97 protein-coding genes and 3 pseudogenes (1 of these 100 running past the window's edge) are annotated in these 115343 nt (G+C 45.3%); 26 read left to right on the top strand and 74 right to left on the bottom strand.

Annotated features, from left to right (window positions below; genetic code table 11):
* Positions 1–1962 carry the final stretch of a T9SS type A sorting domain-containing protein gene (locus F9K33_01995; GenBank protein ID KAB2881267.1) on the top strand. Its footprint begins 5175 nt before the window's first position, so the window shows 1962 of its 7137 coding nt (coding positions 5176–7137); its start codon lies beyond the left edge, outside the window; it ends in the stop codon at positions 1960–1962.
* 142 nt (positions 1963–2104) lie between these two features.
* Here F9K33_01995 and F9K33_01990 read toward each other — a convergent pair whose 3' ends face one another.
* Positions 2105–2341, bottom strand: a complete 237-nt coding sequence (locus F9K33_01990; GenBank protein KAB2881266.1) for a WG repeat-containing protein — start codon at positions 2339–2341, stop codon at positions 2105–2107.
* 115 nt (positions 2342–2456) lie between these two features.
* Between F9K33_01990 and F9K33_01985 the strand changes: the two are divergent.
* The 4 genes and pseudogenes from F9K33_01985 to feoB all read left to right on the top strand — a co-directional run bounded on the left by F9K33_01985 (position 2457) and on the right by feoB (position 6679).
* Positions 2457–2606, top strand: a pseudogene (locus tag F9K33_01985) (DNA-3-methyladenine glycosylase I).
* 135 nt (positions 2607–2741) lie between these two features.
* Positions 2742–3413, top strand: a complete 672-nt coding sequence (locus F9K33_01980; protein KAB2881265.1) for a metal-dependent transcriptional regulator — start codon at positions 2742–2744, stop codon at positions 3411–3413.
* A gap of 2 nt (positions 3414–3415) precedes the next feature.
* Positions 3416–4459, top strand: a complete 1044-nt coding sequence (locus F9K33_01975; GenBank protein KAB2881264.1) for a hypothetical protein — start codon at positions 3416–3418, stop codon at positions 4457–4459.
* Positions 4443–6679 (top strand): annotated as a pseudogene (gene feoB / locus F9K33_01970) (ferrous iron transport protein B). The gene F9K33_01975 and the pseudogene feoB overlap by 17 nt, the downstream one beginning before the upstream one ends.
* Positions 6680–6837: 158 nt before the next feature.
* Here feoB and F9K33_01965 read toward each other — a convergent pair.
* Genes F9K33_01965 through F9K33_01940 form a run of 6 tightly spaced genes read right to left on the bottom strand, consistent with a single transcriptional unit; the run spans position 6838 to position 15362 of the window.
* On the bottom strand, positions 6838–8445 hold the full coding sequence (locus F9K33_01965; GenBank protein KAB2881263.1) for a WG repeat-containing protein: 1608 nt from the start codon (positions 8443–8445) through the stop codon (positions 6838–6840).
* A gap of 53 nt (positions 8446–8498) precedes the next feature.
* The gene (locus tag F9K33_01960; GenBank protein KAB2881262.1) at positions 8499–9650 is read right to left on the bottom strand and encodes a hybrid sensor histidine kinase/response regulator; all 1152 of its coding nucleotides are present in this window, start codon (positions 9648–9650) and stop codon (positions 8499–8501) included.
* Positions 9651–9653: 3 nt separating this feature from the next.
* Positions 9654–11918 (bottom strand): response regulator, encoded by a 2265-nt coding sequence (locus F9K33_01955; GenBank protein ID KAB2881261.1) that lies wholly within the window; start codon positions 11916–11918, stop codon positions 9654–9656.
* The gene (locus F9K33_01950; protein KAB2881260.1) at positions 11915–12511 is read right to left on the bottom strand and encodes a YfiR family protein; all 597 of its coding nucleotides are present in this window, start codon (positions 12509–12511) and stop codon (positions 11915–11917) included. The genes F9K33_01955 and F9K33_01950 overlap by 4 nt, the downstream gene beginning before the upstream one ends.
* Positions 12511–14688: a TonB-dependent receptor gene (locus F9K33_01945; protein KAB2881259.1), complete on the bottom strand. Its 2178-nt coding sequence runs from the start codon at positions 14686–14688 to the stop codon at positions 12511–12513. The genes F9K33_01950 and F9K33_01945 overlap by 1 nt, the downstream gene beginning before the upstream one ends.
* Positions 14685–15362 (bottom strand): response regulator transcription factor, encoded by a 678-nt coding sequence (locus F9K33_01940; GenBank protein KAB2881258.1) that lies wholly within the window; start codon positions 15360–15362, stop codon positions 14685–14687. The genes F9K33_01945 and F9K33_01940 overlap by 4 nt, the downstream gene beginning before the upstream one ends.
* Positions 15363–15569: 207 nt before the next feature.
* On the opposite strand from F9K33_01940, the gene F9K33_01935 reads away from it, so the two are divergent.
* Both F9K33_01935 and F9K33_01930 read left to right on the top strand, forming a co-directional pair.
* Positions 15570–16307, top strand: a complete 738-nt coding sequence (locus F9K33_01935; GenBank protein KAB2881257.1) for a hypothetical protein — start codon at positions 15570–15572, stop codon at positions 16305–16307.
* A gap of 90 nt (positions 16308–16397) precedes the next feature.
* Positions 16398–18833, top strand: a complete 2436-nt coding sequence (locus F9K33_01930) for a TonB-dependent receptor (GenBank protein ID KAB2881256.1) — start codon at positions 16398–16400, stop codon at positions 18831–18833.
* A 12-nt stretch (positions 18834–18845) separates the two neighbouring features.
* On the opposite strand, the gene F9K33_01925 is transcribed toward F9K33_01930, so the two are convergent.
* From F9K33_01925 to F9K33_01835, 19 genes are all read right to left on the bottom strand, one after another.
* Positions 18846–19340, bottom strand: a complete 495-nt coding sequence (locus tag F9K33_01925) for an isoprenylcysteine carboxylmethyltransferase family protein (protein ID KAB2881255.1) — start codon at positions 19338–19340, stop codon at positions 18846–18848.
* Positions 19337–19864, bottom strand: coding sequence for a GNAT family N-acetyltransferase (locus F9K33_01920; GenBank protein ID KAB2881254.1), 528 nt, complete (start codon positions 19862–19864; stop codon positions 19337–19339). The genes F9K33_01925 and F9K33_01920 overlap by 4 nt, the downstream gene beginning before the upstream one ends.
* A 57-nt stretch (positions 19865–19921) precedes the next feature.
* The gene (locus F9K33_01915) at positions 19922–20587 is read right to left on the bottom strand and encodes a hypothetical protein (GenBank protein KAB2881253.1); all 666 of its coding nucleotides are present in this window, start codon (positions 20585–20587) and stop codon (positions 19922–19924) included.
* A gap of 136 nt (positions 20588–20723) precedes the next feature.
* A complete protein-coding gene (locus F9K33_01910) occupies positions 20724–21224 on the bottom strand; it encodes a porin family protein (protein ID KAB2881252.1) in 501 nt (166 codons plus the stop codon).
* An 8-nt stretch (positions 21225–21232) separates the two neighbouring features.
* The gene (locus tag F9K33_01905) at positions 21233–21550 is read right to left on the bottom strand and encodes a hypothetical protein (protein KAB2881251.1); all 318 of its coding nucleotides are present in this window, start codon (positions 21548–21550) and stop codon (positions 21233–21235) included.
* Positions 21551–21800: 250 nt separating this feature from the next.
* Positions 21801–23096, bottom strand: coding sequence for a hypothetical protein (locus tag F9K33_01900; GenBank protein KAB2881250.1), 1296 nt, complete (start codon positions 23094–23096; stop codon positions 21801–21803).
* 308 nt (positions 23097–23404) lie between these two features.
* The gene (locus tag F9K33_01895; protein KAB2881249.1) at positions 23405–23800 is read right to left on the bottom strand and encodes a VOC family protein; all 396 of its coding nucleotides are present in this window, start codon (positions 23798–23800) and stop codon (positions 23405–23407) included.
* Positions 23801–23868: 68 nt separating this feature from the next.
* Positions 23869–24345 carry a hypothetical protein gene (locus F9K33_01890; GenBank protein KAB2881248.1) on the bottom strand — a complete coding sequence of 159 codons (477 nt, stop codon included), beginning with the start codon at positions 24343–24345 and terminating at the stop codon, positions 23869–23871.
* 402 nt (positions 24346–24747) lie between these two features.
* Positions 24748–26127: a hypothetical protein gene (locus tag F9K33_01885; protein KAB2881247.1), complete on the bottom strand. Its 1380-nt coding sequence runs from the start codon at positions 26125–26127 to the stop codon at positions 24748–24750.
* Between the two features lie 103 nt (positions 26128–26230).
* Positions 26231–27010, bottom strand: coding sequence for a phage Gp37/Gp68 family protein (locus tag F9K33_01880; protein ID KAB2881246.1), 780 nt, complete (start codon positions 27008–27010; stop codon positions 26231–26233).
* Positions 27011–28123, bottom strand: coding sequence for a three-Cys-motif partner protein TcmP (tcmP, locus tag F9K33_01875; protein ID KAB2881245.1), 1113 nt, complete (start codon positions 28121–28123; stop codon positions 27011–27013).
* 65 nt (positions 28124–28188) lie between these two features.
* Positions 28189–29151 carry a hypothetical protein gene (locus F9K33_01870; GenBank protein ID KAB2881244.1) on the bottom strand — a complete coding sequence of 321 codons (963 nt, stop codon included), beginning with the start codon at positions 29149–29151 and terminating at the stop codon, positions 28189–28191.
* Between the two features lie 84 nt (positions 29152–29235).
* Positions 29236–30159 carry a M28 family peptidase gene (locus F9K33_01865; protein KAB2881243.1) on the bottom strand — a complete coding sequence of 308 codons (924 nt, stop codon included), beginning with the start codon at positions 30157–30159 and terminating at the stop codon, positions 29236–29238.
* A 1344-nt stretch (positions 30160–31503) separates the two neighbouring features.
* The gene (locus tag F9K33_01860) at positions 31504–31797 is read right to left on the bottom strand and encodes a hypothetical protein (GenBank protein KAB2881242.1); all 294 of its coding nucleotides are present in this window, start codon (positions 31795–31797) and stop codon (positions 31504–31506) included.
* A gap of 23 nt (positions 31798–31820) precedes the next feature.
* Positions 31821–32201, bottom strand: a complete 381-nt coding sequence (locus F9K33_01855; GenBank protein ID KAB2881241.1) for a DUF1801 domain-containing protein — start codon at positions 32199–32201, stop codon at positions 31821–31823.
* A gap of 65 nt (positions 32202–32266) precedes the next feature.
* A complete protein-coding gene (locus F9K33_01850; protein KAB2881240.1) occupies positions 32267–34111 on the bottom strand; it encodes a TRAP transporter large permease subunit in 1845 nt (614 codons plus the stop codon).
* Positions 34112–34114: 3 nt separating this feature from the next.
* Positions 34115–35143: a C4-dicarboxylate ABC transporter substrate-binding protein gene (locus F9K33_01845; GenBank protein KAB2881239.1), complete on the bottom strand. Its 1029-nt coding sequence runs from the start codon at positions 35141–35143 to the stop codon at positions 34115–34117.
* Positions 35144–35195: 52 nt separating this feature from the next.
* Positions 35196–36152, bottom strand: coding sequence for a hypothetical protein (locus F9K33_01840; GenBank protein ID KAB2881238.1), 957 nt, complete (start codon positions 36150–36152; stop codon positions 35196–35198).
* Between the two features lie 206 nt (positions 36153–36358).
* Positions 36359–38524: a GWxTD domain-containing protein gene (locus F9K33_01835; GenBank protein ID KAB2881237.1), complete on the bottom strand. Its 2166-nt coding sequence runs from the start codon at positions 38522–38524 to the stop codon at positions 36359–36361.
* A 196-nt stretch (positions 38525–38720) separates the two neighbouring features.
* On the opposite strand from F9K33_01835, the gene F9K33_01830 reads away from it, so the two are divergent.
* From F9K33_01830 to truA, 5 genes are read left to right on the top strand one after another with little or no spacing between them, the layout of a single operon-like run.
* Entirely contained in the window at positions 38721–39866 is a 1146-nt protein-coding gene (locus F9K33_01830; protein ID KAB2881236.1) for a hypothetical protein, read from the top strand.
* A complete protein-coding gene (locus tag F9K33_01825; GenBank protein KAB2881235.1) occupies positions 39853–40584 on the top strand; it encodes a tRNA-dependent cyclodipeptide synthase in 732 nt (243 codons plus the stop codon). The genes F9K33_01830 and F9K33_01825 overlap by 14 nt, the downstream gene beginning before the upstream one ends.
* Positions 40581–42062 carry a hypothetical protein gene (locus tag F9K33_01820; GenBank protein ID KAB2881234.1) on the top strand — a complete coding sequence of 494 codons (1482 nt, stop codon included), beginning with the start codon at positions 40581–40583 and terminating at the stop codon, positions 42060–42062. The genes F9K33_01825 and F9K33_01820 overlap by 4 nt, the downstream gene beginning before the upstream one ends.
* Positions 41978–42529 carry a YkgJ family cysteine cluster protein gene (locus tag F9K33_01815; protein ID KAB2881233.1) on the top strand — a complete coding sequence of 184 codons (552 nt, stop codon included), beginning with the start codon at positions 41978–41980 and terminating at the stop codon, positions 42527–42529. The genes F9K33_01820 and F9K33_01815 overlap by 85 nt, the downstream gene beginning before the upstream one ends.
* A 30-nt stretch (positions 42530–42559) precedes the next feature.
* Positions 42560–43339, top strand: a complete 780-nt coding sequence (gene truA, locus F9K33_01810; protein ID KAB2881232.1) for a tRNA pseudouridine(38-40) synthase TruA — start codon at positions 42560–42562, stop codon at positions 43337–43339.
* Between the two features lie 271 nt (positions 43340–43610).
* Here the strand turns inward: truA and F9K33_01805 are convergent, their stop codons facing one another.
* The 13 genes from F9K33_01805 to F9K33_01745 all read right to left on the bottom strand — a co-directional run bounded on the left by F9K33_01805 (position 43611) and on the right by F9K33_01745 (position 60211).
* The gene (locus tag F9K33_01805) at positions 43611–45620 is read right to left on the bottom strand and encodes an amidohydrolase family protein (GenBank protein ID KAB2881231.1); all 2010 of its coding nucleotides are present in this window, start codon (positions 45618–45620) and stop codon (positions 43611–43613) included.
* A 124-nt stretch (positions 45621–45744) separates the two neighbouring features.
* Positions 45745–46842, bottom strand: a complete 1098-nt coding sequence (locus F9K33_01800; GenBank protein KAB2881230.1) for an amidohydrolase family protein — start codon at positions 46840–46842, stop codon at positions 45745–45747.
* The gene (locus tag F9K33_01795; GenBank protein KAB2881229.1) at positions 46724–47449 is read right to left on the bottom strand and encodes a hypothetical protein; all 726 of its coding nucleotides are present in this window, start codon (positions 47447–47449) and stop codon (positions 46724–46726) included. The genes F9K33_01800 and F9K33_01795 overlap by 119 nt, the downstream gene beginning before the upstream one ends.
* Before the next feature lie 151 nt (positions 47450–47600).
* The gene (locus F9K33_01790; protein KAB2881228.1) at positions 47601–48749 is read right to left on the bottom strand and encodes an AraC family transcriptional regulator; all 1149 of its coding nucleotides are present in this window, start codon (positions 48747–48749) and stop codon (positions 47601–47603) included.
* Between the two features lie 535 nt (positions 48750–49284).
* Positions 49285–50016, bottom strand: a complete 732-nt coding sequence (locus F9K33_01785; GenBank protein ID KAB2881298.1) for a response regulator — start codon at positions 50014–50016, stop codon at positions 49285–49287.
* 14 nt (positions 50017–50030) lie between these two features.
* Positions 50031–51089 carry a sensor histidine kinase gene (locus F9K33_01780; protein KAB2881227.1) on the bottom strand — a complete coding sequence of 353 codons (1059 nt, stop codon included), beginning with the start codon at positions 51087–51089 and terminating at the stop codon, positions 50031–50033.
* Positions 51090–51138: 49 nt separating this feature from the next.
* Positions 51139–51846 (bottom strand): cell wall-active antibiotics response protein, encoded by a 708-nt coding sequence (locus F9K33_01775; protein ID KAB2881226.1) that lies wholly within the window; start codon positions 51844–51846, stop codon positions 51139–51141.
* Position 51847: 1 nt separating this feature from the next.
* The gene (locus F9K33_01770) at positions 51848–52213 is read right to left on the bottom strand and encodes a hypothetical protein (protein KAB2881225.1); all 366 of its coding nucleotides are present in this window, start codon (positions 52211–52213) and stop codon (positions 51848–51850) included.
* A 180-nt stretch (positions 52214–52393) separates the two neighbouring features.
* Positions 52394–54049 carry a hypothetical protein gene (locus F9K33_01765; GenBank protein KAB2881224.1) on the bottom strand — a complete coding sequence of 552 codons (1656 nt, stop codon included), beginning with the start codon at positions 54047–54049 and terminating at the stop codon, positions 52394–52396.
* 142 nt (positions 54050–54191) lie between these two features.
* Positions 54192–57458, bottom strand: a complete 3267-nt coding sequence (locus F9K33_01760; GenBank protein ID KAB2881223.1) for a protease — start codon at positions 57456–57458, stop codon at positions 54192–54194.
* Positions 57459–57619: 161 nt separating this feature from the next.
* Positions 57620–58714, bottom strand: a complete 1095-nt coding sequence (locus F9K33_01755; GenBank protein KAB2881222.1) for a VWA domain-containing protein — start codon at positions 58712–58714, stop codon at positions 57620–57622.
* 11 nt (positions 58715–58725) lie between these two features.
* Positions 58726–59712: a prenyltransferase gene (locus tag F9K33_01750; GenBank protein ID KAB2881221.1), complete on the bottom strand. Its 987-nt coding sequence runs from the start codon at positions 59710–59712 to the stop codon at positions 58726–58728.
* Between the two features lie 43 nt (positions 59713–59755).
* Complete coding sequence (locus F9K33_01745) at positions 59756–60211, bottom strand: PaaI family thioesterase (protein KAB2881220.1); 456 nt, start codon at positions 60209–60211, stop codon at positions 59756–59758.
* A gap of 257 nt (positions 60212–60468) precedes the next feature.
* On the opposite strand from F9K33_01745, the gene F9K33_01740 reads away from it, so the two are divergent.
* The 6 genes from F9K33_01740 (at position 60469) to F9K33_01715 (ending at position 65308) form a co-directional block, all read left to right on the top strand.
* Positions 60469–61152 (top strand): outer membrane lipoprotein carrier protein LolA, encoded by a 684-nt coding sequence (locus tag F9K33_01740; GenBank protein ID KAB2881219.1) that lies wholly within the window; start codon positions 60469–60471, stop codon positions 61150–61152.
* Positions 61139–61822 (top strand): hypothetical protein, encoded by a 684-nt coding sequence (locus F9K33_01735; GenBank protein KAB2881218.1) that lies wholly within the window; start codon positions 61139–61141, stop codon positions 61820–61822. The genes F9K33_01740 and F9K33_01735 overlap by 14 nt, the downstream gene beginning before the upstream one ends.
* Before the next feature lie 20 nt (positions 61823–61842).
* Positions 61843–63099 (top strand): exodeoxyribonuclease VII large subunit, encoded by a 1257-nt coding sequence (locus tag F9K33_01730; protein KAB2881217.1) that lies wholly within the window; start codon positions 61843–61845, stop codon positions 63097–63099.
* Positions 63100–63177: 78 nt separating this feature from the next.
* Entirely contained in the window at positions 63178–64248 is a 1071-nt protein-coding gene (locus tag F9K33_01725) for a class I fructose-bisphosphate aldolase (GenBank protein ID KAB2881216.1), read from the top strand.
* Positions 64245–64841: a hypothetical protein gene (locus F9K33_01720; protein ID KAB2881215.1), complete on the top strand. Its 597-nt coding sequence runs from the start codon at positions 64245–64247 to the stop codon at positions 64839–64841. Before F9K33_01725 ends, F9K33_01720 begins: the two co-directional genes overlap by 4 nt.
* Entirely contained in the window at positions 64841–65308 is a 468-nt protein-coding gene (locus tag F9K33_01715; GenBank protein ID KAB2881214.1) for a hypothetical protein, read from the top strand. The genes F9K33_01720 and F9K33_01715 overlap by 1 nt, the downstream gene beginning before the upstream one ends.
* 6 nt (positions 65309–65314) lie before the next feature.
* On the opposite strand, the gene F9K33_01710 is transcribed toward F9K33_01715, so the two are convergent.
* The 31 genes from F9K33_01710 to F9K33_01560 all read right to left on the bottom strand — a co-directional run bounded on the left by F9K33_01710 (position 65315) and on the right by F9K33_01560 (position 105561).
* The gene (locus tag F9K33_01710; protein KAB2881213.1) at positions 65315–65881 is read right to left on the bottom strand and encodes a hypothetical protein; all 567 of its coding nucleotides are present in this window, start codon (positions 65879–65881) and stop codon (positions 65315–65317) included.
* Positions 65882–65937: 56 nt separating this feature from the next.
* Positions 65938–68643, bottom strand: coding sequence for a tandem-95 repeat protein (locus tag F9K33_01705; GenBank protein KAB2881212.1), 2706 nt, complete (start codon positions 68641–68643; stop codon positions 65938–65940).
* 141 nt (positions 68644–68784) lie between these two features.
* The gene (locus tag F9K33_01700; protein KAB2881211.1) at positions 68785–69735 is read right to left on the bottom strand and encodes an RluA family pseudouridine synthase; all 951 of its coding nucleotides are present in this window, start codon (positions 69733–69735) and stop codon (positions 68785–68787) included.
* 411 nt (positions 69736–70146) lie between these two features.
* Positions 70147–71520, bottom strand: coding sequence for an MBL fold metallo-hydrolase (locus F9K33_01695; protein KAB2881210.1), 1374 nt, complete (start codon positions 71518–71520; stop codon positions 70147–70149).
* 45 nt (positions 71521–71565) lie between these two features.
* Positions 71566–72480 (bottom strand): glutaminase A, encoded by a 915-nt coding sequence (gene glsA, locus F9K33_01690; GenBank protein KAB2881209.1) that lies wholly within the window; start codon positions 72478–72480, stop codon positions 71566–71568.
* Positions 72481–72659: 179 nt separating this feature from the next.
* Positions 72660–73796, bottom strand: coding sequence for a hypothetical protein (locus tag F9K33_01685; GenBank protein KAB2881208.1), 1137 nt, complete (start codon positions 73794–73796; stop codon positions 72660–72662).
* A 65-nt stretch (positions 73797–73861) separates the two neighbouring features.
* Positions 73862–75964, bottom strand: a complete 2103-nt coding sequence (gene fusA / locus F9K33_01680) for an elongation factor G (protein KAB2881207.1) — start codon at positions 75962–75964, stop codon at positions 73862–73864.
* A gap of 124 nt (positions 75965–76088) precedes the next feature.
* Positions 76089–76649, bottom strand: a complete 561-nt coding sequence (locus F9K33_01675) for a DUF3592 domain-containing protein (GenBank protein KAB2881206.1) — start codon at positions 76647–76649, stop codon at positions 76089–76091.
* Positions 76650–76676: 27 nt separating this feature from the next.
* The gene (locus tag F9K33_01670; protein KAB2881205.1) at positions 76677–77462 is read right to left on the bottom strand and encodes a hypothetical protein; all 786 of its coding nucleotides are present in this window, start codon (positions 77460–77462) and stop codon (positions 76677–76679) included.
* A gap of 37 nt (positions 77463–77499) precedes the next feature.
* On the bottom strand, positions 77500–78513 hold the full coding sequence (locus F9K33_01665; protein ID KAB2881204.1) for a D-alanine--D-alanine ligase: 1014 nt from the start codon (positions 78511–78513) through the stop codon (positions 77500–77502).
* An 81-nt stretch (positions 78514–78594) separates the two neighbouring features.
* Positions 78595–80061: an NADH-quinone oxidoreductase subunit N gene (locus F9K33_01660; protein KAB2881203.1), complete on the bottom strand. Its 1467-nt coding sequence runs from the start codon at positions 80059–80061 to the stop codon at positions 78595–78597.
* A 40-nt stretch (positions 80062–80101) separates the two neighbouring features.
* Positions 80102–83470: an AAA domain-containing protein gene (locus tag F9K33_01655; protein ID KAB2881202.1), complete on the bottom strand. Its 3369-nt coding sequence runs from the start codon at positions 83468–83470 to the stop codon at positions 80102–80104.
* 14 nt (positions 83471–83484) lie between these two features.
* The gene (locus tag F9K33_01650; protein ID KAB2881201.1) at positions 83485–84444 is read right to left on the bottom strand and encodes an alpha/beta fold hydrolase; all 960 of its coding nucleotides are present in this window, start codon (positions 84442–84444) and stop codon (positions 83485–83487) included.
* A gap of 7 nt (positions 84445–84451) precedes the next feature.
* Positions 84452–86044 carry an NADH-quinone oxidoreductase subunit M gene (locus tag F9K33_01645; protein KAB2881200.1) on the bottom strand — a complete coding sequence of 531 codons (1593 nt, stop codon included), beginning with the start codon at positions 86042–86044 and terminating at the stop codon, positions 84452–84454.
* Positions 86045–86072: 28 nt separating this feature from the next.
* Positions 86073–88079 (bottom strand): NADH-quinone oxidoreductase subunit L, encoded by a 2007-nt coding sequence (gene nuoL / locus F9K33_01640; protein ID KAB2881199.1) that lies wholly within the window; start codon positions 88077–88079, stop codon positions 86073–86075.
* A gap of 43 nt (positions 88080–88122) precedes the next feature.
* On the bottom strand, positions 88123–88425 hold the full coding sequence (gene nuoK, locus F9K33_01635; protein KAB2881198.1) for an NADH-quinone oxidoreductase subunit NuoK: 303 nt from the start codon (positions 88423–88425) through the stop codon (positions 88123–88125).
* Positions 88426–88440: 15 nt separating this feature from the next.
* Positions 88441–88977, bottom strand: coding sequence for an NADH-quinone oxidoreductase subunit J (locus F9K33_01630; protein ID KAB2881197.1), 537 nt, complete (start codon positions 88975–88977; stop codon positions 88441–88443).
* Between the two features lie 35 nt (positions 88978–89012).
* A complete protein-coding gene (locus F9K33_01625) occupies positions 89013–89621 on the bottom strand; it encodes an NADH-quinone oxidoreductase subunit I (protein ID KAB2881196.1) in 609 nt (202 codons plus the stop codon).
* A 52-nt stretch (positions 89622–89673) separates the two neighbouring features.
* Entirely contained in the window at positions 89674–90690 is a 1017-nt protein-coding gene (nuoH, locus tag F9K33_01620) for an NADH-quinone oxidoreductase subunit NuoH (GenBank protein ID KAB2881195.1), read from the bottom strand.
* Positions 90691–90713: 23 nt separating this feature from the next.
* Positions 90714–92324 carry a molybdopterin-dependent oxidoreductase gene (locus F9K33_01615; GenBank protein ID KAB2881194.1) on the bottom strand — a complete coding sequence of 537 codons (1611 nt, stop codon included), beginning with the start codon at positions 92322–92324 and terminating at the stop codon, positions 90714–90716.
* Between the two features lie 70 nt (positions 92325–92394).
* Complete coding sequence (locus F9K33_01610; protein KAB2881193.1) at positions 92395–93141, bottom strand: hypothetical protein; 747 nt, start codon at positions 93139–93141, stop codon at positions 92395–92397.
* A gap of 26 nt (positions 93142–93167) precedes the next feature.
* On the bottom strand, positions 93168–94469 hold the full coding sequence (gene nuoF / locus F9K33_01605) for an NADH-quinone oxidoreductase subunit NuoF (GenBank protein ID KAB2881192.1): 1302 nt from the start codon (positions 94467–94469) through the stop codon (positions 93168–93170).
* A 79-nt stretch (positions 94470–94548) separates the two neighbouring features.
* Positions 94549–95031, bottom strand: a complete 483-nt coding sequence (locus F9K33_01600) for an NAD(P)H-dependent oxidoreductase subunit E (GenBank protein ID KAB2881191.1) — start codon at positions 95029–95031, stop codon at positions 94549–94551.
* Positions 95032–95063: 32 nt separating this feature from the next.
* Entirely contained in the window at positions 95064–96371 is a 1308-nt protein-coding gene (gene nuoD, locus F9K33_01595; protein ID KAB2881190.1) for an NADH dehydrogenase (quinone) subunit D, read from the bottom strand.
* 89 nt (positions 96372–96460) lie between these two features.
* The gene (locus F9K33_01590; protein ID KAB2881189.1) at positions 96461–96970 is read right to left on the bottom strand and encodes an NADH-quinone oxidoreductase subunit C; all 510 of its coding nucleotides are present in this window, start codon (positions 96968–96970) and stop codon (positions 96461–96463) included.
* A gap of 52 nt (positions 96971–97022) precedes the next feature.
* A complete protein-coding gene (locus F9K33_01585; protein KAB2881297.1) occupies positions 97023–97388 on the bottom strand; it encodes an NADH-quinone oxidoreductase subunit A in 366 nt (121 codons plus the stop codon).
* Between the two features lie 262 nt (positions 97389–97650).
* Positions 97651–98616 (bottom strand): radical SAM protein, encoded by a 966-nt coding sequence (locus tag F9K33_01580; protein KAB2881188.1) that lies wholly within the window; start codon positions 98614–98616, stop codon positions 97651–97653.
* 156 nt (positions 98617–98772) lie between these two features.
* Positions 98773–99918 carry an MBOAT family protein gene (locus tag F9K33_01575; protein KAB2881187.1) on the bottom strand — a complete coding sequence of 382 codons (1146 nt, stop codon included), beginning with the start codon at positions 99916–99918 and terminating at the stop codon, positions 98773–98775.
* A gap of 14 nt (positions 99919–99932) precedes the next feature.
* Positions 99933–100808: a hypothetical protein gene (locus tag F9K33_01570; protein KAB2881186.1), complete on the bottom strand. Its 876-nt coding sequence runs from the start codon at positions 100806–100808 to the stop codon at positions 99933–99935.
* Positions 100809–102659 carry an AMP-binding protein gene (locus F9K33_01565; GenBank protein KAB2881185.1) on the bottom strand — a complete coding sequence of 617 codons (1851 nt, stop codon included), beginning with the start codon at positions 102657–102659 and terminating at the stop codon, positions 100809–100811.
* 16 nt (positions 102660–102675) lie between these two features.
* Positions 102676–105561 (bottom strand): acyl--CoA ligase, encoded by a 2886-nt coding sequence (locus tag F9K33_01560; protein KAB2881184.1) that lies wholly within the window; start codon positions 105559–105561, stop codon positions 102676–102678.
* Between the two features lie 521 nt (positions 105562–106082).
* On the opposite strand from F9K33_01560, the gene carB reads away from it, so the two are divergent.
* The 4 genes from carB to F9K33_01540 all read left to right on the top strand — a co-directional run bounded on the left by carB (position 106083) and on the right by F9K33_01540 (position 110429).
* Positions 106083–107825 (top strand): carbamoyl-phosphate synthase large subunit, encoded by a 1743-nt coding sequence (carB, locus tag F9K33_01555; GenBank protein KAB2881296.1) that lies wholly within the window; start codon positions 106083–106085, stop codon positions 107823–107825.
* Complete coding sequence (locus F9K33_01550; GenBank protein KAB2881183.1) at positions 107822–108886, top strand: type 2 isopentenyl-diphosphate Delta-isomerase; 1065 nt, start codon at positions 107822–107824, stop codon at positions 108884–108886. Before carB ends, F9K33_01550 begins: the two co-directional genes overlap by 4 nt.
* A gap of 164 nt (positions 108887–109050) precedes the next feature.
* Positions 109051–109365 carry a hypothetical protein gene (locus F9K33_01545; GenBank protein ID KAB2881182.1) on the top strand — a complete coding sequence of 105 codons (315 nt, stop codon included), beginning with the start codon at positions 109051–109053 and terminating at the stop codon, positions 109363–109365.
* Complete coding sequence (locus tag F9K33_01540; protein ID KAB2881181.1) at positions 109362–110429, top strand: peptidoglycan bridge formation glycyltransferase FemA/FemB family protein; 1068 nt, start codon at positions 109362–109364, stop codon at positions 110427–110429. The genes F9K33_01545 and F9K33_01540 overlap by 4 nt, the downstream gene beginning before the upstream one ends.
* A 15-nt stretch (positions 110430–110444) precedes the next feature.
* Here F9K33_01540 and F9K33_01535 read toward each other — a convergent pair.
* From F9K33_01535 to F9K33_01520, 4 genes and pseudogenes are all read right to left on the bottom strand, one after another.
* Positions 110445–110778, bottom strand: a pseudogene (locus F9K33_01535) (hypothetical protein).
* Positions 110775–110999 carry a DUF433 domain-containing protein gene (locus F9K33_01530; protein ID KAB2881180.1) on the bottom strand — a complete coding sequence of 75 codons (225 nt, stop codon included), beginning with the start codon at positions 110997–110999 and terminating at the stop codon, positions 110775–110777. Before F9K33_01530 ends, F9K33_01535 begins: the two are co-directional and overlap by 4 nt.
* A gap of 77 nt (positions 111000–111076) precedes the next feature.
* On the bottom strand, positions 111077–111574 hold the full coding sequence (locus F9K33_01525) for a transcriptional repressor (protein ID KAB2881179.1): 498 nt from the start codon (positions 111572–111574) through the stop codon (positions 111077–111079).
* A gap of 13 nt (positions 111575–111587) precedes the next feature.
* A complete protein-coding gene (locus tag F9K33_01520) occupies positions 111588–112922 on the bottom strand; it encodes a tetratricopeptide repeat protein (protein KAB2881178.1) in 1335 nt (444 codons plus the stop codon).
* 199 nt (positions 112923–113121) lie between these two features.
* On the opposite strand from F9K33_01520, the gene F9K33_01515 reads away from it, so the two are divergent.
* The 4 genes from F9K33_01515 to F9K33_01500 form a co-directional block, all read left to right on the top strand.
* The gene (locus tag F9K33_01515; protein ID KAB2881177.1) at positions 113122–113904 is read left to right on the top strand and encodes a VWA domain-containing protein; all 783 of its coding nucleotides are present in this window, start codon (positions 113122–113124) and stop codon (positions 113902–113904) included.
* 3 nt (positions 113905–113907) lie between these two features.
* On the top strand, positions 113908–114900 hold the full coding sequence (locus F9K33_01510; protein ID KAB2881176.1) for a diguanylate cyclase: 993 nt from the start codon (positions 113908–113910) through the stop codon (positions 114898–114900).
* 28 nt (positions 114901–114928) lie between these two features.
* A complete protein-coding gene (locus tag F9K33_01505) occupies positions 114929–115171 on the top strand; it encodes a hypothetical protein (protein KAB2881175.1) in 243 nt (80 codons plus the stop codon).
* Between the two features lie 12 nt (positions 115172–115183).
* The coding region (locus tag F9K33_01500) for a 6-carboxytetrahydropterin synthase QueD (GenBank protein ID KAB2881174.1) at positions 115184–115343 on the top strand (160 nt) is incomplete at its 3' end.

Here is a 115343-nt window from a genome sequence, read left to right as displayed (position 1 = left end):
CCGATCGGCGCCCTGAATTCCGTTTACGTCACCTCCAACAAATTAACATTTGAAGATATCGAACCCAATATCGGCGCCCCTTCACAGACATTTAATTATTCCCCGCAAGACAGTGTAGGAGTTCAAAAAGACACTTCAGTCAATCTGAATGCCTCATTGTCATTCAATGTTTCCGTCGGCGGAAGCAACAATCAATATCAATGGTACAAGGACGGCACGCTGATCAACGGCGCAACGAATTCATCCTATCCGATCGCATCGGCGCAGGCATCCGATGACGGACAATATATCTGCCATATTACCAATACCGTTGCAACGGAGCTGACCTTGTATTCACGGCCATTCAATCTTACGGTCATCGTCACACCGCCGTCGATCACAGTGGGTTCCATACAGGTGTCCAATGCCAATCCGGCTCCGGGAACTAACGTTGTCATTACGGTGCCGGTAACAGGAAGCAGTCCGACAGTGAAACTATTTTACGGCAAGCCTCATCAAAATCCCGGAGATTCGATTACGATGTCGTTCAACGGATCCGCTTTCGTGGCAACAATTTTTGGAGCAAGTGTCACGCAAGACGGTTTGTGGTACCGCATCCGCGCGCAGAATTCCGGCGGAATATCCTATTACCCGTCAATTAGCGGCCGACAGTCCATCGCCGTACAGATCAGCGATCTAGCAACAATAAAAAATGAAAGCGCATATCCTAACGGTTTGCAGTCGGACGCATACGCTACCATTGCTCTGTCTCTTAACGGCAATTTGAGTTTGACCGATTACTTCGGGCCGCAGGAATTTAAGGACGGCGGTCCGTCCAATTGGCGTGCGATGAGTTTTGACGCTACGTCGCAATCCTTTTCGGATGTCACGGCGCTGGGTTCCGGTAACGCTTATTATTTTTACCACCGCAGCGGCGCTAACGAGGACCTTTTCTCCAGCGTGACCGGTCCCTCCGCGATCAGCACGAATATTTTCAATGAGTGGGTATTAGAGCCCGGATGGAATCTCGTTCCGTGGGCGTACAGTTTCACCGCAAACATCTCGGCGCGCGATAATGCGCAGATTGGCCGCATCTGGCTGCGGAGCGGAAAGAGCGGATGGGAAGAGTCGACGCAGCTCAAACCGTACGCCGGTTATATGATCTATAATAAAACAGCCGGCGATATTGTTCTCGGTAATGTCTTGTCATGGACGCCTGCTGCCGGTAAGGCCTTCGCAGATGAAATGTCCTGGTCGGTACGTTTCAAAGCCGCAGCGGGCGAATACAGAGATAATTACAATGTCATCGGTGTATCGGATGCATCGACGGATGCATTCGACGATCTCGATGAAAGAGATCCGATATCGGTCGGAGAAGGCGTGAATATTTATTTCACTTCATCGGCGCCGGAGAAAACACTGGCCTATGACATTCGCAGCTCCGGCAATGGACATGTATGGAATATGGCCGTGGAGAATTCTACCAAAGATGAAAAAACCGTTTTACAATGGAAGATCGATCAACTTCCGCAAGAATTCAGCCTGATCCTCTACGATATCACCCACAATAAAAAGATCGATGCGCTTAACATTGCGTCGGGTTATGAATTCCATAACGGTCGTCCGGCGCAATTCAGAGTATTTGCAGGAAATTCGGAATGGGTCGCGGAGAAAGTTCAGCAGATGGAGTCGGAACTCCCGCGAGCGTTTGTATTACAACAAAATTATCCGAACCCATTCAATCCAGAAACCACGATACGGTTTGACGTAGCACAGTCTGGAAATGTAAAGATCAAAGTTTATAACATGCTCGGACAAGAAGTTACTACGCTCGTTGACACATACTACGAGACCGGGAAAAATTATGAGACCAAATGGAACGGGAAAGACCGTTTCGGCAGAGAAGCCGCCAGCGGGATGTACATTTACAGGATGGAATCCGGAAAAATATCAAAGGTGAAGAAAATGCTGCTCGTCAAATAATGAATAATGAGCAATGGTTAATGAATAATAGAAAACTCATTCTTCCATTGCCGATAGTTCATAACGCAACCGGATAAACACAGAACCGTCAACGGCCGGAAGTCGTCACCATTTATACTCATACCCGCATTATTTTTCACTTTCAATTGAATTTGACCGGTGAAAATCGGATGGAATTCGTAGCCGGGTCAACTACTATTTTCCCCGTGGAGTCAACTTTCCCCACTCGTCCGCCCACAAGCGCTCCATTAAAGATAACAGGCTTTCCAACATATGAATAGTCTTCATAGGGAACGACATTATCAAAGCGCGGTCCGATTAGGATTCGGCCGTCCGAATTTATTAAACCGTACCCCTTGCCGTAATCTACCCATAACAAATTTTTTTAAATCGCTTAAAAAACCTATGGAATCAATGACTGCAGGAAAAACTATCAATCCTGTCCGATCCACCAGTCCAAATTTATCGTCTTCCTTGAACCACGCATAGTCCTCGCTATTACTCCAGAATCGGACGCGCTGTCCAAAGACCTGAAAGCGCGCGGATTTAAATTTGTCGGCTCCACGATCATCTATGCGCACATGCAGGCTACCGGTATGGTGGACGATCATGTGGAAGGATGTTTTAAATACGTAGAAAGGTAGAAGCGCCATCGCCGACAGCTATTGAGAGACCGGACAGTTCTGCTTTAAAACAACATTTTAAGAAATAGAACTATTTCTTGACTTTCGTTTGTGTTTATATTATTTTAGACATACCTAATTTTAAATTTATATTATATGATTAATGAATTTAAATTACACTCAAAGTCAACCGAAGATTATCTAAAGACGATTTATGGGCTTGGCGATGAACATGATTCCGTCACAACTTCAGCCATTGCGGAAGAGCTGAAAATTTCATCGCCGTCGGTCACCGACATGATAAAACGCCTGTACGACAGTGAATACATCAATTACACGCCGTACTACGGCGTTCGATTGACAAAAAAAGGTGAACGGGTTGCTCTCAAGATCATTCGTCGGCATCGTCTGCTGGAGGTTTTTCTCATGAAAGTTATGAACTTTCCGTGGGAACTGGTTCACGATGAAGCTGAAAGGCTAGAGCATGTAATTTCCGATGAGTTTGAAGATCGGCTTGATACACTGTTGGGATTTCCACAGTACGATCCGCACGGCGAACCGATTCCAACAAAAGACGGAACTGTCGAAAAACTCGATCTGCTGAGGCTTTCGGACGTATCCGTCGGCGATCGAGCGATCGTGGTAAAGGTCCGGGACTCGAAACCGCTGCTTCAACTCATGGATCGAACAGGATTGAAATTGAACTGCAAGGGCACCGTTCTATCCAAGGAATCATTTGACGGCTCTTTGCAGTTGAAATGCGGTAAGAAAGTTCATTTCATGAGCCGGGAAGTTGCTCAAAACATCTATGTGAAGAAAGCAGAATAAAAATGTCAGCTCCGGAAATAGCTCTCGCTATCGGTGTCGTAGCGGTCTTGATTGCGGGTATGATGTTCTGGCCGCAAAGGGGCCTGCTTGCAAAATGGCGGCAAATTCGAATTGGGACTGCCCGCGCCTTTTTGGAAGATGCGCTTAAACATTTGTATGACTGCGAGTACACGGGAATCTCATGTACCGTACATTCAGTTTCCGGAGCCTTGGGTGTAGATGGGGGTCAGTCGACGGATGTGATCGAAAAATTAGAATCGATGGGATTGGTTTCTTCGAAAGAGCCGTCGGGACTGGCATTGACGCCAAACGGAAGGGCTTATGCGCTTAGGGTAATCCGTATTCATCGTCTGTGGGAGCGTTATCTGGCCGATGAAACCGGCCTGGAAGAGACCGACTGGCACCAGGAGGCAGAAAATATCGAACACCGGATGACGGCCGCACAGGCTAATGAATTGGCCGCGCGGATGGGCAATCCAATAATTGACCCGCACGGTGATCCAATACCCAACTCAACCGGTGAAATAAAACCGCTGGACGGTATACCTCTGTCATCATTGAAGCCTGGCGAAATTGCCGAAATCGTTCACATAGAAGATGAGCCGAAGGCAGCCTATGCGCAGCTTGTCGCTCAGCGTCTGCACATTGGACAACAAATCAGAATGATTGAAATCGAGCAGGTCAGAATCCGGTTCGAGGCGGATGGCGAGGAATGCGTACTGGCTCCGTTGCTGGCAACGCATTTGACCGTACGAAAGATTGAGCGCAATGAAGAAGCACAGACTTCTTTCAGAACGCTCAACACTCTTGCCGACGGTGAGGAGGCTGTAGTTGCCGGTGTTTCCAGGGCTTGCCGCGGAATTCAAAGAAGACGATTGCTGGATCTTGGAATTGTGCCGGGCTCGTCCATTAGCGCTGAAATACGCGGCGCCGGAGGCGACCCGGTCGGATACCGTATCCGGGGGGCGCTTGTTGCTTTGCGAGAGACCCAAAGCAAGCAAATTTTTATCAAAGAAAAGGATGTTATAAATGAACGATACAACTAAGAACGCCTGTGCCGATTGTCCGGCGCACCATATTGGCAATTTAAAAAAATTGGGCGTGTCAATGGAAAATTTTGACTACGTCGTTGCTCTGGCCGGAAATCCGAATACCGGCAAAAGCACCGTATTCAATGCGCTAACCGGACTACGTCAGCACACCGGGAATTGGCCCGGCAAAACCGTAACGCGCGCGGAAGGCGGATTTTCATACAATGACAAACAATTCAAATTGGTTGATCTTCCCGGCACCTACTCGCTGTTGTCGACCAGCACCGACGAAGAGGTTGCCCGCGATTTTATTCTCTTCGGACGGCCCGATGTAACTGTCGTTGTTGTTGATGCAACAAGATTGGAAAGGAACCTGAACCTGGTTCTGCAAATCCTCGAGATCACAGACCGGGCCATTGTTTGTCTCAACCTGATAGATGAGGCGAAACGGAACCGGCTCGAAATTGACGATCGGTCGCTGGCGAAGGAACTCGGTGTACCGGTGATACCCGCGGCGGCTCGACAGGGTCAGGGTATTCAGAACCTGTTGAAATATATTTTCGAAGTTGCAACCGGATCGTTCGTTTGCAAACCGTACCGGGTTCGGCAGATTCCCAGGAAAATCGATCAGGCCGTCGCCGATCTGACAGGACAGATTCAAAGAAGCTTTCCGTCGCTGCCGAATGCCCGCTGGGTCGCGCTGAGACTATTGGAGGGAGACCAGAAGATCATTGACGCCGTCAGGAGCGGAGAGTTGGGTACTCTGGAAACGACCGCTGACGCCGTTTCCACAAACCTCGCGGAGGCCTTGTGAAAACTGACCAAAACGAGAATATTCTCCAAATAGCCGAATCACTGCGCTGGAAAACAGGAGAAGTCGTACATGACTCGTTGATAGAGGCGCTCTACGGCGACGCCGAGAGAATTGCATCAAAGGTCGTAACGCGCACAGACCAAAAGCCGAGGTTTGATCTCGATAGGGCAATTGATAGAGTGGTTACAAGCCGCTGGCTTGGATTTCCATTCATGTTCCTGATTCTGGCTGTGGTTTTCTGGCTGACCGTAGAAGGTGCCAATGTCCCGTCCGGAATGCTGGCCTCTCTGCTCATTGATTCCGCTCATCCGGTTTTGCGTGAATTGGCCGCTTCGATAGGCATGCCCTGGTGGTTGTCGGGCGTCTTGATCGACGGAGCTTATCTTGCCGGTGCCTGGGTCGTGAGCGTAATGCTACCGCCGATGGCCATATTCTTCCCGCTGTTTACCTTACTTGAAGATTTCGGTTACTTGCCCCGAGTCGCATTCAACATGGATAGTCTTTTCCGAAAAGCAGGCGCCCACGGAAAACAGGCGCTTTCAATGAGTATGGGATTTGGATGCAATGCGGCCGGAGTCGTTGCGACCCGTATTATTGACAGCCCCAGGGAGCGTTTGATTGCTATCATCACCAACAACTTTTCTTTATGCAACGGCCGCTGGCCAACTCAGATTCTGATCGCATCCATTTTCATCGGATCTGCGGCGCCTGCATACCTCGCCGGGCTGCTATCCGCCGGTGCCGTTGTTGCTGTTGCTCTGCTCGGCATCGGACTCAGTCTGGTAGTCTCCTTCGGACTTTCGAAAACGATTTTGCGGGGAAAAGCTTCCGCATTTAGTCTTGAACTTCCGCCGTACCGACCGCCCCGTTTTTGGAAGACGTTCTACACTTCCGTAATTGACAGAACGCTTATTGTTCTATGGCGCGCTGTTGTTTTTGCCATACCCGCGGGTATTGTCATCTGGCTGGTTGGTAACATCAGCTGGGACAACGCCAGTCTGGCACAGCACTTTGTGGGCTGGGTTGATCCGTTTGCGCTGTTTATCGGCCTGAACGGTGTTATTTTGCTGGCGTATATCATCGCTATTCCGGCCAATGAAATTGTCATTCCCACGATACTCATGCTGACAGTTCTCGTAACAGGCAATACAGAAGCTAGCGCAGGGGCAGGGGTAATGTTTGAATTGGATTCAGACTCCGCAACCGCCGCTATCTTAACATCGGGCGGGTGGACGCTTCTTACAGCGGTCAATCTTATGCTTTTCAGCCTTCTTCATAATCCCTGCAGCACAACTATTTATACAATTTACAAGGAAACGGGAAGCGTTAAATGGACAACGATAGCGTCATTATTACCGGTGATTATGGGGCTTGTGGCCTGTTTCTTTGTGGCTCAGATATGGCGAATTCTGTTACCTTGAAATGATTCTGTTAACAAAGTGAATCGCGCGGAAATCGCGAACTGCCCAGTGACCGTATATCAGTTCAGCTTAAAAATAACCTCTGTTCAAAGCCGCAGATACTTCTGTGAAATGAGAAGGCGGGTTAAGACCTGGCAAGCCACGAGACTTGCCATGATTTACTCCCCTTTCCATACCACTTTTCCCAGTTTATTCACATAACCCCATTTTTTTTCATCAAACCAGATCTGCGCCAGTTCTCCGTCAAAATCCCCTGCGCCGCTGCATTTAATTTGAAAAACCGTTTCGCCGTTCTTTTTCAGCAGCGACCATAGTCCGTCCTTTTGCACCCAGCCAAGCCCGTCTTTGAATGAACACGGATTGCGAAAATCAAAAGACGGCGCAGTAATGAGCCGACCGGTAGTGTCTACCAGTCCGTAACGGTTGTTGTACCGGAACCACGCTACCCCTTCATTAAAGCCGTAAACGAATTGGAACTGCATGCCGGGCCGTACCGCCATCTTCCCTGTTCGATCCAGCGCGCACCAGCCGGAATCGCCGGCAACCCAGACAAAACCATCGTGCGGATATTCTGCATAGCGGAATTGCGGTTTAACCATTATCTTCCCGTCGCGGTCTATAAAACCGATTTTACTATTCTCCACGATCTTCGCCATCCCGTCATCAGGATAACCCAACTGGTCCCAACGGCATTCATGAATTTGTTTTCCGACATTATCGATCAATCCCCATTTTTTATTCTTTTGAACTTTCATACCGTATTCATAAAAATGTTCGATCTGGTCGAATTGCGGTTCGAACAGGAATTGCCCCGTCGTATGGATGAGTCCCCATGATTTGTCTTTTCGAACCCAGGTCAAATCATTAGGCCTGACCCAGATCTGATCAAATGCCGGTTCGATCACCCATTGCCCTTTCGTATTCATCAATCCCCATTGGGAAATATCCGGTTCCGGTACACCTTCCAACGCAACCCAATTCATACGCTCGCTCGCGAATTGCACAGAACGAATCTTCTTATCCTGCATGGGAACGATCGTATCTCCCGCCCGGTTTATTGCGGCAAATTGCTTCCCGGCGCGAATGACGCAGGCATGAGGGTCAAAATAATGGTCGTCATCAAAACGCGGCGCCATCTCAAATTTCCTGTGAACGGTTCCGGCCGTATCAATGATCACCGCGCCTTTTTTCATTCTCATCCACGCCTTCCCGTTGCGAAATTCAAAATAATAAGACGGCGGGAGTGACCGGCCGAATTTGTGGCCGAGTTCTTTTGCGTATTCGGGAAAGTTGTTATCAACAAACCAATTTTCCGGTTTGTCATCGCGATACTGTTTTGTTCGTTCCGGTTCAAAGTCGGGAGTTTCATTGTCGGGAAACTGCGGCACGATACGCATGCGTCCCGTCGTATCAATAAAGCCCCATTGGCCGTTCATCAGCACGGGCGCAAGACCTTCCGAAAAATGGCCGACCCAGTCGTATGCCGGATCAACGATCATCCGATCACCGGGCGTACCGAGCCTGATCAATCCCCATTTTCCGCCTTTAATATACCCTGCGTCCGCTTTCCCTCCGGAGTGAATCCAGCTGTAGCCATGATAAGATCGATCGGATAAAAAATCAAATTGAGGCTGATAAATGATTTTTCCGACCGAATTAATAAATCCGATCTTGTGATCTTGCGTTTCGATCCGATATAAACGCTCCTGCCCCAGGATAGACTGGCTGTACATTATCAGGACTACCGTAAAAAGAGAATGTTTCATAATGCACGCTTTCAAAAATGAAAAAAATGCTGTCAAATAAAAATCTTAAATATTTAATCTTTTCTTAAACCAAACCAAAATGTCGAACCTTTGTCTCTGCCTTCCGAGCTGACACCAACGGAAGCGTCCATAGCTTCTGCAACGCTTTTTACAATCGCCAACCCCAATCCTGTAGAGGATTCTCCGTCGGTGGGCCGGGCGCTGAGCCGCTGAAATTCCTTAAACACAAGGCTCAGATCTTTTTCCGTCATGCCCTGTCCCTGATCCTTTACCAAAACCCGGACATAGTCCGCGTGAACTTCGTACGACAATCGAATTTCTGAATTCGGATTTGAATACTTTATAGAATTTCCGACCAGGTTCATGATAATGCTATTGATACATTTTTCGTCATAATATACGTGCGGAACTTCCCTTTTTTCATGAACAATCGTTATCGATTTTTTGTTCCCCAACAAACGCAGCCGGAATAAACATTTCTCGATATAATCAACCGGGCTTGCCTTGACCATGTTCAATTTGAAAGCGCCTTGTTGGATTCGGCTTACGTCAAGCATTTCATTGATGGAGTCCCGCATCGAAAAGGTTGTTTCTTTGATCATATCGGCAAATTGTACGGGTAACGTTTGTTTTGTTTCGACCAACGTATTGCGCACAAAGTCGATGGAAGCCATGATAACGGTAAGCGGATTCTTCAGATCATGAACAATGGTCGCGGTAAATTTTTGAATTTCCTTGTTCTTGCGGTCCAACTCATCATTGCGCTCGGACAAATCCTTCGTGAGCGATGAAATCTTCAAAGCCGATCGAATGCGCGCCTGCAATTCAACGGCATCGACGGGTTTATTGATATAATCCATTGCTCCTGTGTCAAGGCAGCGCGACAACATCCGCTTATCCGTTTCGGCGGTCAGCATAAGCACCGGTATGGATTCAAAACGGTTATCGTTTTTGATGATCGTTAAAGTTTCCAGCCCGCTTTGCTGCGGCATGTAAAGATCCAGCAGGATAAGATCGGGTTTTCGGTATTCCAGCACGTCCTGAATCGTCAGAGGATCGGAAACCGCATAATATTCAAAACCATACTGCTCCAGCATTTCTTCGATGACGTTGATATTATCATGGTTGTCGTCGACGATCAGAACCAGCGGAAGAATTGCCGAAAGAGCGTTTTTCTCAATGTCGGATTTTATCGCACTTCCCATATTTCACATTTCTTTCGATATTGAAAGCGTTTCCTTGAGCCTGGAAACTTCTGCGTAAAAAAGACTTTCGTTTCGGCTCCGATAAGTGCGAAGAAGCGCTTGCATTTCTTTCTGCAAGGCGCCGGAGGTTGCGCCGCTCAAACTCTCCAGCACAGATTTGATTTCCCTGCTTTGGAAGAATTTCAATTTCATCAACATGTCGATTTTTGTAATAATCTCTCCATTGGAAAGCGTTGTCTTGATTTCATCGTCTTCCGTACTATCGTACCATGGCGTGATGCCGTATTTTTTCAATTTCGATTTCAACGCGACTTCATCAATGGGTTTTGAAAGATAATCGTCAAAACCCTGAGCCAGTAAAGATTCACGGTCGCCCACCATCGCCTTTGCCGTAACAGCAATAACGTGAATGCTCTGCAGCTTGGGATCACTTCGTATGTTTTTAAGCGCCTCTTCGCCGTTCATAACCGGCATCATGATATCCATGAGCACGACATCCGGTTTCTCCTGCCGGCACCATTCCAGCGCCGCGCGTCCGTCGCCGACAATATGATAATCGAAATTCCGCAGGATCTCATGATAGAGTTTTTGGTTTGTTTCTTCATCTTCGGCGATCAAAATTAATTTAGAGTTTTTGCCATGGCCGTAATCGGCCGGCCGGCCTCCGACGTCCAGAGAGCGCTGGAAGTCGGATTTAACCGTTTCTCGAACGGATATCTGTTTTGGCGCGGAATCGGTATTTACCGTAAAACGAAATATAGAACCTTGTCCAAAAACCGATTCGACCTGCAGATCCCCGCCCAATGCTTCTACAATTTGTTTACAGATAGCTAAGCCGAGCCCGGAACCCGTCTGCTTGTTTTTGTCCCGGTTTATTTGGTAAAATTCTTCGAAGATCAAATCGAGATATTCCGGCTTTATTCCGATGCCGGTGTCCTTTACTGTAAACAGGATTTTATTTTCAACTTCACGAAACTCGCAATCGACTTTTACAGAGCCGGAATGGGTGAATTTAATGGCGTTACTAACCAGATTAGTCAGAACCTGAATGACCTTGGTTTCGTCGGAATAAATGGATTCCGGAAGGTTCGGATCAAAGTGCATGGAAAATTTTACCGGTTTGTCTTGTAATAACGGCGCGATGGTATCTTGTATCGATTCCAAATTCTTCAGCAAAAAAACATTCCGGCATATGTGTGTTTTTCCTGCCTCCACTTTGGAAAGATCAAGCACGTCGTCTATGAGAACCATGAGCCGTTTTCCGCTCCGGCTGATCGTCTCGGCGAATTCCCTCACTTTCCCGTCCTTGTAACGCATCAATATGTTTGAGAAACCGAGGATGGAATTCATGGGTGTTCTGAGTTCATGGCTCATATTGGCAAGAAACTGCGACTTAAGCCGATTCGCTTTTTCGGCTTCTTCTTTAGCCTCGATCAGTTTCTCCTGAGTTTTTTCACGTTCCACTATTTCCGACTGAAGAAGTTCATTCGTTTCCTTAAGCTTATGTGTGCGCTCCTCGACCAAATTTTCGAGTTGGTCCCGATAGGTTTTAAGCGACGTCTCTCGTTTCTCAATTTCCTCCAGCATCTCGTTAAACGCGTTGGTCAGATCCGCCACCTCGTCTTCATAGTAATGAGGCGCATGCAATTTATAATTCTTAGTTAACGAAACTTGTTTTGCCGTCTCCGCAAGACTGATGATAGGCGTGACGATAATGCGCTGTAATTTTGAGGCGAGCAGGAACGCGGCAATACACGCCAACAAAAACAAAGCGGCCACTACCATGCTATCCTGGAGCAGGATGTCATCGATCGAATGCAGATCGGTCTGCAGCGCGATGGAACCGATATCGCTGTCGTGCGACCGAATTGGCTGTATGACCCACATAAAGCCGCCGAACCAATATACTCCTGGATTGCCCGCATGCATTTCCGGAAGTTCCGTATCTGTATTTTCCGCGCGCTGATATTTGGCAAATAATTTATTGTCCGCAGAAAAAACGGCGGCGGCGGTTATGGAATGATGGCTATTCAAATTGCTCAGAACATTTTTTGCGCCTTCCGCATCGTCGAAACGAAGAGCCGCATTACAATTATTTCCGGTAATGGCAGCCAGAACTTTGATCTCTTCTTCCAACATGATTCGATGCGACACGACGTCATACGCGACAAAGGCGGTAGCAACCACGATTAACGCCGCCGTGGTGACCGCCATGATGATAACGATCAGCTTTTGCCGGATTAAAAGTTTGTGAAATGGGTTGCTCATGGCCTGGGCCTCGCAAGAGACAATAATTGATAACTGATCGTAAGGCCGGATTGATCTGCGCGTTGTTTATTCACATCAAATCTGACTTTTACTTCTCCGTTTATTTCTACCGGATAGAACTGGATCATACCGCCGCGCCGTGTGAATTCCTCCATATCACTCACCGTTAAAATCGGTTTACCGGCCACTGACTTTAGAATATTTTCCAACTGCCGCGATTCGGACGATGCTACAAATAAAATCCAGCAGTTCAGCAGTTCTTCGAGCCGGCCCGATTTTTGTATCTTCAGCGTTTTTCCGTGAACGGTCGTACCGTCCACTTCGTCAAACGCATTCCCGAAATTATCGCTGCCGAGGATGCCTATGGTTATTTGCCCTCCTGAGTTTTTGTTCAAATGATCCGGCCATTTTACAAAATCGATAAAATTGTAAATAAAGGCGGCCTGGATTTTATGGATACCGTAGGTGTTTCTATTTTCCTGCGAGGCGCCGTAAGACGTCATGGTGCATACCAGCAAGCCGGCTATGATCCCGCGCCTTAGACTATGCGAAACAACTATGATTTCATCAATTATGCTCATTATAAACTTCATTAGAATGTATACTTCACGCCTGCCATGAATCTCCGGTTATTTCCCGCGATGGCCTGCGGCACGAAAACCCGGTCGTCTGTGAAATATGATTCACGGTTCAAAATATTATAAATATCCAAACTGAGCGTCAGCGATTTCCAGATATTTTTTACCATAAACCTGGCGTTGACTATCGTATACGGCACAAGATCGATTCGATCCAGTTTTACCGTGGAAGAATTATATTCCGGCACATCGTTCCATCCGAAACGCGAAAAGGCATTCAGATTCAGATTATATTTTCCCCGGGTCAGATTGAGGGCTAAGTTCACCGAATGCTGTGGAATGCCGTACACCGGATCCTCGACATCGGCTAATTTTTCATCGGCAGCCTGCGTATAAGAATAATTGCCAAAAAAAGTAATATTACTCTGTGGAGCATACTGCAAATCAATTTCTACTCCACGCCAATCCCGGCTGCCTGCATTTTGAAATTTGGATTGAGTAGGAACACCGGATTGTTCGGCAACAGGTCTGATGACATGTTGTACGTCGTTAAGGAAGGCGTTCACGGAAAGCGAAAGGCTTACCGAGGGTTTTAATGTCAGCTGCATTTCCCATGTTTCAATCGTTTCGGGTTTGAGATTAGGATTTTCTATTACATCGATAGCGTTCAGGTCGCTCTGATGCGTCTCAAAAAATGTTGGCGCTCTGAAAGCGCGCCCGTACAAACCTTTGACTATAAAGGATCTCACAGGACGATAAACGACGGTCAATCGCGGACTCACCCTGAGGCCGAAATCGGTATATTTATCAAAACGGGTTCCGCCGGTGACAATCAATCGTTCGGATGGCGACCAGGTATGTTGCAGGAATGCCGCGTATACGGTATTGACCGAACGCCCAAAGAGAATCTCGAGGGAATCATCCGAAGCTTGAATATCAAAGATCCCGTCGTTGTTGACATCGTTGGCGCCGACATTCGATTCCAGTTTCTCAATTCGGTCTACCTGCACATGCAAGCCCAAAACTGTTCTATGGTCCCGACTAAGATTTAATTCTGCAAAAGATTCCATGTTCAGCGTCGACGTTTGTAAGTCCGATTCAAGAAGGAAAGACGCCCCGGATGGATTTAAATCCGGTGACAATACGGACCGAAAATTATTCATCTTGTAGTCATTCTTACTGCGGTGAATGGAGTAACTAGCAAGTGAGGTCAAACGATGTTTCTTCATCAGAGCGGCGGTATACTTTGCGCCCATACGGAAGTTTTTTGTCTGATGCTCATTTTGCAGGGAATCCGCATTTGAAGCAGAACCCGATCCCCAATGGTTCCGGCTGCGCGATCCATCCAAATAGGCGTCTAATTCCAGATTATGGTAATTTAGAGACGCGCCAAGATTTGCGAGCAGCGTTTTCTCCCGGTTGGTTCGGTTTAAAAATTCACGCGGAATAAATGTATCGGAGGTGCTGTCATAAATGGACTGATGTATATCCCGCTGCTTTATCGGATCATCAAGTTGAAACAGGCTTCCGTATACGACCGCATCGGTCTTCTTGCCCACCGTTAAAGTATGTTGGCCATGCAGGTCTATACTCCCGCGATTACCGGCCTGCGTGGAAAAAAACGAACGAGGCGCATTGCCAGGCCGGCTGGAGATGATGTTGACGACGGCCACGAAAGCATTAGCGCCATAGAGCGCGCTGGCGGGCCCGCGCAGCACTTCTATTTGTTTCACATTATCCAGCAGATAGTCCGGTGTAAACGCCATAGCTCCGCCGGTGATACCGTCATTTAATCTCTGGCCGTCACGCAAAATGAGAATGCCTTCTGAGAGAGAACTGAATTCCCCGCGTACGTAAATATTTTTCTGGTGCCCGCTCAATATCGATTTTCCCACAGTGAAACCCGGAACGAAATTCAATGCGGCGCCTAGAGTTCGCAAGCCCATACGGTCCATATCTTCCCGAGTGATGACGTACACGGCAGCAGGCGCTTCATCATACGATGTAGCCGATTTCATCGCGGTGGACACTTCCACGCTGACGTTCATCAGTTCTTCGATTGACAACCGAAAAATACTGGTCGTATCCTGAGCGGCGATGCGAGACGATCCCAACAAGAGGCAAAGCAGCAAGCCGGTCAAAGCCGGCACGGCGGTAACTCCCTGTGTATTTTTTCGTGGGCGGCGTTTCATAATTCCTCCGGCTCTTTGAAAATATATCCTGCGCCGCGCACGGTATGAATAAGCGGCCGGCGCGAACCGCAATTCAGTTTATTCCGAAGCTGCGTCACGTACACGTAAATGACATTAGTGCCCGTATCAAAATCGATTTCCCAAACATGATTGGACAAAGCGGCGTGCGTGATCAGGCGGTTCCTGTTGCGCATAAAGAATTCCAGGATCGCAAATTCCTTATTAGATAATTCAATTCGTTTCCCGCCGCGGGTAACTTTCCTTTCCTGAACATTCAATACCAGATCATCGATCTCAAAGGTTTCAAGCGGCGAATAGCGGCGGCGAAGCAAAGCCTGGAGCCGTGCCGCGAGTTCCATAAAAGAGAACGGCTTGGTGAGATAATCGTCGGCGCCGGATTCGAGACCTTCAACCTTGTTGTTAATAGAATCCTGGGCGGTAAGAAACAGAATCGGAACATGCGATGCGCGTTTACGGATTTCTTTGCATACGGCAATACCGTTCATACCGGGCAGTTTCCAATCGAGGATCACCAGGTCATAACTGTTGACTCCGAATTCCACCAGCGCCGATTCTCCGTCCCCGGCCACATCCACGGCAAAGCCGTCCTGGGTCAAACCGGTTTTGAGAAACCGAGCCAGCCGCGCATCGTCTTCAATAATCAGAATTCGCATCGACTTACACTCCGCTTGTGACAAATAAATATAACCCCGTCCGTTACGGAACGCAACGTATAAAACGTTACCTTAGTAACTTTAACGCTCATTTAAGGTTGGCTTAAGGTTCGGCGGTTTATATTAACACGCGCGCTTACTCAGATCACTTTAGAATTAACGCTGATTTGTAATCAATTTTTTACCATTAAACCAAAGGAGGACGTTATGAAATCAGTTGTGTGGATCCTTTTAGTTGTAGCATCATTTTTTCCAGCAGGATGTGACAAGGAAGATGGTGTTGATCCTTCAAATCCGGCCGACTCGCCCTACGTGGTGACGATCGATCCCGCCGACTTTTTTCCGGGAGATTCGATCACGGGTAATTTATATTTCCCGCTTTCGGTTGGAAAAACACTGACGTATGAAGGTGAAGACGAGGATGGCGTTCCCGTGACCGTAGAAGAAATCATTACTGACAGCCTTAAGACCATCATGGGCGTGGCATGCCGGGTTGTACGCGCACGAGAATATGAAAATGACGTGCTGGTAGAAGATACGTATGATTGGTACGCGCAGGATCGCGACGGCAACGTGTGGTATTTCGGGGAAGATACGCACGAGATCGAGAATGGCGTTCCGGTGAATTCCTCCGGCTCCTGGACGGCCGGCGTCGACGGCGCATTGCCTGGAATTATTATGCTCGCAGAACCTTTGGTCGGCGTATGGTACCGTCAGGAATATTATAAAGGAGAAGCTGAGGATGTGGCACAGGTGTTGAGCATAGGCGAAACGCTGACCGTGCCGTACGGAACTTTTACCAATTGCCTGCGCACATTAGAATACGCACTACTGGAACCGGGCATTGAAGAGAATAAAATTTACGCCCCGGGAATCGGTCTATTACGCGCGGAAGGAACCAAAGGCGAAGGCGGATACGAAGACCTGGTTTCGATTACGCCCTAGACCTGATGCAGCTGGGAGTTTTAGTATTACAGCGACCTGTAGGCATGAATTATTAAAGAATGTTCGATCCGATCAACTTGGAGGTGTATAATGAACTTGTTAATCTCATTTCTATTCACCTTCTGCGTATTCGGAAATTACCCCGTAGAAGCAGCAGGAGACAGCAACCGCATCATAGCAGATAGAAAAATAGCGACTACCGCCCAAACCAAGGCTCCCGGCGTCATTAAAGGAACGGTTCTTGACAAATCGACTCGGAAACCTCTGGTCGGAGCGAATGTAACTGTGGAGAACACCCGATTGGGCGCCGCCACGAACCGAAAAGGAGCGTTTCTTATTTCCAAATTGTCTGCGGGAAACTACACGCTGCGCTTTAACATGATCGGGTATGCTGAAATACTTCACCATGTCGAGGTAAAGGGAAATGACACATTAGACATTAATATTGTCGAGATGGAAGAGCAGGCCATTCAGCTAAAAGAGCTTGTCATTTCCGCAGGAAGCTATTCGCTGATGGACGTTAAGCCGTCCAATCAAACCTTGACGCATGAAGACATCCAGATGCTCGGATGGGCGGAAGATATTACGCGCGCCGTGCAGAGGGTTCCCGGCGTCTCCGGCAACGATCTCGCGGCGAAATTCTATATTCGCGGCGGCGACGTGGACGAAGTTTTGGTGATGATCGACGGCATGCAAATTTACAAACCGTTTCATCAAAAAGATTTCGGAGGAGGGCTTTTCAGTACCATCGATGCGGAAACCATAGAAAGCGTGGATTTTTCCACCGGCGGCTTTACGGCGGAATACGGCGATAGGATGAGCGGCGTCCTCAATATGACCACCAAACAACCTAGACCCGGTGAGAAAAGCCAATCGGCCGTTGGAATAAGTCTTATCAATTCACGCGCATTCTCTATGCGAAGCTTCAATGACGGCAGGAGTTCATGGATGATCTCCGCCAGAAGAGGGTATCTCGATATTCTGAACCGGATGATGGGTAACGAATTTAAACTTAATCCTACCTACTACGATATTCTTGGAAAAGTTGAGCATAAACTTTCTGAGAAACAGGCCATTTCAGCTCATGTTTTCGTTGCAGACGATACGTACAAACTGGATGAAGAGGAATTAGAGCCTGGGATAACGGTTCCCAATATCGATTTCTCCGATACGCACTACGGCAGCAAGTACGGCTGGCTTACCCTGAAGTCGTATTTCCGATCGAACTTATTTGCGCGCAGTATGATCTATGGCGGTCTGTTGAACCAAGATCGGTTCTGGAATAATTTTGACAACGATCCCAAAGCACATTTTAACAGCGGCACGATCAACGATACCAGAGATTTTAGATTTTTTGGATTCAAGCAGGATTGGAATTTTGAACCTTCAGATAAATTCTTCGTCAAGTTCGGGTATGATATGAAACGATCGCATGTAGATTACGACTATTCCAAGAATATCCGAAACGAACTGCTGTCTCCCGGCGACACGATTCTAAACCGGAGCGTGTTGTTTAACGCTCAGAAGAAATTGTCCGGAAGTCAGTTCGCATTTTATTTATCAACCCGATTTCGCGTTTTGCCTCCTTTGACGCTGGAAACCGGCATCCGGTATGACCACGCGTCCTACACGCAGGAAAATTTATGGAGCCCAAGGCTTAATGCGCTCTATGCGGTTACGAAAAAAACATCGCTGAGAGGCGGATGGGGATATTATTATCAGACACAGGCTCCGGACGAATTAAGAATTCAATTTGAAGAAACGTCAATGCTTCCGGCTCAGAAAGCAGAGCATTTTGTGTTCGGCGTAGATCACCAATTTGATAACGGACTTTATTTCCGCAGTGAAGCGTATTTGAAAAAAATCACCAGGGTACCGGTCACCTACGCTACGTTAGGCGCCGATATCGACGAATTTTATCCCGAGTCCAGAGACGATTTGGTCAAACTAACGGTCACTAAAGCAACGGCCAAGGGGTTGGAGTTCTATCTGAAATACGATTCCGGAGAAAAGCTGTCATGGTGGCTGAGTTATGTGTTATCGAAAGCTACCGACGATGTAACCGATGTTACTTTTGCCGGGAATATGACCGCACGAACCGGCGTGCAGTCCCGGCCGTGGGATCAGCGGCATACGCTTAATATAGACGCCTATTATCGCCTGAATCCGGGATGGCAGTTTAATCTGGCGTGGCAATACCGCAGCGGCTGGTCATTTACTGATTTCGACTTAGTACGTTTGCAAAGGCCGGACGGATCGTATGCTTATTTTCATGATTACGGAACATTTAATACCAGCCGTTATCCGTCGTATCAGCGCCTGGATGCACGAATCAACAAATATTTTTATACGTCGAAAGGAAAAATCACTCTTTTCCTGCATGTGATCAACGTTTTGAATCACACGAACGTCAGCGGGCAGGATCATGAAATATCATCTGCCGATGCAAGCGATTTTACCTGGTATAAGCAAAAAGAAAAATGGCTCGGCATCACGCCGTTTGTGGGAGTCGTTTGGGAGTTTTGATTTGGAAGCTGATCATATTCCAATATATCTTGGCACACGTTTTTTATACTCCAGCCAGGCCGATCCGAATTTGTTTTCTAAATATTCTTCTTCTTTAAGAATAATGGCATGGTGAATTATTAGCGCGGTCATAAACAGTAAGATATTCAGAACATGAATGGCATATAAGCAGGAACCGATACACATCAGGATGCCTCCCACATAAACGGGGTTCCGGCTGAATCGGTATAGTCCGCGGGTCTTGAGGGCGGTCTGCCGGTCGGGAAGGCCGACCGCCACGGATTCTCCCAGATGAAACAACGCGAAGCCGGCCAAACAAAAGCCCGTAACGAGCAGCATTATTCCAATGATCGATGTCGCACGGCTACTATAGAGCAGGCTTATCGGAACTATGATGGTTATGAGGAAAAAGAATCCGGAGGCTATGAATGCTAACTTTCCAACTACAAACAGGAACGGGTTAATAGGGCTTCGACCGATCATGCCGCTGATTTTGTTCGTTCTCATTTTCCCTGTCCGTTGAATTCCACACCAAATAAAAGCAGTTCTTCATCGGTTCCCGGATAGACGACTGTACCTTCCTCGCGTAAGCCGATTTTTTCGAGCAGATGAATGGAATTCACATTTTCTCTGACGGTAACCGCAACGATTTTCGCCAATCCCAATTGTCTTTGCCCGTACGATAGCACGGCCGACGCGGATTCATAGCCGTAACCTTTGCCTTCGAATTCCGGCATCAGGGCGAATCCAATATCCGGATCTGGCAGAAAGTCCCTTTTGATCAGTCCGCACATGCCGATGGGCGCCTTTTCGTTTTTCAATTCCATTAAATAAAGTCCGAAACCATTATCCGCATAACTTTTGACCGGGCCGTTTTCAATGTATTTTTTCGCGTCGTCTAAATTTTTCACCCCACGGTCGCCGATAAATTTTAACCACGCCGGTGTGTTAACCAATTTCAAAATAAATTCCGCGTCATGGGAATTCAATTCACGGATGATCAGACGGTCCGTTTCAAGAATCTGTTTCATAAAACATCGGTTATGTTAGTGAACTCATTTTGTAAGGATGTGATCGGCTATTATCTGCTATATCCTCGTCCCCGCAAAAACAAATCCGATACTAACGCTGAATGTAACATTTTTTTTGGCGTAAACCATTGCCGGCAGTGCGACGACTTTATTACCGTCTCCGTTGGTATATATAAGGGGTAATCCAATACCGATTGATCGTACATTATCATCATCCGAGTCCTTATTGCCGTTATCGTCTTCTAACGTTGATTTTATCATGTCATAGCCGAATGCAACATACGGGATAACGGATGTTTTTGTTGAAATAGAAAATCCCCGGTACAGCTTTAGAAATACTCCATACGATTTGGATGACAGCTTCAGGTCTTCATCATCTAAGTCTTGTGAGGAGTGTGTTGCCCACTGACGGTTAATGCCCATGATAAAAGAGACATACTCTTCATTCTTATCATGGAATGCTATGTAGGGAGTTATACCGGTTGTCTGAATTCTGGAACCAAATTCCGGTTTCGGCGAAGTGGTTCTTCCGATGTCCACACCGCCTTCAAATATCGTTCGGTAAGAAAATCCGGCCGTCCCGAAATAAGACCTTGCGCCTTCATCTTTTGAGTACCCGAAGCTGAAGATCTGTCCGCTTTGTCCGGGCTTCAGATATTCACCCTGACAAAAGGCGGACGACGAAATCAAGAGCGACAGCAAGCAAAAGAAATGTCTTTTCATAAGGTATCCCTTAGTTGAGTAATATAGACCGCCAATAGTATTTATTTCATCCTACATATCGGGCAAGGCGTACAAAGTAATACTGATCATCCTTCACAAGCTCAAGCCCGATAAGCGTCTATTTCAATATAAGTAATCAGAAAAAATAGATCGACGCGGTGATCGCGGTTGCTGTATTGACATTCGTTCCTCCGGGATTCCCGAATCGATAGGAGTTTTTATCGGACACAGTGCTATTTACTTGCGCTTCGATACCAATACTGAAATTTGGATCGAAAAAATAGTCGGCGCCCAAGCCAAGGCCGAACCCGAAATCCAGCCACGACGAATCGTCTGTTTTCGATTCCAATCCGAATAAGGAAGCTCGGCCCGTGACGTACGGAGCTACTTTAGTATTACGGAAATAACGTTTGACCGATGCGCCGAAACCGAATTCTGTCCCTGCGTCCTCAACATAAATAACTTTGAGAGACGGCGCGAGAACGAAATATTCCGACGTGCGAATGGGTATAGAAATATCGAGTTGTTCCTTTTGAAGCGAAGTGGACAAACCGATCTTTCTTTGAATCACTTGATCTTGGGAGAAAACGATATTCGTCGCGAACATCATACAAAACAATACATAGGTTGCCTTCATAAATCTCCTTAGTTACAAATATTGGTTTTAATTCCGAGCGGAATATCCGAACAGTCATGGTATACGAACATATCGGTAAAAAGAAAATCATCATCCGTTTGAACAAAAACCCGATAGAATCCAGGTTTAACTTTATTTCCCTGATCGTCTTTCAAATCCCATTGAACATGATTCAGAAATGAACCAAGATAATTCTGTTTGGGAAACGTCCTGACAGAAACCCCCGGAATAACCGCATATTGTCCGCCGCTATACGTAGTGAGCAAAACGCTATTCTCGATGGATGCAGAAGTGATCCAAACCGTTCCCTCTGCGGATTCTGGCAAGATGAATCGAATGTCTGTAAAAATATTGGTAATGCTGGGAAACGTCCCGATATTTCTCCGCCCGACGGGTTGCGCCAGGTCTCGACAATAACAAAATCATTAGTGACATACAGTCCCGTCACTACCGGCGGCTGAAAATCTGGTGTCCGCATGGGCACATCACCGCCATCGCGGCAGGCGACGATGCTTGCATACAAAATAAAGATCCATACAAAGATAAGTTTCATAAGTTTTCTGCTCCGAATTAATGTCAATCCGTTTTTTTAACCGTCCAATCGCCGGCCCGCTCAGCGCGAACAAGTTTCCATCCCGCATTCAATTCCAGTTTCCATCCATCGCCTTTGACCGCACGATCATCTGTTATTCCACTTGCAGTAACCCGAATTTCAGACCAATTTGAATTAACCAGCGCGCCGCCGCTTTCGACGGTTAATACCCCCCACACGTCTACCAATCGCGTTGTCGGATACACCGTACCCAGTTCACCCATCGGCTGTACCGTATTGGGATCAAATTCGATATTCGCTTGCTGAAGCGGCATGATCAGCGCCGGGCCTTCCACCAGTTTGGCTTTAAAGCCTGCCGTGCGCTTTTTCTGCGCGTTGTCCCGCTCCGTTTCAGCGGTCAGCAGCGCGTCGTAGTTGTAGTTCTTCCCGCGCTGTATCAATGCGTCTTTCGTCATCACCGGTAGCTTCGCAGCATAGGCTTGTTGAAGGAGAACACCAAAATCGCTGGCCGGCTTGAGTCCTTGGCGCCAATTCATGCCCGCTTCATCGAGCAATAAACCATACGCCGGTCCTGACGCATACGCGAAGGAACGAACATAACTTTTTCTGTTTTCGAATCGTTCCAGTTCCGCCGCCGCGTATTCCAAAACGCCGGAACCCGAAAGTCCGCAGAGTTTAAATCCCGTATATTCAGCAACACCTTCGTTTATTTCGAGAGAACGTTCATCGGCCGCCGCATTGGGGAACAGCGATTGCCGGTACGTTCGAAAGGCCAGCGCATCTTCAACAGCCGCGAGCCGCGCGGCGCCGGAGGACATCAGCGCTTTTCCCAGCGCACGCCATTCCAGGCGCATCCACAATCGTCCTTCGGGTGTGTCTAAATGAACGTTGGGCGGGTTCGTCATCGGCAAACCGAGTTCATTCTGCACGCGATGAAACGATTCATGCGCCATCAAACGCGCGCGGTCATTCACATCCTTGGGCAGCGGCCAGATGATCATGGTCCACTGGACTCCGGCCCAATCGATCGACGTGTTCGCAATGATCTTATCCGTTGGGAGAGACCCGAAAAAGACGCCGTCTTTTTTTGAAAGGAATCCTTCCTGATCCGGCTGATTGGCTACAACCGTTCGCGTCGACGGATCAACGAATATCACCGGCCCGTTTAGCGCTACGCCCCAAAGAGCGCCGGCGTCCTTTTGCCCGATGTCCTGCATTTCCGTAAAATAGTGATGCGCCAGAACCGGATCGATGGGTTGTTCTTGTGAGTATAGCGGAATGGCTGTGCTTATCATCATTCCAATGATCAACCGTATCATTTTATCTCCAATGTGTAAGTTCTGTGACTTTAACAAAAATTCGTAGCCTGATTTTTAATGAATAACATGTAACAATGTGCTTATCAGGTTTACTCACCTACGTCATGGTGAGCCCTTCGGCAGGGCTCAGGACAGGCTTGTCGAACCATGACCAAGTTTAGTAAAATCAGTCTTCGACTTCGCTCAGACTGAAGAGTTCTCTTTCATTTGTGAGCCAACCCGATAAGCACATTTAATAAATACCAAAAAATGCTTAGGTGTTCCACTTTTACGTTATTCATTTCTTGTTATATGTTTTTCATTTTTTGTCATATGGTCTCTTTCTCAATCAAATCCCATTTATTCCCATATAGATCTTTGAAAACAACGACCCAGCCATATGGCTCGCGCCTAGGTTCCTCGGTAAACTCCACACCGGCCTTTTTCATTCGTTCATAATCACCGCGAAAATCGTCCGTGTGCAAAAATAAAAACACCCGTCCGCCCGTCTGATCGCCGATACGCGATTGTTGTTTTTCATTCGCCGCTTTGGCTAACAATAAACTGCATCCGTTTCCTCTCGGCGGCGCTACGACCACCCAGCGTTTCGTATCGCTGAGTTTCGTGTTTTCCACAAGAACAAACCCTAATTTCTTCGTGTAATATTCTATCGCTTCATCGTAGTCTGAAACAACGATGGCAACATGTGCGAGTTTTTGGGACATAAAAATTTCCACGGTAGGCTGTATGATCTTTGAGAGTAATGAATATTTATGTTAATGAGCAATAGTTTTCACATCACGTCAACTTCAATGTCACCGTAGGTATTGAATGTTGTGTCGCCGTACAAAAATGTTATAATACACCGGTAGAGGCCGTCCGGAACCGTTTCCCCGTCATCGCCCTTTAAGTCCCAAAGGATCGTATGAAAACCGGACTGGCGAAGTTCGCTCTCGAGCAGGGTTCTGACAATTTTTTTCGAGTTCCTGATCTGAAAAGTCACTCGCATGGTATCCGCCAGGCCGAACTTAAATTGTAACGGGCCCGTTACCGGGTTCGGATAAGGCGGTGAAATGGACGGTTCATTTTCAGACGGCGCGGACGAGCGCATCACCCAGTCGTCTTCGTCGACCGATAAAATATTTCCATTGGCATCGGTGCGCGTGATTCCTTTGATCTCGTTGTCGTTTTTGTCACAAGATATGATGATCATCAACACAATGAGAATAAGCGCAAAGTGGGTCTGATTATATTTTCCCTGTTTCTCCATAAAATGGATACCTTTCAAAAATGAGCAATGCAAACGATTCATTCCAACGTGAAATGGGGGTTAGGGGGATTTAACCCCGTTGCAGGTAGAACCATTCAAACACAAAATTAAATCTATATTTCAAAGAACAGAGATTCGTACACAGATTACACCAATCCCCCCGGCCCCCTTTTCAAGGGAGACAGGCTGTGTCACTTCGAGTGAAGTGTAGCGAACGAGAAGTTCTCGTTTGCCAATAGCACTCTCGAACTGACATACTATAATTTCAAATCACCAACACGTGTTTCGCTTTCGGTATTCATTCCCCGTCGCTTAATAACCGCCCCCCACAAAAATAAATCTTACAAACTAAATTAGTACGCGCCCCCGCCTTGGCAAGGCGGGGGAGACAGGGGGCGGTTCTCACTTCACCCTCTCCATCATCGGATCCCACGCCGGCAGCGTCGTCGCTTTTAACTTGAACGCGTCCATCACATCCTTCGGAATATATTTCCTGTGAACGACCACTTCCTGCACGTAAAGATCGAACCACTCATCCATCATGATAAAATACCCGTTCTTCCCTTTACTGTCGCCCCAGGAATTCTCCACCAGCCATTTTTTCACTTTCCCGTTAACGATGTCGATGCCCGTAAAAACCATATTATGCGTAGGAATGCTCGAGTACGTCTCAAATAATTCTTTCCTTGTCATGGTAAAATCGATCCCGTACAGCGACTTGAGATCGTAGATCCCCGGCGTCATCAGGCCCTTGTCCCAATTGGATTCCTGCCCTACGTCGCAGCCGAACCATACCGCATTGCTGTCCTCCACGGACTTGCGCGCGACGTCCTTCAGCACCGCGAGATCGCAATTGACAAAATATAAATTCGGCTGATCGCTGATGATGCGGTTCAGGTCGATCTCGAATTTTTTATTGAAGGCCAACGTCGGAACGGAATAGAGCGGGTAATAATCGTCCAGTTCGTCCCCGATCGCGTCGCGGTAGAATTGCTGCGGCGTGTACGTCTTCAAAGGCGAGAGTTTATCCTCCGCCGTCATATACCGCCAGGTGAATTCTTTCGGCGGCGTGCCAAAATTGATCACAAGAATGCGGTACACATCCTTGAGCGCCTGCATCTTGATCTCGGCGATTTTCTTGTCGCTGGATTCACTGCGGATTTTCATCGCCGCCTGCTTGAGCCGCAGGCTGAGAACGTGGATCACGTGCGCGGAATTCGACGCGCTGTGCGTTTCCGGCATGACGTCCTTGGGCACGACGCCGTATTTTTTCACCAGCGCGGTGAAGCCGTGCCAATTCTGCCCGTCCTGCACGACCTGCTTCATCAGGTTCTCGACCGACCGCTCGGTGTAAAGCTGTTTCCTCGTCTCGATGACGGCATTCAGAAAAAGATTGGCCTTCTCGAGTTTTTCATAGAAATACAGATATGCCTGGGACAATTCGATATCCCGGCAATTCAGCCGGCTGGTCACCGAAGGACGTACGATATTCAGCCCGGAAAACATCCAGCAGCGGCCGGTGCTTTTCTGATCGGTGATCTTCTGATCCTTCAGGCGAATGGAAAAATACGGATCGACGCCGGCGATCTTTTCCCAATTCTGGCTGACGACCTTCCCGTCCGTCTGCGCCATCGCATTCTGAGCCGCTTTCAGCGGCTCGTCCTCTACGCAGGACTTCTCAAGCTCCGTCAATGTCGCCGGATCGATATGGGTGACGGTTTGAGCGGGGAGGTGGAGGGTGAAGATGAAAAGAAATGTGATGATGGGGAGTGTTTTTTTCATGTGCTTACTAGTTAAAATATGGATGAGTTATTTTTGATTAAGGGATGTGAAGGAAGCATAACAAAGCGGGCGTGTTTTTGAAGAATTTAATAAGCGATCACCACTACAAAGCTTGAGGCCTCATAGAATTTTGAACTAATTTCTTTTTCGGCAATTCGTACTTAGGCTCTTCGTTCCATTCTTTTCCTAAAAGAATTCGTCCATTAGCTTTTTTGTTCCTCTTCAGTCCATCGGCACCCCAAGCTCCCCATTGCTTAAAGAAAAAAGAAACATTCTGTTTATCACATTGTCTTTGAATGTCAATAGCCCATTCAGGCTTCATTGGCCTAGCACCGTGTCCGCTTTCACCGCCAACAATTACCCAATGAATTCCGGCCAAGTCAAGCTTCCCAATATTTTCCAGCAATGGCTCAATTGAAAGAAATCTTATTTTTGCATCGATATTTCGAAGTACATCGATTCGATTTTTCTTCTTTGATATTTCAACGGTCACACCTAACCAAACGTTATCCGGAACAATTCTTGAACGAAAATATTTTTCTAAATTCATTTCTCGTTTAGTTAGTATCTGATACGTATGATGTGGCGTTTTTCGAATAGTCGCAAATACTCTATCTAGAAAAGCATAAGGCATTCTTTCATGAAACAAATCACTCATTGAATTAACAAAGAACTTAGTAGGTTTGTTAATTTTCAATGGAGCTTCAATTCGTTCAGGTAAGATCTTGAATTCAAATCCATTTTCATAACCAGGAGTTCTCATGGCTTGTAATCGTTGAGCCATGACCTCAGCATAACAGAATTTGCATCCCGCTGAAACTTTATCACAACCAATGGAAGGATTCCAAGTTGCTTCTGTCCATTCTATTTTACTATACTTCATTTATGGTCTTTTATACTCTAGTTGTCTTTTTTGATTATAAACGTTGTCATAAGTAACCAGTGGTGAGATTCCATCATACGTAATTTCATTATTTTTCTTCATGTGCTTTAGACATTCTGCAGCATGAGTCCCAATATGACCTTCTTCTAATGCAAAGTCATATAACTGAAAATTGTTGATAATTTCTCTGTTTAGAACTTTTCTTCTCACATTCTGTTTAAAATCTTCTACTTTGGTCAGCTTCTTCCCAAAAAACATGTCAACTTGTTCTTTCTGCGCGTCTTCATCTATATCAAAGTTTGCTTGACCATTTGTTTCATTTCTCCTCCACGCAATAGTCAAGAATTTATCCACTGCAAATGGATGTGATGCGCCAAAAATGATACCATATATGTTTGCACCCTTCTTTAAGGAAAACGGATATAACTTAAGCTTTGTTCCGGTTGGCAATTTTTTTCTTAATTGCTCAATAATGCTTCTATGTATAAACTTATACGGATGTTTTTTTGCTTCAGTCATATCGATATCAAGATGCATCTTGAATTCTAAATTCTCACCAAAACGCCAGAAATATGAGGCCGATACAAAATAAAGAAAATCTGTTTGTCTTGTTTTTTCTAATTCTAAAAAGTACTTATCAGATAAGAATTTGATACCGTTTTGATCAAGGTATACTAATGATGGAAAGTCCCTTATTTTAGATAAAAGTAAAGGAAAAATTTCTTCAAAATCATGATTTAAATAATGAATCTCGATTGCCCGCTCAACATCTTTATTTTCATTCAGATAATTAGAGCATGATCTTTTCAAAAGTTCAAATTTATTTTGTTTCTTCTTGTTTGGCTCAAACTCATTCAAATAAACTTCTATTTTAGTTTTTTTCTGGAAGACATGACCAAGTTGAACCTTGATTTGTTCTAATATGCGTATTGGGCTTCCGGCGATTCCGATTTTGTCATATCCGGTTCCAGCAAAAAAATCAAAAATACAAATCTTAGGGACACCTTGCATGATAAACGTGGGTAGCCATGCTTGTGCATAATCTTCAAAAATTTCAAGTTTCGCGATTGTGCTATCGTCAAATGGTTCTTCGTGTAAATCTTTGTAAGACATTTCTCATTCTCCCCCTATTTTAAAACTTCCCCCTCGCCATATTCGCCAGCGCATTTGTCGCACCCTCACTCTCCGCTTTTTTGAATCGCTTCATAGAAATAATTATTATAGTTCGAGTCGACGCGATCGTTAAACTGAAGATACTTAATATTATCATAAAATTTATCCTGAGCTGCCAAGATCGTGGCATGAACGCCCGGATAATTATCAAATGAAAAGTCAGGGATTGAATCAACCTTTGGGTCTTTCTTATTTGCTATATCATAAGCTACCTGCGGCCCGTAATAACAATACGTCAGAAGTCTGATGAGATTTATGTAATTTTCCCAATCCGGCCTTTCTTCGGAAAATGTCGTAGTGTCCGTAATCGATTTGCCCATATCTGTAAAAGCTTTCATCGAACCTTTCAGATCAGCCGGACTGTCTTTGAATCGATCCATTTCATGCAGAAGGTCCAGATCGGTGCTATTGAAAAAAAGCGATACCCCTGTCATTCCAAACTGAAGATTATCTTTCAAATAGACTTCAAACGGGGAAATCTCATAATTTTTCAAATAGTCCCTGATAAAAACTGCCTGAACCGTAGCGGCATCCATTTCAAAATAGGTCTTTTCGATCGGATTCCCGAGCGAGATTTGATACAGGTCTTTGTTTATATAAGAGTCGTAGGCGTGCTGGAATTCATGGATCAAAATTGAATATGCGGTTGAGGCGTTTTGAGGATACAAGTCAATAAAGAATTTTCCAAATATAATGGCCGGTTTACCGTTTTTGTCTACCCCAAAAGCCGCGCAACTATCAAGCGCATACTTCATGGTATCATAAACCAGGCTGATCTCATTTGATCTTATTTTGAATTTTACAAAATCAAAACACTGTACAATGAGGTTGTTTTTTGGTTTTGTCACGATTAGAAGCGAATCCACCCCGCTCATTATTTTACCAAAAATGATATTGGGATTTTTTTCTTGCGGTGCTTTTTGCAAGCAGGAACACGTGAAGAAGATTAATACTAGTAACAGCTTCATATTTAATTTCCTACGATAGAAAAGAACTTTAATTATCGGGGATAATGTACATGGCGCTTATTCCATTATCAAGGGTTTCCTATTTCAAAACTTCCCCATCGCCATATTCGCCAGCGCATTGACGACGAAGCTCATGCGCAGGTAGTCTAAGTTATCGGCTTTGTCGTTGCGCGTGTGATAGTTACGGTTCCTCAGGAAAGCCGTATCGGTGATCATGAAGGCGTCGATCCCGAAGCGCCAGAAATTCAGATGATCGCTGAAGTCGACTCCTTGCACGGCGGACGGCGCGGCAAGCTGGGCGCAGTCGATCTCTTTGAGCAATTGCGCATGGTCCTGGTACTCGTCGGCCAGTGAAGAGGAACCGAAATTGGACACCGACGCGATGAAATTTCCCTCCGACGGATAGAATATCTTGAAGAGCGACGACGGATATTCCTGTATTTTCTTATCGGAAAAATACCCGATCATCTCGATGCTCGCCATGCCTATGACGGCGCGGCCGGAATCGGCCAGCATTTTAGCGAAACGGTAACTGCCCATATTCTCTGTTCTGAAAAAGGGCGGTTCCTCCAGCGTGAAAGCTACGAAGACGAGCGTGTAGGAAGGCTTGCCCGATTGCGACACGAGCCGGGCGGTTTCGATCAGCCCCGCGACGCCGGACGCATTGTCATCCGCGCCGGGCAGGTCGGAATACGTGTCGTAATGCGCGCCGATGACGAAGGCCTTTTCGGATTCCCCGACGATCTCGGCGTAGATATTTTCATACTCTTCGCCGTTCACCGTGTAGGTCTGAAGTTTTGGCGTGAGGCTGAATTCGGTAAATTTTTGCTGAATGTATTCCGATGCGCGTTTGAGCGCGGATTTTTGTTGGTAGCTTCGCCCGCCGATCGTGTCGGCGAGAAATCGTACTGTGGCTTCCAACAGCGACGGGTCGGCGCGCTCCGTCAGTATCAGCTTTTGGGAAAAGCCGGTTGTTGTAATAAGTAAAAGTAGGAGAATGGTTTTCATGATAATATTCCTACGATAGAAAAGAACGGCTAATAGACGGGGATAATGTACAGCGCGGGCATGCCATTTTCAAGCAATTATTTGCGCGAAGTATAGAGCGGTTTTCGGCCTGCGGGAAAGACCCCACCCTATCTCCCTCCCCTTAGCAAGGGGAGGGAGATAGGGTGGGGTTAAAGCGCGAACTCGGGTTTCCTCGGCATTTTTTTCAAGGCCGGGGATGCAAATACCTAGTACAAGGCAAATGTGTTTTTTGTATTCTGATTTTCAGGCCTTGGAAAAACGCCGAGACTGAACCGGAGTTCGCGATATCATTTCAGCAGAAAACGTGGAACAGATCGTAAGCGTATGACAACTTTAAAATGTTAAGAACTGTTTTCTGCCACCAACATTAGCGAACTCCGGTTCCGGCGTTTTTCCATAGCCTTCGTGCTTTTCTTTGTTTCTTTCTTTTGCACGAGCAAAAGAAAGAAAGGCTTCACGGCATTTTCATATTATTAGAGCTATTACTTAAAGTAAACACTTGGATCTGCTTTCTTTTGTGCCAAAAGAAAGCAGCAAATCACGCCAAAGGCGGATCAGCCTTCGGCTGAGAAAATAGCGGCTGTGAAAAAAATTAATGCTGCGAACTCGGGTTTCCTCGGCATTTTTTTCAAGGCCGGAGAATACAAAGACAAATTATACTTTAGATGTAGTTCTTTGATTTTCTTTCCGGCCTGCGGAAAAACGCCGTTAAGAACCGAAGCGAGCGACGCGTAAAGCGCCGAAAACTGTCTGAGCAGCCTCAGGCTGTGAGTTTTTTCGGCGTAGCGGAGCGAGCAGAGGTTCAGGCGTTTTTTCGCCAGCCTTGATTTTTCTTTGGTTACTTTCTTTGCATCAAGGCAAAGAAAGTAACACCTCGCTTAGAAAATGAATATTGGATTCTCTTCTTTATGGACGAGCAAAAGAAAGAAAGGCTTCACAGGGTTTTCGTATGATGACAGCCTCGCGATAAAGTAAACACCTGGATCTGCTTTCTTTTGGCACAAAAGAAAGCAGCAAAGAAAATAGCGGCTGTGAAAAAAATGCCTAAACCCTCGTTCGCAGAATGGTTGCGAAAAACGATTCTCTATCTTAACGATACACGAAATCAGAACGTTTATGAAAGCCGTTTTTCGCATTTATAATACTGCGAACGCGGGTTTCCTCGGCATTTTTTTCAAGGCCGGGGATGCAAATACCTAGTACAAGGCAAATGTGTTTTTTGTATTCTGATTTTCAGGCCTTGGAAAAACGCCGAGACTGAACCGGAGTTCGCGATATCATTTCAGCAGAAAACGTGGAACAGATTGTAAACTTATGGCAACTCTAAAATGTTAAGAACTGTTTTCTGCCACCAACATTAGCGAACTCCAGTTCCGGCGTTTTTCCATAGCCTTGGCTCTTTTCTTTGTTTCTTTCTTTTGAGCCAGCAAAAGAAAGAAAAGACTTCACAGGTGTTTTTATGATGGCGACATCGCTATAAAGTAAACACTTGGATCCGCTTTCTTTTTGAAAAGAAAGCGGGAAATCACGCCGGAGGCGGATCAGCCTCTGGCTGAGAAAACTTTGGCTGTGAACTCGAGTTTCCTCGGCATTTTTTTCAAGGCCGGTAAAATACAAATCCGGCCTGAGGTATGGCGGCGCTATTTAATTTTTCTCTTAGCCTTTTCCGTACTTTCTTTGACCCTGAATCTCACGATCTTCCGCACCAGCGCCAGCGGCAACGGTTCCCCGATGGGAAACTGTATCGCGCCTTTGGAGGTCTTGTACGAAGTAAGTTCCTTGGCAAATACTTTGACGGGCGATGAGGTGGGATAGAATCCGATATGATGTTTGTAGGCGGCAAAGTGAACAAGATTGCCATGCAGTTTGAACGTCGGTATTTGATAACTGATCGCTTCAACTGCTTTTGGAGCGGAATTTTTTATGGTTCGGCGTAAGGTCTGCAGCATATCCTGCACGTCGATCGGGAACGACTCGATATATTCATCGATGGTCGTGACCGGTTTTTTCATCTTATCCATACAATTTTCTTTAGCAAAATATCGGCATGACGCGAAAGTCAAATGTACCCGCTTAGCCTTGCAGGTTATTGGAACATTCCGACTACATCAACCGTCAACGCCGGTACATACGTGATCAGTAGCACCCAAGCAACAAAAATGATTAGAAACGGAACGACCGTACTGAAGATCTCCACCAGAGGACGCTCGAAGCGCAAAGAAGAGAAAAAAAGATTCATACCTACCGGCGGAGTAAGGTAGCCGAGTTCAAGATTGGCAAGAAAAATAATACCAAGGTGCGCGGGATCAACGCCAAACGCGAGCCCGATAGGCGCGATCAAAGGCACTACCACGACGATAGCTGAAAAAATATCCATAAGCGCGCCAACCAAAAGAAGCAGCGCGTTGAGTATCAGCAAAAAAACAAATTTGGATTCAATGGTGCTCACGACCCATTCCGTGACTCTCGTAGGAATCTGCTCATCCACAAGATATGAGACCAAACCCAGAGCCATTCCCAGTACCGCCAGCAGCGCGCCGATAAGCACAGCCGAGTCCATCATAGCCGCCGGCAACTTACGCCGCAGATCCAGTTGCCGGTGAATAACCACCTCCAGCAATATAGCCCACAACGCCGTAAACGCCGCGGTCTCGACAACCGTCAGGAATCCGCCAAACAGGCCAACAAATATTAACAACGGAAGGATCAGATCCCCTCTTGACATCCACGTAGCTTTAAGAGCTTCATTAAAATCAAAGGGCGGTCTTGGATTTTTCTGAGCGCGGCTGCGGTATACGCTGTACGTGCTGAGCATGAGTATCAAAAGCAAGCCGGGCACCAGACCGGCGATAAATAACTGATCGATAGCAACGTGTCCGTAAATGCCGTACAATATTACCGGCAGGCTCGGCGGCAATAATAAACCAACGGAACCGGATGCGGTCAGCAGTCCGATACTGAAGCGGCGATCAAATTTCGATGCCATCAGTACCGGCAAGAGCAATCCGCCCAAAGCGATAATCGTCACGCCCGACGCGCCGGTGATTGCGGTAAATATCGCGCAACCGATCACCGTTGACAGCACGACCCCGCCGGGTAACCAACCGGTCCAGGCTTGCACGAGACGAACCAGACGCTGCGGCGCGCCGCCGGCGGCCAACACGGATCCTGCTAGCGCGAATAAAGGAATGCTTGGCAATACCGGTTGAGTAACTATCCGGTAAGTTTCCGCAGAAACCGCCGCAATAGGAATATCCATTGTAAAAAATAATAGCAGACCTGCGCCGCCAAGAACAGCGTACAGCGGCATCCCGAGTAAAGCCAGGCCGAGAAGTGCAATGCTTCCAGGAAGGGTTATAAATTGGTATAGACTCTCCGGTAATAACGCCAGAATCGGGCCGAATAACAGCGACAGCCCGGCGAGCAGCAAACGCTTACGCCAATTTGCTGCAGATGCCACTACCGTCGAGACGGCCATCGCGAGAAATCCTACGGGCATGGCGGTTTGCGCAAACCAAATCGGGAACCAGCCTGCGAGGTTTTCAGGACTTGGGTATTGGGCAATGACCAAATTGATAGATGCAATCATTAAACAGATCAGGATCCCGACAGCGCCGGCGCCCGCAATGAGATCCACTGCCGGTGTGAACCGGTTTGCATTAAAAAGTTGTATGACGGTCACTGAAAGATGGCGGCGCCGTAACGTCGCCACCGTTGCACCTAATAAACCCAACCACAAAGTCAGATGCTGAACCCAGCCGGCGGCTCCGGCAATGGTTAAATCGGGTACCCATCGCGCAATGGTCATAATCAGCGGAATCAACGCCATCACCAAAAGCCCCGTTACCACGGGAATGGTCAGAAACCTATCGGCCCTGGACGAGACGCGTCTTTCCGTGAGAATATTTTGATTCAAACTGTCAACGCTCATAGATTATTTCTCGCCTTTCGCGGCACGCATCGCATCGTCAAACCATTGGGTCGGAATGAGAGATCCCCGAATTTTGGGATAAGATGCCTGTGCGACTTTTTGCCATTCTTTGTATTGATCTTCACTGGGCTTGATGACTTTCAATCCGCGTTTCTGCATTTCGGAGATAGCCTGATCTTCTATTCGACGAACTTCCTTTTGCAAACGCTGCCCTGCGTCTTCGGCGATTCGTTTTAATTCGTCGCGCGTCGTTTCCGGAATTTTTTCCCACGTGTCTTTTGTTACCACGGTCACGCCGATCAGCGGCGCCCACGGCATATCGATCATGTAGGGAGTAAATGCGAACCACTGACTTGCCAGCGCCATGGTTGCTGTGGAATTGTATGCGTTGATCATACCGGTTTGCAGTCCGGGCAGAATGTCCGTAGACGCGAGCGGAATAGCATTGAAGCCCGAAGCCTTCCATACATCCGCTGTGCCGTCGTCGCTCGACCAGACGAAAAGTTTCGCTTTTTGCACGGTCTTGACCGAAGGATCGGGATTGTTCACAAAAAAGCGTACCCATCCAGCGTCCCCCCAGTTAAGTACGACGATCCCTTGTTCCTCCAAAAGTTTTTCCAGCCGCGGTTTCATGGCGTTGCGTACACGGTCCAATGACTCCCATGAGTCCACCGCCAGCGGAATGGTCAGCGCGTTCGCTTCAGATACGAAGCGGCTAAGGCCCGCATTGGTGATCATGGCGCCCTGCAGCTGCCCGATACGCATCTTGCGCACCATATCCGATTCGTCGCCGGCAACACCGTCCGGATAGATACGAAGCGTCACAGCGCCGCCGCTGGCGCGGTTCCACTCTGAAGCTATTTCCTTAAGATTCTCATGCCACGCGGAACCGCTGGGGGCCAGCGTCGCCATCTTTATCACGACAGATCGTGAGCTTTCGTATTCCGCGGAATCCATTGTAAACATGGAAACCGTGCAAAATATCTGGAGAAATAAATAGATTACAACCGGCCGAATAATACCGAAAATCATGGGATATGCTCCTCGCGTTGGTTACATAAATTATCAGAATTCTTATTCAAAACTATCTTTCTGATCCATCGCCATCTGCAAAAAAGAGATTGTCAATATTGAGCATTAGATTTTGCGCCTTACGCTGAGCGAATATATTCGCCAGCCGGTTTTCGGGATACCGATGGACGTCAAATTCCAGCGCTTGTTTCAATAACTGTTCAAACTTTATTCGATCCTGCTTCAATACGCAAACGGATTCTGCCATGGTAACTAACGGACTGATGGATCGTCCGCCATTAAGTTCCATTGCTCTGTTAAAATGGCGTTCTGCCTGCTTGATTCCGCCGCCTTCCGATTCCGACTTTCCCGCAGACAAGATAATAAAAAACTCGTGAATGGCGCCCTGACCCCACGCCTCGTCAAGCTGCAAGGCTCGTTCCATCATGGCCGCGGCAACGGGGAAATTACTCACCAGAACCATGTCACTCTTAGCTACGGAAATGGCCGAGCCCCATGCGGCCGCAGTCCAATACAGGGCTGGGACGTCTTCCTTCCGGCAATTGGACAATATCGAAACCCGGTTGTTTAATAACGAGTCGGAAATGGACGGATAGTTAAGTTCGAGCGCCCGCAGTCCGTAGCCTCGCGCCCGAAGGAACAATCGTTTGGCGCGCGCGCGCTGTTCACGTGCAACATCGAAATGGGTCGACTCCATCGCATCTGCCGGACGTACGATGTACGCGTGCGCATACAAAACAAAACCGGAAGCAGTGGCGATAAGCAGTTTTTTGTGCCGCGGTGTGGCTTCTAAAAGAGATTCCATCGTCTTGAGGGCAAACGGCAGCGCGTCGCCGACCAACTCCGGATCGTCATCCGTCGCATAGACGCCGGCATTACCCTCACTGAGGGCGTCGGCTATAGAATTCACAGCCATGGTTTTCACCGAACATCCGGAAATTAGCCCCGCACAAACGTATACCATCAGCCAACACGAAAGTCTTGATATGGTGTCAGACATCTTATTCAAATCGACCACCGAGCCTTCACTAACCTTTTATTTTCTGAGCTAACGATGAACCCAACAGCTTACCGGTATCAACAATGGATAGAAATAAATTCTAGGAATAATGGTACTGAACTATGAGGGATATATCAAGGTCTTTTAACGATTTGGGAATTGGTATGTACAATCGCCTTGATGTGCAAATAACTTTGTTGGCGACAACGCTCGATTTATTTTATTTTCAGTTCGATTGAGGATACTGCTGATTTATTGCTTAATTGATCGGTTACTTTCACGCTTAGGAAAGCTTTCCCTTCCGGCAATTCGCTGATATCGAACGCAATGTATTCTCTTTCAAGAGTTGATGCGCCGGTCTTGAGCGTCGTAGAACTGATACTCGAGTTGCCTGAAAAGAGTTTTGCAAAAAAATTCTTCTTGGATTTGGTGTCTATCGTATAAGATACTTCGTACGAACTCATCCCTTCATTATCCAACGTCAGATTATAGATTTCATAATAAATGGTCAGCGGTTTCGATTTTGGGCTCAAACCCGCGGGGTTTGGAACGACGCGCAATTTCGTATCGGGTTTGATGAACTTGTCAATGATTACCTGCTGACTCACCGAGGAGGATAGTTCAATGTCGCTGATCGTGAGTTGTCTGGAAGAATAATCTCGGACGCGAAGCTTGATTTTGTAAATTCCTATCTTTTCATTCAGATTGTTACGAATGTCTAGTGCCAGCAGATAATTACCGGGCTTAAGCAGGCTGCGCAGTTCGTCAATTATGTAATATTCCGATTGCAACGTGGAATCCACGCTGGTGATACGGTAGTCTCTTTCGAGATAATTAATTTCCTGATACGTAGTGTCGAATATTTTCGCTTTCACGGTGAGAAAAGATTTATCATAAACGTTCTCGACCGGCATGAATTTCAGCCGCTGAACGGGAATCATATAATAAAAGTCCAGGCGAGAAGAATTGGTACTTTTGAAAGAGGCGAAGTTTGCGTTGATTTGCAAGGGCTGTGCGCCGGTGTTGAAATCGAATTTTTCGTTTACAGGCTTACTCAGTGTAATGGTATTCAATTGTTGTTCGATTATATTCAGATTGCTTTGATAAACGCCAAGCACCTGCTGTGCGTTACGCTCAACTGAAATACTATTTTCGGCGCCTTTCATCCGGTTGGCCAGGCGTTCGTAGTCGGTATGGTAATTTCTACGCGCATCCAGAAGATTGTACAAGGCAGCGAACCGCTCCTGCGCGCTCCCTGCAAGAGGTACCGCATCAGATAAAGGCCGGATCTCGTACGTGCCATGCCCTACATCAACAAAATCGAAATGTTCATTCGTGCTTTCGTACACCCAGGACGCGTCATTGACTCCTGTAAAGTATTTGTCAGGCGGGCCCATTTTGATGTAAACTAATCCGCGGTCATCGAAGTACGGCGAGCGAATTTTTTTGTAATATGTGCGCGCATGCTGCACACGGCGGTAATGTTCGACCAATCGTTCATTCACAGCATCGACGAGATTTGGATCGCGGCTTTTCCAGAATGTCTGTAGAAATTGGAGTTGATCCGCGGGAGCGGCCAGTACTTTCCATACATTAATTTCTTCTTTCGTAGCGATCGGTAATGCTTCTAAGTACAATTGCTCGATATTCTTTTGATCTGAAACGGATCGTAATCCCCGGTAAAATGCGCGGGTGGCGCCTTCATCTTTTTTTACGTCTATGTAAGACAAGGCCAATTGGATCATCGGCCACGTATCTGCGCTGTCGAGAGCGGCTCGTTTCTCAAACAACTCATTGGCTTCTTTCCATCGTTCCTGTTTTCTTAAAAGCGCTCCAAGTTCCAGCCACGCATCATAAAAAATGTACGTCTTAAAATAAGGATCGGCTGTAATGATCTCCCGAAATATATTTTCCGCTTCAGTTTCTTTTCCGTTTACGCAGCGTAAAACGCCTTTAAAGAATTTAGCCTCAAGGTCTGCAGAGTCCTGTTGCAGAACTAGGTCCAAGGCTTTTCCCGCGTCGGACAAATCGGAATGAAACATGGATGCGATCGGTATTTTGGATAGTATTTTGCCGGTGATAACCATTTTTTCATAATTTCTGATCCGCGCAACGGCGTACATTTTATATTCTGCGGCAGTGCATTCTTTCTTATCGAATTTTTTTTCGTATAGATCGATGATCCCGCCGTATTCGTCGTCAGAAAGATATAATTTCGCCAGTTCGAAACGCAGGCGCGAGCCGTCGGGATTACTTTTTAGTTCTTTCCTGAGAATTTTAATGCTGTCTTTAAGATCGAGAGGTTTTGGGGATTGCGAAAATACGGAAGATAGTTGGAAGCAAAGGGATACAAAAAATAAAAATGGGAAAAAATTTTTCATACGAACCCGATTTTGCGGACCGCTACATTTTGGGTAGATGATGTGATTCCGTAATACTTGCCTTTCAATATACGGCAACTTTTATTTAAGTCAATATTGATGTTTTATTTTTTTGACTTTTTTGTTATATTTGACTATGTTAAAGCGTTAAAATAGTAAAACTAAATCATTATTAAATATAACTTTAAAAGTCATCGTGAATCGATCAAAGACCTCCGCTAAAGAATTGGAAGCTCTTAAGAGGGTTTTCAAAAATCCGCTTATGCAGGCATTGGGATTAGTCTTGCAGCGGATGAGAAATTTTATGGTACTCTCTTCCGATGAAGTTGCGTCCAAATTAGGCTTAGGCGGTTCATCCTACCGCATGGTCGAAGCGGGCTCGGCCGTTCTGCAGCCCGGAAAAGCCGTGCTGGTAATCAAGAGTTTTGAAAGAATCGAACTCGATCCCCTTTGCAAGATCATGGTTGCGATTCAGGTGATGGAATCCGGCATCGATTCCATTGATGACATGCGCGCCATGTCCAAACTGCTCGGCGAGGCCGACGCGGAACTACATGATCTCTTTGAAAAATTTGATCCGCTTTGGCCGATTATCAAATCGGAAGAGTCCAGCGTCGTCGGCGACGAGATCAAAGCGCGGCATATTGACAACGAGCTGGAAAACTTTCTTACCACGCCGCGGCCGACGGTTATTGACCAGGAAGGACTGCTCGACAGCCACGTTAAATCATTGTTGAGTTCCACGCCGCCGTTTTACCTCGATCTTTCGTTAGACCTGCTTGAAAATTTACAAGGCTACGTCCCGCGCATTTCACCCAATGAATTGGCGAAATGGGAAGAGAAAAACCGGTCGCGCATCACGCACATTGTCGGCACCATTCGTGACCACCGTATGTTCACGGATAATTCCAATTTTGATTTTTTCGATCACAGCTTTTTATGGGAAGGACATTTTGAAAAACTGGAGATCATGTACCTTTCGCCCAATCGCAAAGAGGTGTTGAAGGAATTCACAACCAATTTCAAACGTTTCCTCGAAAAGAATCACAAAAAATATGAACAGCGCCTGCCTCGATTCAACGAAGCGATGAAAAAGATCCAGATCAAATGGGGATATCCGCAGATCAAACAGTTTGACGATATCCTGCTGCACGAATCCGTCGAGATGAATAATCTTTGGTTTTATAAACTCCGCGGCGGTAACGTGGTGGCGTTCGCGGATAACTCCGTGATGAACGCCAAAGAAGACCGTGTACACTACGGCACGAGTTTTACATACAACGAAACCGTGAAAAAACTCAAACACATCGAAAAACTCTGGAACGAACTTGACAACAAATAAAGATCTATTAACCGAATACACCACACGCATCGAGAGTATCGCGCCGGCGATCACGCAGAAAGAACTGTTTCTCCACCGCCGATGTTATCTCGGTATCAGCATTGGCAATCCGCAGTTCCGCGGCGAATCGTTCCAGGTATTGCTCGAATGGATTTCACGTCATTTTGACGAATGCCTGATTGTAGTAGGCGATTATCTTCAGCGTTATAACGAACATATTTTCTACAACCGACAGGCCAAAGAAGCTGAAATTGAATCGCTGCGCATGGGCGATGCTTTTTTAAAAGAGTCCGAAAAATATCTGTCGCTACTTCCTAAAGAAAAATTTCGTGTGACACGCTGGAAGTCGTTTCTCGACTCGCCGGAATACCATAAGGCGAAAAAGATCCTGGATGAACTATTTGTATCCAGTTTTGAATTTCGGGAATCGATCGATAAAACATCGACTGAATTTATTTCTCGCCAGATGAAAAATAAAAAAAGCCCCGTTGTAGACAAAAAAACAGCCATAGCCTTATCAACCCAATATCTGCTTGAAGAGATAGCGGTATTCAGCGTTCTTGTCGAAAACGGCTGGGCGGTGGAAGTATATCCCGGCGCCGAAATTCCCGTACTAGTGGATATTGCCGCCGGTAAATTTCCGCACATTCCTCCCGCATTGAAACAGCGCATCAACGTCGAATTGCGCATCACCAAAAAAAGCAAAAATCCATCATGACGGTAACTGTTGCAGCGGCGCTTCTCTGCGCTTTTTCCGTTTATTTATTTGTCGGTTTCTTGCTCGGAAGGAAAAACCGCAACCTGGCCGATCTCATTCCTTTAACCGGCGGACATCAGGCTGAAATAAGAAATTCAGCTGAATTTTCCTCAAGCACCGTTGCTACCAGCATTTCCCTGGCGACGGTCGTTCTTGCCTTTTTTGAATTGGCGCCGGAACTCGGCGTGTGGCTCTTCTGGACGGTGATCACAACGTCGATCGGACTTTTCTGCGTACGTTTTGTCGCAAAACGAATCTGGACAAAGTTGTCAGCTTACGACCATCGCCCGACGCTGCATGAGTTCTTGGGACAGGAATTCAATTCCCGTTCCTTGTACATGATCGGCGCCGCCTGCACAAGCCTTGGTTTTCTCGGCGCATTTGCCGTGGAACTAACCGTCGGTTCCCGATTTCTTGCCAGCCTGATTCCTGAAATTCCGCTTTGGCTGGCGGTTTCTGTTCTGGCGTTGATAGGACTCGCATACACGTCCTACGGCGGATTTCGCGCCGTGATCGTGACGGACCGCATTCAAATGGTTTCCATCTGGCTGTTTCTCGCCGCTCTGCTTGGTTTTTATTTTTATTTCGTGCGCGGCCATGAAGGCTGGGCGGTCAATCTTGCCAACATTCCGGATGAAATAAAACAATTTACCTGGCGTGAAGAACTGCCCGCTTTTCTTCTGGGCGTATGGGTGATCAATGTTCCAACTTTTATTTCCGACATGAGCGTCTGGCAGCGTATAGCCGCATCGCAGAAACCGGAAACGGTATACCGCGGACTATTTTCAAGCGTCTTCATCTCTGCGCTGAGCTGGGGATTGTTTGTTGTCACGGCATGTCTCGCATTTATGGTCATCGTGCCGATGGAACGGGTAAATCCTCTTTTGACGCTGCTCAACGCGATAGGCGGAATGAATGGACTTATTCCGATGATGGCATTGTTCTTTGTTGTGCTCGGCTTATACGGCGCGATGCTGTCCACCGCGTCAACACAATTGATCGCCGTATCGCACACGGTTTATGAAGATCTGATTTCGCAAGGGAGAAAACTAAAAGAGCGGATTGATTCCGCAAGAGAGCTCTGGATTTCAAGATTGATCTTAATCACAGCTGCTTTGTTGTCTATGGGCGTTGTGGTGATATTGTCATCCATCGGTTTTTCCATCGCCGATTTTGTATTTGCGATCTACGGAGCGCAGTTGGGCTTATTCCCTTCCATCATGGCCGCCTTATTTGGCGATAAGACCAAACTGCAGAAGCTATCCCGCTGGGCATCCGTGAGTATTGCGTCAGGATTTATTGCAGGATGGGCAACCGCGGGTTATGGCAAGTATATTATCAATGACGAAATTGTATTTCTCGCGCCGGTGTCAAGCCTTCTGGTCTCATCGCTCATGCTGGGAATCGGATTTCTCTTACAACAAAAGGAGAATACGTGAGTTCCGTGTTTCGCCTGATCCGGATTATTTTCTACGCGCGTAAAAAAGGATTACTACATCTGCGAAAAGCCGATGCGCCGATCCGGCTGGATTGTATCGGCGGGGAATGCGGACTATGTTGTGATGTTCTGGGCGGCGGTGTGGTTGTAACGGAAGAAGATGCTTTAAAAATCGGCGAGCCATCGCTCGTTCGTTCCGGCAAGAGTATTAAACTAAAATCAAACGGTTTCGCCTGTGCGCTATTAAAAGATAAAGCCTGTTCGTGCTACTCAGCGCGGCCGCAGGGCTGCCGGGAATATCCGTGGTATCGGATTGACGGACAATTGTATTATGATTCGGGTTGTCCGGGAATGAAACATGACCGCGACGAACGACCGGCTGTTTACTCGATTAAACCATTTGATAATTATCTGCCGGGAATACCGAAGTTTTTGCAGAGAATAATAAAAAAGATTTTGCTTCATTAAAAAGCGTGCGTTGCACGTAAGGTTGATCTCATGTCCCGTTACAAACTAATTATCGAATACGAGGGAACCCGTTACAGCGGCTGGCAGGCGCAAAAAGAAGCGCGCACCGTTCAGGGCGAAATTATCACTGCGGTCGAGAAGGTGTTGAATACGAACGAGTTCGAATTGTACGCTTCCGGACGTACGGATGGCGGTGTGCATGCGCTCAGGCAAGTGGCACATCTGGAGGCGGTGACAAAACTCGAACCGTTTAAACTGCGAATTCAGATCAACGATGCCCTGCCCGCCGATATTCATATTCTGGACATCGAAAAAGCAGATACCAAGTTTCACGCGCGGCATGACGCTGTTGCGCGCAGTTACTTGTATCAGATCTCGCGCCGCCGGAGCGCGTTCGGAAAACGGTTTGTTTGGTGGATCAAGGATGAATTGAATATTCAGAAAATGCAGGATGCGGCAAAATTATTTGTCGGGCTGAAAAATTTTCAATCTTTTGCCCCGGACGAAATGGAAAGCAAATCTTCCAAAGTGATGATCGAGAGTATTCAGATCAAAGAAAGCGGAGCTCTAATCCTCATTCGAATCGTTGGATCGCATTTTTTATGGAAGATGGTCCGGCAAATGGTAGGTGTTATGGCGGAAGTGGGCCGCGGAAAATTGACGTCAAAAGACATTCAACAATTTCTCCAGTCGAAATCCGATATTCCGGCACGATTCACTGCACCGCCATCGGGATTATTTCTGGAACGGGTCTATTATAAGGATGATAAAAGGCTGGATGTTTTGGAGCCGGTTCTGAAGATCGAATAATAATTTTACTGCGAAGACGCTGAGGCGCAGAACTACAACAAACCCTTTAATTTCTCATATCCCGCTCGACTTACATTTAATTTCGTTTTATGTTGCTGTTCCCAAACGCCCGATTTTGGGATCATCCCTTGGGCTGTAAGAAATATATAAAGTTTTTTAATACCTCGTAATAGCAGCCATTTTTTCGGATACTTCTGCTTCCAATACTCCTTTTAATCGCCTTTTGGCCCTTGAAAAACTAATTTGTTGTTTTATTATTCTTAGGGGGCTTCTACTTTATTGCGGACCATTTTACCTTTTTTATGATCACATTGTCATTAAACGTGATATGATCGATCACACCATCTTCATTAACGGTAATTACGCTTTTGAAGTTAAAATCCGGAGAGCCGTTGAATCCCGGTTGAGTAATCTCATACTTTTTATGATTCGCAACAGTGTCATTTGCAATTACTCGTGTGACCTTGTACCAGGAATTACCAATGATAGATTGGCGTCCCCACTCTTCGGGATTAAGTTCTATTTTTTTTGATATGACGCTATCGGTTTGACCGATATCCAGCGGCTTCAAATGCTTAAATAACACGTAATAGTTACCGACCACGTCTACGTCCAGATTGATCGATGTGTTAGGCCCTCCGGTTATACGATGAACATCCGTGCTATCCGTGAAGTTAATCGTGCCGAAGATAGGATGCTGACCGGTGACGGATGTATAACCTTTGTTGGGTCGCATGGATACTTCCGTAGTCCCTTCGATGGAAGTACGCTTCACTTTCGTATCTTGAATATTATCATTCTGAAACGTCCATTCGGTGATGGTGTTACGCTGGCATAAAGGATCAATACTGTTATAACTCAGGATCTTTGACTGTTGCTTACCGTCTTGCGATATATAGATTTTTTCATCTCCACACCGTACCGATTTATAATATATTTCATATTGCGCATAAGGTTCAAACGAACGCGGCGGTTTTGGAAAAAACTCCATGCGATTTGTTGCGGGCATTTCGTGAATTTCTTTTTCAAGTGTTCTTAACATTTCATCAAGTTGTTCCCGGGAATACCATGACCCACGGATCATGACGCCGCTGTGATCAGCAAGCGCTCTGATATCTTCCAACGGGTTACGATTAAGTAAAACCAAATCGGCTTCTTTGCCAACTTCGATCGTCCCGATTTTTTTATCCCAGCCGAGATAGCGCGCCGCGTGGACCGTACCGGCGCTGAGTATGTCATAGTTGGATATTCCCAACTCGGCAAAATTCTGCGCTTCATCAAGATAGGAAAAACCATGCACAACAAAATGAAAACCGCCGTCTGAGCCTAAAAGAAGTTGGACGCCATTTTGGTAAAATGTCTTTACGATATCCGGGGCGCCGGAATAAGTGTATTGTTGTGAGTTCAGACGCCAGTACTCCTTTTGGCGGGGTAGCACATATTTCATCGAAGATTGATTTTTTAGGCTGTCTATTTTTCTGGCCGAGGCTCGTGCTTTATGGATAGTCAGGGTGGGAATAACGTATTTTCCAGTTCGCCTGTAGTCATCTGCAAACTGAGCCAGGCGTTCCTCCGGGTAAGTGGCTCCGCTTTGTAAATTCATTAACCCGACAAGATTGTCAAAAGATGATTGATTTCCTTCAATATAGTCTTTATAGGGAACCATGTAGGGTACATGGCCTTGAACGGGAAGTCCGCATTTTTGCGCCTCGTCCAACATCTCCTTATAAACTTCCGGAGAGATCGTAACATACGAAAAAACGGCATCGTAACCCATACGCTTGGTTTCCCTTACTGCAAATCGAACTTCTTCCGCATTGGCCAAAGCACCCTGCGTATGATAAGCCGTTATTGATCCCGTTAGCGCAGGTCCAACGCTGTATATTCGTGGACCTATCAGCTCCTGGCTGTCGGTTAATTTCTTGAGAGCATGCTGAAAGGCGGAACCGGGAGCATTGCGTACCGTAGTGATACCGTTAGCGAGAAAAAGCCCGAGGTTTTTTTCATGGATGTGAGCGTAACTGTCAATCAATCCGGGTATGAGATATTTTCCACGGGCATCGATATAATGTGCTTTTTTTGGGATTCGCGCGGGTTTCTCCTTTCCGATATATGCGATTTTCCCGTCGGTCACCATAACGAAATGATCCGTCAATATATGCGCACTGTCCATCGGAATGATATTGACATTCGTAAATACGTTTGTCTGCGCCAAAATCAGGTTGTAATTGTCAAGGGTGACAAACAACAAATAAACGTACAGGACTATTTTGATACTCAAAGTACCTCCTCGTAAGTTTGTTGTGCAGCATACACAGGTCTTAAATGAATTAACGTGAAAGGGTTATCGTCTGGAATAAGTTCTACAGGAATTTTCCGCGACTCTTTAACGGCAGTATCATTGTTCATTTCTCCATTAAGAGCTGTTTTAACTCGTCCGGTGTAAGATTGAGTTTGTTTTTTAGTACGTTCAGATATTCATGGGCTGAATACAGCGGGTAATCCGTTCCAAATACAATTTTATCAAAGCCTAACTTGCGCGCATAGATACCCAGTTCTTTAAATTGTTCTTCGTTTAGGCGGGCGATTCCATCGCTATCCTTATTCAACCCAACCGCCGAAATATCGAAGCGTATATGTTGTTTCGAAATCGGATGCTGCTCTGAAAATAATTCGGTAAACGTATCAATGACGCTCTTTGTCCTTGCATTGAAACCGCCGGAAGTGCCGAAATGCGCAATATGAAGCTTGACGTAATCCAAACCGGATAGTATCGAGTCGGCCAGTAAACGCACATCAAGTTCCCCAAAACTCCCATGGCTGTTATCCAGATGCAACAAGACGGGTATCTGATGTATAGAAGCATATTTAAACACTTCCTTGACCTTCTTTCGGTGTTCCGGTTCTGTCAAAAATACCTGGGAAGTGTTAAAATGTAACTTGATACCGTCTAACCCTAATTCCCGCTGACAGCGTTTGATTTCCGTCAATGTGTAATTCTGAAGAGGATCTATTCCATAATAAGCTCTTATAGTCTTTGGATACTTGTTTTTAAGATAGGCTAAATAGTTATTTTCCTTTTTTACGGCTTCATATGCATCGGAAGCGGGCGGGCCGAATTCTGAAGAAGTGAATACGTGCGCCATCGATACAAGTTTCATGTGACGCGTTCCGAGCAGTCTCACGATCGAATCGATATCGGAATAGAAATTATCTTTTTTAGAAAAAGGGATCCCCAGAGCTTTCCATTGGGAAATCAAATCCGGCGATAAGAAATGTACGTGGTGATCAACGATAGAATCGCGCTCGCGCTGATTTTCATTTTGGGCGTTTATATGAATGCTACTGAACCATAACAACACAAGCATCCATCTTTTCATCGAGCTACGCTTGATAATCATGCGCAGATTCATCCTTGTAATTGAGTTTTTTGATTTGAGAAAAAAGCCAATACGCGATAAGTAGTCGAACGAAAGGCTGAATAAAAACATAAATCCATTCATATAACCAGTTGACTATCGGATCAAGCGAAGAAAAATAAAAATAATATCGAACAAAAGACGACAGGCTTAAAATCCCGATAAACATCTGAATGGATCCGATCCATTTTGCCAAGCCGGTATCACGGAGCAATGACAGACCCAACAACAAACTGCCTAGTCCGAACGCATAAAGAAGGACAAAATATTTACTGTCCGAAAAACCCGACGCTCCGCGAATAAGCGTTTCGTAGATATTTCTTTTCAGTTCGGTATCGGCCTGTACGTAAGCCGGCCTCCACATTTGATTGAGAGCGTCTATTAAAAAGGCTTGCTGCGACATTTCCGTGATCATCCATATCAGTAAAAACAACACGCTACTTATCACTAATCCCGGCGTTTCCCGCAGTCGGATTATCGCTATACCTATAACAGCCAAAAAATTAAATTGCGGATGAAAGAAAAGTATCCAGAGTTTTCCCATATACCAAGGGTTGTCAGCAAGCTTCAATTGCGATTCAAAGTCCGGCGGCGCCGCGGATGCCCATAAAAAAAGAAACGCTGTAGTTATCGCGCCAAAAATGGATGATATTGATGTGAACGACAGAAAGTGTTTGTATTTATGCGGCATTAGAACGATTTTTTTCTTGTGAGTTGAAGAATCAGAGCAAAATCAAGAAAAGATAGCGTTTTCAAGTGGAAGAATCGTTCAGGTTAATAAGGTCGAACGAATTTACAGATAAAAGGACAGCACTTCAAAACAGTTTCTGGCATATAAATCCTTATTTTTTTGGAGAATCAGTAGTTTTTCTTAAATATTCGGTGGGTGTATATCCTGTCACTTTTTTGAATGTAGTATTAAACGTCGTTTTAGAATTAAAGCCGGATTTATAACATATCTCAAGGACGGATGCCTTTTCACCGGACTGAACTTGAAAAAGCCGCTTACATTCTTCGATGCGATAGTGATTTATAAATTGAAAAAAGTTTTTTTCAAAAGATGTATTGAGCACCTGTGAAACGACATGGGCGGGGAGTGATAACGCATTCGCAAGATCATCCATCGTAAATCCGGCATCCGTGTACGGCTTATACTTTTCCATATAGTTTTGCACCTGCTGTCGATACGTTTTGATCTCTTCATCCCGCAATAAGGTTTTTGAATATTTGGGACGATCCGGGACGATCTGAAAAAGATCGATGAAAATCTGCGGCTGTCGAAGCCCTTTGATAATAATGAGATTTGAAAAAATAAATGCAGCAAATACGTACGACACCCCAACCGATTTGATTTGCTCACCATACCATGCAGAGGTATAATTGGCAAATCCCAAAAACCATGTGCTTACAAACGCGGTTATCAAAATAGCCAACCACCGAAAGCGTAATTTTTCTACCGTGGAATAATGATTCAACATTTCTTTATGATATCTATGGATAGTCAAAAGCGTTGACGACGTATAGACAATAAAATGGGTAACGATCAAACCATGAATCAAAATATCCGCATACGGCAGAAACATTTCTAGCGATGTCGAAAACAAACGTCCTTCCGTTGAAAAATCAACATTTAGTTGAGGTAAGAAGAACGCCCAGAAAACTATAAAAGGAATGCTGTGCAGCAGTAACTTGGTTAGATTAACAGCCTGCTCTCCGCGAACGATCGTTTGCGCATACAAATACAGCGAAGGCCCTAGAATTAGCCCGGACGATTCGCCTATAAAAACGAGTTGGGGATATTTTTCAATGCAAATTTCGATATCGTAAAATGAAAGTCGGTAAATCGTTCCAAACGTAAGCGCCGCAAGAAAGCCAGCAAGAATATAATTTCCCAGCTTTCCCGATCGACTATGAAAAAAAAGAAAAACTGAGAAAAATAATAACTGAAAAACAGTTACAATTTTGATGGCGTAAAGTATTTCGGACAACATAAATGCTTTACTTGATTAAGCTGACGTTTATACGATAAGGTCCGTTTCTTGTTCTTGCATGGAGTTAATTTTAGAAGCTGTGTACAGAAAAAAGGATGAATAAATGCGGCGACTCCGCAAATTAATGTAAGAAGCACCTATTTTCTCAAAACTTACAGAGGTCGTCAGTGAAAAAGTATGTCAAACAAATCCAAATCAATCTATGACTTCAAACCTCAAACGGATTAGTTTTGGCCGACGCTAAATAGATGATCTTGCGTCTTAAATACTGGGTATATACCAACTCCGAACTCCAGCCATTGATGCGTTTATGCCTAGCTGTATCTGTATGGCTTGGCCGCTTATATCTTTGCGTAGTATAGAGCACCGTGTTTGGAGACCTCAATCCGTCATCTGCGGCAATGATCACTCGCTTCAAAGCCCAGTGGCGACAACATAGCATGGAAAGAAGCGCCCTTGCAGGAAAACTATCTCTATCTTTGTGTCGATGGCATTCTTCTCAATATCGGAGCCACCCATGAATACGTTTGTTTTATTACAGCAATCCGCGTAATTTCTCATACCCCGCCCGGCTCACATTCAATTTCGTACCGTCCTTAAGTATCACCACGCGGCTGTCCTTCGCATACAGCTCGATCTTCGCCATACGTTCGATATTCAGAATATACGAACGGTGAATCCGAATGAATTTTTTATGATCCAAAGCTTCTTCCAATTCAGATAAACGCTGTTGTTTTAGAAATGATTTTCCACCTGCCTGAATCCTGATATAATCATCCTGCGCCTCTACATAGTCTATCGTTTCCGCCGGCAGAACGTGCACCTGTGATCCTTCGCGCACCAGCACACGTTCCTGAATACGGTCTTTAGGCTGCGCGGCGGCGGCTATCGCGTGAAAGTTTTTATGCTTTTTCGCGGATATGTCCCGTAGCGCATGTTCCAGTGCTTCATCAAAACGCTGTTGGCTGAATGGCTTGAGAAGATAATCCACGGCGTGAACTTCAAAGGCTTTCAGTGCATATTGATCGTAGGCCGTTACAAAAACAACCGATACATTTTTGTCCACAAGTTCCAACGCTTCAAAACCGCTTAGTTTCGGCATTTGTATGTCAAGAAATACAAGATCGGGGTTTTGTTCCGTGATCTCTTTTACGGCGTCAAATCCGTTCGCACATTCGCCGACGATCTCGATCTCCGAATGCAGTCCAAGGTATTCCCGTACGATGCGCCGTGACAGAGATTCGTCATCGACGATCAGGGTTCGAATTGCCTTTTTCTTCGTCATCTTTCCTCCGCAGCCAAAAAGATTTCTATTTTAAACCGCGTTTCAGTTGATATAATGTCTAATCGGGCTTCTTCGGCATACGATGTTACTAATCTTTTTTTGACATTCTCCAAACCAAGATGAGCGCCCGCTTTTCTCGACGGTTCCTTATCGACCGGATTCTCGATAGAAATTCTCACTCGGCTACCTAACCGTTTTGTCTGAATTATGATCATGCCTCCCTGAACCAGATTGGCAATGCCGTGTTTTATAGCATTTTCGATCAGCGGCTGTAATATCAGAGGAGGAACCAAGCAGGCGTTGCATGCAGGATCGCAATCATAAGTCACTTGAAGTCGTTCCGCAAAACGCGTTTTTTCGATATCAAGAAAATTGGATCCTAATTCAATCTCCTCGGCTAATGTGATCTTATCTTTCGAGCCTAAATCCAGGCTTTTTCTCAGAAAATCGGCCAACAGCAGCGTCATATGCCTCGCAATAACAGGGTCGACGGTCGTAAGCGCAGAGATGGAGTTTAGACTGTTAAATAAAAAATGGGGGTCAATTTGAGCGCGCAGACTTTTCAGTTCCGCATCTTGGGCAAGCAATTGCAGTTGAAATTCGCGACGTTCCGCGTGGCTTCCCTTTTCAAATTCAATGAGAAGGTAATGTACCGACACCGATAGAATATACAGAACGACACCGACTCCAAACAAGATGGTTAGCAACGCATCGGACAACTCTACTGGTGTCGTATTGAGCGTAATTTGGCTCAGCGCCCAATACCACGTTTTGGCAAGCAGAATCCACATGGCGCTGGAAACTACCGATACAAAAACAAACACGAGTATGAGTTGGAATAATTTTCCCCGATCAAGCGGAAACGCGCGGCATAAATAATATGCCGACAGGCCAACGAAGGCGTACAGCAACGTGACAGGAACCGAAAACAGCAAAGCAAATATCCACGCGAAACGGTCAGATAAAACCGCCAGTGTAGTTATTAATAATCCGAGTATCAGCCATGCGAAAAGATACAGTCCCAGTTTTTCTCTATGCGCAAGAATCGGATGCATATAAAATCGTTTTTACAAACAAATCGCAGGGTTAAAAACAGAAATAATTCTAATTTTTTATCTCCACGCCGCCCATGATCGCATAGCCTTTGATAACAAAGCGTTTACTCTGCGAATCCGCAGGTTGGACGGTCTTATCGTCAATTCCGCCAAGAATGGGGATGCCGTTCATTATGACGTTCCAGTCGGGCGGCACTTTGATATCAATTCCGCCCCAAAACGTAAATACATTGAGTATGGCTTCGCCGCTCATTGACGCCTGCCTGAGATCCATCTCCACACCGCCCATCACGGCTGTAACTTCACCGCCGCGAAAATCCTGAGATATATTTTTGATATGATTTCCTCCCATGAACGTAACAACGTTAACCGTTGACTCATCATGATTCATAATGCGGCTAGCTCCCAAAACGGCGCCATGCTGATGACGAGTCCAAGCCTTTAATAAAAAACTGATACCCACAATGATTAAAAATATAGGCCACCACTGGTGCAAACTAAAGTGCATTATGCCAAGCCTGCCCAAGGTCATAATGGAGCCGATGAAAATGAATACGCCTCCTACAAACCAGCTTGACGGGTTTCGTGATTGGCTGATTTTTAAAATTCCGAACAAAATAAAAAGAACAGGCCATAAGCGGATGATCCTGCCGGCATCAATCACGTTCAAATTATCGAAAAGAAATAAAAAGCCCAGTATCATAATAGCGGCGCCGATCATCAATTGCGGCGAAAAACGAAACGTTTGGTTGTCCATATTAATTCTCCTTAAAACAATATTCTTCTGAGCCCTTTAAAAAACTTTTTACCACGAGGGAAATCCCCCATGCAATGACCAGCATGGGCCATGTGTCGCTGAACTCCAATCCCCAAACATGCTCGATCGAAACATATAACCATAACCCGACGAAAACAAGCCAAAAACCCTTCAGCATGATGCGAGGATTAGAAAACTGTACCAACTTATTGATACCAAAAAGAACTATTAGGAATGGCCAATAACGCCAGATCGAACCTACTTCAAGGAGATCGGATCGATCCAAAAAAAGCGCGATACCCGCAACAATGAAAAGCAGGCCGAACAATATTTGCGACCTGAAATGATGCGATGAATACTCTTTCATATAACCTCCAATTATTAATTCTTAAACCCATTGCAAGATACCGCTTTTCGTATAAAATGTTCCTGGCTTTTCGGTATATGGAGGTTTTATATCGGTAAGCGGAGTTAAAAAACAAAAACCCGGCAATGGACCGGGTTTTGATATTCACAATACAACTCAGACGGTAACAAATACTGTTTTTTAGTGAACTGTTTTCATGATCCCATACGTCGTATTCAGATCGCGCGGAATATCGGTCATCTTTGCAAGATCGGCTTTTATATCGTCAGTTAATTTTCCGTATTTTTCGAGAAAAATTTTCGCGCCTTCGTAATTGCCTTCCGCTTCGATTTCAAGAAGAACTTTGCCCAGCGCGGCAACGCCGGACTGGAACTTTTCAAAATTGATCGTCCAATATCCGTTCGCATCTCTTGCTACGGCGCCTTGCTCCTTCAAAAAGACCATCTGGGCAATATTTGCTTTCCCGTGCGCTTCTTCGGCGCCAAATCGAATGGAACGGAATAATCCAACGAGGTAGGTAACGTAATGACGCTTCATTGCCTCCTCGTCATACATGCCCTGGCGTTTGAAATAATCCATGTTATAAATTCCCAATACGTCCGCTTTAGCTTCTTCGATAGCCGAATGCAAATCAGTCAACGCTTTGCGAACGTCCAGCTTATCGTTTCCGTACACATAACTTCTGCCCAAGGTATGCGAAACTTCATGCATCGTTACAAACGTGGTGAACGAATGCGGGTCGATATATTTGCGAAAATCTTCCGCAACTATTTTTTCGCCGATCGGTTTGACGATCTTCTCAAATTTCGCTTCCATCAAATTTTTGTACATCTGTTTCTTCCCGCCGTATTCATCATGAACCTTCGGATCGTTGGGAAGCGAGGCCGCGATGGTTTTTATGCCTTTCTGAAAATCACCGCCGAAATACGCGATATTCACCACTTCCAACACGTTCGCTTTACCGGCTGAGGAACGGATATATTCTTTTTTCTGAGGTAAATTCTGCTCAAGAGCGTCGAGATGCGACTGGAAGATCTGGAGTTCTTTTGTCCCTTCAGGATCTTTTATCATCACAGCCGCTTCGTATGCGGCTTTGTAGTTAAACATGTTATCTTCGTAATTTTCGATGGGCCCGATGACCACGTCTATATTATTGTCCTTCAATTTCATCCACAACACATCGGATTCATAATAATCATCGGTCAATATTGCCCGCGCGCGCGCCGCGAGGTATTTTTTGAGTGATTCGTTGTCAGCCAGGTCCGATGCTTTCTGAAGTAACGCGCTCATGGCTTCAAGTTCCGCTTTGTACATTTGATGATATGGAACCGCTTTCAACTTCCCGTTTTCGCGCACAACGACCGTGTACAGGCCGGTAAGTTCTTTCTCTTCTTTTGGATTGGCCTTAATGTATTTTTCAAATTCTTCTTTGGTCATATCCGCGGGATAGAAAGCGGCGCCTTCCGGATGGCCTTGCGGGCCGTCACCAATAAATCGTTTGCGGTCTTCCCGATCGTAGGGCCCGTAATTGATCATGACAAATTCCAAAGCTTCTTTGGAAGCCTTATCCGTTTTAGGTTTCAGCATATCACGGACAGCGGCAGCGTCATAGGCCGTCTGTTTCCAGAATATCTCATCGGCAATTTCGCCTGCTTTCACCAGCGTATTGACCAATTCTTTTTCTCTAGGCGAGAGGTGATCCATTTTTACATTAATTTCAATTTTCGCATACGCATCGATCTTCTTCTGAAGCTCGCTTTTCTCTTCCATCGGTTTTTCCTTAGGCTTCTGACAACCGGCTACGGCAATCAGTAGAACAATTATAAAATACTTCATGTCAGTCTCCTGTTTTTACTTTGCATTTTTGTCCCGCAGACCTCGCCGATCCCCGCAGAACGTTTTCTGCGTTAATTTGCGGTATCTGCGGGAGATTAAAAAGATGAATTTTCCAACCTATTCTTGACGCCTTGGCAAAAAATTATTTTTTCGGATAGTCCGGCGCTTTGGGTAATTCCTGCGGATGCTGTTTCAATTCATCCTGGATTACCTCGATCGCCTTGTTGAGTTGTTCATCCGTACCGGCGTATTCCTTGGCGGGATCGTTATCTACATAAATATCCGGATCCACGCCATAACCTTCAATGATCCACTCTTTGCCGTCGCTTCCGTAACGAGAGAATTCCGGGCGATTCAAATAGCCGCCGTCCGCCAGCGGAAGAGAGCCGCGGATACCCACAACCCCGCCCCAACTGCGTTTCCCAATGAGTTTGCCTAATTTCATTTTTTTAAAACGATACGGAAACAAATCTCCGTCAGAAGCCGAAAACTCATTGAGCAGGCAGACCATCGGACCAAGAATCATCGCGTTCGGGTCAGGCGTGATCGACAGATTTCTGGCGGAACTGACCATCACAAGCTCTCGACGCAGCCGTTCGATCAGCATTGGGGAAACATTGCCGCCGCCGTTACCGCGAACGTCAATGATGAGCGCTTTTTTGCGAAGCTGCGGATAAAAATGTTTGACAAACTCATTCAAACCTTCAACACCCATGTTTGGAACGTGGATATATCCGACCTTTCCGCCGGTTGCTTTGGCAACTTTGTCGATATTGGTCTGAACCCATTTGTAATAATACAAATTTGATTCGTCGCCGATCGGCGTGATGGATACTTCACGCGCGCCCGTATCCGTTGCCTTGGAATTAACCTTTAAAATCACTTGTTTATCTGCGGTATTCACCAGCGCTTCGTAAATATTATTCATCTGGTTTGTCGGCTGGCCGTTAACTGCAATAACGTATTCGCCTTCATTGACGTTGACGCCAACTTCGGTAAACGGCGAGCGGGTTGTCTTATCCCAATTCTGTCCGTTGAGAATTTTCGTAATGCGATAATATTTTGTACCAGGGTCCCTTTCCAACATAGCCCCCAGAAGACCGAGTGGAATTCGTTTCGCCTGCGGGCGGTCGCCGCCGCCGACGTAAGCGTGGCCGATATTAAGCTCCCCTATCATCTCTCCAATGATGTACGTCAAATCGTTCCGATGATTTACATACGACACAAGCGGCGCATATTTGTTGCGAACTCCTTCCCAGTCCACGCCATGCAGATTCGGATCATAAAGGAAATCACGCATTTGCCGCCAGCATTCATTATAGATCTGAACCCATTCGGCGTGACGGTCCAGTTTCATTTCCATGCCTGAGGTGTTTAGTTTGTCTTTTATTTCAATTTTTCCCTTGGGAAGGTCGATGATGGCGTGGCTGCCGCTTTGTGAAACGATCATTTTTTTGTTATCTGTAGATATCTCATATCCGTCAATTTGACCCAGTTCTGTTTCTTTTTGGTCTTTAAGGTCATACATCAGGAAAATGTTTTTTTCGTCTTTACTGCTCTTACGATTGTAGTAGACTTTGTCATCGACACAGGCAAGATTAAAATAGTTAGCGGATGAAATCGGCAAACCTATGATGCGCGATTTAATTCCGTCCATATCCACTTTCACAACCGTTTCTTTTTTATCAGATTTTGAGGGTTCATCTTTTTTGGCATCTTTGGATTCGGCCTTTGTTTCCTCTTTTTTTATTTCCACTTCATCGTTCTTCAGTTTAAACGGCGAATCGGTATCTTTCGAAAGAGTCACGAAATACACGCGCTCCATATCCTGATATGCGTGGTTCCACTCCGTCTGACTATAAATTGGATTAAAATCCCGGCTGGATGCAAAGAGTAAATATTTGCCGTCACTGCTGAACGCCGGACTATTGGCGTCATACCATCCGTCCGTCACATCGAACGATTTTTTCTGGTCCAGAGAATAAACATAAATCTTATTCATGCCTTCTTCTTCCGGTTTGCCGTACGTGATCCACTTACTGTCAGGCGACCACCCATATTGTGTAATTTCCCATGCGGAGGCTTTTTCAACTTCCGTGATCGTCTTAGTGTTCACGTCCACAAAACGAAGGCGGAGTTTTTTGTCACCCCACAGAATTTTTTTACTGTCCGGCGACCAGTAAATTGAGTAGTAATACGTGTCTGCTCCTTTGGTGATCTGTGTAGGTTTCGCGCTGCCGTCTTGAGGCATTATCCAAATTTCATTTTCACCCGATTGATCGGAAATAAATGCGATCCATTTTCCATCAGGCGACCATTTGGAGTTGCGTTCATGCACGCCGGAACTTTGAGTCAGGTTCCGCGTGATGCCGTTTTTGGCCGGAACTGTGAACACATCGCCGCGTGCGCCGAATAATGCGCGCTTGCCATCGGGAGAAATTTCATAATTGCTGATGTTTCTGCTCACATTGATCAGGCCGCCGCGCCCGGTCGTAAAATCTTCCTTGACCTGAATAGGAACTATCACGGCTTTTTCACTCGCCAGATCAAAGCGAAATATAAATCCGCCATTTTCGAAAACAATGGCGCCTTTGCCGAGAGAGGGAAATTTGATGTCGAAATCGGTAAAGGTTGTGAGCTGTTTAGTTACTTTCGTTCCCAGATCATACGAATATAGATTCATCCTCTTATTCACATCGCGGTCGGAAAGGAAATATATTTTATTACCCGCCCACATGGGGATAATATCCTGCGCGTCGTTGTTCGTAATATTTTCTATCTTTTTGGTCTCAAAATCATAGATCCAGATATCGTCCGCCATACCGCCGCGGTAGCGCTTCCACGTACGGAATTCCCGGAATACACGATTGTAGGCCATTTTTTTATCATCGGGTGAAAACGAACAAAATCCTCCGCGCGGCAGCGGTAATTCACTTGCCGGACTTGCGTCGACATTTACCGAGTACAATTGTCCGATAAAATCGTTGTAGGAAGTCATGCGTGAACGAAATACGATTTCCGGAGTTTTATTTTTCCACGTCATAACCAAGTTATTAGGGCCCATACGATCCGATACATCGTCTCGTCCCAGCGTAGCGGTGACGGTCAGGCGTTTGGGAATGCCGCCGCCAGCCGTCATGAGGTACACTTCCGTATTACCGTCATACTGGCCTGTAAATGCCAATGATTCTCCGTCCGGAGAAAAACGCGGGAACATTTCGTAACCTTCGTGATTCGTCAGTTTTCGCGCAATACCGCCGTCGATGCCGACCGTATACAAATCACCGGCATACGAAAATACGATATAACTGCCGTTCGTTGCAGGAAATCTCAGCAGACGGGCTTCTTCCTGTGAATACAGAGTGTTTAAAAACATAAGTCCAAGAAATAAGAGTAATAAGCTTTTCATGATTCCCTCTCAAAATTATAATGTGAATTTACGACAAGTCTAACAGACGGGTCAAGACCGGATAATATACGAAATTGAGTGAAAAAGTTACAACAATTTAGGAGGAGAAAATGTTGGATGGCGCTGTGCGTAAGAGCTAACCCAATTGGGTCAGTTAGGTTTTATCTTAAATTCTTCCTGCGATTCCTGATGTAATCCACGAATATATACTGCCCCAGATCGTTCAGGCCGGCATAAAAAGCCCGCCCTTTGTTGGTTTTGGTTAGGGTATCAACAAATCGCGTTAAATAGGGATCGTCCGCGATCATAAAAGTTGAAATGACCACGCCGTCTTTGCGGCATTGGGCGGCTTCGTGCAGAGTCTGATTGATGATCTTCCGGTCCAGGCCGTACGGGTTCTTATACAAAACGCCTTCCTCGCGTATGCACGACGGTTTCCCGTCCGTGATCATAAAAATCTGTTTATTTTTATTACGATGTTTTCGCAATAACTGCCGCGCGAGTTGCAACCCTTCTTTGGTATTCGTATGAAACGGCCCGACCTGAATATACGGAATATCTTCCAGATCAATAACCGAGGCCTCGTCGCCGAACGTGATCACATCCAGACTGTCTTTGGGATAACGTGTCAATATGAGTTCTATCAGCGCCATTGCAACTTTCTTGGCCGGCGTGATTCGATCTTCGCCGTACAGGATCATGCTATGGCTGATGTCAATAGCCAAAACGGTAGCGCAGGACGTCATGTGTTCCGTTTCATATACTTCAAAATCGTCTTCGCGTAAATCGATATCATCCTCGCCGCTGTGTTTCATCGCATTGCTGATGGTTGCTACAAAATCTATGTTCGATGGCGGATCGCCGTATTGATAGGGCTTGGTTTCGCTCAGACGTTCCACACCTTGCCCGGTATGTGTTGTTTCATGCATACCCGTCGGCGATTTTTTGAGAGAAGAAAAAATTTCGTCCAGAGAGTCCTGACGAATTTTTTTCTCGCCCTTTGGCGTTAAAACCGGAGCTTCCCCCGCCCGATCTTCGATATAACCTTCGTCCTTTAATCGTTGCAGAAAATCATCGAAACCAAACTCATCCGAGAACAATTTGTACTGCTTATCCAGTTCCGTCAGCCAATGCAAAGCCTCGTTCACATCGCCATCCGTATGAATGAGCAATTGATTAAACAGCTTGAGGATATCCTCAAACTTCATGTTCTTCTTTATAAAATCATCACGCCATTGTGAATACTGAAACTCCATACGACTTCCTTTTAAACCGTTCTCAGTTTACCGAATTTTTTGTGCAGATAAAAACTCAACACCACCGGAAATGTCGCCCATCCAAAAATGGGGTTGACCACTATTGAAAAAAGAATTGCAAATGTGATCATTTCAAGCGTAAGCCATTTCCCTGTTTTTATTATAGACTCCGCATCCGACGGATCGCAACGTAATTGAAAAACAAATTGGCTGATATTACTCAGCGTTACCATAGTGAATATAACGCTTACCTGCAGGGCCATTACCACTGACAATACGGTCGAGGCCGCTAATAAAATTAGCACATACATCTTGCTCCGTTGCAGTCCTAAGAACACTATGGTTGTTCGTTTTATCGGAATCGCATGCCGGTCGCTTTCATAATCAAGATAATGGAATAACATCATGATCGCAATATAGACCATTCCTATCGTCATAGAAAAAACTAAAATCGTCGGCGATACGGTACCGGTTTGTACAAAATAATTCCCCGTCATATTCAGCAAAATGCCTGCAAACCCGCCCAGCCATTCCCCCGCAAATGGCCGGTATGCGAAACTCAGAGGAGGCAGAGTATAAAAAATACAAACAAGGTACCCAACCCCAAAAAACCATAAACTTCGTGGATCTGTACGCATATACAATACAATTACAAGCGCAAAACTTATTGCCGATGTAAGGACAAACATCACCCAAAGCTGTGGAATGGTCGCAAGGCCTGATTTGATCACTTTGCTTCCGCCCGATTTTTCGCCAATTTTTCTGTACCGGTCGGCGCCGCTTTTCCAATCGAATATCTCGTTAATAATGTGTGCCGGAAAACCTTGTGTGATTGATGCAATAGCCAGTACCAGAAAGAAATTAATCCAATCAATCCTTCCCGTTTCATAAAACACGACCGCCGAACTGAGAAGAACCGTCATCACAGCCCAAACCACCACCGCTAAAATGCGGAAGATCATAAACCATGCTTTGATTGGAGGAAGTTGGAATTGCATAACGTATCTTAATCGCCGATTTAATTATTAATCGGTGACTAAATTACTTTCCTTCGATTCGTTTGGTTAGAATAAAATTTACGCTCGCTTTGGCAACGTGTTTTCCGTTTTCGTCCAGCACATCGACGTCGCATACATTGAGCCGCGAACCTTTTCGAATAACTTTTGCATGAGCATAGACCTTGCTTTGTGCACGATGAAGAAAATTTATGTGCAAATCGACGGTCGCAAAACTCATCTGTCCGTCAAAACCGGTTGACAACGCAAATGCAGCTGCCGTATCTACAAGCGCTGCCACAATTCCCCCATGAATCGTGCCTCTGCTTTTCTGTCCGTTCGTAATAACATCACTGTAAGCCAACGATAAATTGCAGTAATCCTTTTTAATATCTTCGATCGCATAACCAAAAAGTTTGTTCACGTTGCTGTGTTTCAGACGCTCGCTTAATTGTTCCCGAAGTTCATCAGATATGGGCTCAAATTCCTTTTTCATTTGCATGTCATCCGTCTTAGCGGTTTAGTTTTAATGGTGGATTAACTTAGACGTTTCATCCATGTAATTCAACACCTTAAAACGCCGGATACATCGTGGTTTTATATGTTGATTAAAAAACAAAAATGTGCTACTTTCGCAAAAGAAAAGATTTACTCGCTACGGCTCGGCGGTATATAAAAAGCGGGTTCCGCCGTAACATTATGAGTAAATAAACGTAGAGCAGGTCAGGTTATTTCGTACAAAAAAAGAAAGTTAACAATATGTTTCGTTCCTGTATAATGTATTTTGTAATTACAGCCTTGGTCTTAGGAGCTTCCAAACCGGCCCGAGCCGGCGACGAAGAAAAAAAACACGTGATGAAGAACATGAAGTCGGCCAACGAGACCACCGCAACACTCCAGGCGAAAATGAAACAACGTAAAATTTCTTCTTTCATGGAAAAAGAAGTGGTCAGCAAAGCTGATTTCTTTTACATGAAACCGGGTAAATATGTTCTGGATCCATCCTCCAATGATGAAAATCAATACATCATTAATAATAATGAAATCTGGATCATAAATCACAAAAATAAAAGCGTTACCGTTACTAATGAAAAAGAACTGAATTTCAGCCAATATATTATGGGATTTGGGGGCTCATTAGACGGCCTGGATAACACGTTTGACATCAAGGTTTCAGCCAGAGAGATTCAAAAAAAATTCGGTTCCTATCGAATGCAAATGACGCCCTTGAAAAACAGCAAGCTCTACAATAAGCTTGAGAAAATTGTCATCTATGTTCGTGACGATCTGTGGCTCCCGTATGGCGCAGAGCTCTATGAAAACGACGGGGATATCACGATTTGGGAATTTACAGATCTCAAAGTTAACGGAAAAATTAAAGACGAGGTGTTTAAACAGGAAATGCCGAAAGGTTATCAATTAAAAAAATATGAAAATAAGTAACACAACCAATACCGGAAGAATGGAGTCTGCTTTGAAATATGTCTTGTTCGTTTTATTAATAGTATTCGCAGCCGATTCGACGCAGGCGCAGGTAAGAAAAAAAAGAACGCCGGCACAGCCGTCAAATTTCAAAACCCAGCATTTCATCGGACCCGTTGTGCAGTTTAACAACATATCCGGCATTGAATGGGAAATGACGATGAAAAATAAAACGGGCAGTTCGTCGAAAAGCACGTTTTCACTCATCGGAGGATTTGCTTCGCGTTACAGTAAAATCGAATCGGATGAAATTACGGCGCGTTTGAAAACGCAATGGATTAATGGCGTTGGCGGCGCTGTTGTGCTCAACAACTATATAAACAGCTACAAAGAAGGACCCTATTGGGCGGTTGGTGCTTCGGGAAATTATTATTTTAAGAAGGGCATTGCTTCATCGATAGAAGAAGTTACGCCCGACAGCGCGATCATTGTTAATAATAAGTCCGGAAATTTAAAAACTTTTTCCGTTTTCCTTATCGCAGGCTACAAGTTTAAGCTCTCTGATCGATACGCTATTAAACCCCAAATCGGAGCCGGTATCATGGGCTCCCCTTTTCGCAGCAGTTCCTCTTCGGAGATCAACGGTCTTTTTGTAAATTTAGGATGCTCCATCCTATTCAAATGGAAGTGATCCAAAGAAAGTATTAGCTCATGACCATGGATCTTTTTTCATCATCGCCACGGCAGACTAAAGACGATGATGAACCCGACTCTTCAGAAATTAAGATTTATTCTGTCGTTGAAATCACCCGCCACATTAAGTTTCTCATAGAAGAAAGTTTTCCCTCACTGGTCGTTCGCGGTGAAGCCTCCAATCTCACCCGCCACTCATCCGGCCATATTTATTTTACGCTCAAGGATGAACTGGCTCAGATCAAATGCGTTATCTGGCGATCCCAGGCACAACAAATGACCTTTTCACTTAATGAAGGCATGAAATTCTTAGTCCGGGGAAAATTGTCCTTGTACGAAAAAGGCGGGTATTATCAGATCACGGTGTTGGACATTCAGCCGGAAGGTATCGGAGAATTACAATTAGCGTTTGAACAATTAAAGAAAAAACTATTTGCTGAAGGCCTGTTCAGCGAAAAGCATAAAAAACCAATTCCAGGGTTTCCTGAGACCGTCGGCATTATCAGTTCACCAACCGGGGCGGCTATTCGCGATATTGTAAGTGTGTGCCGACGGCGAATGCCATCGGTTCAACTCATCCTTTCGCCCGTCAAGGTTCAGGGGGACGGCGCAGTTGAAGAGATCGTTCGCGCCATCAAAGATTTTGATAGTTACAATAATGTCGATGTGCTTATTATCGGACGCGGTGGCGGATCGATCGAAGATTTGTGGGCTTTTAACGATGAAAAAGTAGCAAGGGCTATCTACCATTGCTCCATTCCTACCATTAGCGCTGTGGGGCATGAAATAGATTTTACAATTGCGGACTTTGTTGCCGACGTACGCGCCGCAACGCCGTCCGCCGCGGCTGAAATTGCCGTGCCGGATAAATCGGAAGTTGAACAGCAATTAGCAAACCTTCGGTACACACTCATTCAGAATATTGAAAACACGATCGGATATTACCGTGACCGGCTTAAACATTATGAAGAACGTTATGCGTTCCGGCGTCCTGAAAATATCGTCGAACAATACCGCCAGCAGGCGGACGGCCTGGAACGGCGAATGTCGCGGCAGGTAATTCATCACATAAGATTATACGGCCAAAACCTAAAGCATTTTGAAGATCAGCTCCGCACATTAAATCCTAGAAATACGCTGCAAAGAGGCTACACCATCACCCATCAGCACAATAAGGTTGTCCAGAGCTTGCGCGAACTTGCAGAAAAAGAACCTGCTGTGATTGAATTTTACGACGGCAAATCCGAGGTCGAAATCAAAAAAATTAGTCGTTGAAGAAACATGCTTTTTTCTTTACATTAGCTGCGTATAAAAAAAACAGATGTACTTTTAAAATAAACTGAGGTAATTATCATGCTAAAAAATCTACTGGATTTGATGGGCTCTGACGCCGATCACCTGCTTAAACACCAATGCAAAGGTATTTCAAAAGACCAATTACATATTCCTGGGCCCAATTTTGTTGACCTCATTTGGAAAGACAGCGACCGTAATCCGCAGGTATTGCGAAATCTTCAAGCGCTTTTCAATAACGGACGCCTTGCCGGATCAGGGTATTTGTCCATTCTTCCTGTAGATCAGGGAATTGAACACTCGGCGGGATCATCCTTTGCTCCCAATCCGATATATTTTGATTCTGAAAATATTGTTAAGCTCGCCATCGAAGGCGGCTGTAATGCTGTGGCTTCCACATTCGGTGTGTTGGGTTCCTGCGCGCGCAAATATGCGCACAAGATCCCGTTTGTCGTTAAAATTAATCATAATGAATTCCTTAGCTACCCCAATAAATACGACCAGATCATGTTTGGGTCCGTGAAACAGTGCTGGGATATGGGCGCCGCGGCCGTCGGAGCAACTATCTATTTTGGCTCGGCAGAATCTACGCGGCAAATTCAGGAGGTGAGTGAAGCCTTTTCATACGCACATGAACTCGGGATGGCAACCATTCTTTGGTGTTACACGCGCAACAATGCCTTCAAGACGGCTGAAAAAGATTATCATACTTCCGCCGATCTAACCGGACAGGCGAATCATCTCGGCGTGACCATACAAGCGGATATCATAAAACAAAAATTACCGACGAATAACGGCGGATATAAGGCCATTTCGTCAAAGGATAATCCGTACGGCAAGACCAGCGAAAAAATTTATACTGAACTGACCACCGAACATCCGATCGATCTCACACGGTATCAGGTAGCTAATTGTTATATGGGCCGCGCAGGTCTTATCAATTCCGGCGGAGAATCCAAAGGCGCGAGCGATATGGCCGAGGCCGTCAAAACGGCCGTGATCAATAAGCGCGCGGGTGGTATGGGCCTGATCTCCGGACGTAAGGCGTTTCAGAAACCAATGACCGAGGGAGTCAAATTACTTAATACGATCCAGGATGTTTATTTAGAAAAAGAAATTACAGTCGCATGATAACACGCATCTTGAATAAAACCTTTTCGTTCCTGCTTTTTTTTCTCATTTTTTCTTCTACGGCCAAAGCTCAGTTCGACCGCGGCGGAGCCATGACGTACGAAAAGAGTCATAAGCATTCCGCCTATTTCGAAATGCCGTTCGGTGTCCTTGATGACGGCGATCTGTCTCTCGGCATAACGTACCGATATTCCGTCAACGGAGACAAATTTCTCGGCGCTTTTGGATCTTTCTATGGCCGCCCCTACAAAAAAGCCGTCTTGGTAAAATCCGAGCCCCACTATTTTTTTCAATTAAAAGAATACCGTTTTATCATTGCAACAGGACTTGACAAAAAATGGTGGATCAATAATCGAATGGATGCTTTTCTGTCGGCCGGATTGGGTGTTACTTTCGTAGATTACAGCGGAACCGGCGAAGGCGTGTGGGAGGGACATCAAATAGAAAAAAAAGAAGGCCTTACGCCTGTGATCAATGCGGGATTTTCTTATAAGTTCTCACGTTTTGTTTTTCTCCGTTCCGGCTATCAATACGTTGATAATAGAACCAGCGCAGGCCATCGCATCTATCTCGCTATCGGAGGTCAGCTATAATGACAATCTATTATCATATTAGAAAAACTGTTTTGACAGACGGACTTTTTTTGTTTGTTTTATTAGCGGCGGTCATAAATGGATGTGACTTTTGGACTGACAACGACGAAGATTGCGAGCCGGCGCCGTTCGGCTGCGTCGACGTCAGGCCGACGACCGGGCAGGTAATTATTCGCTCCACAATCAACGGAAAGAATTTACAGGTTCCGATAGCTGTTTTCAGAGGGGACTTTGAGAAGAATGACCTTGTCCTCCTCGATACGCTGACCGGCTCGGGCGCAACCTATGAATTGCCTGTAGATCAGTATTATTCCGTAGTCGCGAAATATATACAAAAAGACGGAGACACGGTGATCGCGATCGATGGAGACGATTTGTCGGTTGATACTGATGATTACTGCGATAAAGACTGCTACGATGTAGATGAAGCCAATATTGACGTACGCCTGCTGTTTCCGAAAAAATAGCCAATATCAAAAATGCACGGCCCCCAGAACCTGCAATTTTTCTGCAATCAACTGACTAATATTCTCTGCGTTTAGGTTCGGATTAAAAGAGGCGTCGAGTAATTTAATTTTTTCCACACTCGCCGTATAGTTTCCCAACTGAAAGTAGCTGCTTGCCTGAATCCAAATTAAATGATTTGCGTTAACTCGTGAATCTAAAGAAAGCGCGTAGGCAGCGTTTTTTCTCAGAACAAAATTTGCCCTTTCAATTGCCACCTGCGGACTATTCGCCGCCCACGCCGTAAAAGTCCACCCTGCATATCCGTCCACCAAAGAATCGTCAGCCGATAACGAGAAATAGGTATTCGCCGTTGCATAATCATTTAACCGGATATAACACCACGCGGCCCCGATACGCGCAGCAGAGCCTTCCGTCTCGATCAGATCTTCGTATAAAACGAGAGCGGCTTCATAATCACCGCTTTTAAAAACATTCTTTGCCTGTGTCAGGCTCACGTCTTTCTTACTGCCATTGGGGCAACCGTTGATCCAAAATGCAGTTAACATGATAAACCAAAGAGCATTTATTTTCATACGGACTTTCGCTATTAGATTGTTGATTAACTATTTTGTTAAGGATCTGCGTTCGATCATTTTATAAGCACCATTTTTCTAGTTTGGACAAATTTATTTGTCTGCAGGCGATATAAATAAATGCCGCTTGCAACACTGTTACCTAATTCATTTCTTCCGTTCCATTGAATTTCATAACGCCCTATTCCTTTTACGCCGTTGACTAATGTTTTTACTTCCTGCCCGAGCAAATTATAGATCTTGATCGTCACGCGCGATTCGACCGGAATGTCATACCGGATCGTCGTAGACGGGTTAAACGGATTAGGATAATTCTGACTTAGAATAAATTCACGCGGAATTACCACGTGGTCGGGATTATAGAAAACGGCATATTGTCCGCCCTTTTGCACTTGCGTAACCACTTTGCCGCCGAGGCCTTCTCCACCGAGATAATTCCATTCCCCGTTGACCAATTCATACAATCCGATTTTTGGTTCATCATCTATCGATAGTGAACTTTCATACGTTGCGGCAATTTGTAAGTTTGTTTGAAGTCCTGTGATGATTACCTCAATATTGTCGCCGTATCTAATCCAGCCCGACGGTGCAGCGACATTTTCGCCATTGCTTACCAGTAGGTAGCCGCCGGTTGAACCCGTGAAATGGTACTTCCCGAATGAGGCCGGTTTGTTAAGCAAAGAAACCTGGTATTGCCGATTGACCGTGTCCTGATTCCCTGATACATCGGTTGCCGACACCGATACAACAAGGTTTCCTGCTGACGTGAGATTATAATCACCAAAATAAACGCTGCCCTGTTTGGTCATCGTAACGAGAACGCTATTGGCCGTGAGCGATAGCGCGCTGAGATTTTCGTCTGCGCCCGCTACGAACCGAACAACATTTAATACCGGCGATGCCAAAGCATTGACGAAGGCCTGCGGGCCGGTAATATCGTTAACAATGACTTTAAACGTATCCGATACGGACAAGCTTCCATCGCTTGCCGTTACTTTGAAATTTATTACGCCAAAGAAGCCCGGTATACTTTTGATATACAAACTGTCTGAAGAAATTTGACGTGAAACGCCAGATGATAAACTATCCACCGTATAGGTTAGCGACGGACTGTCAATATCTATGAAAACCGAAGATAATGTACGGATAAATACTTTACCGAAATTTTGCAACAGCGATGTGTCACGAATTGCCGACATAACTCGCGGCGGATCATTCACAGGATTTATAGTAATTAGAAAAGTGTCGCGCGTCACGGCAGAGAACGTATCGGTTGCCGATAAAAATAGTTGAACTACGCCTGAAGAATCTTTTTCCGGAACGGCATAAAGGCTGTCGTTGGATATCCATACTGATAGCCTGGAACTATCTGAACTTTGGGCGATGAAATCTACCGGGTCATTGTCGGGATCTATGAAATTATCTTTCATATCGCCAATCAAGAATGCGGTTGTGTCTTCAGGAATCGTCAGTTCTGTAAAAATATTCAAGTTGACCGGAGCGTCGTTGATATTAGTTATGGTCACAGAAAATGTATCTGTAATGGACCCGTCTCCGTCCGATGCATCCACAACAATTTGAACATTTCCAAAAAAGTAAGATTGGCTATTCAAATACAAACTATCATTTGATATCTCAGAAAAAACTCCGTCAGACAGCGAGTAAGCGGAATAGATCAACACGGCATTATCAATATCTTTGAAATAGTTTTCAAGTTTAGCCACGTACGCCCTTCCAAAGTCCTGCGAAAAGGTTGTGTCCGGCAGTTGTTGAAATACATGCGGTGGATCGCTGATCGGATTGACTGTCAACCTGAAAGTATCACGGGCTGTTTCAATTGAAGGATCCGTTGCGGAAACATATACGTCCACCACGCCGTTGGAGTCCTTCACTGATATGACATATAAACTGTCTCCCGATACCAATGAAGCGAGTTTAGCTGGAATCGATGTAGAAGTTGAGAAATTTAACAGGTCATTATCTGGATCCCGAAATATATTTGCCATCTTTGCAATAAATAGTTTTCCGAAGTCTTCACCGATTGATCCATCTGGCAGTTGGACAACCATGCGCGGCGGATCATTCACCGGAATGATAGTGATCATCGCCGTGTCGCTGACTGACTGAGACAGTTCATCGGTAGCCGTCACGATCAGTTGATATACGCCGAACGAATCGGGTTTGGTCGTAATCTGCAAGAGCTTGTCATTGATGATCTCAGAAGTAATGCCGTTTCCGACAACAATGACTGAATAGAAAAGTTCCGGTGAGTCAGCATCCTGAAAAACAGAATCGAGATTCTCTGCTATGGTTACACTGCCCGCATCTTCCATAAATGACGTGTCCGAAATTGCGTGATTGACTGACGGAGCCGTTTCCCTTACAACAACCTGAAAAGTGTCCGCGACAGAATCAATTCCATCGCTGGCTGTAACTCGAATTAATACGGTTCCGACGAAATTCAAAGAATCTATCAGGTACAGGCTGTCATTGGAAATGAATGGTATAATGCCTGGCATTAAAGCAGTAACGCTGAACGGTGAAGGCGGTGAAGGAGGAAAGCCGCCTGGTTTTGTAAAATTATCGAACAGATAGGATATGAAAACAGAGCCAAAATTCTTGTCTAATACTGTATCTTGTAATTCAGTACTTACTGTCGGCGGACTGGCAACGGGCAGTGGATTGGAAATCAAAGCGGAATCCATAGCAGATACCGATATCATGGCAGACAAACCAAGAGTCAGAAGTAGGGGATTCATCATATTTTTGTTTTTGCACCTTGGCTATTATAACTATCTTTACGAACTATATTATACAATTCGGCGTATGTTTTGATTGATAATTCATATCAATTTAGTGTTTTTTAACAACGATAATTATTTGTCCGTCATAAAAGCCCTGAACTACTCAAGTTGTCTAATTACAAGTTTAAAATCCTCCGGCAGTTCCGAGTCAAACGTGACTTTTTTCCTGGTGGTCGGATGAATAAATCCCAGCGTTTTTGCATGCAAAGCCTGGCGCGGCATGAGTTCCAATACTTTCAGTGCTTGTTTTTTCTTTTTATCAGTTCCGGCAAGGTTCGGATTATCACCCCCGTACGTTTTGTCGCCGAAGACAGGATGCCCGAGGTGTGCCATATGAACCCTGATCTGATGCGTGCGCCCGGTTTCCAGGTGCAGTTTCACCAGGGATAAAAAATCATACGTCGCGATGAGTTCGTAATGCGTTATGGCTGTTTTTCCTTCCTTCACTACAGCAAACTTTTTTCGGTCTTTCGGACTGCGGCCAATCAAAGTTTCGACCGTACCCTTTTTCTTCTTGAGTTTGCCCCACACGATCGTCCAGTATTCACGCTCAATCGTGTGGGTCTTGAAAAGATTACTCAAAAAGCGGTGCTCTTTATCATGTTTTGCAACCAGAAGAAGGCCGCTGGTATCTTTGTCAATGCGATGTACGATGCCCGGACGTAACTCGCCGTTGATTCCCGACAGGTCCTGAACATGATGCAAAAGCGCGTTGACCATCGTTCCGGTCCAGTTGGAATAAGCCGGATGAACGACCATGCCGGCCGGTTTATTCACAACCAGAATATCGGCATCCTCAAACACTATATTGAGCGGAATGTTTTCGGCTTCCATTTCAACTTTTTCTGGAATCGGCAATGTGATATCGATGACATCATGCGGCCTGATTTTGTAGGATTTCGGGACGGATTTTTGATTGACGACGATCATCGCCTGATCAAGTAATTGCTGAACGCGTGAGCGCGAAAGATTCACGATCTGACGGGAAATAAAAGCGTCAAGCCTTTCGGCTCGCTGATTGCCGGCAACTATGATCTGATGTTGACGCATAGTAGATTTAATCGCAGAGACGCAAAGGCGCTGAGAAATGTCTCGGTTTATACATATTGTTTATCACGGTAATAACTTATCAAAGTTCTAACATAGAATCAAATATACGGTTATTTAAACTTACCTTGCATTCTGTTTTTCACAAATATTATCTAGTTTTCAGGGATTTAACGGCCTTAAGAAAACCGCCGTCTGGAATCCGAGTTTGTAAATAATATTAGCGAAAAACTTGTTTGAGCCCTCGCAAGAGGGCGAGTTTGTTTTTCGCAACCAAATTTGCAACTCGGATTCAGGTGGTTTTCTTACAGCCTTGATTTTTCTTTGGTTACTTTCTTTGCATCAAAGCAAAGAAAGTAACACATTCATCCTGTTATAGGTACTATAAATTTTTTTATGACTAATGCAGATCGATTAAAGATCGTATTCCTTCCCTACCTCAGGACATATTATCTCCATCTTTGGCTGATCCTCCCGAACCTTCTCCACTGTCCAAGCCAAAGCTTCTTCGTTTCCCGCGTGTACCAGAACGAGTTTAGACGGATTTAAAGTTTGTACCATCTGTAATATCTCCGTCCTGTTGGAATGGCCACTGAAGTGAATGCGTTCCACTCGGCAATTTCGATCAACTGATTCCTGTATTCCCGACAAAGTGATCTTTGAGTTACGTTTACTTTCCAATACCACCCGTGACGGTGAATCTTCACTCGTATACCCAACAAAACATATCGTATGACGCGCTTCACGCATCATTTTATACGCAAGCCAATACGACGGTGTGTTTTCGATCATCATACCGGAACTGGCGATGATCACCGACGGACGCTTGACCCACAGTCCCTCCTTGAGCAGGTCGCGCGAATCAATCACGGAAAATTCCATGTCATCAAAAAAGAAATCATCGTCGATGCGGCAGGCGTGTTCGCTTGTCAGATCATAGATTCTGGAAACCGCTCTGCCTAGGCCCGAAACGAAAATATCAACATCCGGTATGAGTTTTCTCTTTTTGAGGTTATTGACCAGCCATAACATTTCCTGAGTTTTACCCAGCGCAAAGGCGGGAATCAAAACCGATCCGCGTTTATTAAAAGTTTCGTTCAGTATTTTTGTGAATTTGCTGATCTCGTTCTTACGTTTGATCGTTTCCGTTTCTTCGTTGGCTCCCATCGTGCATTCTGCAATCAGAATGTCTATAGGCTTTTTTGGATAATGGGCGCCCTGAATCAGGAATTGATTCGACGCGCAAATATCACCGGTGAAAAAGACCCTCCCCTGCTTGGCATGAATATAAAGGCTCCCCGCGCCGAGTGTATGGCCCGCATGATGCCAACTGCAGTCAATTCCATCGAGCGGATTGTTGTGCCCGAAGAGTTTAAACACTTTTTCAAATTTCATTCCCTGAATAATAAACGATATGATATCTACATCGTCATGCGTATAGAGCGGATATTCAGTTATATTTTTCTCATGCTTAAGAATATTCATGACAGAAACTGCATTATGCAAAAGTGTGGTATACAGAAAACTCGACACATAACTCATGTACACCCGGGCATGTGGAAAATTCCTGATAGCAAGAGGTAATGAGCCCACGTGGTCATGGTGGCAATGCGAAACAAATACTGCATCCACAATCTTGTTTTGGATGAGATCAAATCGCGGCATACTTCCTATTCCGTCCAGATGAGGATCCAGGCCGGTATCCAGAAGTAATCCCATGCCGTCAATTTCCAGATAGTGGGAATTTGCGCCGATGAATTTTCCGCCGCCGATGGATAGAAATTTCATGTGTGATTAATTGAAAGAGGTGATCTACTGATAAATAAAATGTGGTTAGAATAACGATAAGCGTAGTTCTCTCGATAAAAATTCCAATATTTTCAAACCGCCGATGCTGTTTCCTTTTCCATCCAGCGCCGGGCCAAATACCGAAATCGACATCTTCCCCGGCACAATGGCCACAATTCCGCCGCCAACGCCGCTTTTTCCTGGCAATCCGACCGTGCAGGCAAATTCCCCCGACGCATCATACAATCCGCACATCGCCATCAGGGCGTGAACCCATTTTACATTTTCCGGATCCGTTACTTTTTTATGACTGATCGGATCGGTTCCGCCGCCCGCGAAAAAAAGCGACAATCGTGACAATTGCGCGCAGGTCATTTCGATCGAGCATTGCTGAAAATAAGCATCCACAGCGGCTTCAACTTCTCCGTCGATCATACCGAAGTGTTTCATAAAATAACCTACGGCGCGATTGCGGTGGCTGGTTTCGAACTCCGAGCGATATATTTCCTGATTTATTTTGTAGTCTGATTCGTCTACAATATTATTCAAAAATTGTATCAAGCCGGCCGATTTTTCCTGCGCTGAATTGCCGGCCATCAGTCCCGTGATTGCAATAGCGCCCGCATTGATCAATGGGTTGCGCGGTTTGCCTGATTCGTATTCTAACTGCACCAGTGAATAAAATGGATTGCCGCTGGGCTCAACGCCGACTTTTTCCAGAACTTTCTCTTTGCCTCGTTCATTCAGAACATAAATCAGCGATAAAATTTTTGAAATACTTTGAATGGAAAACGGCTCGTCTGTATCGCCTGCGCTGTGTTGTTTCCCATCCATAGTTGTGATAGAAACACCAAGATGCTGCGGGTTTGCGCGGAGTAATGCAGGAATATAATCAGCTAATTTACCCTGCTCTAAAAAAGGCTTCGCATAACGGATTGCTTGTTCCAATAACTGTTGCATGGATTTTTGTAAATGGAGGCAGGAAAAAATCGAACCGGATTTAAATGACTTGTTAAAAATCACCAGCCAACGAAAACGCGAAAGAGATTATTTTCTTTTACCGGCATTTTCCTGTATGCGGTTTGAATTTTTTCTGTGTTATTATGTGTGTTCTGTGGGCAAACAGCCAAAACACATGACTAATTGAAATGATACATAACTTTCTCGATGAGCAGGTGCACACGGCTGTTGCTGTCAACGGCTTCGGGTAAAACTTTTACGATCGTGGCGCGGTACAACACCCCTTTTTGTATTTCTTGGTACATGATCTCGGAAAGTTCCCGCTTTAGATAACCAATCATTTTCCCTTCGTTGGTTTTGACCGATACGGCATACATATCGTGCTGATTGTGCGGCTCAGGTATCAATACGACGCGCGTTCCTTCCGGCAGATCGTAAACATTAAAATCATAATGCCGCACGCCGACAACCCGCGTGAAAAAATCGTCTTCGTTCAAATAAAATTTCTTTAGCTCATTTTCCAGAGCCAGTTTGATCGTCTGATCATGTTCATTTAAAGTATTAAAGCCGTTCTGCAGTTCTTCCTGTGAATCCCGTTCGCCAAAATCAGATCCCTCTTCTTCCTCAGATTCTTCGTCTTCGCTTTCCTCGTAAGGTTCCATGGAATCGCTATACCGGTCTTGCATACGCAGTTCTTCCTCCTGCAGAAATTTGTCAACGCTTTCGAGGTCCATTTTGCCGAGAAACCAAATGAGATTAAAATCGATAAAATCATTCGGATCGCGGTCAAAACTCATTAACTGATATTCAGCCAGTATGTTCACTTTCAGTTTGTCAGGGATCGCGCGCGTGAGAACCTCACGCAGCGGGATCATCGCGATGACGCCTGTGTCAATCATCATGTCGAGTTTGTGAATACCCGGATAAATAGCGCCTTTATAAAACAAATATATGATTTCGAACGATTCGATGATCTCCTCAGACAGGTCGGCAATGATGATATTAGGCGGTAATTCTCTGTATTCAAGAACGACCACTTCAAGAAAGGATTGCGTATCCAGTTTGATCGTCATGTTGGCGATCGTCTCAAAATCCTCAATATGAATGGATTGCCGGCTGTTAAATTTCTGTGTGTTCTTGACGTCCTGCTTGTTAAAGAAAGACATTTCCGTCAGCAGAACCTGCGAATATTCGGTTTGAGCAAAAGAAGCAAAAATATTACGATGGGGAGTTCCGTCCACACGCGAATTGGTGTAGAAATGAACCATATAATAACGGACAATGGGAAGTCTAAGCTGCGGCAGCGTATGCCTCATTCATTACTCCAAATAGTGACGGTGTTACTAAAAGATACCATCAGGTTTAAAGCAATGCAAGAAATTTATTTTTCTCCGGCGGCTTTCCGTTCTTCATACTCCAAAATGATCTTGTGCGCGATCTCATGCGGCAGTTCCGCATAATGCGAAAATTTTTTTCTGAATCCGCCGCGCCCGCTGGTCATGGAACGCAGGACGGTCGCGTATTTTTGAATTTCAGCTAATGGCACCGTTGCCTTTACAATCTGGAAATGGCCGTCCGCTTCCATACCTTGAATTTGCCCTCGTCGCCCGGAAAGATCGCCCATGATGGCGCCCATATACTCTTCAGGAATTTTCACCTCGAGTTCATAAATCGGTTCCAACATAATAGGATGAGCTTCTCTAAAACCTTTCCGGAAAGCTTGAGCGCCTGCTATCTTGAAGGATAGTTCGTCTGAATCCACGTCGTGGTACGAGCCGTCAAACAGCGTGACTTGAACGTCGATCACCGGATACCCCGCGATAACGCCGTTTACGAGAGCATCGTGAACGCCCTTTTCCACCGCCGGAATGAATCGTCCGGGCACAACGCCGCCGACGATATCATTCACAAATTCAAATCCTGTTCCTCTGGGCTTCGGATCTATTTTTAGATGGACATGTCCGTATTGACCACGGCCGCCGGATTGTTTTTTATGCTTGAATTCTGCGTCTTTAACGTGGCCGCGAATGGTTTCTTTAAAAGGAATGCGCGCATCGACCAAATCGACTTCCACGCCAAACCGATCTTTTAGTCGCTGGGTAATAATGGTTAAATGCATTTCGCCCTGTCCGCTGACAATACTCTGCAGAGTTTCGACGTCGTACGTATAGTGAAATGCGGGATCTTCTTCGTGAATGGCGTGCAAACCCGTGCTGATCTTCGTTTCATCGGCTTTACCGCGCGGCACGATAGCAAACGTGATGATCGGATCCGGAAAATTGATCTCCTCGTACCTTACTAATTTGTTTTTGTCGCTCAGTGAATTGTTGGTGTGAGTGTCTTTCATTTTCACCAGGGCTGCAATATCGCCTGCGCTGACCTGTCCTACATCCAGTCGTTCCTTTCCGTTCAGAAGAAACACTTGACCGATTCGTTCCATCACATTGCGGGTGGAATTCATTACGTCATCGCCGGTCTTAACCGTTCCGGAATATACGCGAAACAACGACATTTCACCGACATGCGGTTCGCTGATCGTTTTGAATACGAATGCTGAGAACGGAGCATCCGTTTTACATTCGCGGGTTTGTGATGCGCCATTGGGCCCGAGGCCCTTGGCAACCGGCATATCAACGGGTGACGGCCCGTAATCGACAATAAAATCAAGAAGTGGCTTAATGCCTACGGAATTAATGCCGTCCGTGCAGAAAACAGGAATGATTTTTCTTGCTAAAATACCTTCGCGCAGACCTGTTTTGAATTCCTCATCCGTAAGGGTACCCGTTGCAAAATAGTCTTCCATGAATTTTTCTTCGCTCTCGGCGGCATCTTCGATCAGAATTTCATGCATTTTGCTCATACGCTCTTTGAATTCCGCGGGTACGTCAAGCGCTTCGTAATTACCGGATTTGTCGAGTTCGAATTTGAGTAATTGAGTTTTGATCGTGTCAAATATTTTGTTAAAGTCCGGCCGCCCTTCGCCAACCGGGAATCCGATTTCAACAAAATGACGCTCGCCTCCAAATCGCTCGACGATCACATCAAACGTCTTATCGAAATTTGAATTTTCTTTGTCCAGTTCATTTACAACGAACATCACCGGAATATTGTATTCTGCGGCATAGTCCCAGGCCACCTCCGTTCCCACGTCAAGCAAAGCCGTTGCTCTGACAGGAATGATCACCATGTCCGCTACTCTCATCGCGCCTTTCACTTCGCCTCTAAAATCGGCATAACCCGGGGTATCCAGAATATTGATCTTGTGCCCGTTCCATTCGCAATGCATCAAAGAGGTATTAATGGAAAATTTTCTTTCAATCTCATCTGCATTATAATCGCTGGCGGTGCTTCCTTCATCCACTGTTCCAAATCGTTTTTTGGTTCCGGTTACAAAAAGTATCGATTCGGCTAACGTCGTTTTTCCGGTGCCGCCGTGTGAAGCAAGACAAATATTTCGGATCTTGTCGGGTGTAAACGTTTTCATATTGAATCTCCGTATAAGATATTATGTAGATTGAAATCGACGCTTGTAAATGAAAGGCAGGATGTTTACTGCATGTAGATTTCTCAGAATAACTATGAAAATCTATACAAGCTTTTGCTAAAAATCAATAACCTATTTTCTGCTTTTTCTTTATAAAAGCAGAAAATACTCCCCACAAACCCGTGCCGAATAACATCGAAGCAACTGATAATAAAATGAACGCCGTATAGGTCGGAACAATTCGTAATTGCGAGAAAGAGGGGTTTTGCGGATCGTAATGTACGGTAATTATTTTGCCTACGGGATTGTGAACAACATTCGTTGACGCAACGTTTAGTCGGTTGGCTTTAGTTCCAAATCCCGGGACGCCCATATCGGTTGTTCCGGTATATGTTTCACCGCTGACCGTATATTCATAAATAATTTCCGGATGAAATGCTCTTCGTCCTTCGACCCGCGACGAAGTTATTTTTGCTTCGACGGTCGGCCATTCTCTCATCTCGAGAAATTGATCAATGCCGCGGCTTTCCATAATGATGATTGCGGCTCCAATCCCTGCCATGAAAACAAAAACCAATTTGACCCACGCCTTTAGCGCCCATTCGATATTAATTCTTTTTGTGATGACAGATACGATCACAGCAAGAACCGTAACGAAGGATATAATGACAATATTTACATTCAAAACAAATCTTTCAGCTTAGGTTTATTGCTATTTCCCTTTGAAATCCGCTTTCCTTTTTTCGATAAACGCTTTCGTTCCTTCTTTCATATCATCTGTCGAGAAAACGAGACCGAATAAGTTCGCCTCAAAATTCAACCCTTCGGCTAAAGTCATTTCCATGCCGCTTTGCACCGCCTCCAGCGTCAGCTTCACCGCCACGGGCGCTTTGGAGGCGATCGTGTTCAATACTTTTTCGCAGGTTAAAATCAGTTCTTCTTTTTTTGTAATTTTATTTGCCAACCCGATTCGATACGCTTCTTCAGCGGAGATCATGTCGCCCGTGCAGAGAAGTTCGATCGCGCGCCCTTTACCAACTAGTCTCGGCAGACGCTGCGTGCCGCCGTTTCCTGCGATCAGCCCGAGATTGACTTCGGGCTGGCCGAACTTTGCACTCTCCGAAGCAACGCGCATGTGGCACGCCATGGTAAGTTCACACCCGCCGCCCAGCGCAAAGCCGTTCACCGCCGCGATCACCGGTTTGCTCATGCGTTCGATATAACACAGAACAACCTCGCTGCGTAGAGCAAACTCTTTTGCCGTGACCGGTGTCTGCACAGCCAGTTCCGTAATATCCGCGCCCGCAACAAACGCTTTTTCACCGCTACCGGTTAGGATGACTCCGACTACGCCTTGATCTTCATTCGCTTTGATGAATGCGTCGTGTAATTCGTTGAACGTCTCCGAATTAAGCGCATTTAATTTATCCGGGCGGTTGATCGTGATATAGGCGATCTTGTTTTTGATTTCGAATAGGATGTTTTTGTAAGACATAATCTGACTCCCCTGAATTATTAATGTAACATTTGAATGTCTAATTTTTGGTTAATGAAAATGTGACAATGTTTTGTATTAATTCTTCAAACTCCATCCCATTCGCCCTGGCCGCTTTAGGCACGAGGCTGGTCTCGGTCATGCCCGGCAAGGTATTGACTTCAAGACAGTATAGTTCGTTATTCTCGCTCAATCGAAAATCGACTCTGGCGTACGCTTTACATCCCAATCCTTCAAAAGCCTTCACGGCAAAACTCTTTGCGTTTTCAGAAATGGCCTTTGTAACATCCGCAGGACAAACATAGCTGGTTTTGCCTTTGGTATATTTATGTTCGTAATCATAAAATCCGCCTTCAGGAATGATTTCAATTACCGGCAAAGCCTGATCGCCGAGAACTGCAACGGTCAGTTCGCGACCGGCTATATATTTTTCGACCAATACATGCCCGTAATGTATCGCTTTGTCCCACGCCGCGCCCAAGGCTTCTTCATCTTTCACAATACTCAAGCCAACGGTCGAGCCTTCCTCGTTAGGTTTTATAACGATCGGAAATTGAAATGCCGAGACGATGGCCTTGCGAACTATTGTCCACTCCGTACTTTTTTTAAAAAATAAAAACGGCGGTGTCGGTACGTCGCATGATTGAAATATATATTTAGATGTGACTTTATTCATCGCCAATGCGCTCGCCATCACGCCGGATCCGGTATAATTGATCTTCGCCGCTTCAAATATTGATTGGATAATCCCGTTCTCCCCAATGCCGCCGTGCAAGGCATTGAATACAATATCGATTTTCTTGGATAAAATAATTTCAACAAGATCAAATAGCGCTTTCCCTTGCTCTGCCGGAAGACGATCCAGTTCTGTTTGTTCCGGCGGCGTCACGCCAACTTGCGTGAAAGGTTGAAGCTTCTGGTTTTTTCCAAAAGCAGGATCGAGAAGAATGACATCATGGCCGCTCTGTTTCAACGCCTTGGCGATTGCCGTTCCAGAGGCAAGAGAAACATTGCGCTCGCTGGATGTCCCGCCTAAAATTACTGCGACGTTCATTTTAACTTTCGTAGGTAGATAAAAAATTAGTTCTCACCATTCGGCAAGAACTAACGGGTATCGCTTTCACAGTATTGCCGATTATAAAATAAGATGGAATAATCCTTTAACAACATCAGCGAGAATAGAAGGAATTACTCCCAGTAAAATCAATCCTGTACTCGTTATAAGGATGGTTGCCCAGGTACTTTTTGAAACATAAATATCTTCCAGTTCCTGCTCCGCATCGCTGAAATACATCTTAACCATAACGCCGAGATAGTAATACACCGAAATGACCGTCGTGATAACGGCGATGATCGTCAGCACCACATACCCCGCATCTACGGCTGCTGAAAAAACCTGGAATTTTCCGATGAAGCCGCCGGTCAACGGAAATCCTGCCATGGACAACATAGAGATGGACATGCTGACGGCTAATAGCGGATAACGAAATCCAAAGCCGGCAAAGTCGTCTACTTTGAGATTCTTACCCTCACGGCTTTCGAAAACATGGATGATCGTAAACGCAGTGATATTGGTCAGAGCATAAACCATCACATAATAGATAATGGATGCCGGCGCCGCGGTTGGATCGCTTGTCATTAGTACAGGCCCTGCGATGATCGCCATGATAATATACCCGGCATGCGAAATACTTGAAAACGCAAGCATACGTTTAATATCGGTTTGGATTAACGCCATAAGATTTCCGCCAACCATACTCAGAATACAAATCCAGAAAAGCACATTGGACCAATCCAAATGCAACCCGCCGAACGTATCTATGAAAACCCGTGCGAATGCTGCAAAGGCCGCGGCTTTTGGGCCGGTGGCGATGAAAGCCGTGATCGGCGCGGGAGATCCCTGATATACATCGGGCGACCACATGTGAAAAGGAACCAGCGCAACTTTAAATCCGAATCCGATCAGGAGCAAACCTAAACCGGCCATCATAAGCGGATCGCCGAGTAAATTGTTGGTCTGCAAATATTGCGCTATCCGCGCAAGATCAAAACTGCCGGTGGCGCCGTATGTCAGAGAAATTCCATATAGAAAAAATCCAGATGAAAATGCCCCGAGCAGGAAGTATTTCATTCCGGCCTCGAGCGATCGAATGCGTGCGCGATTCAAACTGATCATGACGTAGAGTCCTATGGACATGATCTCCAGACCGAGAAAAATCACCATGAGATTGAGGCTTGAAGCCATGACCAGCATACCCATGGTGGACATCAACGCTATCGAGAAGAATTCGCCGATCTTATGTTCATCCACATCGTCACGGGTGACGAGGCAGATCAGCGCGGAACTCATTAGAATGATTGCGGAGAATGCGTTTGTAAAATAATTAATAGTGATCATTCCGCTGAATGCCGTAATATTCATGTCCCAGGACATGAATACGCTGATCAGGGCCAGCATACATGTAAAAAAAGATATGTAACCTATCCATTTTCTCATACCATGCGCAAAAACGCCGAGCAGCAGAACGAGACACGCGCCGATGCACAGTATGATCTGAGGCAATATTGCCATCATGTTTGTATCGGGTATAATTATTTCCACAAGTCCTCCAAGAATTTAAGTTATTACAGATTTAAAATATTTACGCTCCGCGTAAAATAAGCACTTCATTTTCGTGCCGCTTGATCGTATACGCCCTGCACGTCGGGTTTTCGATCATCACCCTAGACAACGGTCGTGAGATCGTCTCTTCCATAGAGCGGTTTAATCCACGCGCGCCTTCGCGCCGTATGTCCAAATTTCTGACACATAATCCGACGACTTCATCGTCGATGTGAATGCGTATCTCTTTTTCTTCAAACCGTTTTATTATCATTTCTATTTTCTGGCGCGCGATAAGCTGCAACACGTTTTCATCAAGAGATTTAAAGAATATGGTTTCATCGACGCGGTTAAGAAATTCCGGTGTGAAATGTTTGCGCAGCGATTCCGTAATCGCTTCTTTGATCTCTGCGTTTTCATCGACGTTTCCACCGGTGAACCCGAGTTTGACCTTGCCGTAAATATGTTCCGCGCCGAGATTGGACGTCATGACGATCGTGGAGTGGGAAAAAGAAATAGTCTGCCCTTTTCCGTCTGTCATGCGCCCGTCGTCAAAAACCTGCAGGAAAGCTTCGTATATTTTCGGATGCGCTTTCTCAATTTCGTCCAGAAGAATCACTGCAGAAGGATCTTCACGAACGGCTTTGGTTAAACGCCCTTCGTCTTCGTACCCTACAAAACCCGGCGCCGTTCCGATTAATTTAGACAAAGCGTACTGGTCATTATATTCCGACATGTCAATTCGCACCAAACGTTTTTCGCTTCCCTCCAGCGCTTCCGCCAGGGCTTTGGCAAGTTCCGTTTTCCCAACGCCCGTCGGCCCTACAAACAGAAACACGCCGTCAGGACGGTCGGGATTAATATCCAGACCGCTTTTGGTCATGCGCACTACTTCCGCAACTTTAACTACTGCATCCTCCTGTCCGATTACACGCGAGCGCAGGCGGTCTTCCAAAGATGCCATCCCGCCCATGGCTTCAATTTGTATATTACTTTCCGGAATGCGCGTGACTTGAGACACGGCTTGAACGATATGCTTTTCACCAACGGCCAGTGTTTCCAAGCTGTTATGCGGGCGGGCCAGGCTTGCTTTAATAGCTGAGCGTTCAAGAATATCGCAGGCCTTGTCAGGAAAAAATCTGTTCTTAACGTATTTTTCTGACAGGTCCACGACGGTTCGCAGCATTCTCTCGCTGATAGTAACATGATAAAACGGCTCGAGTTTGCCCCGAAGCGATTCAATGATTTTCATCGTTTCGTCTTTGCCGGGCTCAAATACCGTAATGCGCGTGAAGCGCCGGTCAAAGGCGCCGCTCTTTGCAATGTTTTTCTGATATTCTTCATCCGTGGTCGCGCCGATTAATTTAAAATCCGGCTGGGTCATCAACGGTTTGAACATTTCATCAAGCCCGCCCGTTTCATGTGAACTGTATGAACCCGCTCCCATCATGGTGTGCAGCTCATCGATAAAAATGATCACTTTATTGGAGCGACAAAATTGCGCCAGCTGCATAAATTTTTGTTCAAGCGTTCCTACGTAACGCGTGCCGGCCACGACGGCAAATACTTCAAGTTCCAGTAATCGGTATTGCCTGAGAATATCGGGCACTTCTCCTTTGGCGAGAAGATGCGCCAAACCATTGACCAGCACGGTTTTACCGACACCGGGCTGGCCGACGATCAGCGGATTAGCCTTACTCCGGCGGCACAAGACCTCGATCAGTTCACGTAACTCCGTTTCCCGCCCAAATATATTATCGATCTTACCTTCGCCGGCCAATTGCGTCAGATCGCGAAGAAAATTAGGCATACCGGCAATGACCGATTCACCTAAAACACCCGTTGAAGTAGACGTACTTGTGTCTTGAGCCGCCTTTTCATGTGACGTCTGAGCGGACTGATAGTTCGGATCAATTTCAAAGAGCAAATCATCAAACCATTTATAATTCGGATCGAATTGCTTTCCGTCTTCCAGTGTCCTTTTGGCAATGTCGTCTTTACCTAATTTATGATAGGCCAGCGCGAGATAATAAAATCCGTACGAATTCTTACTTTCAATCGCAAACGATTTCGTTAATACATCGATCGCATCCTGGTATTTTTGAAGATCGCAGAAAACCCGCCCTAATTCACGCATGACACGCGCATTCTTCGGTTCAAGTTCAACGAATCGTTCAAAAGATTTAACCGCTTCTTCCATTCGTCCAAGGTTCATCAGGCTGTATCCATAGTAGTCGTAGACGAATGAATCGTTGACTTTGTTAGGATAGGTTTTTTCCACCAGCTCGCTGAGCTGTAAATCGTCCTTCAGATCGTAATATAGAATTTCAAAAATATGATGCATGGCCCAGTTAAAATAACTGACATCCGCTTTCTGGTACTCTTTCATTACCTCGATTGCTTTCTGCGAATTATTCAGTTTTCGGTACATTTCCTTAGTTTCATACGCGGCGTTGCTGTCTCTCGAATTAAGTTTTAGAATTTTCTCAAAATAGGTAAGCGCTTCAGCCCAATTGCCCTTTTCCTTGTACAGTTTTCCAAGGCTTCTTAAGCTTTCTATATTTTTTCCATCGATAGCGAGAGCTTTCTTATATTCGACCAGCGCCAAATCCGTTTTGTTTTCCCTCTGATATACATCTGCCAGTTTATTCAGCAAAACAGGTTGGTTGGGTTTTACGGTCAAAGCCTTCTTGTAACACTCCTCGGCTTTTTCAAAATGAAGTTTGGCGAGATACAGATTACCCATAGCATGGTAAATGGACACAGAATTTGGATAACTATTCTGAAGTTCGATATAATACGCCTCCACCTGGGCGACATCGACGGCGTCGTCGATGATGTTGTCAAAATCTTTTTCATACATATCGTTTAGAGCAATCGCATGCATATATTCTTTCGCTGAAGCAGTGTACTGATTTTGTTTATCAAATATATCGGCGAGCAGCGTGTGGTGTCTCGGTTCGTTAGGCGAAAGTTGAACGGCTTCCTGTCCGTATTTTACGGCTTTCTCGAGTATGCCGACCTCGCCATAACACTGCGCGGCACAGTGGTGATTCCACGGGTCTTGCGGGTTTATCTGAAGCGCTTTTTCGGAACAAATTAACGCCAATGCATCTTTATGCCGGTCATGAAGTGCAAATGCGATTTTCCTAAAATCGGCGTCATGCATATACGCTTTTTCAAATAATGTCTGAATGAGATACGACGCATCTTCGAAACGCTGTGCCTGCACTAATTTCAAGATCTGGTCAGACGTAACATCTAAGCCGTTGTCGATGACATCGCTATATAAGGAAATAAATTTTTTTATATCCGCAGCAAAAGTATAACGGCAAAACGGACAAACGCCCTGATCAAGTGTGGTCGTCTTTGCACAATTGGGGCAGAGTATGTGATGTTTTTCCGGCAATGCGTTGTCCTGTTTTATTTTAGAAACTGTTCAAGCGTATGAATGAACTTTTTATTCTGTTCAACGAACGGCAAATGACCGCTTTTTTCAAAAATATATTTTTTTGCCTGCGGAATGGAATCATGAATTTCCATTGCCTGCTTTACCGTTGCAATTCTGTCAGCGCGTCCTCCTAGAATGAGAGTTGGTATCCGCAGTGTTTTTAGTTGGTCCCTAAGATCGAGTTCCTTCATGGTGCCGTTGACTTGAAAATCAGGATCCGAACCAATAATCGCATAATACACATCTTCCGAAAAATCATCTTCAGCGCGTCTCAACGTCTGATAGGTTGCCAGATATTTCTTTCTTTTTGCAACGCTGAACCAATACAGATTAGTTATGTACGGATCGTATGCTTCACGCCACTCTTTTGTGTTGGATGTCATGCGCTGACGCAGACCCGTAAGTTTTTTCCACTCGCCCGGATAACTCTGCTGGATGTGGCGATTGCAGTTGTCAATATTGTCCTGCCATCCGTCGGCGCTGTGAAAGGTGTTACACAGTATAAGCCGCCCGACTTTGTCCGGATAAGTAAGAGCATAACTTTCTGCAACTATACCGCCGTACGAGTGGCCAAAGATATTAAGTTTAGAGTAGCCCAACTTGCTTCGCAGATTTTCAAGGTCTTCCACGTCCTTGTCTACACTGTAAGACCCGTTGGACGGTTTAGTCGAACGGCCGCGGCCGCGGGCGTCAAAATATATTATGGTATATTTTTTGGCTAGTTTATTGAAATACGGTTTAAAATAGGTGTGTGAATCTCCGGGCCCGCCGGCGATGAGAACCAAAGGTTCGCCATGCCCGTCACATTCATAATAAATTCTTACGCTGTCTGAAGACTCTATAAAACCCGAACGATCAGAAGCCGGCAATGGCGACGGAATGAACAAAAGCAGAATGAGCGTTGAACAATGGAGCCTGAAATTCACCACCATTTGAAAATCATTTAACTTGCAGATTGTTTACGTTTTTTTTCATTTCGTTGCCGGGGGACGTCGTCTTGGCATTTTCAATCGCAGTTTTGTACGACTTCAGATTTTTCTGCATCGTGGCTTCGGTTTTGTCGGTCAGTGTTTTAGGATATACGCCGAACCAGAAAATCAGCAGTACAAACGGGATCAGTAAGGCGTATTCACGCAGAGACAAATCTTTAAGTGACTTGTTCTTTTCGTTTTTGATTTCGCCGAACGCAATGCGCTGGTACATCCAAAGCAGATAAACGGCCCCGAGTATCACGCCCAGCATGGCGATCGTCGCGTAAAGTCTTGCGTGATCCAATGATGAATTGAATGAGCCGATCAAAACAAGAAATTCGCCTACAAATCCGTTCGTTCCCGGCAAGCCAAGAGACGATAAACATACGACCATGAATATCACTGAAAATACCGGCATGACTTTCCAAAGGCCTCCAAACTCCTCTATCAAACGCGTATGACGCCGGTCATACAATAAACCGACCATAAGGAAAAGCGCGCTGGTGGAAATACCGTGTCCGACCATGATCAACATGGCGCCCTGCCAAGACTGAATATTCATAGAATAAATGCCCAGCATTACAAACCCCAAATGGCTTACGGAGGAATAGGCGATTAATTTTTTCGCGTCGGGCTGCACCATGGCCACAAGCGCACCATAAATAATTCCGACCAGAGCAAGTACAATGATGACCGGAGTATATTGTTCCGATACTGCAGGGAAAAAAGAAATGCAGAATCGCATAAATCCGTAGGGCCCCATTTTAAGAAGAATAGCGGCAAGATCAACGGAGCCTGCCGTCGGCGCTTCCACGTGCGCGAGCGGAAGCCAGGTATGAAACGGAAACATCGGGACTTTGACCATGAACGCTAACGCGAATGCCCAGAATAAATAGACCTGCGTGTCGTAGGGCAATTGCAGCGCCATAAACGATTGAATTGCGAAGGAGTGGTTGGAAATAAGGGTTCCATCTACGACAACCGCGGCCGTTTGAAAATACATATAGATAATGGCAACAAGCATGAATAAACTGCCTGCCATCGTATATATGAAGAATGTTACGGCCGCCCGGATACGCTGTTCATGCCCCCAAATGCCAATGATCAGATACATCGGAACGAGCATCGCTTCCCAGAAAACATAGAACAAAAGCATGTCGCGCGCGCAGAAAACGCCGACCATTCCTGCGTCCAGCAGAAGCAGCGAGATCATAAATCCTTTGACATGAAAATGAACGCTTTTCCACGATGCGATCACGGCTAACGGCATGATAAAAGTCGTTAACAAAATAAGCAGCAGGCTGAGCCCGTCAACGCCGATAGAATAATATGCGCCCCAATTCGGTATCCAGTTCGCTATGTATGCAAATTGCATGTCCGGATTGGAAATATCGTATGCAAAATACATCGGCACAGAAAGTATAAACACGAGCGAAGCGACGCCGAGCGTAACGGTTTTTATGGTGTTCTCCTGGCTGCGCGGAATAAAAGCAAGCATCACCACGCCGGCGAGAGGAACAAATATCAATAACGATAAAACGATTGCACTGTAAGTTTCCATTAAAAAGCCTCTTATCTTAAGATCTGAACTACTTCATGAGATAATAAATGACCATTGCAACACCCAGCGAAATAAAGAAAGCATAGGTTTGTACGTAACCGGTTTGAAATAATCTGAGCACTCTTCCCGTCAAATCAATAGTAACTGCAATAAATTTGATCAGCCCGTCTATCAATTTGATGTCAGTCCATTTCCACAAAACGTTATCCGAAAACCATTTGATCGGCGACACAATAAATTTATCGTATGCTTCGTCCACATAATATTTATTAAGCAGCGTTGTATAGATGGGTTTGTAGTCGGCGGCCAATTTATCCGCATCAATATTTTTTCTTATGTACATTATGTATGCAAAACCAATCCCTATGACGCCGGCAAGAATCGAGATGGTAATCAGCATACCTTCGCTAAATCCGTGATGCCCTCCCGGCGCAGCATGTTCACCGACAACCGGCGCAAGAAAATGACCAAACCAATTGTGCCCGCCCAATGCTTCCGGAACTCCGATCAATCCGGCAACCACAGCGAAAAACGCCAGGATCATCAGCGGCACGGTCATTGTAAATCCGGAATCATGCAAATGTTCTCGCGCTTCCGGTTTCGTTCTGCTTTCGCCAAAAAATGTTAGAAAAACCAATCTCGACATATAAAACGCCGTCATCGTGGCGCCGATAATACCTAACCAGAAAACGCCGTTATAACCTTTATGGTACGCAGCTGTCAATATTTCATCCTTACTAAAAAAACCTGAGAACGGCGGAATACCGCTGATTGCAATCCAGCCTGCAATAAATGTAATCGCGGTTATTTTTGCTTTGGAGAAAAGTCCGCCCATATTGCGAATGTCCTGCGGATCATCGTGGAGATGAACTTTATGGAACGCGTGTTCCATGACATGGATCACGCTTCCGGCGCCAAGGAAAAGGAGAGCTTTAAAGAATGCATGGGTCAGAAGGTGGAATACGCCAGCCGCATACGCACCGACGCCGACGCCGATGAACATGTAGCCTAATTGACTGACTGTGGAATAGGCCAGAACTTTTTTGATATCCGTTTGCGTCAATCCTATTGTCGCGGCGAAAACTGCGGTCGCGCAGCCTACGTACGTGACGAGATCGCCTGCGCTCATGCCCATAATATGACTTACCGGTCCGATATCAAAAGAAAAAATCGGATTACATCGCGCGACCATGAATACGCCCGCAGTCACCATCGTGGCGGCATGGATCAAAGCGGAAACCGGCGTCGGGCCTTCCATCGCATCGGGTAACCAGACGAATAACGGAACCTGGGCTGATTTACCCATCGCTCCGACGAACAACAACATACCGATCGCGGTCATGGTCGTTCCGATCGCAAATAAATTAGGATGATTTTGAATCGCCACAAATAGCGGTTCAAAATGAACGGTGCCAAATGTACCGAAAACGAGAAAGATCCCCAGTCCAAATCCGAAATCACCTATTCGGTTTACAATAAAAGCTTTCTTACCGGCATCCGATGCGCTTTTCTTTTTGTAATAATATCCGATCAGCAGATACGAACAAAGTCCTACGGCTTCCCATCCAAAAAACATCACGACTAAATTATTGCCCATGACAAGCATGAGCATGGAAAAAATAAACAAATTAAGGTAAGTAAAAAACCGCGGGCGGTCCGGGTCGTGGCCCATATAGCCTAGCGAATATACGTGGATCAGAAAACCGATGCCCGTTACGATCAGAAGCATGGTCGCGGACAGCGGATCAATCAGAAATCCCAGCGTGATCTTCAGGTCGGCAACAACGATCCAATCAAAGTAATCCACATTAAACTTTTCACCGTTGAGAACTCTGAAAAAAACAACCAATGACAGTATGAATGAAATCCCAACCATAATATTGGCGAGATAACCCGCAATAGGTTTGGATTCATGGTTTTCGTGCGTTTCCCCTTCTTCAGTACGGTGCTGCCCTTCCAGCATTCGGCCAAAAAACGTATTTAAGATCGCACCGGCCAGCGGAATCAAAGGGATAAGAAGAATTATCATTTCCATCACAATTTCTCCGAAAAATTCATTTCAATAAGCTCAAATGAAACTATCCTTGCATGATATGCATCTCGTCGATATTGATCGATTCTTTCTTTCGGTAAATGGCCACGATCAAAGCCAATCCAACGGCAACTTCTGCCGCGGCAACGGTCATAATAAGAAATACCGCGATCTGTCCGTCCATAGAATCCAGAAAACGGGCAAAGACCACCATACTTAAATTTACCGAATTGAGCATGAGTTCGATACACATGAATACGATGATCGCATTCCGGCGAGTCAAAACACCGATTACTCCGAGGGTAAACAAAATGGCGGTTAATATTAAATAATGAGAAATCGGAACCATACAATCACTCCAGCGTTATTCTTGTTTCTTTTTTGAGATAATGATCGCCCCAACCATGCCCAGCAGTAATAAGACGGATGCGATCTCGAAAGGATATACATATTGGGAAAAGAGTAGTGACGCGATCGTTTCCGTATTACCGGCAAGCCTCACTTGCTCTATGGGATACATGCCTTTTTCGCCGATACTGAATGTTACTTTCGCGGCAAAGCCGATCTGAAGTAAAATTCCAAACGCGAGTAATATTGAAATGTATTTCATCGGCCCGGAACGTTCGACTAAATCCGATTCGCGTCCTAAATTCAGCAACATAATAACAAAGAGAAAGAGAACCATGATCGCCCCGGTATAAACCAGAACCTGAATGGCCGCTATGAACTCAGCTTCCAGCGTAATATAGATAACGCTGATACAGAAAAACGTCAGTACCATAAAAATCGCGCTGTAGACCGGATTATCCATCGTCAGCATCGCAATAGCGAGTAAAACCGCAATACCGGCAAAAATATAGAATACCGGATTTATCATAAAATATTGCATGAAACTGTCCATAAAAAACCTCTGCTTATCCTTTGCTAAAAATAATCTTAATGCCCGCCCGGCTTTTTTGCGTTTTCCACCGAGACTACGCTAAAGTAACTGGAGTTCTTCATCGCCTTGAATTCACCGTCACGGCGTTTTGCGTGATCAGGATGACGTTTAATATATTCATCATAAACTCCGAGCAATCGTTCCTTATCGTAAATAAAATCCTGGCGTGTGTAATCGGCTAAATTATGCATGTCGGTCATGTCGATCGCGTCTTCCGGACAGGCTTCCACGCACATGCCGCAGAATATGCAGCGCAGTTCGTCAATCTCAAAAACGATCGGATGTTTTTCGCGGTTTTCAAAATTATCTTTCCATACATCGCCGCTGTCATTAGCAACGATACGAATGCAGTCGGCAGGACATGCGGTAGAACACATTTCGCAGGCAACGCATTTTTCTCGGCCTTGATCGTCCCGGGTCAGCATGTGCAAGCCGCGGTAATTCGGCGGAAGCACTTTTTTGTTTTCCGGATAATTTAAGACAATAGGCTTCTTGAACATATGCCTCAGTGTGATGATCAACCCTTTGATCACCGGAATAACATACGTATTGTCAACCCAGTTCTTGCCGCGCGGCACCGTTACGTTTTTAACCGAAACAGCCATATCTATTTCCTTCTTATTATTATCATTCTTGAGCTTCTACTTTTATCGAGCATCAACTTATGATTGCCATCACGATTGCTGTGATCACCACATTGGCCAGAGCCAGTGGAATCAAGACCTTCCAGCCAAAGTTCATCAACTGATCATACCGGAAACGCGGCAGCGTCCACCGTACCCAAACAAAAAAGAACATGAGAAAAACAACCTTCAATGCCAAACCGGCAATTTGAATCACCTGCAGAGTAAGCGGCTCTAAATTCATCCCCTGCACAAAAGGTACATTCCATCCTCCGAGAAATAATAATGTGATCATAACGGACGCGGTGAGCATGTTGCAGTACTCGCCCAGAAAGAACATGGCAAATTTCATCGAACTGTATTCCGTATGATAACCGCCCACGAGTTCCGCCTCCGCTTCAGCAAGATCGAACGGTAACCGATTAGTCTCTGCAAATGCAGTGACAATAAATATAAGCGCGCCGAGCGGCTGCCACACAATACCCCAGGCTGAATTCATCTGAAAATTAACAATATCCTCCAGCCGCAGCGATCCCACCAGCATGATCGTTCCCAAAATAGAAAGCCCCATGGGCAGTTCGTAGCTCATCATCTGCGCGGCCGAGCGAAGCCCGCCCAAAAGTGAATATTTATTATTGGATGCCCACGCGCTGAATGTAATACTATAAACCACCAGCGACGAAACGGCCAAGACGTACAAAATGCCGATATTGGTATGTCCGATTTGCACCAGAACTTCTTTGCCGCCCAACGTCAGGATTCCGAGGGGAATCACTCCTATAACAAAAAACGCAGGAAATACCATCAAAGCCGGGGCAAAAATGTACAGCCATTTGTTAACGTGATGAGGTACCACATCTTCTTTGGATAAAAACTTCAGCGCGTCGGCGATCGGCTGTAATAACCCCCATGGTCCCACACGGGTTGGGCCGACTCGATACTGTAGCCACCCGCTGACTTTGCGTTCAACAAGAACCATGACGGGAACGCTGGTCAGCCACGTTACTAACAAAATACCCATGAAGATGTAGGGATAAAATATTTCCATAATTTTAGTCTCTTTGGTAAAATGAGTTACGCAACCACTTGTTCATCTTGTAAAACGAACTGCGGGTAAAGTGTACCGAGGTCAACGGATTTGAACCCGCTTGCATTTAGCATCATTTCTTTGGCCACATCGCCGATCGTTTCGTAATACCAATCCAGTCCGGAAGCCTGCGCCAGATCAATCACTATCTGCCATACCGCTTTGGAATCGCCCTGAGGATTGATCGCTTTATTAAACTTCTGAACCAATCCGTCTTTATTTGTATAGGTTCCGCTCGTTTCCGTAAAGAGCGCCGCCGGCAATAAAATATCCGCTTGCTTTGTCACTGCATCTTCGAACGAGCCGATCACGATCAACGTTTCGGGTTTGGATTTTAATTCCACATTATGACTGCCGAGCATGACCACAACTTTTTTCGACAGCGACTGATCGATCTTGGAATCCGTTAAACCTATCGCGTCTTTTGCTCCACGGAAATTCGGGGCTTTTTCAGATTCAATGGTAAACGGATACTTATTCATCTCCGTTTTGAATGTCTGTGTATCGCCGGACGTAGGTTTGCTAACATCCGTTGCGGCATTCAGCCCTTTAGCTAATTTACCGAACAAATAATTTTCTTCATTCGATGCGTACGGGCTGCCGATAAAAACAACCTGTCCGGCTCCGGCGGACTTGATCCTTTCGGATATCGACGCGACAGCGCTGAACCATGTTGTTTCGGTTAATTTTCCATTTTCGCGCTGATGCGGGACAAGGATTCGGCTTTTCTTCTTCTCGTCTTCAAGATGATAACGTCCGTCGTCGCAGATCCACCATTGATTGACGTCCATATTTTCACGCGGGCGAATGCGGTACACGGTATCAACCAATTCTTCCAGATTCAATTTTTGATGTTTCATGGTATCGAGAACGGTATTACACCCTTTACTGCAGCCCGGACAGACACTTTCTGTCTGAACGAAATTCCATACACGCCCTTCGAATTTTTCATGCTTGTCGATCAGACAACCGACGGGGCAAAGATCCACGACATTGCCCATCATTTTATTATCCAGAGGCTTGCCCGGCGCTACGGAAATTTCCGCATGCCAACCGCGATGCGTTACTTTGAGTTCCTCCGTTCCGGATATTTCTTCGGTAAACCGAACGCAGCGTGAACACATGATACAACGGGACGTATATAAATAAATTGAAGGGCCAAGATCTTTTTTCTCCGGAATGCGTTTCGGATCAATGAGGCGCGATTCATGATTGCCGTGTTCGTATGAATAATCCTGAAGTTTGCATTCGCCTGCTTTATCGCAGATAGGACAATCAATCGGGTGATTCAATAGCAGAAATTCCAATACAGCGCGGCGCGCAGTTTTCACTTTATCGTTATCGGTATAAATAACCGCATCGTATTTTTCTTCTAATTTTTTCCCGGGCGGTAATTCGCCAACGGCGGTAGAACACGCCGGCATCAGCTTCGGCATACCGACCATGTCAACGAGACACATGCGGCAACTGGCGACGATTTTCATGCCGGGATGATAACAATAAAACGGGATGTCTATCCCGACCCGTTTAGCCGCATTAATGACCACTTCGCCTTTTGCGATTTCCACTTCCTGATCATCGATCTTAATTAATGCCATAGAGAAATGACTTTCTATCTAAATTTTTGAATCCCGCTAATTTTACTTTTACAATCTTCTGTTATCATTTCTAATTTTGAAAACGTTTTCCCGTCAAACGGCTGGCGGCAACGGTTCCTTTATCCAAGCATTCGCCCGGGCCTTCGCCGGTATTCGCATAAGCGCCATTCATGGTATTATTGCTAACTTCCATCAAAATCAGAATCGGGCAATCCGAACCGCTGATTGTGGCCGCAAAAGCATTGCCGAATACGCGGCCGTTTATGGCAGTGGTGTCTTCGTCATAAATTGTCCCGCTCACCGTTTCGCCACTCTGAGTGATCACCATAGTGAAACTTCCGCTGCCTTCAGTACTGGAATGGGTCCCGGACCACGTTCCGGTTACATTTACGGACGGCGGCAGGTCCTTGTACAGCGTAAGATAAACAAACTCTGCAGAACAGGTGTCGGAACCCTCGCCAGACGCATTACCAACGAGCGCCGTTCCATCATTCTCAATTTCAAGGTCTACGTTGACCGGGCATTCTATATTGGAAGCCGTGCCGGTGAAACGACCGTTACTCACGGTTCCGGAAATAGTTGCAGTATCCGGTTCCTGACCGCGAATGTATAAAGTTCCGGTCACATATCCTGTAGTATCCTGCACAATACTAAGATCAATCAAAGCGGCTCCGTTAGGCGGAACCGCCATTCCGGACCAATTTCCCGTTAAATCAAAGAACATGGCGGTTTCGTCATCTGAACAACTTAAATAAACTGCCGAAACCGATATACTAAAAAGAACTATTATAGCAGTCCGAACTAAATACTTTTTCATGACACCCTCCTCGCCGAGCGGAGGAATCAATTCCACTCATGCGGAATCGTTACTTTACATTTTTTGTTGGTTATGTGATATTCAAATTCCTCGCGGAACTTATTTATAAAACTCTGGCCGTTAAGATCGCCGCCTTTATTCTTGTCCGGCAATCCTGCTACCGGCCACGCCGCAGCATCGCCTAATGGACAAATCGTACGTCCGGCAATGTTATTCGCCGTCTCAAGCATCAGTTCCAGATCTTCCATCCGGCCTCTGCCCGTTTCAATTCGTCCGCAGATCATTTCCAGCCAATGCGTGCCTTCACGGCACGGCGTGCACTGGCCGCAGGATTCATGAGAATAAAATTTCATCAGATTCCACAGCGCATTGACCATGCAGGTGGTATCATCCATTACCATGCATCCGGCGGAACCCAAAGCCGATCCGGCTTTAGCGAGCGCGTCAAAATCCATCGCCACGTCGCATTCCTCAGCGCGCAGCACGGGAACGGACGAACCGCCGGGAATAACGGCTTTTAATTTTCTTCCGTTGGGAATTCCACCGCAGTGATCGTTGATCAACTCCATCAAATTGGTGCCGATCTTCGCTTCGTACGTGCCCGGACGCGTGAGATGTCCGCTCATGCAGTACAGTTTCGGTTCGTTATCTTTCCACCACTGCACGCCGCGGTTGATGATATGGATCGGCGTCACCAGCGTCTCAACGTTATTCACGATCGTGGGGCATCCGAATACGCCATACACTGCCGGAAACGGAGGCTTGATACGCGGCCATCCGCGTTTGCCTTCCAGCGACTCGATCAATCCGGTTTCTTCACCGCAGATATAAGCGCCGGCGCCGCGATGAACGGTAATATCAAGTTCAAATCCGCTGCCTAAAATATTTTTTCCGAGGTATCCTTTTTCATACGCTTCATTGATAGCCTTATGTAATATCTTAGCCCCGGTCACATATTCACCACGAATGTAGATGTAGCAGGTATGCGCCTGGATAGCAAACGAAGAAATAATCAATCCTTCGATGACCTGATGCGGATCGTCTTCCATCAGTACGCGGTCCTTGAATGTTCCCGGTTCCGATTCGTCCGCATTACACAAAAGGTATCTCGGCTTCGGATTGTCTTTAGGCAAAAAGCTCCATTTCATCCCCGTAGGAAATCCTGCGCCCCCGCGCCCACGCACGCCGGAATCTTTCATCATCTGAATCAGTTCGTCGGGAGTCATTTTCAGCGCTTTCGGTAATGCCTGATAACCGCCGTGTTTTAGATAAACGTCAATGTTCTGTGAGTTCTCAACACCCACCATTTTCGTTAAAACTTTTTCCATTCCTTATACCTTTTTTTACCGCAGAGATCACTGAGAGCTAAAAACGAATTTCAAAACCTCTGTGCACTCTGTGGCTGCACTATTCACTTTTCCACTTATTAACCAATTGGTCGATCTTTTCTTTGGACAGATTCTCAAAATAATCGTCATTTACCTGCATCATGGGCGCCGTGCCGCAGGAACCCAGGCATTCGACTTTCGTGATCGAAAATTTTCCATCCTTTGAAATGCCGTCATTACATTTTACGCCGCATTTATTTTCCAAATAGTCCACAACCTGACTTCCGCCGCGAATGGCGCACGACAACGTGTGACAAACCTGGATATGAAATTTTCCCACCGGTTTTTCGTGAAACATCGTATAAAAAGTAACCACGTCCTGCACGCGGCTAACCGGAAGGTCAAGCGTCTTCGCCACGAGTTCCATCACTTCATGTGAGATGCAGCCGAATTGATATTGCGCGATATGCAGAACGGGCAGCATAGCCGCCTGCGTATTCGGGTACCGTGTAAGGGTCCACTCAACTTCTTTTTTCTTTTCTGGAGAAAATTCTAACGCCATACTATACCTTAAGAAAATGGGTTTGTAAAAAATTATCTGTCGCACTCTCCGGCGATCACGTTCAGACTTCCCAAAATAGCCACGCCGTCGCTGACCATCCCGCCTTCTGACAATTTCGGCATCATAGAAAAATGAACAAACGACGGCCCGCGCACATGAACTTTGTAAGGTACGCCTTCGCCGTTACTGACGATAAACCAGCCCAGCTCGCCGTTGGGCGCTTCCGTCGCGTGATAGATCTCGCCTTTCGGCATATCAATTCCGTGATGGTCCATAATCAGTTTAAAATGATGAATCAATCCTTCGATGCTGCCGTACACTTTGCTTTTGTCCGGAAGGGCGATCGTATGATCATCCACCTTTACCGGACCTTTTTGCATTTGCGCAAGGCATTGCTCGATGATGCGGATGCTTTGTCTCATTTCTTCCATACGAACAAGATACCGCTCGAATACGTCGCCTTCCGTACCAACCGGCACGTCAAAATCCAATTGGTCGTAATTAAGATACGGTTCGTCCTTACGAATATCGTACGGAACACCGCTCGCGCGCAGGCAAGGACCGGTCATGCCGTAGTTGATCGCGTCCTGTGCGTTGATCTTTCCGATTCCCTGAGTACGGTTTTGAAAAATTTTGTTATGATTGAGTAATCCTTCGATCTCTCCGTACACGATATCAAATTGTTTACAGAACCCGGCTATCTGTTCCTCGTGGCCTTCGGGAAAATCGCGCATAACGCCGCCGATTCGGGTATAGCTTGTGGTGAGACGTGAACCGGTCGATACTTCAAAAAGATCGTAAATGAATTCGCGCTGCCTGAATCCGTAAAGAAACACAGTGAACGCACCGAGATCGAGCGCGTGCGTGCCGATATTGACAAGATGATCGGCGATACGTGAGAGTTCGGCCTGTATCACGCGGATATACTGGGCGCGCGGTGGAATTTTTATGCCGAGTAATTCTTCGGCGGCGCAGGCAAAACCAACGTTATTGGATAACGGAGAGAGATAATTCATCCGGTCGGTGACCGCAATAAACTGATTGAACGTGTGATGCTCAGCTAATTTTTCAAATCCGGTGTGGAGATAACCCGGACGGGGATCGAGCTTGACCACTTTTTCGCCGGAGAGTTCCAGTAACATGCGCAGCGTGCCGTGGGTTGCAGGATGCTGCGGACCGAAATTAAGAAACATCGTGTCCGATTTCTTCCAGGCTTCGATCGACTCCTCATCATCCGTTCCGATCAAAAATTTCTTGTTGCGTCCTGTAACTTTCGCTTTCAATTCCTCGGACGTTGATACTGTAAATTCTTCTATAGCCTCTGAACGATCGACTTCCATGTTGTCAATCCTTTATTATTAATGTGTTCTCGTTACTGAACACTCAAAAAATTTCTAATTCAGAAATCTCGATTAAAAATTCAACATTCCTAAGAGCCTTCCGGCAGAACGGCGTCTCTTTCTCCTTTTCCGCGCAGAGGATAATCCTTGCGTAGCGGAAAATATTCATACGATTCGGGCATCAGGAGTTTTCTCAGGTCGGGATGATTTTCAAAAGTGATCCCGTACATTTCATACACTTCGCGTTCCAGCCAATTTGCCGTTTTCCATAATTCACTCACACTTTCAATCTTACAGTCATTTTCTGGAACGGGAACTTTGATCCGCACACGCCGGTTATGTTTCATCGAACGCAGATTGTAAACCACCTGAAAGCGCGGGCTTACTTCCATTTTGAGATAATCAACCGCTGTCAGATCCGCAAGGAAATCATACGCGAGTTCCGCATCGTCTTTCAGAAATTTCATTATATCCAGAATACGTTCGCGCTTAACGACAATTGCGTGCTGATTACGGAATACCTCTGTTTTCAGTACGTCCGAACCGAATTTGGATTTCAGTTTTTCTGGCGTCGGATTATTTTCAATTTTTTCTGCCATAATATTTACCCAGCTTATAATAATTACCTAATACTAAAAATCATCAATCGAGTTATTCCCAGTCCAGGGCGCCTTTTTTCCATGCATATATATAGCCGACCAGCAGAATACCCACGAAGACAAGCCCTTCAATCAAAATAAAAACACTTGTCGATATCCATTGTTTATAAATTACCGCCCATGGATACATGAAAACAATTTCTATGTCAAATAAGATGAACAGCATACCAATGATATAAAACTTGATGGAGAATTTCGGATGCGCATCGCCCACGGGAGGCATGCCCGATTCATATACGGAAAGTTTACGCTCGCTCGGCTTTTTGGGGCCCAGGATATTTGTGATGACTAAAATCGCAAGCGGAATAAGGGTCGCAACGATCATGAGAACAAGAAGCGGGATATAATTTTGGTAGATCGGGGTGTCTTCGATGATCGTATTCAAAAAAAGGCCGGTATACAGAACCATAGTAACCTCGTTTTAGATTCCGGAGGGTTTGAGACGTTATTTTTTTCACTTTCAGTAGAAACGACAATGATGATCTCGGGGAAAAGCGTGTACCGTTTGCTCTTCGAAAACGTTTTTATAATAATTCTTTTCGTTTTAAATTGCAATAGGATTTTGGCTGGGATTCATTGCTTCTTGTGGTCTTTAATCCAACTGATTTTCGGGACAACAATCAATCGTTTTTTTCGGTGTAATAGAGGTCGAGACAAGGAGAACAGATGGGGTTATTATGGAACTTTCCGCTCGCCATTTGCTGCCGAAATTCCTCATACCGGCCGCTGTTCCATATCTCCTTAAGGGAAACATTCTTTACATTCCCCAGTGTTATAGCCGCATTGTAGTCCCTGCAACATGGGACAACGTCACCGTTCCATTGCACAACAAGATATTGCCAGGGAAAGGGGCAGGGCATGGCAGGAGGGTATTTTTCAAAATTGCCAAGTTCGACCATATCCTTTTCTCCCCATGGAAAGAACTGTCTGACTTCTACTTCAATGTTTTTATCTTGCCATCTTTTTTTGAATGCATATACTTGTTCCCGGTTGATTTTGATCTCTATCATACGAACAGATATCTTCGTGGCCGATTTCACTCTCTGAAATGTGTCTGCCAACGCATCTATGTTTCGTACGGCTTTGTCAAAATCTGCTTTTCGTCCTCGAATGGCCTGATATGTTTCTTGGTCATTTCCATCCAAAGATACGATAATCCTAAACGGTTGGTGTTCAAGGATCTTTCGGGAAAGTTCGGGAGTTAAATGAGGCCCATTGACAGAAAGAGTTACTTTTAATTTTTGTTCTGACGCGTAGCCCACGAATTTATCTATACAGGGATGGAGAAGGGACTCGCCAAAATGAAAAAGTTCTATCTCTTTCAACCTAATCGGTTCAGAATACGTCGATACCTCATCTATGACTTTTTGGTAGAGTGAAATGTCCATAAAGCCAAGTTCTCTCTTCATGTGTTGTGATCGGGGGCACATGATGCAGCTGTACGGGCAGTGGTTGGTAGGTTCAATTTGATGCAGGTGAGGTTCGGTGGACCGCTTCATTTCAAAATATTCGGCCCAACCCCTCCTGGTTTGCAGACTCGACGGAAATCTTTTTTTTTCCGAATGATCGCCCAAGCCGTTTTGCATGATATTGCCCAAAAAGATTTAATACAAATACCTAAATTCTCCCGCCGGGTCTGCAGAAAGCGCATAGGTTAAAATTATAAGTGCGGTATACCATAACGCCAGAATAATGGCGGCAACTGATTTCGGGAATAATTTACACAATACGGTATACATTTGCTATTTTCCTAAACTAAATATCGTGAGATAAACTTCGAACGCATCAGCGAGACTGTCTGATTTAGTAATTGCAAAACTGAGAATGACAAAATTCATCGTGAACGCGATTGAAAAAACAGCCACTCCTTTTTTTAACCAGAAATAATCCGGTAATTGTACCCTCCGTTTAAAATGCTGAAAAAAATGCCACACGGCGATTCCGCATCCGTGATACAACGCCCAGACCATATAGCGCGGCGAAAGTTCATGCCACAAACCTATCACCATCATAGAAGACAGCACTGCGAGAATAGGTTTTCTCGAAATCGATATAACGGTCATAAAAATGTAGTCCCTGCACCATTTCGATAATGAAATATGCCATCGCTGCCAAAAAATATTGATGTTTTTAGCTAAATAGGGATGATTAAAATTCTCTATGATCCGAAATCCCGTTGCCAGCGATAATCCAATGGCAATATCCGAGTAACCGGAGAACTGGAAGTAGAGATTTAATCCGTAACGAACACAATCAAGGTAAGCTGCCGCAGAAATGTGCTGAGCAGATATGGACTCAATGTAAACGGCCATTTTTCCGGTTACTAGCCAATTCGCCAAAACGACGATCTTCACGTAGCCATAAAGAATTCGTTCAAGACCCAGGGAAATGGCCTCCGGATCAAACCGTCTCCGATGAATATCCCGGCGGAACTCAGGAAATAAATTGATCGGCCCTGCCATGAGCGTTGGAAAGAAAAACAAATAATAAAGATAATCTAAAAAAGTGTGCTCCGGCAGTTTTTTTTTATGGCGTTCAGTTATGTAGTGTATTTGCCTCAGAATATAGAAGAACAACCCCAAAGTAATGATCTGCTGATTGAAATTCACAGAAAAAATATTCTGGAAACTTTTTGCCAATAGAAAAATGACTGCAAGTATGGTGATCGATCCTGCGGCAGCAATTGCCTGATAATGAATGAGTTTATTGACATAATAGGTTAACAGAGACGTCAAAAGCAGGATGACGAGCGAAAACGGCGCATAGTAACCCATATAAAGCGCCGTAAAGACCGCGATGGCCGGCAATTGATATGCGCGTGGTAAAATCCATGCGATTAAGACCGCAGTGACAAGGCAAATGATGAAACTTATAGACAATACTGTCAAACGTAATTACTCCGTTAGAGTTTTGACAAACAGGATAATAACCAGTAAGAATAACGCTCTCTCCCTTTTTGATTGAAATGATAAAAGTCCACATAGTTATCCAAGCCAAGTTTGTCGGGATACTTCAAATATTCTATTCCGTATTTTGTTTGAAGATCTAGAATAAGAGCGGACATTTTTTGTTGGTTCATCGGCGACTGAAGTATCACATCTTCTAACATTTCATACCGCGGAACATCCGCAAGAATAACCGTTATTTTTTGTTCTCTTGCACAAATTATAAACTCTTCCATTTCCATGGGTAGAACAACGTCTCTTACCTCTTGTTCTTTCATGTCGTCCAACGCAAATTTAAGAAACGTAGGGTTGAGTCTTGCTGGCTCATAAGGCAGGTCCCTTGTCATTTCTATTTTTCTTGGTTTTGAACCGAGGACGTAACGCAATGGTAAAAAAAGGATTTTTCTCAGGTATTTTTTGTGTCGTCTTATCGCAACATTAAGACGGCTAATCTTGTTATCACGCAACAACAATAAATTGGACTCGATTACGACAATGTTTGGCTTTGCCGTGGCCATTACATGCATAAGTGGGGCAAAATCTTCTAACGATCCGCTTCCCCGCGTTATCTGTAAGAAGTTAAATGCATCGAAACCCTTTTCTCTGCCAAAATCTGACATGAAATAGTCGTAAAATGTGGCATGACCCAAAAGAGAAGAGCCGATAGCAATTACACGTTTTTCGCTTGCGTTACTGGATAGATGCAGTCTTTCGATATTTTGACGAACAAAAGATCTATCAACGAAAAAGAAAGAACTAGCAACGCCGACGAATACAAGTATAAGCGTCATACCCCAAACATACATGGGGGACGATTTGCTCTGATAATTCATTTATCCATTTAGTTTTGAAAAAACTATTGTTTTTATATCCTCTAACCGTTCGATGCGCATGATGTCAGACGTAGTGAATTCAATATTTAACTTGTCTTCAATCTCGGTGACAAATTCCAGATGTGCAAGCGAATCCCAACCGGTTAATTCCGCAGGTCCATACTCAATACGTAGGGAGCCGATGTCGGCATGAAAACATTTTGCCGCTGTTTGTAGTATGACCGTTTCCACATCAATGTCTTCTGCTGCGTCTGAGCCTTTCAATAATTTTTCAACGGCACGTTTTAACTCTTCTGTTTGAATTTTTCCCGAAGGTCTTTTAGGCAAAGAAGGCATGACGCAAATGCGCGCAGGTATTTTGTACGGCTCGAGATATTTTCGGATAAATTCAATAAGTTCACCGTCCGGCAAAGCGGCGTTTGATTTATATACGACACAGGCGACAACAATTTCTCCCCATGTGTCGTCCGGATAACCGATCGTAGCTGACTCCAAAACATTCGGATGCATATTGACAACTTCGATAATTTCATACGGATTGATGTTCATGCCTCCTGACTTGATAATCGATTTCTTACGTCCTGCAATTCGGTAAAAGCCTTCGTCATCGCGCGATCCAAGGTCACCGGTATAGAACCATCCGTTTTTCAAGACTTTTTCCGTTTCTTCCGGAGCATTACAATAACCTTTCATGATGTGGTCGCCCTTCATTATGATCTCGCCAACAGCGCCTCCCGGAACATCTGCCCCGTTATCGTCTACAATTCGCACTTCACAGTCAACAGGTTTGCCGATAGTTCCTGTTCGGTAATCTTTATCCGTGGGCCCGCAGAATATGCCGCCGGTTACCGTTTCCGTGAGCCCGTAAAAATTTGCAACTCTGGTTTTAAACCGTTTCTCGAAACTTTCCCAAAGGGCCGTTTCCAGATATCCGGCAGAACATATAATAAAACGAAAATCGGCTGTCGCAAAACTTTCCTCATATCCGGTTGCCAACTTGTTGATGAGAGCAAGCATGGTCGGAACGGTTTCAAAATGTGTAATACGGTAAGTGTAAACAGAATCCAATATGCTGCCGATATTTTGAATACTAAATTTCAATGGACGAAATACCGTTGCGCCATTAAAGAATGCGATCATAGGGCCTTGAATAAGGCCGTCGGTGTGATCCAACGGCAGCGTATTTAAAATGCGTGAATCCGGGCTATGGTCAAATTGCTTACTCAAGGTGGCCAGATGCGCGAACAAATTCTTGTGGCTGATGGTAACCCCTTTTGGTTCAGAGATCGTACCGGAGGTAAATAGTATGTACGCGTCCAAATCGTTATCAATTTCCTGAGTATCATCCATCGGCAAAATGTTTTCCAGTAGAAACGGATATGCCGTCTCGTTTTTTTCAACAGGTTTTGATTGAATCAGTTTCTTAAGTAAAGTGCTTTTTCCTTCAAAACCCTTTTTGATCTCAATTATCTGGAAAGCTCCGCCATCCAAAAGTAAATCTTTACGTAAATCGGAATCCACAGCAATCGCCTTAGCTTCCGATTTTTTTATCAATGCTTTCAGGCGAACCGCCTTCGTTTCGGGATCAACGATCACCGCGGCAATTCCACATCGCAGTAAGGACAAGAAAAAAACGATCAAGTCGGTGTCGTTTTTAGTTGCAATGATTACACGATCACCCGCGCGCAGCCCCATGTTGTGGTACAAACTTGACAGCCGTTTGATTCTTTCCACAGCTAGTCCGTAGGTCAATGTGGTATCTGTAACAACGAAAGGTTTGCCTGCCGGGCAGTTTTTTTCAATCGTTTGAAACAGTTCAATAAAGCTGGCCGGATAATATTTGTTATTCATTTGCAATTTTAATTCCTTAATTAAGTTCGTCTATTAATATTTTTTTATCGGGTTTTCCATTGGAATTCATCGGAATCCCGCCTCGTAATTTTAGAATCTGTGGAATTTTATGTGGTCCGATCGTATTACGAATGTGACTTCGTAATTCACTCAATAAATCATCCGTTTGCACAGATTCGTCGCGCGGAACAATAAATGCGGCCAATTTTTCATCCTCGTTCATAGGCCGAAATCCTACCACTACGACATCCGCAACGCCTGGGTGCCCCGATATACATTGCTCGACCTCTACCGGAAAAACCACATTTCCAAACTTATCCTTAATAATATCTTTTTTCCGACCGGTCAGAACGATGTGATTATCAGGCTTGATTTTGGCCAAGTCACCCGTATAGAACCAACCATTTCTCAAAACGGCATTCGTAAGAGCTTCCTCTTTATAGTAGCGATCCATTAAATTCTCGCTGTAGATGCGCAATTCTCCGATCCGGTCAAACTCGAGAATCCGATCGTTTTCGTCTACAACCTGCGCAATACATCCCACAGGTAAACCGAGGGTCCCTTTCGCATTTTCTCGTCCTTGCAAGGGAACACCGATACAGAAACCGCAGGTCTCCGTCAAACCATAATAATCCAATATCGGAACTCCGTATTGCTCTTCGAATGACTGAATCAAGGCCTCCGAGAGATCGCTGCCGGTGCACAACAAGCAGCGGAGGGAAGAAAGCATTTCCCGTCCAATCCGTTCTGTAAACTGATCAAATTGCCGTACTGCAGAAGGAACGGTGTTTAGTATCGTACATTTTCGTTCTTGAATGCACTGGGCAAGGGCTATCACATTGCTTCGTACTCTTGAAGAGGTCACTACAATAGATGCCCCTGTGAATAAAGGCGCGATGCAAGGATTACGAAGGCCGCTCATGGCGTGCAATTCTCCCATGGATAATAACACATCGCGGGTTTCCCATTCGTAGACTTCGCTCATCTGTAGTCCGCTTCGATACAACGCGCCCTGTGTTAAAAGTACACCTTTGGAATTACCGGTCGTTCCAGATGTAAACAATATTACCGCTTCGTCTTCCGGGACAACTTCGGGTAATGAGAATGAATCATCGCTTCGGTCATTTACCCAATTCGAAAAGACAAGCCGTTTCTGCTCTGCTTCTGAATTATCCGTATCAAAGAGTATTGATGAGACATGCGTAATCTCCGTAATAGCATGTGTACGCTCGTGATCGCAAAATATAAGTTTTGCATCAACTCTTTTGGCAATTTCTTCGAAAGCAGGCCTTGGCGTCTGGTGATCTACCGGAACGAAGACGATACCCATCCGCATCGCTGCCCAGAACAAAAAGATTGCCTCTGAGTGCATCGCAGAATAAACTATGATTCGGTCGCCTTTTTTCAAACCTGACTGCAAAAGTTTCTTTGCGATTGCGTCTACAACTTCCGCCGCATCGCGATATAAAAACGTACTGCCGTCTTCATCGGATATCAGAATCGGATTATCCGCATGACGTAGGACAACATTTTCAAAAACATGTTTTATCGTCTGATGGCGATACGGCGTAATATATAATTGATCGGAATGGAAATACTGTAATCGAGCAATCATTTCCGGCAATTTATGCAATTGAACCAGTTCGGACTTCAGAAGCGGCTTGATAATCTCCATGAGTTCAGAAACCGATTTTTTCATTTTCGATGCAATTGCGGCAACCGCCATTGCTTTCTTAGCCCAATAAATCACTTCACATTCTTCAACTGTGAGTGTATTGATGGCGGCCGATCTGAGTTTTTTCTCATAAATAGGATGACGGAAAAATAATTTGCCAACCGAGCCGCTGAGTTTGTTTCCATCAAGTTGCACGGCACCAATGCTCAGGTTAATAGTATAAATCGGATTTACAATAAGGTAGGCTGCGCCAGCTTCATCGGGATCTATCGTTTCACGATAGAGATGATAACCCTCAAACTTCTCAGGAACCACGACAACAAGGCCGTTATAATCCGAAGTTTCTGAATTATCCTGTAGAGGTTTTGGTTTCGTGATTAGAAATGTTTCCGGTTCCGAAAGCACAAAAACTTTTCGGCCGCTGCCCGCAAGCAGCTTGCCAAAGCGTTCTTTGTAATCTGTGCCGTGAAGAATAGTTCCTCCGCGGTCAAAGTAAGGTACCGGCTGCGCATTGGATAAATGAACGTGAGGGAAAAGGATCGCACCGTCCTGTTTCGCTACCCTTAAGAGTTCCGGAATGACGATGTCTTGCTTATATCGATGCAAAGTGTCTAAGGCGTGCACGGCTGAAAACGAATTATTCTTCAGCGGGAGCGGCTGATTCATTGAATGAAATACTATTTCAATATTATTGTCTTCCGGAAGCTGCGAATACCAATAACGAAAACCACGATAGCCCAAAGTATCGGAATTGCCTTCCCAGATTGATATAATTTGTTGGTCTGGAAATAAACCGCTCAGAAATCCCGCGCTCCAGCCCGTTCGACACCACGTATCCAGAATACGGTCACCCGGTTTTAAAATCCGTCTCAGCAGAGGAACGAGCGGCAGAAATGCTTGGGACGATTCATTGAATGGCTGAAAGGTAGCATACGCGTCATGACTGGGCCTGCGGGATTTTTGGCGAACAAACACTTCATACCGATAGGGATCGTCGAATAAAGAATTCTCCAACTTTTGCAGAACGTCTTGAGTACAGCTTTTTCCTTGATACAAACCGGTCTCGGAAAAAAGTGCAAAGCCCGCGCATATCGGAACTGACGTATTGCACTTTGCGCATACTAAAAATCCATAGTATATATTTTTATTTCTTTCTTCAATTATTTTGGCGTCGTAGTTCGAGCGACAGATCGGACAGTCGAGGGTATCAAGCGTTGATAGTCTCATTAGTCTTGATCCTATTGAATTGTGTTCTTAGGCGGTTTTCGTTTTGTCCAGCACGTCGATTTGTAAGACTCGCTTGTTGTGAAATAAGTTTATTGTTTCCGATTATTATATGCAATTGATTTCGCCTTGCCGGAGAGGGCTGGATGGGCTTGAATTGAAGTTTTATTATTTAGCCTATGGTTAAAAAAATTTTGAAATTGTAAAATGAGTGAACAGCACCTTCATCTTTGCAAGACTCAGTTACGCGCGGAATTTCTTCTTTAATTCAAAAAAGATTCTTTCAGAATGACGGTAGAAATTTTCTTCTACTAAGTATTCCTTTCTGATTAGTAATCCGTTCCATCGGTATCATCCGTGTTCGATTCTTTTGCTAATCTTCGCACCATTACATTAAAATTATCATTGAAAGAATGACTCTTAATATGTAGTTTGGCGGCAATTATTACGGAGGATAGTCATTGTCGTCATTAGAATTTTTACAGAAAAAAATCTCGCCTGAACTGCTCACCCGCGCAAAACAAATGGGTTTTTCAGATAAACAATTGGCGTTTATCTGGAAGTCGGACGAACTCACCGTACGTTCGCTTCGCAAAAGCATGGGCATCGTTCCTGTTTACAAAACCGTAGACACCTGCGCGGCGGAATTTGAAGCAGAGACGCCGTATTTCTATTCCACGTACGAATCGGAAACGGAACGAACGGAAACCGGAAAGAAAAAAATCATTATTCTCGGCGGCGGGCCAAATCGCATCGGACAAGGCATTGAATTTGACTACTGCTGCGTGCATGGCGTTTATGCTTTGCAGGAAGAGGGTTATGAAGTGATCATGATCAATTGTAATCCGGAAACGGTGAGTACGGATTACGATACGTCCGATCGGTTATACTTCGAGCCGCTGACCTTCGAAGACGTGATGAATATCATTGAAGTGGAAAAGCCCGAAGGCGTCATCGTGCAGTTCGGCGGACAGACGCCTCTTAAACTCGCTATTCCTCTGATGAAAGCCGGCGTGAAGATCATAGGCACTTCGCCGGACGATATCGACATGGCGGAAGACCGGAAAAAATTCGGCGCGTTGCTCAGCCGCCTGAATATTGAGTGTCCGGAATACGGCACCGCGACGTCATTTGACGAAGCGCATCGTATAGCCAATAAGATCGGCTATCCGGTTCTCGTTCGCCCCTCCTACGTTCTCGGCGGCCGCGCGATGGAAATCGTATACGACGATGACGCGCTGGAACGCTACATGACGCAGGCGATTGACGTTTCACCCGAACACCCGATTCTCGTAGATAAATTTTTGGTGGACGCGATAGAATTTGACGTCGATGCGCTTTGCGACGGCAAAGAGGTTTTTATCGGCGGCGTGATGCAGCATATCGAAGAGGCCGGCATTCACTCCGGTGACAGTTCCTGCGTGCTGCCTCCGTACTCGGCCTCGGAGGAAACGCTGTCCAAGCTTCGTGTTTGTACAGCGCAGCTTGCAAAAGAACTCAACGTGATCGGCTTGATCAATATTCAATATGCGGTGCAGAATTCCGACGTCTACGTTTTGGAAGTGAATCCGCGCGCGTCACGAACCGTGCCATTCGTCAGCAAAGCGATCGGCATTCCGCTCGCAAAAATGGCAGCGCGTATCATGGTTGGCAAATCGCTGAAAGAACTCGGCCTGAAAAAAGAAATTATTCCGCATTACACATCCGTCAAAGATCCTGTTTTTCCTTTTGCCAAATTTCCAGGCATCCGCATGTATCTCAGTCCGGAAATGCGTTCCACCGGCGAGGTGATGGGTATTGCGGATAATTTTCCCAAAGCGCTCGCCAAAGCGCACATTGCCGCAGGCATGCAGATGCCGACGAGCGGAGGCGTGTTTATTACGGTCAACGACCAGGACAAGAATAAGATCGCTCCGATTGCAAAAGAGTTGACGGAATTGGGTTTTACGATTTACGCAACCGAAGGCACACAGACTAAATTACTCGAGGCCGGGATCGATGTGAAACATGTTTTTAAACTGCAGGAAGGCCGTCCGCACGTCATCGACCGGATCAAGAACAAAGAAATTCATCTCGTTATCAATACCCCGACGGGAAAAACCGCAAAACTGGACGAGCGCTATATCGGCGAGGCAGCGATGTTGTTTAAAATTCCAATGATCACGACCATCCCCGGCGCGATCGGCCTGGTTAAAGGAATAAGAGCAATCAAAGAGGAGAAACTGGAAGTGATGAGCATTCAGGAACTTCATGCGACGCTGAAATGAATAAACGCCGCACCAAAAAACCCTCTACACCTAGCCGTAAAAAAGACCATGTCGACATCTGCCTGACCGAGGACGTCGCCTATCACGACAAGACGGCGGGATTCGAACGGATCGAATTTATTCACAACGCCCTGCCTGAACTGAATCTGAAGGATATAGACACCTCGGTCACTTTTTTAAAAAAGAAATTGTGGCTTCCACTTATGATCACCGGTATGACCGGCGGATATGAAGGCGCAGTGGAGATCAACGGTAATCTCGCTCTTGTGTGTGAGGGCAAGAAATTAGCGCTAGGACTCGGAAGCCAGCGTCAGGCGCTCGAAGACGACTCGTATTTGGAAAGTTATAACATCGTTCGAAAAAATGCGCCGACTATTCCGATTATAGGAAATATCGGCGTAGCGCAGGTCATCAAAGGACTCAACTTCAAACGATTACAAAAACTGCTGGACGATATCGAAGCCGATGCGCTGGCGATCCATCTCAACGCTTTGCAGGAAGCCGTTCAGTTCGAAGGCGATGTTAATTTCCGAGGCGCGCTGGATAGAATTTCGAGATTAATAAAAAAATTGAAAATCCCTGTTATCGTAAAAGAAACCGGCGCAGGAATTTCGTATTCCGCTGCAAAACGCTTGTATGATGTTGGGATCGAATATATCGACGTTTCCGGTTCGGGCGGAACTTCCTGGTCGGCTGTAGAGTCTTTTCGCAAACATGCCGGCGAATCTTCTGAGGACAAGAACCGTTTAGCGAAAAAATTCAGGAATTGGGGAATTTCGACCACCGTGTGTATTCAGGAAGTGTCGCGTATTAAAAAGCTGAATGTAATTGCATCCGGTGGAATAAGGGACGGCATGGATATCGCCAAATCGATCGCTCTCGGCGCCGACATGACAGGTATGGCAAGGCCGCTGTTGAAAGTGTTAATGGAGAATGGAGCTCAGGCACTTGGAAACGAAATAGACTACATTCAGAAGGAATTAAAGTTGGCCATGTTCCTGACCGGATCAAAAAATATAAAAAAATTAAAAAAAGCGTCTTTGACAACGCAGTTTTTATGATACTGGCGATATGAATTCAACTAAGCCGTAATACCAACCACAGAGTTCACAGAGAAATCACAAGGTCACAAAGTAGTATTGACAGAAACTGTTCTTTTGTGTCCTTTGTGAAAAGCTTTGTGCTCTTTGTGGTTTCTGAATTCAGTTTCTTACACAATTAAACTATGAGTAATATAGATTATTATTGTTATTACAAGATCGATCTTGAAAAATTAGAAATATTCAACGTCTTGGCTAAAAAAATAACTGAACTTTATTCCAATCATTCCGGATGCCTATCCTACCGATTTTCACTTGGCCTCGATCCGGATAAGAAGAATACTGCAATGGAAAGCGGACAATTTTCGGATATTAAAACGTTTCACGAAATTAAAGAGAATATCGAAACGCAAAATCCGGAAATATTTGGCGCCTTGGATGCGGCAATTCCAGGCGGTCTGAAGGCAAGAAAGTACGAATTTTTTACTTCGTTAGCATGATCATGAAATTTACACAGATTGAAGACGAAAACAAATGGAATGCCTTCGTTCAGGCTTCGCCCAATGCCTCGATACTTCAAAGTTACGAATGGGGCAAGGTTAAAAGCGGTTCGTGGAAACCATTTTATACCGCAGTTGTGGATGAAGGTGAAAATATTCTAGCCGTTGCGCTCATTCTCAAGCGAGCGCTGCCTTTTGTCGGCAGATCTATCTTTTATGGTCCGCGCGGACCGATTTTCAAAAATAAAAATTCCGATCTGATTACATTCTTCTTCTCTTCTATTCGTAACTTAGCAGAAAAGGAAAATGCTTTTGTCTTTCGCTGCGACCCGGAAATTCCGGAAAATGATATCGAATTTGCTAAAAACCTCACGTCAAACGGATTAGGCTACAACCCGGAAAACATTCAGCCGCGCGGCACAATTATTTTAGACATCCGTCCGGATGCAGATACTCTGATCAAATCGTTTCATCACAAAACGCGCTACAACATCAAACTCTCCGAAAAAAAGGGCGTGACAGTCGAGGAAAAAAATTCGCAAGATGGTGTTGAAGTTTTTTATAAACTTTTTAAAGTAACGAGCGAACGGGATAAATTTCTGATCTTGCAAAAATCGTATTTTACCCATTTGTGGAAAACGCTTTCGGAAAAAAAAATGGGTTCGATTTTTATTGCCTACTACGACGGGAAACCCTTATCCGCAGTTTTTATGACGGTGTATGGTAAAACGATGACCTACCTCTACGGCGCTTCATCAAACGAACACCGCAATCTCATGCCCAACCACCTCGTTCACTGGCGCGCGATCGAATGGGCGAAATCCCGCGGCGTCGAATATTATGATTTCTGGGGAATTCCGGCGCATCCGCACGAACAGCACCCGTTATGGGGAGTCTATCGGTTCAAAAAAGGATTTTGCGAGACCGAAACCAACTGGATCGGTACGTACGAACTAATCCTTAATTCGTTCTGGTATCTCGTTTTCGAGAAGGGCGCGAAGTGGATTAAGATGGCTGTGAGGTTCCTAAAAACAGGGAAGATCAAGACGTCGCTGGAGGAGTGAAATACATTGGAACTATTAGTACAATTCCAGGCAACCGGAATCGCGATCGTTTTCAAACAATTCAATATCGCGATAATGCGTTTGAATAATATGTAGAATATGTTGAGACGACGTATTGCCAACCTTTATCCAAATAACCTTTGGGGGAAAACCGAACAATATGCTTCGTTCGTGAAAATCTGAATCTTGCGTAACAATCGTGAATCCATTTTCCCTTGCATAATTCCAAATCACACGATCTTCGGCTTCATGCATCCCGAGCAAACGCACATGAAACTGAACCGGGGAATAAATCACTAAGTTGGCCAATCAATCGAAACGATAAATTTTGATCTAAAAGTAATTTCAATGGTGTGCGGACGTAATTGTATGTTCACGATCTGCAGCAAACTGCAGACAGGCTTGAATATCGTCCATGGTTAACTCAGGATAATCTTTCAAAATCTGATCAGTTGTCATTCCGGATGCTAGCCATCCCAATACGTCATATACTGTAATGCGCATATGTCGTATACAGGGCTTTCCGCCTCGTTTTCCAGGCTCAATAGTTATGATGTCTTGATAAATCATGAGACTAATTTATCTGCTTATGTATACAAAATCAAATAATTTCTTCGACTTGACTATCAGTTTTCTACTGCATTCGATTACTTCACCGTCAATTCCGTCGTATAATTGTTTTTTGCTTTACCATCGGTAGTTTTCTGACAGTCTTCGCAAACGCCAAAAAGATGTAAAATGTGGTTGGTCATTTGAAAATTATATTGCCTGCAGATCACATCCTGGAGTTTCTCAATTTCTTCCGATTCAAACTCAATGACGCGCCCGCATTGCGTACATTTCATGTGTTCATGATGATGCCGGCCGTACGTGTGTTCGTAATACGCTTTGGTTTCGCCTAGTTTTGCTTTCCGGATCAGGCCGCTGTTTTCCAAAAGTTCCAACGTACGGTATATCGTTGCGCGCGACACGTGCATTTTCTTTTTCCGCATCCGAACCAGAATATCATCGGCTTCAAAATGAAAGTTGGTCGAGTACACTTCATCCAATACCGCAAACCGTTCCGGCGTAGCCTTCAGCCCCTGCATCTGCAGATAGTTCCGCAGTTCTTTGTGAACTTCTTTCTGTTTGTCTTCTTCGATCATAGTGAATCCTATATTAATGATCGCGGTGGCTTGGCCCGAACTGTTCGTCTCTTGGCTTTTCTCCGGGCGGGGGAGCGGTAACTGCCTGTAGTTCTTTCCCCATTATTTCTCTATAGAGTTCTTTAGCAGAAGGATAATCAATTTTTTTCAATTCGTCAACAACCTGCAGGGCTTTTTCGCGTAAGCCCATGCCGTGATAGATTAGGCCGCGGTAATACTGAGCATGATGGTGGTCGCGTTTCAGCCGTACAGCTTCTTCAAAATGGCGTAATGCAATTTGCAATTCGCTATTCTGATAATAGGCTAACCCCAAATTATACTGGCAGGACACGTACGTCGGATCGATCACCAGGCATTTTTCATAGAACTCAATCGATCGTTTGTAATCCTTTTGATGATAATAAGTAAGTCCAAGATTATACAAAGCAAATTTGTAATCCGGCTGAATTGCTAATGTCTTATGATAATAGGCAATCGCCTGATCCCATATTTTCTGGTCGTGATATACCAGACCGATATAATTGCATGCATCGGCATGATTGGGATCGATCTGCAAGGTCTTGTTGAAATACTCCAATGCCTGAGGGTACTGCTTTTGTTCGTAATGCAAAATACCGAGATTATACGCCGGCGCGGCAAACTGCGGATCAAGTGAAAAAGCCTTATGAAGATACCCGATGGCCGTCGGATATAATTTTTTGTTAAGGTAAACCAGCCCCGCATAATTATTTGCTTCGGCATGATTAGGATCGATTGCCAACGCTTTCATGAATTTCTCCAGCGCCAAGTCGTCTTTGAACTGATAATAATAACAACGTCCCAAATTGTAATAGGCATAAATATATTTCGGGTCGTACTGAAGACACCGGTTGAAATAACCTATGGCCGTATCGTATTCTTTTCTGACATAATAAATGAGCCCTACGTAATTGATCGCAGGAACGTAATCAGGCCTAAGCGTGATCGCCGAGTTGAACCACGTAAGCGCTTCCTCATCCCGGATAAGATGATAATAACTAAGTCCGATATTATAAAAGCTATAAGGCTTGAAATGATCCTCGTCTGTTTCAATTTCAACAGCTTTGAGAAATGCGATTATGGCCTCTTCATAGTTTTTGATATCCATTAGATTATATCCGAGATAGAACCAGGCTTCCAGATACGTTGGGTTCATGGCGAGCGCTTTTCGGTAATAATCTGCTGCCGTTTGAAATTGTTTTTGCTCCTGAGCGGTCTGCGCCGCCCGGAAAAAATCCTCCGGAGAAACCAAGTTCTTCTGGCGTTGAATGGAATCACTTTTCCCTTGTTCGCCTTCCGGCCTCCATGGGCTTCCTGAAAATTCGTTCATATGAAATCGTTTAATCTCAATAAGTATGCTAAAAATATAAAGTAATTACTTGTTGCGTGCAATACCGGGATGCAAAGTCAGGCTCAATATATTTTAGTTTTTTTTGAAAATTTTTATTTGCTAAGCGGATAATTTGACCTATATTCACCCTACCCATCTCGTTATATTCGTATCACACGCTGTCCTGAAAGTTTTTTTCATGAGCGGAGAAATAGTTCAGAAACAAAAAGAAGCATTGCTTAAGAAAATCGCCGAACACAAATCGTTGGCGAAACCGATACTGGACAAAGCGCGTAAAACCAGCCCTCTGGAAGTGGTTTTCATGTTTGATACGACGGGCAGTATGGATATTTATTTGTCGGAAGTTCAGGTCAATGTTCAATTGATCATTCGCGAAATTCGCAAAAGAGTGCCTGACGCACGCATTTCCGTCATTGTATACAAAGACCATGAACAAGGGCCTTACGTTACAAAGACATTGGCGTTTTCTGAAAAAGAAGAAGAAATAACCGCTTTTCTTAGATCTCCCGATATCATGCCCGGCGCAGGCGGTGGAGGCGCAGAAGCGGTTGAATGCGCGCTTTATGAGGCAAATCAACTTGACTGGACGAAAGGGCCAAAAGGTAAGGCCATTATTCTCATCGGGGACAAACCGCCTCACGGCGTGATGGACAGTTTCGACGATTGTTTAAGCGGCCGGGATTACCGAATTGAAACGGACAAACTGGTCGAAAAAAATGTAAAAATTTACACGGTCTTGTGTAATAATGTCACGGAAACGATCAATAATTTTCAATTTCTCGCAGAGAAAACAGGCGGTAAATTTGTCACGCTGGAAGCGATCCATGATCTGGTCGATTTGATCGTGGCTGTCAGCATTAAAGAATCGAATCCTCTGCTGCTTCAGGCTTACACTGACGAACTTAGAAAAAAAGGCGTGCTCACAGACTCTAAACGAAAACTTTTGCAAGGTATCAGTTAAATCATGAGCGAAAAAGAAAAGCTTTCTGAAAATTCTGCCGAACCGACCACCGGTGAAGGCGCTTTATTAAAACCACGTGTTTTGCTCGTGGAGGATAATCCCGCCGTACGAAATATGATCCTGGATTTTCTTGGGAAAAGGGACTATGAGATTTTTGAAGCATCTAACGGCTTGGAAGGTCTGCAGATCGCCACGACAGAAAAACCGGATGTTATCCTGGCCGATATTATCATGCCCGAGATGGATGGATTTGAACTGATAAGCCGTGTGCGGGAACAACCCGGAACGATGTTGATCCCGATCATAGTCATGACCGCGGTGAACAATCTTGAAACTAAGATTAACGTATTCAAGGCCGGCGGAGACGGGTTGCTGATCAAACCTTTTGATTTGCAGGAGCTGCAAGTAAGGATAGAGCGCGCGATCCAGGTTTCGCGTAATTTCATGAAACTGACCTACGTGGATTCACTGACCGGCGTGTATAACCGGCGTTTTTTTGACGACCGTCTGCCGACGGAAGTTAACCGCACAAGGCGTTACCAGCAACCCCTGGCGCTGGTCATGTTTGACATCGATCATTTTAAAAAGTTCAACGACACGTACGGGCATCGTGCAGGAGATTTTGTTCTGTCATCACTGGCCCAGCACGTTAAAAAATCATTACGAACGCAGGACATCGTGTGCCGTTACGGCGGTGAGGAATTTACAGTTATCATGCCAATGACGCGCGGAGAAGATGCCGCAATGGTCATGAGCCGTATTCGTGCAGATTTGAATGAGCGCTTTTTTTATTCGCCGTACGATAAACAGGATTTTAATATACGTATCAGCGTCGGAATTTCAAGGCATCCGGAAGACGGCATGGAAGCCGATGCCATCATGCGCACCGCCGACGAAGCGCTGTACGAAGCAAAAGAAACAGGACGGAACAAGGTCGTACTCTACAATCCGGCTTCCAATATTTTCAAAGACCGTATCAGTAAATTAAAATTCTAAATAACCCTCACAGCGTCCTCCGCGATCCATGCAGACACTTGAACTCCTCCGCGAAAACCTGGATATTTTTTACCAAGCCGTTCATGACCATCCGGAGTCTTCTTTGATTGAAGAAACGGGACGAATGGATGATGATAAGTATTATGTTGTGTATGAGCTGCATGATGAACTTTTCCTGTTTCATTTTTCAAGAAAAACGATTTGCCAGTTGATCCTATTTGAAAACGTTCCGGCGGCGCTTACGTATTTGCATAAAGTAACTCAGCCTTAGAAAGAAACTCTTATGTACCTGTTAGAACTTGTCGAAACTTTCTCCGCCGCGCATGCTTTACGAAATTATCCGGGAGTCTGTGCGCGTATTCACGGCCATAATTGGGAAATAAAAATCGGATTGCGATGCGAAACGACGGATGAAAACGGTATGACCGTAGATTATGCGGTAC

The sequence above is a fragment of the bacterium genome (genome assembly GCA_008933615.1).
GTDB lineage: Bacteria > CLD3 > CLD3 > SB21 > SB21 > SB21.
The sequence above is the reverse complement of the archived record's forward strand: the minus strand, read 5'-3'. Positions and strand labels throughout refer to the sequence as shown.

Bases quoted from the DNA above. Each gene is read 5' to 3' on its own strand.
- F9K33_01980 (KAB2881265.1), top strand. From the start codon at position 2,742: ATGATTAATGAATTTAAATTACACTCAAAGTCAACCGAAGATTATCTA.
- F9K33_01975 (KAB2881264.1), top strand. From the start codon at position 3,416: ATGTCAGCTCCGGAAATAGCTCTCGCTATCGGTGTCGTAGCGGTCTTG.
- F9K33_01965 (KAB2881263.1), bottom strand. From the start codon at position 8,445: ATGAAACATTCTCTTTTTACGGTAGTCCTGATAATGTACAGCCAGTCT.
- F9K33_01960 (KAB2881262.1), bottom strand. From the start codon at position 9,650: ATGGGAAGTGCGATAAAATCCGACATTGAGAAAAACGCTCTTTCGGCA.
- F9K33_01955 (KAB2881261.1), bottom strand. From the start codon at position 11,918: ATGAGCAACCCATTTCACAAACTTTTAATCCGGCAAAAGCTGATCGTT.
- F9K33_01950 (KAB2881260.1), bottom strand. From the start codon at position 12,511: ATGAAGTTTATAATGAGCATAATTGATGAAATCATAGTTGTTTCGCAT.
- F9K33_01945 (KAB2881259.1), bottom strand. From the start codon at position 14,688: ATGAAACGCCGCCCACGAAAAAATACACAGGGAGTTACCGCCGTGCCG.
- F9K33_01940 (KAB2881258.1), bottom strand. From the start codon at position 15,362: ATGCGAATTCTGATTATTGAAGACGATGCGCGGCTGGCTCGGTTTCTC.
- F9K33_01935 (KAB2881257.1), top strand. From the start codon at position 15,570: ATGAAATCAGTTGTGTGGATCCTTTTAGTTGTAGCATCATTTTTTCCA.
- F9K33_01930 (KAB2881256.1), top strand. From the start codon at position 16,398: ATGAACTTGTTAATCTCATTTCTATTCACCTTCTGCGTATTCGGAAAT.
- F9K33_01925 (KAB2881255.1), bottom strand. From the start codon at position 19,340: ATGAGAACGAACAAAATCAGCGGCATGATCGGTCGAAGCCCTATTAAC.
- F9K33_01920 (KAB2881254.1), bottom strand. From the start codon at position 19,864: ATGAAACAGATTCTTGAAACGGACCGTCTGATCATCCGTGAATTGAAT.
- F9K33_01915 (KAB2881253.1), bottom strand. From the start codon at position 20,587: ATGAAAAGACATTTCTTTTGCTTGCTGTCGCTCTTGATTTCGTCGTCC.
- F9K33_01910 (KAB2881252.1), bottom strand. From the start codon at position 21,224: ATGAAGGCAACCTATGTATTGTTTTGTATGATGTTCGCGACGAATATC.
- F9K33_01900 (KAB2881250.1), bottom strand. From the start codon at position 23,096: ATGATACGGTTGATCATTGGAATGATGATAAGCACAGCCATTCCGCTA.
- F9K33_01895 (KAB2881249.1), bottom strand. From the start codon at position 23,800: ATGTCCCAAAAACTCGCACATGTTGCCATCGTTGTTTCAGACTACGAT.
- F9K33_01890 (KAB2881248.1), bottom strand. From the start codon at position 24,345: ATGGAGAAACAGGGAAAATATAATCAGACCCACTTTGCGCTTATTCTC.
- F9K33_01885 (KAB2881247.1), bottom strand. From the start codon at position 26,127: ATGAAAAAAACACTCCCCATCATCACATTTCTTTTCATCTTCACCCTC.
- F9K33_01880 (KAB2881246.1), bottom strand. From the start codon at position 27,010: ATGAAGTATAGTAAAATAGAATGGACAGAAGCAACTTGGAATCCTTCC.
- tcmP (KAB2881245.1), bottom strand. From the start codon at position 28,123: ATGTCTTACAAAGATTTACACGAAGAACCATTTGACGATAGCACAATC.
- F9K33_01870 (KAB2881244.1), bottom strand. From the start codon at position 29,151: ATGAAGCTGTTACTAGTATTAATCTTCTTCACGTGTTCCTGCTTGCAA.
- F9K33_01865 (KAB2881243.1), bottom strand. From the start codon at position 30,159: ATGAAAACCATTCTCCTACTTTTACTTATTACAACAACCGGCTTTTCC.
- F9K33_01855 (KAB2881241.1), bottom strand. From the start codon at position 32,201: ATGGATAAGATGAAAAAACCGGTCACGACCATCGATGAATATATCGAG.
- F9K33_01850 (KAB2881240.1), bottom strand. From the start codon at position 34,111: ATGAGCGTTGACAGTTTGAATCAAAATATTCTCACGGAAAGACGCGTC.
- F9K33_01845 (KAB2881239.1), bottom strand. From the start codon at position 35,143: ATGATTTTCGGTATTATTCGGCCGGTTGTAATCTATTTATTTCTCCAG.
- F9K33_01835 (KAB2881237.1), bottom strand. From the start codon at position 38,524: ATGAAAAATTTTTTCCCATTTTTATTTTTTGTATCCCTTTGCTTCCAA.
- F9K33_01820 (KAB2881234.1), top strand. From the start codon at position 40,581: ATGACGGTAACTGTTGCAGCGGCGCTTCTCTGCGCTTTTTCCGTTTAT.
- truA (KAB2881232.1), top strand. From the start codon at position 42,560: ATGTCCCGTTACAAACTAATTATCGAATACGAGGGAACCCGTTACAGC.
- F9K33_01800 (KAB2881230.1), bottom strand. From the start codon at position 46,842: ATGAATGGATTTATGTTTTTATTCAGCCTTTCGTTCGACTACTTATCG.
- F9K33_01795 (KAB2881229.1), bottom strand. From the start codon at position 47,449: ATGCCGCATAAATACAAACACTTTCTGTCGTTCACATCAATATCATCC.
- F9K33_01790 (KAB2881228.1), bottom strand. From the start codon at position 48,749: ATGTTGTCCGAAATACTTTACGCCATCAAAATTGTAACTGTTTTTCAG.
- F9K33_01780 (KAB2881227.1), bottom strand. From the start codon at position 51,089: ATGCATCCGATTCTTGCGCATAGAGAAAAACTGGGACTGTATCTTTTC.
- F9K33_01775 (KAB2881226.1), bottom strand. From the start codon at position 51,846: ATGGACAACCAAACGTTTCGTTTTTCGCCGCAATTGATGATCGGCGCC.
- F9K33_01770 (KAB2881225.1), bottom strand. From the start codon at position 52,213: ATGAAAGAGTATTCATCGCATCATTTCAGGTCGCAAATATTGTTCGGC.
- F9K33_01765 (KAB2881224.1), bottom strand. From the start codon at position 54,049: ATGAAGTATTTTATAATTGTTCTACTGATTGCCGTAGCCGGTTGTCAG.
- F9K33_01760 (KAB2881223.1), bottom strand. From the start codon at position 57,458: ATGAAAAGCTTATTACTCTTATTTCTTGGACTTATGTTTTTAAACACT.
- F9K33_01755 (KAB2881222.1), bottom strand. From the start codon at position 58,714: ATGGAGTTTCAGTATTCACAATGGCGTGATGATTTTATAAAGAAGAAC.
- F9K33_01750 (KAB2881221.1), bottom strand. From the start codon at position 59,712: ATGCAATTCCAACTTCCTCCAATCAAAGCATGGTTTATGATCTTCCGC.
- F9K33_01745 (KAB2881220.1), bottom strand. From the start codon at position 60,211: ATGCAAATGAAAAAGGAATTTGAGCCCATATCTGATGAACTTCGGGAA.
- F9K33_01740 (KAB2881219.1), top strand. From the start codon at position 60,469: ATGTTTCGTTCCTGTATAATGTATTTTGTAATTACAGCCTTGGTCTTA.
- F9K33_01735 (KAB2881218.1), top strand. From the start codon at position 61,139: ATGAAAATAAGTAACACAACCAATACCGGAAGAATGGAGTCTGCTTTG.
- F9K33_01730 (KAB2881217.1), top strand. From the start codon at position 61,843: ATGACCATGGATCTTTTTTCATCATCGCCACGGCAGACTAAAGACGAT.
- F9K33_01725 (KAB2881216.1), top strand. From the start codon at position 63,178: ATGCTAAAAAATCTACTGGATTTGATGGGCTCTGACGCCGATCACCTG.
- F9K33_01720 (KAB2881215.1), top strand. From the start codon at position 64,245: ATGATAACACGCATCTTGAATAAAACCTTTTCGTTCCTGCTTTTTTTT.
- F9K33_01715 (KAB2881214.1), top strand. From the start codon at position 64,841: ATGACAATCTATTATCATATTAGAAAAACTGTTTTGACAGACGGACTT.
- F9K33_01710 (KAB2881213.1), bottom strand. From the start codon at position 65,881: ATGAAAATAAATGCTCTTTGGTTTATCATGTTAACTGCATTTTGGATC.
- F9K33_01705 (KAB2881212.1), bottom strand. From the start codon at position 68,643: ATGATGAATCCCCTACTTCTGACTCTTGGTTTGTCTGCCATGATATCG.
- F9K33_01700 (KAB2881211.1), bottom strand. From the start codon at position 69,735: ATGCGTCAACATCAGATCATAGTTGCCGGCAATCAGCGAGCCGAAAGG.
- F9K33_01695 (KAB2881210.1), bottom strand. From the start codon at position 71,520: ATGAAATTTCTATCCATCGGCGGCGGAAAATTCATCGGCGCAAATTCC.
- glsA (KAB2881209.1), bottom strand. From the start codon at position 72,480: ATGCAACAGTTATTGGAACAAGCAATCCGTTATGCGAAGCCTTTTTTA.
- F9K33_01685 (KAB2881208.1), bottom strand. From the start codon at position 73,796: ATGAGGCATACGCTGCCGCAGCTTAGACTTCCCATTGTCCGTTATTAT.
- fusA (KAB2881207.1), bottom strand. From the start codon at position 75,964: ATGAAAACGTTTACACCCGACAAGATCCGAAATATTTGTCTTGCTTCA.
- F9K33_01665 (KAB2881204.1), bottom strand. From the start codon at position 78,513: ATGAACGTCGCAGTAATTTTAGGCGGGACATCCAGCGAGCGCAATGTT.
- F9K33_01650 (KAB2881201.1), bottom strand. From the start codon at position 84,444: ATGGTGGTGAATTTCAGGCTCCATTGTTCAACGCTCATTCTGCTTTTG.
- F9K33_01645 (KAB2881200.1), bottom strand. From the start codon at position 86,044: ATGGAAACTTACAGTGCAATCGTTTTATCGTTATTGATATTTGTTCCT.
- nuoL (KAB2881199.1), bottom strand. From the start codon at position 88,079: ATGGAAATGATAATTCTTCTTATCCCTTTGATTCCGCTGGCCGGTGCG.
- nuoK (KAB2881198.1), bottom strand. From the start codon at position 88,425: ATGGTTCCGATTTCTCATTATTTAATATTAACCGCCATTTTGTTTACC.
- F9K33_01630 (KAB2881197.1), bottom strand. From the start codon at position 88,977: ATGGACAGTTTCATGCAATATTTTATGATAAATCCGGTATTCTATATT.
- F9K33_01625 (KAB2881196.1), bottom strand. From the start codon at position 89,621: ATGGCTGTTTCGGTTAAAAACGTAACGGTGCCGCGCGGCAAGAACTGG.
- F9K33_01615 (KAB2881194.1), bottom strand. From the start codon at position 92,324: ATGGCATTAATTAAGATCGATGATCAGGAAGTGGAAATCGCAAAAGGC.
- F9K33_01610 (KAB2881193.1), bottom strand. From the start codon at position 93,141: ATGAAAAAGTATTTAGTTCGGACTGCTATAATAGTTCTTTTTAGTATA.
- nuoF (KAB2881192.1), bottom strand. From the start codon at position 94,469: ATGGAAAAAGTTTTAACGAAAATGGTGGGTGTTGAGAACTCACAGAAC.
- F9K33_01600 (KAB2881191.1), bottom strand. From the start codon at position 95,031: ATGGCGTTAGAATTTTCTCCAGAAAAGAAAAAAGAAGTTGAGTGGACC.
- nuoD (KAB2881190.1), bottom strand. From the start codon at position 96,371: ATGGAAGTCGATCGTTCAGAGGCTATAGAAGAATTTACAGTATCAACG.
- F9K33_01590 (KAB2881189.1), bottom strand. From the start codon at position 96,970: ATGGCAGAAAAAATTGAAAATAATCCGACGCCAGAAAAACTGAAATCC.
- F9K33_01580 (KAB2881188.1), bottom strand. From the start codon at position 98,616: ATGCAAAACGGCTTGGGCGATCATTCGGAAAAAAAAAGATTTCCGTCG.
- F9K33_01570 (KAB2881186.1), bottom strand. From the start codon at position 100,808: ATGAATTATCAGAGCAAATCGTCCCCCATGTATGTTTGGGGTATGACG.
- F9K33_01565 (KAB2881185.1), bottom strand. From the start codon at position 102,659: ATGAATAACAAATATTATCCGGCCAGCTTTATTGAACTGTTTCAAACG.
- F9K33_01560 (KAB2881184.1), bottom strand. From the start codon at position 105,561: ATGAGACTATCAACGCTTGATACCCTCGACTGTCCGATCTGTCGCTCG.
- carB (KAB2881296.1), top strand. From the start codon at position 106,083: ATGGGTTTTTCAGATAAACAATTGGCGTTTATCTGGAAGTCGGACGAA.
- F9K33_01550 (KAB2881183.1), top strand. From the start codon at position 107,822: ATGAATAAACGCCGCACCAAAAAACCCTCTACACCTAGCCGTAAAAAA.
- F9K33_01545 (KAB2881182.1), top strand. From the start codon at position 109,051: ATGAGTAATATAGATTATTATTGTTATTACAAGATCGATCTTGAAAAA.
- F9K33_01540 (KAB2881181.1), top strand. From the start codon at position 109,362: ATGATCATGAAATTTACACAGATTGAAGACGAAAACAAATGGAATGCC.
- F9K33_01530 (KAB2881180.1), bottom strand. From the start codon at position 110,999: ATGATTTATCAAGACATCATAACTATTGAGCCTGGAAAACGAGGCGGA.
- F9K33_01525 (KAB2881179.1), bottom strand. From the start codon at position 111,574: ATGATCGAAGAAGACAAACAGAAAGAAGTTCACAAAGAACTGCGGAAC.
- F9K33_01520 (KAB2881178.1), bottom strand. From the start codon at position 112,922: ATGAACGAATTTTCAGGAAGCCCATGGAGGCCGGAAGGCGAACAAGGG.
- F9K33_01515 (KAB2881177.1), top strand. From the start codon at position 113,122: ATGAGCGGAGAAATAGTTCAGAAACAAAAAGAAGCATTGCTTAAGAAA.
- F9K33_01510 (KAB2881176.1), top strand. From the start codon at position 113,908: ATGAGCGAAAAAGAAAAGCTTTCTGAAAATTCTGCCGAACCGACCACC.
- F9K33_01505 (KAB2881175.1), top strand. From the start codon at position 114,929: ATGCAGACACTTGAACTCCTCCGCGAAAACCTGGATATTTTTTACCAA.